The organism is Muricoccus vinaceus (assembly GCF_042433125.1).
Taxonomy (GTDB): Bacteria; Pseudomonadota; Alphaproteobacteria; order Acetobacterales; family Acetobacteraceae; genus Roseomonas; species Roseomonas vinacea.
The window spans coordinates 219,354-331,585 of record NZ_JBHLVZ010000005.1 but is presented as its reverse complement, the minus strand read 5'-3'; the positions used below and the strand labels follow the sequence as shown (position 1 = coordinate 331,585).

Here is a 112,232-nt window from a genome sequence, read left to right as displayed (position 1 = left end):
AAGCGCGACACATAGGAAACCAGCGTCCGCACGTCGAAGATCATCGTGCGCGTGGAGCCGTCCTGCATCCGCCTGCCGTCCAGCTCCAGCCACATGGCGAGGTCCTGCGGGTCGGGCACCTCGTCCGCCGTCACCAGCCAGGGCCCCACCGGGCCGTAGCCGTCGGCGCTCTTGCCCTTGTCCCAGGTGCCGCCACGCTCGAGCTGCCATTCCCGCTCGGACACGTCGTTGCACACCGCGTAGCCCGCCACGTGGTCCAGCGCCGCTCCCTCGGAAACCCGCCGCGCGGTGGTCCCGATCACGATGGCCAGCTCCACCTCCCAGTCGCTCTTCTGGCTGTCGGGGGGAATGGCGATCTCGTCGTCCGGCCCCGCCAGCGTGTTCAGCGACTTCAGGAAGATGATGGGCTCCTTGGGCACCGCCGCCCCGCTTTCCGCGGCGTGGTCGGCGTAGTTCAGCCCGATCGCGACGAAGTTCCGCGTCCCCCCGACCGGCGGCCCCAGCCGCACCCCCGCCTCCACGGCGGGCAGGGCCGAGGGGTCCAGCGCCGCCAGCCGCGCGATCCCCGCCCGGGAGAGCACCTCTCCCGACAGGTCGGGCACCACGCCCGAAAGGTCGCGGATCACCCCCTGCGCGTCCAGCATCCCGGGTTTCTCGGCGCCCGGGGCACCGTATCGCAGCAGCTTCATGGTTTCTCTTTCCCGCGTTTCGTCCGGGGCGCGCGGTTCACCAACGCGCGCCCATAACCCCGTCGCCCGCTTCTTTCGCTTGGCCGGGCCCGCCCGGCAAGCGCGGCGCTCAGCCGAAGCTTTCCTCGAGGAACACCTGCACCGTCTGGAACAGCGCGCCGCGGTTGCGTTCCAGCATCATCGTGTGCGTGCCCTCCGCCAGGATCGTCAGCCGCTTGCCCGGCGAGTTCACCATCTGCGGGAACAGCGTGTTGGCCATGGAGGGCGGCGTGTCCCGGTCCCATTCCCCCAGCACCAGCAGCGCCGGCACCGTCACCTTCGCCGGGTCGTAGAAGGGCTTCGCCGCATCCCAGTGGTCCCGGATGTCCTGCAACACGCCGTTCGGCGCGCGCAGCACGGAGGGCACCTGGCGCGATCCCTCCGGGTCGGTCGCGAAGGTCGTGTCCGCCCAGTGCTCGAACCAGCCCGGCGGGATCAGCGCGGCCCGCTTGTTGTCCGGCACCCCCGCCAGCCACCGCTCGCGCGCCTGCGCCCGCGTCACGGTGCGATAGGGCTGCAGGGGCCCCTCGGGCACGGGCACCGCCCCGCGGTTGGCCGGATCGCGCAGCCAGAGCGGCGCGTAAAGCACCACCCGGTCCACCAGCCCCGGATTGTCCGCGGCGAAGCGCGCCACCAGCGACGTGCCCCAGGACCAGCCGATCAGCCCGGTCCTGGTCACGCCCCGGGCCTCGCGGATGTGCTTCAGCGCCGCGGCGATGTCGGCCACCGCCTGCTCGCCCCGCGTCGGCGGCGTGCCCACTTCCCCCGCCGGGCGGGTGGAGCGCCCATAGCCCGCGAGATCCAGGCTCCACACGTCGAAGCCCCGCCCGGCCATGTAGTCCATCCACGACACGCCCGAAAGCGCGAGGTCGAAGGCCGTGCTGGCCGGATAGGTCGCGCCGTGGACGCAAAGCACCACCCGGTCGGGCCGGGCCGCCGCCGCCGCCTCCGGCCGCTTGTTGCGCAGGTAGATCTGCGTTCCGGGCTGCGAGCCCGCGATCAGGACCTCGTCCATCACAACCCCCGCGGGCTGGGCCGCGGCCGGCAGGGCCAGGGCCGCCGCCCCGATCAAAGGACTCGCCATAACAACGCGGCGCTGCATCGTGCTTTCTCCTGGACCATTCCGCCCCGCCAGCGCGGCGCGCGGCGCATGACACACCAAACCGCCGAGGTGGCCAACCTGGGGCCGCCAACCTGGGGAGATCGCCTGCGCCGCCCCAGATGGGGGCCATGAACAGCAGAACGTCCGAAGCGGCAGAATGGCGGAGGGAAGCCTGGGCCACCCTCGTCCTCGCCTGGCCCCTGGCCCTCACCAACCTTTCGCAGATGGCCCTCCTGGCCACCGATGCCGCCTTCCTCGGCCACCTTTCCACCGAGGCACTGGCCGCCGTTACCCTGTCCGGCACCCTGTTCTGGACCATGCTCTCACCCGGTTTCGGCCTGTCCTTCGCCGCCGCGGCCATGCTCGCGCAGGAGCGGGGGCGCCGCGTCGGCCATGCGCGCGCCATGCGCCGCACGCTGCGCGCCGGCCTCTGGGGCGCGGTGCTGGCGGCCATCCCCGGCATGCTGCTGCTCTGGCAGGGCGGCGCCGTGCTGCGCGCCCTGGGCCAGGATCCCGCCCTGGCCGAGGAAGCGCAGCGCTTCATGCGCGCTGTGCTCTGGGGCATCCCCTTCTTCGGCATGTTCCTCACCCTGCGCGGCCTCATGGCGGCGCTGGACCGGCCCTGGCCGCCGCTGGTCATCGGCGTGCTGGCCGTGCCGCTGAACGCCGTCCTCGGCTGGGCGCTGATCTTCGGCCATCTCGGCCTGCCCGCGCTGGGGGTGCAGGGCGCGGGCATCGCCGGCGCCGTGGCGGACACCTTCATGTTCGCGGCGCTGGTCCTCTTCGTGCTGCGCGACCGGCGCCTCCGCCGCTACCGCTTCTTCGGCCGCCTCTGGCGCCTGGATGCCGCCCGCCTCGTCAAGCTCCTGCGCCTGGGCCTGCCCATCTCCGCCCAGATGCTGCTGGAAATCGGGCTGTTCAGCGCGGTGGGGCTGGTGATGGGCGCCTTCGGTGCCCGGGCGGTGGCAGCCCACGCCGTCGCGCTCCAGATCGCCTCCACCACCTTCGCCATCCCGCTGGGCCTGGGGCAGGCCGCGACCACCCGCGTGGGCCTGGCCATCGGCGCCGGCCGGCCGCGCGCGGCCTGGCGCGCCGGCTGGGCGGCCATCCTGCTGTCCACGGCCTTCATGGCCCCCATGGCGGCCCTGATGCTGCTGGCGCCCGAAGCCCTGGTCGCCCTCTTCCTCGACCCGGCCAACCCCGGAGGTCCGGAAACAGCGGCGCTCGCCGCCACCCTCCTGTTCCTGGCGGGCCTGTTCCAGCTCAGCGACGGCGTGCAGGTGGTCGGCGCCGGCGCGCTGCGCGGCCTGCACGACACCCGCGTGCCCATGCTGATCGCCGCCGGGGGCTACTGGGCCCTGGGCTTCAGCGCCGCCCTGGCGCTCGCCTTCCCCGCCGGGTTCGGCCCCGCCGGCATCTGGGCCGGCCTCGTCATCGGCCTGCTCGGCGTCGCCGGCGCCATGAGCTGGCGCTGGGCAGGCCTGTCGCGCCGGGGCGGCTTGACGCCGCGCGCGCGCCTTGCCCCCATCGCCCCATGAGCACCGCCCCCATCTGGAAGAAACCCGCGAGCGCGGAGGAGGCGACCGAGCGCCTCGCCAGCAGCGCCTCCGGCCACCTCGGCCTCCGGATCACGGAGATCGGCCCGGATTTCCTCCGCGGCGCGATGGTGCTGGACCACCGTCACGTCCAGCCCTGGCGCGTCCTGCACGGCGGCATCTCGCTGGTCGTCTCGGAAACGCTGGGCAGCGTCGGTGCCTTCCTGGCCAGCCCCGAGGGCTTCCACGTCGTGGGCATCGAGATCAACGCCAACCACCTGGCCCCCGTGCCGGAGGGACAGGAGATCACGGCGGAGTGCCGCCCCCTGCACACCGGCCGCTCCACCCAGGTCTGGCAAACCGAGATCCGCCGCCCCGACGGCCGCCTGGCCTGCGTCTCCCGCATCACCTGCGCCGTGCTGCCCGACTGATCCGCCCGGCTGATCGGCCGCACGGATCTGGGCAGTGACCTGCCGGACCGATCCCGTTACGATCGGTTGCGTCCCGCCGCGCTCGGGAAACCCTGTTCGCGCCAGGATGCTCTTCCCGGATCATCCGGAAAACGGAGACGCCACGATGCGCAGATCGCTGTTCCTCGCCACCGCGCTTTCGCTGCCCCTGGCCCTGGCGGCCTCGGGCCTGGCCCTGGCCCAGCCCGCCCCGGCCGACTCCGCGCCGCCCCAGGCCCAGGCACCCGTTCCGTCCCCGCCGCCGCCCGGCCCCCGCGGCCCCAGCATGGGAGGCCCCGGCATGGGAGGCCCCGGCATGGGAGGCTCCGGCATGGGAGGCTCCGGCATGGCCGGCCCCGGGATGCCCGGCCCTGGGATGCCCGGTTCCGGCCCGCGCGGCCCCGGCATGATGGAGGCCCACGGCCCCATGCGCGGGTGGCACCGCGGCCCGCCGCCCTCCCGCGCCGCGAGCTTCCACTTCCAGCGCGACGATGCCGAGATCCACATCCACTGCGCAGAGGGCGAGCCCACCCGCGCCTGCGTGGACGCCGCCGCCGTGCTGCTGGACAAGCTCGGCGCCATGCCCTCGCGCTGAACCCCACAGCGGAACGGAAAGGGCGGTCCGATCCCGCCCATCGCGCCCGCTCACGCGAAGATCAGGTACGCCAGCCGCAACAGCCGCTACTGAGGCTCCGAACCAACCGGAGTTCCAGGCATCATCATGCTGTCCCGTCCCGGCCTGCTCCTCGCGTGCCTCGCCCTCGCCGCCGTCCCCGCCCGCGGGGGCGCCACGGCCGGGGAAAGCAACCAGGCAGGCGGCTCCCCCGACGGCCTCCGCTGGGATGGCCCGGAGCCCACCCTCCAGCTCGGCGACGGCGCCTTCACGCTGCGCCCGACGCTCCGCCTGGATGCCGATGCCGGCTCCTTCTTCGGCCAGGACCAGCCGGGCGGCTTCCGCAGCGGCGTGAACATGCGGCGCGCCCGGCTGGGCGCTCAGGGCACCCTTTTGCGGGACTTCTCCTACGCCTTCACCTGGGAGCTCGGCGGCTCCGCGCCCAACGACTACAGCGAGTTCTACGAGGCCCAGATCGCCTATACCGCCCTGCCGGGCGCCACCATCCGCGCGGGCGCCTTCCAGCTGCAGCACCTGCCCGACTATGCCGGCTCCTCCTTCGACCTGCCCTTCCTGGAGCGCGCGGCGATCAGCAACGTCGTGGCCTCGCTCGCCTCCGGCAGCACGCGCCTGGCCGCAGGCATCGAGGGCAACGGCGCCATCGGCACGGCTGGCGCCCGCTGGAACGCCAGCGGCTACGTCACCGGCGGCGTGGCCTCCACCCCCGACGACGAACGCCAGCGCGGCCTCGTCGGGCGCGCCGTGGTCCTGGCGGTGGACAGCCCCGCCCTGCAGCTCCAGTTCGGCCTCGATGCCGCGGCGCAGTTCCACCCGGGCACCAGCCCCGGCGCGGAAAGCATCCGCCTGCGCGACTACCCGGAACTGCGCGTGGACAGCCGCCGCTTCCTGGACAGCGGCACGGTCCGCGCCGATGGCGCCTGGGCCGCGGGCCCCGAACTCTCCGCCCGCTTCGGCCCGCTCTATGTCGAAGGCCTCTGGCAGCGCGTGGCGGTCGATGCCGTCTCCGGCCCCGATCCGCGCCACGAGGGCTGGTACGTCCAGGCCCTTTATCCCCTGTCCGGCCCGCCCCGCCAGCGCTCGGAGTCCAGCGCCACCTGGAAGCGCCCGAAAGCCGAGGGACCGCTCGGCAGCCTCGAACTCGGCGCCCGCTACAGCACCGTGGACCTGCGCGAGGGATCGCGCGGCGCGCGCCAGTCGATCTGGACCGTGGCGCTGAACTGGTATCCCACCGACCGCCTGCGGCTCGCCGCCCAGTACCAGAACGGCACGACCGCCCTGTCCGGGTCGGGCGGAGGCCCGGAGAACCGGAACTTCCAGGCCATCGGCCTCCGCGCCGCCTTCAACCTTTGAGGGCGGCGCGAAACGCTCAGCAGCCGCCGGGCACGGCTTCCAGCGTTTCCAGCCGCCCGTTCACCGAGAACTCGCCGAAGTCCATGTTCAGCTCGTCCGCCACGCCATTGGCATAGTAGCGCAGCCCCACCTCGTAGTCCGGCGAGGCCGCGCCCCCGCCATTGCTGTCCTTGCCGAAGAAGGCGATCCGCATCCGCCCGCTCTCCTGCCCGCCCAGCAGCGGGAAGCGCGGCTGCGCGTCGCCCTCGCGCCGCCAGGGGGAGATGATCGTGGTGCTCTCCTGCGACCCGTCCTCGCTGGTGCCATCCATCAGCGGCACGTTCAGGATGCGCTCCGCCGCCCGCGCCGCCCCGATCGCCCGGATGGTGTGGGCCATCGGCAGCAGCGTCCCCGCCGGCAGCCTCTCCTGGGCCGGCTTGGGCTGCTCGTAATTCGCCACCCCCGAGCCATCGGGCTGGAGCACCGCCTCGCCGGTGATGCGGTTGCTCACCGCGCCCCCGGTCATCTGCGTCATGGAGAAGCGCAGCCGCCGCCCGTCCTTGCTTTCCCAGGTGGCGTAGTCGGAGGCCGTCTCGATCGCCTGCCCGTCCCGGTCCTGCAGCCGCATGGACAGCCGCTGCCGGCTCGCCCAGCCGTCGCAGGCATCCAGCACCTCGAACAACATCACGCCCTCGGCGCGGGCGATGTCCGAACTGTCGCGCGACTTGTCGAAGGTCAGGCGATAGGCCCCGCGGTGAGGCACCATCGCCTCCGACCCCGGCAGGGCGGCCGGGGCCTGGGCCGCCCCGGGTGCCGCCGCGGGTGCGGGCTGGGCGGGGGCCGGCCCCGCGAGCGCAAGGGCCGCCCCCAGCGCGAGGACGGGGGCGGTGGTGACGGCGAGAAGAGAGCGCAGGCGCATCGAGGTGCCTTTCCGGTTCACGCGCTGACTTAGGTGCTCTTGGCCGCCGTTGCACCCTGCGTGACAGCCGCGCCCTGCTCGCCCGCATTCGCGGCGGGGGAGGGGGCCTTGGCCGCCCCCTTGGCCGGCGGCACGTCGGGCTTCAGGAACAGCTCCCTCCACCGCCCCGGCTCGATGGCGGCCGGAGCCCCCATCATCAGGTCCTCCGCCTGCTGGTTCAGCGGGAACAGCGTGACCTCGCGGATGTTCGGCTCGTCGGCCAGAAGCATCACCATCCGGTCGATCCCCGGCGCGGAGCCCCCGTGCGGCGGCGCGCCGTAGCGGAAGGCGTTCAGCATGCCGCCGAAGCGCGCCTCCACCTCGTCCGCTGAATAGCCGGCGATCTCGAAGGCGCGGATCATGATGTCCGGCCGGTGGTTGCGGATCGCCCCCGAGGAAAGCTCGATCCCGTTGCACACGATGTCGTACTGGAAAGCCTTGATATCCAACGGGTTCATGGAGTTCAGCGCCTCCAGTCCCCCCTGCGGCATCGAGAAGGGGTTGTGCGAGAAGTCGATCCCGCCCGGCTTCTCCTCGTTCTCCTCGTACATCGGGAAATCGACGATCCAGCAGAAGCGGAAGGCGTTCTCCTCGATCAGGCCCAGCTCGTTGCCCAGCCGCGTCCGCACCGCGCCCGCGAACTTCTGCGCGTCCTCCTTCTTGCCGGCGGCGAAGAACACCGCATCCCCCGGCTGCAAGCCGCAGGCGGCGCGGATCGCCTCCACGCGGTCGGCCTCCAGGTTCTTCGCGATCGGTCCCTTGGCGCCGTCCTGCGCGAACTGGATGTAGCCCAGCCCGCCCGCGCCCTCGGCCCGCGCCCACTCGTTCAGCTTGTCGAAGAAGCCGCGCGGCTTGTCCGCGGCGCCGGGCGCCGGAATGGCCCGGATGATCCCGCCCGAGGCTGCGATCTTCGAGAACAGCCCGAAGCCCGAACCCGCGAAGTGCTGCGTCACGTCCGTGATCTTGATGGGATTCCGCAGGTCCGGCTTGTCCGAGCCGTATTCCAGCATCGCCGTGTCATAGGCGATCCGCGGAAAGGGCGCCGGGGTCACGGTGCGCCCGGCCCCGAACTCCACGAACACCCCGTGCATCACCGGCTCGATCGCCGCGAACACGTCCTCCTGGGTCACGAAGCTCATCTCGAAGTCGAGCTGATAGAATTCGCCGGGCGAACGATCCGCCCGCGCCGCCTCGTCGCGAAAGCACGGCGCGATCTGGAAGTAGCGGTCGAAGCCCGCCACCATCGCCAGCTGCTTGAACATCTGCGGCGCCTGCGGCAGCGCATAGAACTTGCCGGGATGCAGGCGCGACGGCACCAGGAAGTCCCGCGCTCCCTCCGGGCTGCTCGCCGTCAGCAGCGGCGTCTGGAACTCGGTGAAGCCCTGCTCGATCATCCGCCGCCGGATGGAGGCGATCACCCCCGCCCGCAGCATCAGGTTCCGGTGCTGCTTTTCCCGCCGCAGGTCGAGGAAGCGGTAGCGCAGCCGCAGCTCCTCCGGGAACTCCTGGTCGCCCGCCACCTGGATCGGCAGCACCTCGGCCGCCGACTGCACGGACAGCTCCACCACCCGCAGCTCGACCTCGCCCGTCGGCAGCTTCGGGTTCACCGTGCCCGCCTCGCGCGCCACCACCTGGCCGGTCACGGTGATCACGCTCTCCGGCCGCAGGTTGTCCGCCGCCTCGAACACCGGCGACCCCTGGGGCAACACGCATTGCGTCAGCCCGTAATGGTCCCGGAGGTCGATGAACAACAGCCCGCCATGGTCGCGCTTGCGGTGCACCCAGCCGGAAAGCCGGACGGTGCTGCCGGCGTCCGACGCACGGAGCGCGCCGCAGGTGTGGGTGCGATAGGCATGCATGGTGGAAGGGCCTGATGCTGGTCGTGTTGGGGGCGGCAAGAGCGGCAGGCCGGCCCCGGGTGTCAAGCCCAGGGCAAACGCAAAGCGTTTGTCCCGCTTTACCCAGGGCAAACGCAAAGCGTTTGTCCCGCCCCGGCGCTCCACGGCAAACCCGAAGCGCTTGTCCCCTTCCCCGGCCCCCAGCCGGGGAGCCGCGGCCGCTCAGGCCCGCCCGGCGGTCCCCACGAGCAGCAGGGGATCCACCTTCAACTTGGCCAGTGCCCGCCGCCACTTGGCGTCCTGGTCTTCCTCGGTGAAGAGGATCGCCTCGTCCGGCGAAACGTTGAGCCAGGCATTGTGCTGGATCTCGCTTTCCAGCTGCCCCGGCCCCCAGCCCGCATAGCCCAGCGCCAGCAGCCCCTGCCGCGGCCCGCCGCCGCCCGCGATGGCCTTGAGGATGTCCACGCTGGCCGTCAGCGCGAAGCCGCCCTCCATCGTCAGGCTGCCCTCGCTGGACCAATCCTGGGTGTGCAGCACGAAGCCGCGCCCGCCCTCCACCGGCCCCCCGGCATGCAGCCGGATCCGCCGCGCCGGCGGAACCGGGCTCACGTCCAGCTGCTTGAGGAGGTCATCGAAAGTCAGGTTCTCGATCGCCCGGTTCAGCACGATCCCCATCGCCCCCTCCGCCGAATGGGCACAAAGGCAAATCACCGCGCGGGCGAAGCGCGGGTCTTCCATGCTGGGCATGGCGATCAGCAGCTGCCCGCCCAGCCAGCCCTCTTCCGAAGGCGGGCGTGCCATGCGGGAAAGCTGGATCGGGGGGGCTTCCATCGCCTCGTCCTCCAGGTCCTCGTCGAGGGGGAGGGGAGGGGGAGCCGTGTCCTTCGGGCGCCGCGTCATGCCGCTGACATGGCAGCACGCCCCCGGTGCTGCAACCCGCCCGCGCAGCTTCAGCGCAAAGCCCGCGCGCAAACCCCGGCCCGGCCCGCCCGTTGACAGCGCCACGGAAGCGGCGGCGAAACTGTGCCGATCCCACCCCGCAAGGACCTCCCATGGCCATCAAGACCGGCGACGCCATCCCCTCCGTCAAGATCATGCAGGCCAGCGCCGAGGGCCCGCGCGAGGTCGATCCCGCCACCCTGCTGGGCACCGGCACCGCCGTTCTCTTCGGCGTCCCCGGTGCCTTCACCCCCACCTGCTCCGCCAAGCACCTGCCGGGCTTCGTGCAGCAGGCCGCGGCGCTCAGGGCCAAGGGGGCGGAAACCATCGCCTGCGTCGCCGTGAACGACGCCTTCGTGATGCAGGCCTGGGGCCGCGACCAGGGCGTGGAAGACCAAGTCATCATGCTGGCCGACGGCTCCGCCGCCTTCATCAAGGCCCTCGGCATGGAACAGGACCTCACCGCCCGTGGCCTCGGCATGCGTGCCCAGCGCTTCGCCCTCGTCGTGAAGAACGGCCGCGTGACCTATGTCGGGGTCGAGGAGCCCGGCGCCTTCGGCGTCAGCAGCGCCGAGACCGTGTTGGCCCAGCTATGAGCCGCAGCCGGAATGCAAAGCCTGGGGACCTCAAGGCCAACTGGCCCCTCTACGCCTGGCAGGCGGGCTGGGTCTTCACGCTGCGCTCCGCCGCCCTGCTGTCCAAGCCCGACAGCGCCGGGGCCGAACTGACCCGCATGGCGCTGGAGAAGCAGCGCGCCTTCACCGAGGGCTGGTTCGCCGCCGGCCGCGCCGCCATGCGGGGCGAGAACCCGGCGGCCGTGATGGCCGCCGCCGCCCATCCCGCCCGCCGCCGGGTCAGCGCCAACCTCCGCAGCCTGCGCAAGGCCTGACCGCGACGCCCATCCGGCAACCACCCCTCCGTTCCCGCGCTTGAAACGCGGATCAACGGAGGCGGTGTTCATGGTTCTGCAGGGCAAGGTGGCCTTCGTGACGGGCTCGGATTCCGGCATCGGCGCCGAGATCGCCGTTGCGCTGGCCCGCGCGGGCGCCGACGTCACCGTCACCTGGCACACCGACGAGGCCGGCGCCCGCGAGGCCGCGGGGCGCGTCGAAGCCGCGGGGCGCCGCGCCCACGTGGCGCAACTCGACGTGATGGATTCCCGCTCCGTGGATGCCGCCTTCGAGGCCGCCCGGAGCGCGCTCGGCATCCCCGACATCCTCGTGAACAACGCCGGCAAGGGCATGGGCGGCAAGAAGCCCGTGGCCGAGATCGCCGACGAGGACGCGGAGGTGGTGATCCGCACCAACCTCCTCGGCCCCCTCTGGTGCGCCCGCGCGTTCCTGCGCCAGCGCCTCCCCGCCGGTCCCGGCGGCAAGATCATCAACGTCTCCTCGGTGGCCCAGCACCTGCCCACCGACGGCAGCGCCCCCTACGGCATGTCCAAGGCCGGGCTCACCTCGCTCACCCGCTCCCTTTCGGTGGAACTCGCCCCCCACAAGATCAACGTGGTCGGCATCGCCCCCGGCCTGATCCAGACGCCGATGACCCAGGAACGCCTGGACGACCCCGCCAAGCGCGAGGCCTCCTTCAAGGAGATCCCCTGGCACCGTGCCGGCCAGCCCGAGGAAATCGCCAGGCTCGCCCTGTTCCTCGCCGGCCCCGACGCCGACTACATCACCGGCCAGACCATCGTCATGGACGGTGGCCTGACCATGAACTGGGGCGGTGCCTGAGCAGCGCCCCCGATCCTCACCCCACCGGCGAATCGGCCGGCACGCCCTCCGGCAGGTTGCTCCCGCTGCGCCACCGGTGCGTGCCGGCCCCGAAGGCCACGATCTTGCCGTCCGGCCCCAGCACCTCCGTCCGGGTGAAGAAGATGTTCCGCCCGGCGGTCACGATCCGCCCCTCGGCCACGATCCGCCCCGCCTTCACCTGCCCGGTGAAGCGGCAGTCCAGGTCCACCGTCACCGCCCGCCGGACGTTCCCGGGCACCGTGCAGAACAGCCCGGCATAGCCCCCGGCCTGATCGATCATGGACAGCAGCACCCCGCCATGGAGCACCCCGCTCCGGTTGTGGTGCCTGGGTTCGACGAGAAGGGCGAGCCGCGCGAAGCCCTCCCTCCACTCGTCCACGGTGATGCCGATGAGGTCGTGAAAGGGGGCTGTGTCATCCATTCGCGGGGCGTAGCGCGCCCGTCAGGCGATCTGCAAATCCTGCAGCGCCGCCTCCAGCTCCTGGAACGAGGGCATGTGGGAGGAAGGCGCCATCTTCCGCCCCGTTTCCACCGAAACCTGCGGCGCGTTGCCGTGCAGGTGCGCGACGAGCACCGCCCGGATCACCTCGAAATACTTCTGCTCCTCGTCCACCACCCCCTTCAGCCGCGCGGCCATCGGCCCCATCACGCCATAGGCCAGCAGCACGCCCAGGAAGGTGCCCACCAGCGCGCCGCCGATCATGCCCCCCAGCACCGTCGGCGGCTGGTCGATCGAGGCCATGGTCTTGATCACGCCCAGCACCGCCGCCACGATCCCCAGCGCCGGCAGCGCGTCCGCCATGTTCTGCATGGCGTGGGAGGGATGCAGCTCCTCCTCCTTGATCTTCTTCAGCTCGCGCGCCATCACGTCCTCGATCTGGTGCGGATCGTCGGCGTTCATGCCGACCATGCGCAGGTAGTCGCAGATGATCGCGACCACGTGGTGGTTCGCCTTGATCTTCGGGAACTTCGCGAAGGCCGGGCTTTCCTCGGGCTTCTCGATATGCGCCTCCAACGCCATGGCCCCCTTGGTCTGCACCAGGCGCACGAACCAGTAGAGCAGCGACAGCATCTCCACGTAATCGGACTTGTGGAACCTCGCGCCCTTCAGCAGCTTTCCGAAGCCGCCCAGCGTGTGCTTCACGTCGTGCATCGAGTTCGACATCACGAAGGCGCCGATCGCGGCGCCGCCGATCATCATCCCCTCCAGCGGCAGCGCGTGCAGGATGATGTCGAACTTCCCGCCCGACAGGGTGTAGCCGCCGAACACGGTGACCATCATCACCACGAAGCCGATGATCGTGGTCATGGCGCGGCGTTCCTCGTGTTCTCGCGCAGCAGCAGAATGGAAACCCGCCGGTTGGCGGGGCTGCCGGGATCATCGGCCAGCAGCGGCTCGCGCTCGGCCAGCCCCGCCACGCTCCGCACGCGCGCCTCCGCCACCCCGCCTTCCACCAGCAGCCGCCGCGTCGCGTTCGCCCGCTCCGCGGAAAGGTCCCAGTTGCTCCGCGCGCCCGGCCGGAAGGGCGTCGCATCCGTGTGCCCGCTGATGGCAACCGCGTTGGGCACCCGGTTGATCACCGCCGCGACCTTGGTCAGCAGCGCCCGCCCCCGCTCGGCCGGCGCGCTGCCGCCCAGCGCGAACATCGGCTGCCGCTCCGCGTCCAGGATCTGGATGCGCAGCCCCTCCGGCACCTGCTCCACCTGCAGCTGCCGGGCGAGGTCCGCCAGCGCCGGGTCGTCCCGCACGGCCGCCCGCACCTGCTCGGCCAGGCGGTCCAGCACCTCCCGCTCGCGTTTCTCCAGCTCCTCCCGCAGCGCCTCCGCCGAGGCCCGCGCCACCTCGGGGCCGCCCGTGCCCTCGGCGCCGGCCCCGTCCGTGCCGCCCGTTGCCCGCTCGGCCCGCAGCCGCGCGGGCGTCGCGGTCTCGTCGTCGCCCCTGGGCCCCTCGCGCCGTTCCACCGCCGAGGCCGGGGTGTTGCTGTCGTCCTCCTCCAGGTCGAACACCACCGGCCGCGGCCCCGTCTCCGCCCGAACGGAGGAGGCGTTGGAGGCCATCTGCCCGGCCTCGTTGGGCGTCCGTCCCCCGAAGGGCTGCCCCGATCCGCTCGGCCGCTGCCCCATCACGTTGGTCGGGTTGAAGTGGTCGGCCAGACCCCGCCGCTGCTCCTCCGTGGTCGCGTTCAGCAGCCACATCAGCAGGAAGAAGGCCATCATGGCCGTGACGAAGTCGGCATAGGCGACCTTCCAGGCGCCACCATGGTGGCCGCCCGCGCCCCCCTCCTCCTTCTTGATGACGATGGTGACGCCTTCGCTTTTGCCTGTTGCCACGGCCCCGCACCCGCTATCCGGGCGCAAGCTACCCGCGGCACGACGAAGGCTCCGTTAACCGCCCCGCCTTTCCCGCCCCGCCTTTCCTGTCCGGCCTCAGCGCGGCGGCAGGCAGGCCTCCGAAAGCAGCCGGAACGCCGCCGCCCGGTGGCTGATCGCGTGCTTCCGCGCCGGCTCCATCTCCGCGAAGGTTTCGTGCCCCCCATCCGGCACGAACATCGGGTCATATCCGAAGCCCCGCTCCCCGCGCGGCGGCCAGATCCAGCGCCCGGGCGCCTCGCCCAGGAAGGGCTCCACATGCCCGTCCGGCCAGGCGATCACCAGCGCGCAGGAAAACCAGGCCGCGTGGTCCGCCGAATGCCGCGCCAGCCGCTCCACCTTCGCCATCGCCGCCCCGTAGTCGCGCGACCCGTCCGGCTGCTCCGCCCAGTTCGCCGTGTAGACCCCCGGTGCCCCGTTCAGCGCCCGGACGGAAAAGCCGGAATCGTCGGCCATCGCCACCATCCCGCTCGCCCGTGCCGCCGCCAGCGCCTTCAGCGAGGCATTGCCGATGAAGGTGGTCTCCGTTTCCTCCGGCACGGGCAACCCCAGTTCCCCGGCCGTCACCACCTCGATCCCGTGCTCCGCCAGCAGCGCCTCCACCTCCCGCGCCTTGCCCGCATTGTGCGTGGCCAGGCAGATCCGCCGCTCCGCGAGCGGCCGGTGCGCGCCGCTCACAGCCCCACCGCCGCGCGCTGCGCCGCGAACAACTCCGCCACACCCTTGCGCGCCAGCCCGAGCAGCCCCGTCAGCTCCGCCTCCGAGAACGGCGCTCCCTCCGCGGTGGCCTGCACCTCCACGATGCCGCCCTTGCCCGTCATCACGAAGTTCCCGTCCGTGTCGGCGCCGCTGTCCTCGGCGTAGTCCAGGTCCAGCACCGGCACCCCGCCATGGATCCCGCAGGACACCGCCGCAACCTGGTCCACCAGGGGGTCGCGCGCCATGATGTTGGCCTTGCGGCAGTGCTGAAAGGCCAGGTGCAGCGCCACCCAGGCCCCGGTGATGGCGGCGCAGCGCGTGCCGCCATCGGCGGTCAGCACGTCGCAGTCCAGCGTCACCGTCATCTCGCCCATGGCCGCCCGGTCCGTCACCGCGCGCAGGCTGCGCCCGATCAGCCGCTGGATCTCCTGCGTGCGGCCGGACTGCTTGCCCCGCGCCGCCTCGCGCTCGCCCCGCGTATGCGTCGCCCGCGGCAGCATGCCGTACTCGGCCGTCACCCAGCCCATGCCCTTGCCCCGCATGAAGCCCGGCACCCGCCCCTCCACGCTGGCGGTGCACAGCACCTCCGTCACCCCCATCCGCACCAGGCAGGACCCCTCCGCGTGCCGTGCGAAGCCCGGCTCCAGCTTCAGCGCCCGCAGCTGGTCCGGCGCGCGGCCGGATGGCCGCCCGATCGGCCGGCCATCCGCTCCGGTTATTCCGAGGGCCTGCCCGAGGGCGGCCCCGAAGGCGGAGCCGGGGGAGGGCTGGGAAGGCTTGCTGGACATGCGGCGGCACTCTCGCGGAACGGAGGCGGGAGGAAGACGCCCGGCCCTGCCCCTGTCAACGCCGCTTCCGCCCCCCGCTCCATCGGCGGCAGCCACAGCGTGAGCATGGCCGCCCATGCCCCCGCAGAGGGCAAGCCCCGCTTGCGTCCCCATCCATCCCGCGCGTCGCCCATGGCGGCCTCCGCATCCCGCCTCCATTGGCGCCCGCCCCCGCGACGGAAGAATGTCGCGCTCGTGACGGAATGTGGCGGGGCGACGCTTAATCCGTTCCTAATGCCATCCCGCCACGCCGCCAGCGCCCTAGGGCTTGCCCAGCAGCACCGGATCTCCCGGCCCCAGAAGGGGCAGCCACAGCCACAGGGCCACCAGCACCGCCAGCAGCACCGGCGGCGTGATCGCCAGCCCCACCCGCATATAGGCCCCCCAGCCGATCACGATTCCCTTGCGCGCCAGCACGTGCAGCCACAGCAGCGTCGCCAGGCTGCCGATCGGCGTGAGCTTGGGCCCGAGGTCGCAGCCGATCACGTTGGCATAGACCATCAGCTCCCGCGTGGCCGCCGGAACGCCCCGCGCCTCCTCGATCGAGAGCGCCCCCACCAGCACCCCCGGCATGTTGTTCATCACCGAGGACAGCAGCGCCGCCCCGAACCCCGTGCCGAGCGTGGCAACGAGGGGCCCCTGGTCCGCCAGCCAGGCCAGGGCGCCCGCCAGCGCTCCCGTCAGCCCCGCGTTCCGCAGCCCGTAGACCACCAGGTACATGCCCAGGCTGAACAGCACGATCTGCCAGGGCGCGCCCCGCAGCACCCGCCCCACCGGCACCACCACGCCCCGCCCGCCCCGGTGCCACCGCCCGGCCAGGGCCAGCAGCGCCAGCGCCCCGCCACCCGTCACCACCGAGACCGGCACGCCCATCGGCGCCAGCACCGCGTATCCCAGCAGCAGCAGCCCCAGCAGTGGAAAGGCCGCCCGAAACACCAGCCCGTCTCGCACCGCGCCCCCCGGCGCCTCCAGCCGCGAAAGGTCATAGCGCGCGGGCACGGCCCGCCCGTGGAACAGCCACAGCACCCCCAGCGTCGCCGCCAGCGCCACGGCGTTCACGGGCACCATCACCGCCGCGTAGCGGTTGAACCCGATCCCGAAGAAGTTGGCGGACACGATGTTCACGAGGTTGGAGATCACCAGCGGAAGGCTGGTGGTGTCCGCCACGAAGCCCGTGGCCACCACGAAGGCCAGCGTCGCCGCCGGCGGAAAGTCCAGCCGCAACAGGATCGCCACCACGATCGGCGTCAGCAGCAGCGCCGCCCCGTCATTGGCGAACACCGCGGCGATCGCGGCGCCCAGCAGCACCACCATCGGGAACAGCCGCCGCCCGCGTCCCCCGCCCCAGCGCGCCACGTGCAGCGCCGCCCACTGGAAGAAGCCGGCTTCGTCCAGCAGCAGCGAGATCACGATCAGCCCGATAAAGGTGAAGGTCGCGTCCCACACGATGCGCCACACCACCGGCACGTCCGCCCAGCCGATCACCCCGAGCAGCAGCGCCACCAGCGCGCCCGCCATGGCGCTCCACCCGATCCCCAGCCCGCGGGGCTGCCAGATCACCAGAACAAGCGTCGCCAGGAAAACCAGGAAAGCCAGCACCGGCCGCGCCCCTCAGCCGATCCGCCGCCCCTCCCGGTCCAGCACCCGCTCCCCGTCCTCCTTCGCGAAGGCTCCTCCGGCGAAGGCGCCGCCCTCCGCCGGCAGGATCTCCAGCACGGCCTCGGACGGCCGGCACAGGCGCACCCCGAGCGGCGTCGCCACCAGCGGGCGGTTGATCAGCACGGGATGCGCCAGCATGGCCTCCACCAGCCGCTCGTCCCCCGCGCCGGGGTCGTCCAGACCCAGTTCGGCCGCCAGCGCCTCCTTGGCCCGCAGCAGCCCCCGCGGGCTCAGCCCCGCCCGCCCCATCAGCGCCAGGAGCATCGCGCGCGACGGCGGCGTCTTCAGGTACTCCACCACATGCGGCTCGATCCCCGCGTGGCGGATCAGGGCCAGCACGTTGCGCGAGGTGCCGCAGGCCGGGTTGTGGTAGATCACGACATCCATGGGAAAACCCTTCTCAACAGGAAGCCGCGCTCAGCTCGGCCAGAAGCGGCGCGCAGAGCTCCGCCCGCCCCCCGCAGCAGTCGCGCAGCAAGAACATCACCAGGGCGCGCAGGCCCTCCAGCTCGGCCCGGTAGATCACCGACCGCCCCCGCCGCTCCGCCCGCACCAGCCCCGCGCGGGACAGCACCGACAGGTGCGCCGACATCGTGTTCTGCGGCACGCACAGCCGCTGCGCGACCTCGCCGGCCGGCAGCCCGCCGGGTTCGTGACGCACCAGAAGCCGGAATGTCTCCAGCCGCGTCCCCTGTGCCAGGGCGCCCAGCGCGGCCGTTGCCCGTTCTGCATCCATAAATCCAGAATAGTGGATATAAAACGATCATGCAACTGTGCGTCACGCGTTGACGCCCCCGCTCCCCCTACCTAGCTTACGAGGTCAACACCGCATCCGGAGACCCGCCACCGCATGGGCGCCCAGCCCAACCAACGCCCCGGCTTCGCTCCGCCCCGCAGCATCTCCGCGGGTGCCCCCCTGCCGGGCCTGGACACGCGCAGCGCATCCATCCTCCGACAGGTCGTGGAGCTTTACGTCGAAACCGGGGAACCCGTCGGCAGCCGTACCCTGTCGCGCCGCCTGCCCCTTTCCCTTTCCCCGGCCACCATCCGCAACGCCATGGCGGATCTCGAGGACGCCGGCCTCCTCTACGCGCCCCACACCTCCGCCGGCCGCCTTCCCACCGATCGCGGCCTCCGCCTCTTCGTGGACGGCCTGCTCGAATTCGGCGACCTGACCGACGAGGAGCGCGAGGCGATCTCCGCCCGCTGCGCCGCCTCCGGCCGCTCGATGCAGGACACGCTGGCCGAGGCCGGCCAGATGCTCTCCGGCTTGGCCGGCGCCGCCGGCCTGGTGGTGGCCCCTTCCGCCGAATCCTCGCTGCGCCACATCGAGTTCGTGGCGCTGGGCCCAGGGCGCGCCCTGGTGGTGCTGGTCGGCGAACGCGGCCAGGTGGAGAACCGGATCATCGAGGTTCCGCCCAGCCTGCCCGCCGGCGCGCTGGCCCAGGCCGGCAACTACCTCAACGCCCGCCTCAACGGCCGCACGCTGGAGGACACCCGCCACCTCGTCTCCTCCGAGATCGCCGCCAACCGCACGGCGCTCGACGCCCTGACCAACCAGGTCGTGCAAAGCGGCCTCGCCACCTGGGCCGGCGGGGGAGGGGGCTCGCTGATCCTGCGCGGCCAGTCCCGCCTGCTCCAGAACATCGACCAGGCCGCCCGGGTCGCCGAGATCCAGTCGCTCTTCGACCGGCTCGAGGCACAGGAAACCATGCTCCGCCTGCTGGAGCTCGCCCAGCGCGGCCAGGGCGTGCAGATCTTCATCGGGGCGGAAAGCGGCGTCTTCGACACCGCAGGCGTCTCCATGGTCGTCGCCCCCTTCCGCAACGGCCAGGAAAAGATCGTCGGCGCCATCGGCGTGATCGGCCCCACCCGCATCAACTACGGCCGCGTCATCCCCGTGGTGGACTACACCGCGCAGGTGATCGGCCGCATGCTGGGTTGACCCGGAAGGCCCACCCGTCTAAGAATAATTTCTTATGAACCCCCGGGCGATCCGCCAGGGCCCGGGGCGGGGTAAGGCAGTAAGATCGTAAGATGGTAAGGCGGCCGGGCGGTCAGACCGCTTCCGCCGGTGCCGTCCCCAGCGCCGACAACACCGCCCGCCGCAGCCCCTCCAGCTTGCGCTCGTTCTCGATCTTCAGGCCGAACAGGTCCTTCACGTAGAAGACGTCCACCGCGCGCACGCCATAGGTGGTCACATGCGCGGAGGCGATCTGCACGCCCTGGGCCGAGATGGCCGCCGTCACGTCGTGCAGCAGCCCCGGCCGGTCGCGCCCGTTCACCTCGATCACCGTGTGCGTGTGGCTCGCGTGGTTGTCGATCACCACGCGCGGCGGCACCGTCACCGCCCTGAGCCGCGCCGGCTCGCGCTTGACCTTCTGGATCTCGTCGTTGATCCGCATCCGCCCCGAGAGCGCCTGTTCGATCATCACCGAAAGCCGCGCGAGGCGGTGCGGCGCGTCCAGCGCCCCGCCCGCCGCGTCCTGCACCCAGAAGGTGTCGAGCGCCATGCCGTTGGTCATGGTGTGGATGCGCGCGTCCACGATGGAGGCGCCCCCCACCGCCAGCGCCCCCGCGATCTGGCTGAACAGCCCGGGATGGTCGGCGGTATAAACCGTCACCTCCGTCACCGCGCGCTCCTCCAGCACCTCGGTGCGCACCGTCAGCGGCGCTCCCGTGCTTTCCGCTTCGCGGATCAGGGAAGCGTGGCGCGCATGGGTGTCGGGGTCGAAGGACAGCCAGTAGCCGGGATAGCCGAGCGACAGGAAGTGCTCCACCTCCGCCGCCGGGCGGAAGCTGAGGGTGGCCGCCGCGGCCTCCCGCGCGCGGGCCACGCGCACGTCGCGCTCGGGCACGGAAAGCCCGCCCGCCAGCACCTCCGCCACGCGCCAGTACAGCTCGCGCAGCAGCGTCGCCTTCCAGCCGTTCCAGACCTTCGGCCCCACCGCGCGCATGTCGCACACGGTCAGCACCAGCAGCAGCCGCAGCCGCTCCGGCGACTGCACGACCTCCGCCAGGTCCAGGATGGTCTTGGGGTCGTCGATGTCGCGCTTAAAGGCGGTCTGGCTCACCAGCAGGTGGTTCAGCACCAGCCAGGACACCGTCTCCGTTTCCTCGGGCGAGAGCCCGAGGCGCGGGCACAGCTCCTGCGCGATTCCGGCGCCGAGCTCCGAATGGTCGCCACCGCGCCCCTTGGCGATGTCGTGCAGCAGGATCGCGGCATACAGCGCGCGCCGGGACTGCAACTGCCCGACAAGCTCCGAGGCGACCGGCGCGACCGTGTCCAGTTCCCCGCGCTCCAGGGCGTTCATCACCCCCACCGCCTCGATCGTGTGCTCCTCCACGGTGAAGACGTGATAGGTGTCGAACTGCATCAGCCCGACGATGCGCGCCCATTCCGGCACGAGGCTCGACAGCACCCCCGCCTCGTTCAGCGCGCGCAGCCAGTGCGCGCTGTTCTTGCCCGTCAGGATATCGAGGAACAGCACGTTCGCCGCCGCCTGACCGCGCAGCCGCGTGGCATAGCGCGCGTTGCGGATCAGCGCCCGCAGGCCCAGCGGATGGATTTCCAGGCCGCGGTCCCGCGCCTTGCGCACCAGCCGCAGCATCACCCCCGGATCGGCCGCGATGTCGTGGTCGGGGGCGAACAGGATCTTGCCGTCCGCCAGCGTCAGCCCGGCCTGCTTCATCGCCTCGTCGGGCGCGGGCTGCAGCGCCGGCATGCCCAGCGCCGCCCGCTCGATCGCCGGCTCCAGCAGCCGCTTGAGCCGCACAACCTCCCGCGCCGTGAGGAAGAGGTGCTTCATGAAGCGCTCCACCCCGTCCTGCTTGCCGTGCCGGGTGTAGCCCATGCGCGCGCCCACAACGGGCTGCAGGTCGAAGGTCAGCCGCTCCTCGGCGCGCCCGGTCACGTAGTGGAGGTGGAAGCGCACGGTCCAGAGGAACGACCAGGCACGGCGGAAGGCCCGCGCCTCCTGCGCCGTCAGCAGCCCGCCACCGGGGCTGTCGGGGCCGACGAGCTGCCACATCTTCTCGACGTCGAAGGCGTAGCGCGCGATCCAGTACATGGTCTGGAGGTCGCGCAGGCCGCCCCGGCCCTCCTTGATGTGCGGCTCCACCAGATAGGGGCTGTCGCCGTAGCGCGCGTGGCGCAGCCCGCGCTCGATCTGCTTGGCATGGAGGAACTGCCCCAGCCCCCATTCGGCCCGCGCCTCCGCATAGGCCGCGTGGAAGCGCGCATAGACGCCCGCATCCCCCTCCAGGAAGCGCGAATCCAGCAGCGCCGTCTGCACGGTGGTGTCGGCGCGGGCATCCACCAAGCATTCCTCGACCGAGCGCGTCGCGTGGCCCACCTTCACGCCCAGGTCCCACAGCAGGTAGAGCATGAACTCCACCGCCCGCCGCCCCCCCGCGTCCAGCGGCGCGTCCGAGACGAAAAGCAGGTCGATATCGGAATAGGGGGCCAGCGTGCCCCGCCCGTAGCCGCCCGTGGCCGCCAGCGCGAAGGAGGGCGCGGTCGCCAACCCGCCCGTCGCCACCAGGCTGTAGCGCAGGATGGCCGCGATCAGCCCGTCCATCTCGCAGGCCAGGGCCCGCGCGGCCACCAGCCCGGCCAGGCTTTCCCGCTCGAACCGCTCCTGCATGCCGCTCTGGATGCGGCTGAGGTGCCGGCGCAGCAGCGCCAGCGCCGTGTCCCGGGACGGAGGTGGTGAGGAAGCAAGTCCGTCGAGCCCCGACCCGCCCAAACCGAATTGCGGTGCGATGGGTGCTTCGGCGCTGCCGAGGCCAGCGATGTTCATTTGACGGAAGATAAGGATTCCTTCCGCGGGGCAACAGCCACCCCGTGGCCCGGCAGCAAGGTTTTCAGGCGGTAGAGCGCCTCCAGGGCCTCGCGAGGCGCCATGGAATCGGGGTCCAGCGCCTCCAGGGCCGCAAGGACGGGGTCCTCCGCTCCGGCCGGAGGGGCCGTCCCCCGCGCCGCCGTCCCGGCGAAGAGGGGCAGCTCCCCGGAAAGCGGCTCCAGCCCCCGCGCCCTTTCCTCCAGCGAGGCCAGCACCACCTCGGCCCGCCCCACGACCTCCCGCGGGACCCCGGCCAGCCGTGCCACGTGCAGGCCCCAGGACCGTTCGGAGGCACCCGCCCCCACGAGGTGCTGGAACACCACCTGCCCCCGGTGCTCGCGCACCTTCATGGCCGCCGGCGCCAGCTCCGGCAGCTTGCCCGCCAGGGCCGTCAGCTCGTGGAAATGGGTGGCGAACAGCGTGCGGGAGCGCAGGCGGTCGTGCAGCGCCTCCAGCACCGCCCAGGCGATGGCCAGGCCGTCCCAGGTGGCCGTGCCGCGCCCGACCTCGTCCAGCACCACGAAGGAGCGCGGCCCCGCCTGGTTCAGCACCGCCGCCGTCTCGCTCATCTCCACCATGAAGGTGGATCGCCCGCCCGCGATGTCGTCCGCCGTGCCCACGCGCGAGAACAGCCGGTCCACCAGCCCGATCCGGGCCGATTCGGCCGGCACGAACAGCCCGGCCTGGGCCAGCACCACCATCAGCGCGTTCTGGCGGAGATAGGTCGATTTTCCGGCCATGTTCGGCCCCGTCAGAAGGCACAGCCGCCGCCCCGGGGAGAGATCGGCGTCGTTGGGCACGAAGGCGGGGCCCCGGTTCCGGCGCAGCGCCGCCTCCACCACGGGGTGCCGCCCCTGCGCGATGCAGAACTCCGGCCGCTCCGGGATGTCCGGCCGGCACCAGCCGCCCCCCGCCGCCAGCTCGGCCGAGGCCGCGTGGACGTCGATCTCCGCCGCCGCCCGTGCCGCATGCGCGATCCCGGGCGCCGCCTCCAGGCAGAGCCCGCGCAGGTGGCGCACCACCGCGGCCTCCCGCCGCGCCGCCTCGTCGCGCGCCTGGGACAGCCGGCGGTCGAGGTCGGACAGCGCCCCGCAGGTGAAGCGATGGGCATTGGCCATGCTCTGCCGGTGCACCGGCGCCATGGGTCCGGGCTCCGGCTTCGCCCGCAGCAGCGTTTCCCCCGCCGCGGCCGGCACCTCGGCCAGGAAGCCCAGCTGCTGGTGGTGCCGGATCTTCAGGCTGGCCACGCCCCAGGCCTGGGCCAGGTCCATCTGCAACGCGAGAATCGCCCCGCGCGCGTCGTCCCGCAGGCGCCTGAGCGCGTCCAGCTCGCCGTCATAGCCGGGGCCGACCACGCCGCCATCCTCCAGGCGCGCCGGCAGCTCGGCCGCGAGCGCCCGGCTCAGCTCCGCCCGTGGCGAGGCATCCGGCACCAGCGCCTCGGCAGCGGAAAGCAGCAGGGGCGGGATGGGCGGCACCCCGCTGGCACCGCCGATCGCCTCCCGCATGGCCTCGGCACGCAGAAGCCCGTCGCGCAGCGCCGCGAGGTCACGCGGAAAGAAGCGTTCCACCGAGAGCCGCCCCAGCGCGCGGGCCATGTCCGGCGCGCCGCGCAGCGCCTCCCGCAGGCCGCCGCGCACGGCATCGGCCGCGAGCAGAAAGGAAACGGCATCGTGACGCGCCGCGATCGGTCCCGCCTCGGCCAGCGGCGTGGCGAGGCGGGCGGCCAGCTCGCGGGCGCCCGCGGCCGTGAGCGTGCGGTCCACCGCCCCCATCAGGCAGTCCTTGCCGCCGCGCTCGGCGCGAAGGATCTCCAGGCTGCGGCGGGTGGCGGCGTCCATGCGCAGCGTGTTCTCGCCGCCCCGGCATTCCGGGGGGGCGAGGCGGGGCAGGGTGCCGCCGGAGGTCGCGCGCACATAGTCCAGCGCCATGGCGAGCGCCGCCGCCTCGCCCTCGGTGAAGCTGCCGAAGGCGGCCAGGCCCGCCACCCCCCAGGCCTCCGCGGCCAGCCGCGCGCCGTCCCGCGGCGGGGCGGCCTCCCGCACCGTGCCGCCCAGCGGCGTCAGCGCATCGCCCGCCGCCAGCGATTCGGGCGCCAGCACCTCCGCCGGCTCCAGCCGCGCCAGCAAGGCGCCCATCTCGGCCACGCCGAGGCATTCCGTGCAGACCTGTCCGGTGGACACGTCCAGCCAGGCCGCCCCCACCCGCCCCGCGCCGTCGGGCGCCAGCGCCAGCAGCCAGGAGGGGCGGGCGCCTTCCAGCAGCGCCTCCTCCGTCACGGTGGCGGGGGTGACCACGCGCACGACCTCCCGCCGCACGGCCGGGGCGCGGCGGGCCTTCGCGGCCTCGGGACTTTCCATCTGCTCGCAGATCGCGACCCGGAAGCCACGGCGGATCAGGCGGGCGAGATAGGCCTCCATCGCGTGCACGGGCACGCCCGCCATGGGCACGGGGCGCCCCTGGTGCTCGCCGCGGTGGGACACGGCCAGGCCCAGCGCCTCCCCGGCGGTGACGGCATCGGCGAAGAACAGCTCGAAGAAGTCGCCCATGCGGAAGAACACCAGGGCGTCGGGGTGGGCGGCCTTGGCGGCGAACCACTGCGCCATGGCGGGAGTCGCGCCCTCGGGCCCGGGAAGGCCGGGTGGAAGGTCGTGCGGTCGGGGCGGCGCGGCATCCATGGGGGCAGTCGTAAGTGGGGGAGGCGCCGCGGTCCAGCGCTTGCCACGTGGTGGGCGGCGGGCGCAGGCTTTTGTTTCAGAGGTTCCGGCCACGGACCACGCGGGAGGCATCATCCATGGATCGTCGAAGCCTGCTCCGGGGAGGCGCGGCGCTCGCCGCGGGCGCGGCGGGGGCACCATCCGCGCCCGCCGTCGGGCAGGACATGCGCGCCCGGACCATGCGCTTCGTGCCGCAAGCCAACCTCACCAGCCTGGATCCGGTCTGGACCACGGCCACCGTCACCAGCAACCACGGCTACTACGTCTTCGACACCCTCTACGCGACCGATGCCTCCAACCGCCCCCGCCCGCAGATGGCCGAGGGGCACGAGGTGCTGGACGACGGGCTGCGCTGGCGCTTCCGCCTGCGCCAAGGCCTGCGCTTCCACGACAACGAGCCCGTGCGCGCCGCCGACTGCATCGCCAGCATCAGGCGCTGGTGCGTGCGCGACCCCTTCGGCCAGCTTCTGGCCCGCGCGGTGGCGGAATGGCGGGCGCTGGACGACCGCAGCTTCGAGGCGCGCCTGCACCGGCCCTTCCCGCTGATCCTGGACGCGCTGGCCAAGCCCGATGCCAGCGTCTGCTTCATCATGCCCGAGCGCCTGGCCTCCACCGAGGCGACCCGCGCCATCACGGAGATGACGGGCTCCGGCCCGTACCGTTTCGTCGCCGGCGAGTACAACTCCGGCTCGCGCGTGGTGTACGAGAAGTTCGACGGCTACGTGCCGCGCGAGGAAGCGCCCGAGCGCGCCTCGGGCGCCAAGCGCGCGCTGATGCAGCGCATCGAGTGGCTGGTGATCCCCGATGCCTCCACCGCCGCCGCGGCGCTGACCAACGGCGAGGTGGACTGGTGGGAGCGCCCGCTGTCGGACCTGCGCCCGGTGCTGGCCCGCAACCGCGAGGTCCGGCAGGAGATCCTGGACGTGGAGGGGCGGATGGCGCTGATGCGCCTGAACTGCCTGCAGCCGCCCTTCGACGACGTGCGGCTGCGCCGGGCCGTGCGGCTCTCGGTGATCCAGGAGAACTACATGCGCGCGGCCCAGGGGGACGACACCGCCCTCTGGAGCGAGACGCGCAGCCTTTACCCCCGCCGCACGCCCTATTTCCGCGACAACCCCGACCTGATGCCGGGCAGCCTGGACGCCGCCCGCGCCGCCCTCAGGGACGCGGGCTACACGAATGGCAAGCTCGTCATCATCAACCCCACCGACTTCCCGGACATCGGGCCGCTCGGCCAGGTGACCAACGACGCGCTGCGGCGCGTGGGCATGAACGTGGAGCTGGCCGAGAGCGACTGGGGAACGGTGATCCAGCGCCGCAACTCGCGCGAGCCCATCGAGCGCGGCGGATGGAGCATCTTCCACACCACGGGATCGTCGAACACCTATGGCAGCCCCGCCATGTCGCCCCTGATCCGCGGGCAGGGCGAGGCCGGATGGTTCGGGTGGTGGAAGAGCGAGCGCGCGGAGGCGCTGACCGCGGAATGGATGGAGGCACCGGACGATGCCGCCCGTGCCCGCAGCGCGGAGGCCCTGGGGCGGCTCGCGCTCGACGAGGTCGCGACCATCCCGCTCGGGCAGTTCACCATCCGCACGGCCTTCCGGCGGAACCTGACCGGCTTCCTGGAGGGCAGCACGCCCTATCCCTGGAACATCCGCCGGTCCTGACCGGCGGGACCTGACACGCACCACGCTTCACGGGGCAGACCCCAAGGGGCATAACGCCGGCAGAGCGGGAGAAACGAACCATGGACGACGTGCGCCACACGGGATCGGGGGATTCCCGCACCGCCCGCATCACGCGGGAAGAAGCCCTGGCGATGCATGCCGAGGGCAAGCCCGGCAAGCTGGAGATCCGCCTCACCAAGCCGCTCTCCACCGCGCGCGACCTTTCGCTCGCCTATTCGCCGGGGGTTGCCGAGCCGTGCCTGGAGATCCACCGCGACAAGTCGCTGGCCTATGACTACACGGCCAAGGGCAACATGGTCGCCGTGATCTCCAATGGCACGGCGGTGCTGGGCCTGGGCGACCTGGGCGCGGTGGCCTCCAAGCCCGTGATGGAGGGCAAGGCCGCCCTGTTCAAGCGCTTCGCCGAGGTGGATTCCATCGACCTCTGCGTGGACACGGCGGACGTGGACGAGTTCGTCAACTGCGTGCGCTTCCTCGCCCCCTCCTTCGGCGGCATCAACCTCGAGGACATCAAGGCCCCCGAGTGCTTCGTGATCGAGCAGCGCCTGCGCGAGATCATGGACATCCCGGTGTTCCACGACGACCAGCACGGCACCGCCATCGTCGCCGCCGCCGGCCTGATCAACGCGTGCCACCTGACCGGGCGGGATCTCCGCGAAACCAGGCTGGTGATCAACGGCGCGGGCTCGGCCGCCATCGCCTGCGCGGAGCTTCTGCGCGCCATGGGGATGCGCCCGCAGAACATCGTGATGTGCGACACCAAGGGCGTGCTCTACCGCGGCCGGGTGGAGGGCATGAACCAGTGGAAGTCGGCCCATGCCACCGACACCGACGCCCGCACCCTGACCGAGGCGCTGTCGGGCGCCGACGCCTTCTTCGGCCTGTCCAAGAAGGGCGCGGTGACGCCGGAGATGGTGCGCGCCATGGCCGAGAAGCCCATCATCTTCGCCATGGCCAACCCCGACCCGGAGATCACCCCGGACGAGGCCAAGGCCGTGCGTCCCGACTGCATCGTGGCCACCGGGCGGTCCGACTACCCGAACCAGGTGAACAACGTCCTGGGCTTTCCCTTCATCTTCCGCGGCGCGCTGGACGTGCGCGCCAGCACCATCAACGAGCCCATGAAGATCGCGGCCGCCCACGCGCTGGCGATGCTGGCGCGCGAGGACGTGCCGGAGGAGGTGGCGGGCGCCGGCGGCGGCATGGGGCTGCGCTTCGGCCCCGACTACATCATCCCGCACGCCTTCGACCCCCGCCTGATCTCCCGCGTGTCGCCCGCCGTGGCCAGGGCGGCGATGGACAGCGGCGTGGCGCGCAAGCCCATCACGGACATGCCGCAATACGCCCGCGCGCTGGCGCAGAAGCTGGACGCCGCCGGCGGCGCGCTGGAGGCGATCACCGAGCGCGTGCGCCACAGCCCCCGCCGCGTGGTCTTCGCCGAGGGCGAGGAGGAGAAGACGATCCGCGCGGCCATCGCCTTCCGCAACGCCGGCTACGGCACGCCCGTGCTGGTGGGGCGCGAGGAGCGGGTGATGGCCACCGTCGCCTCCCTCGGCGTTCCGCTGGGCGAGGGGATCGAGATCCACAACGCCGCGCGCTCGGACCGGAACCTGCGCTACGCGGAGTACATCTATGCCCGGATGCAGCGGAACGGCTTCCTGTTCCGCGACGCCCAGCGCGCGGTGAACCTGGACCGCAACGTATTCGCCGCCTGCATGGTGGCGCTGGGCGACGCGGACGCCATGGTGACGGGCACCACGCGCTCCTACTCGGCGGCGCTGAAGCAGATCACGCTCGCCATCGACCCGGCGCCGGCCTCCCATGGCGGGGAGGGCGTGCTCTTCGGCCTGACGCTGATGCTGACGCGCCGCGCCGGCACGGTGCTGCTGGCCGACACCGCCATCCACGAGCGCCCGGACAGCGAGACGCTGGCCGAGATCGCCGTGCAGGCCGCGGCCCAGGCGCGCCGCCTCGGGCTGGAGCCGCGCGTGGCCTTCCTGTCCTTCTCCAACTTCGGCGACCCGCGCGGCAGCCACATCCCGCAGACGGTGCGCGAGGCCGTGAGGCTGCTGGATGCCCGCAGCGATGTCGGCTTCGAGTACGAGGGCGAGATGGCGGCGGACGTGGCGCTCGATCCGCAGCTTCGCTCGCTTTATCCCTTCTGCCGGCTCACGGGGGCGGCGAACGTGCTGGTGATGCCGGGCCTGCACGCCGCCCATATCCTGAGCAAGGCGGTGCCGCGCCTGACGAGTGCGACCACGATCGGGCCGTTGCTGATGGGGCTTTCCAAGCCCGCGCAGATCCTGTCCATCGCGGCCGGGGTGAACGGCATCCTGGACATGGCCTGCCTGGCGGCGCACGACTCTCTGCCGCGCTGAACAGCCCCTAGCTTTGCTGCAAAACCGCCGTGGCGGGGGCGAGGGGGATGTTGAGGTCGCAGACCAGCCCCGTCTCGTTCCAGGCCATGAAGATCGTGCCGCCCAGCTGCAGGCGCAGCGTATCGGTCAGGACCCTCAACCCGAAACCCCTGCGGGCCGGCGGGCCGCCGACCATCGGCCCGCCGCTCTCCGCCCAGCGGAACACGAGGCAGGTCCGATCCCTCCGCTCCACCTGCCAGGAGATCCGCACGCGTCCCGCCGGGTTCGACAAGGCTCCGTACTTGACCGCGTTCGTCGCCAGCTCGTGCAAGGCCATGGAGAAAGGCTGCGTCACCATCGGCGGCAGAACAAGCGGCAGCCCCTCCACCTGGACGAGGGGGCCTTCCTGATCCGTTTGAAGGAACTGTGAAAGCTCGCCGCGGATCAGGGTGTGCAGGTCGGCGCCAACCCAGCGGTCGGCCGAGAGAAGCGTCTGCGCCCGCCCCAGGGCCGAGATCCGCCCCTCGACGGCCTTGACGAAGCTGCGCATGTCATCGGCCTTGGTCAGGCGCACGACAGCCTGGATCACGGCGAGCATGTTCTTGGCCCGGTGGTCCACCTCCTTGGACAGGAAGCTCTGGTGCTCCATCGCGCGCTTGAGCTTTTCAACCTGGCCTGCGAGTTCCGCGTTGTTGGCGGTCAGTTCCGAGATGGCGTTCAGGCGCGCAACCGATCCGGCGAGCAGGCTGGCGTAGCCGCGCAGGAACTGTGTCTCGGCCTCGGTGAACTCACGGGGCGTGCGGCTGTCGACCTGGAAGATCCCGAAAGGCAACTTGTTTTTGCCGCCGGTGATCGGAACATTGACGAAAGCCCTGACGCCGTTCTCGCGGAGAAAGGATGGATACTGGAAGCGCGTTTCGGCATCGACATCGGTGGAGATAATCGGTTCTGTGTTGTCCGCCGCGTAGATTTCCGAGCCGACCTCCCCGGGTCGAAGCGTCGTGTGCCCGACGACGCCATGCTTCCAGCCAGCGCCGGCCCGCACGAACAGGGTTCGCCCATCCGGTTGCAGTTGCAGCACTTTCGCCAGTCCGGTGCCGAGAGCCTCCGCGACGAGTTGGCAGGCCTTTGTCAGGATGTCGTCGAGGTCGGTTGAACTGAGCGAAAGCTCGGCGAAGCGAGCCAGTATCTCGGACTGACGCAGCAGGTGTTGGTCGCCCGGGTCGGTGCCCGGCGCATCTTCGTCAGCCAAGGCGCATGACCCATCCTGCCATTCGTTGCGGCCTAGTCAGATTCCCCGGATCCACCTTGCCTTCAACGGGAAGCATGATAGCGCCCCGGATGCCGTTTAGCGCTCCTTAATCGTTCCAGTCCTGCGATTTGCGTTTAGCGCCCCTGATTGCTGATGGGTTTGCCTGGCCCGGCCGGATCAATCGGCGAAATGGCCCACTGGTGTCCCGGCGATCCCCACGTCCAGCGCGATCAACCGGCCATCATGCGGGCCGTGGTCCTTGTTCCGCAGGCTGGTCACGAACAGGGTGCGCAGCCCCGGCCCGCCGAAGCAGGGCATGGTAGGCGCGCGCACCGGCAGTTCCACGAAGCGGTCCAGCGTGCCGTCGGGCAGCCAGCGGTTCAGCCGGCCGGCGGAAACGCCCGCGCTCCAGTAGCCGCCCTCCGCGTCCACGGCGCCGCCATCCGGCAGGCCGGTGGCGGCATCGGGGCGGCACACCTCGCGGCGGTTGCAGACCGTGCCGTCGGCCGGGTCGTAGTCCCAGTTCCAGATCACTCCGGCCTCGGTATCGGAATGCCAGAGGGTCCGCCCGTCCGGGCTCCAGGCCAGGCCGTTGGAGATGGTGATGTCCCCCGCGAGGCGCGCGCAGGTTCTTTGCCCGGGGTCGAGGCGCCAGAGGGCGCCGGTCGGGCTTTTCTCCTCCGTGTCGTTCATGGAGCCCACGAGGAAGCGGCCTTCCGGCGAGACCTTGCCGTCGTTCAGCCGGTTCTCCGGCCGGTCGGGCTCCGGCGCCGCGAGGCGGTAGAGCAGGCCGTCCTTCGGATCGAAGCGCTGGATGCCCGAGCGCAGGCCCAGCAGCAGCGTGCCCGAGCGGCAGAGGCCCAGGCAGCCCACCGGCTCGGGCACCGTCCAGGTCTCGGTTTCGCCCGTCGCGGGGTCGGTGCGGTGCAGGGCGGGGGCGGGAATGTCCACCCACCAGAGGCGGCCGAGGCTCTCGTCCCAGACGGGGCTCTCGCCGGTGCCGGCCGCGGGGGCGGCGTCGAGGATTCGGATGGGCGGGTTCATCGGGCGACCCCTTTCGCTGTGGGCGCGGCGGAACTCAGGCCAGGAGGTCCTGTGTCTCGGGGTGCCTGTTCATATAGGCGGCCACGAAGGAACAGCGGGGAACCACGCGCAGCCCCTCCGCCCGGATCATGTCCAGCGCGCCGCGCACGAGCCGGGACCCGATGCCCTGGCCTTCCAGGGCGTCCGGCACCTCCGTGTGGACCAGCGTGATGCGGCCGCCTTCGCGCCGGTAGGCGATCAGGGCGGTGCCGCCCCCGGTCGCCAGCTCGAACTGCTCGAGCTCGCGGTTGTCGGTTACCTCGCCTGCCATGCCCTGCCCCCGTCTTTCCGTGCCTCGGGCCTCAACGCCCGAGGGGCGCGGTCGTTCGGCACGGGGTGGGGCGGCCTCAGCCCTTCTCGACGATGAAGCCGAGGGAGGTGGCGACCAGGCCCTGGATCGAGAGGCGCAGGTGCGGCGGCTCCGGCAGGGCCAGGGGGCTGTCGTTGCCGGGATAGGGGGGCAGGTCCACGAACTGGTCCAGGATGCCCTTGCCGGTGCTGAAATCCATTGGAAGCATCCGGTGCCCGGCCAGTGCGAGGCGGGCGTCCAGCTCCTCCATGTGGCGGCGCTGGAACAGGACCGTGGCGCCTTCCTCGATGGTGGGGCCGTCGGGGTCGATGTTGAACTCCGTGGTGTGCACCGCGATGCCCCCGGGGCGCAGGCACTTCATCGCATCCACCACGAATTCCAGGCCCTGCTGGATGGTGCCGCAATGCTCAAGCGAGCAGACCGACCACAGGAAGTCGAAGCTGCCGTGGAGGTCGGTGGGAATGGCGTTCATGTCCACCGCCCGCAGCGACACCCGCTTGTTGAAGGTGTCCATGTCGATCAGGGCGGGCTTGAAGATGGTGTCGATGCGCCCGCCGTGCTGGTCGGCCTTGATCCAGTTCCTGGCGCGCAGGTCCTGGGCGTCGAGGTCGGTCGCCACCACCTCCACGCCCCGCTTGGCCATGAAGCTGGGCAGCCATTCGGCGCCCACCGCGAAGCCCAGGCCGCGCTTGCCCGGGGAAAGCAGGCCGCGCTCGTTCAGGGCCTGGAGGGCGTAGCAGTCCTCCCAGACCTTGCGGTGGTACATGGGCACGAAGCCGATCTGGCCGCACCAGTGGCGCAGCCAGTGGCTCTCGATGTCCTCCTGCCGGCAGAGGCGGCCGCCGAAGCCGGTCCGGACGGGGTCGGGGGGGAGGGGGGCGAGTTGCCCGGCCAGCCCCGCCTCGTAGAACTGGCTGGCGATGGCCGAGCCCATCACCTTGGTGTTCCAGGCCGCCAGCTCCGCGTTGCGGGCGGCGGCGCCGGAGGCCATCTCGAGCGCGTGGATCTTCCCGAGGAGGTTGCCCGATCCCATGCGGCGGGCGCCGCGGACCAGGGAACGGAGGCGACGGAGCAAGGCGGTGCGGTTCCTATCCCGGATAGGCCACGGGGCGGCCGGCTTCCTAACTAGCCGCCGCGCCCGTGGAAGGCCATCCCGACCTTGTGATGGCGCCGGGATGGAACGGGGGTGGGGTGCCGCTCAGCTGTCCAGGCGGATGCCGAGCTCGCGGATCAGCGGGCGCCATTCCGCGTTCTCGCGCTGAACGAAGGCCATGAACTCGGCTGGGGAGAAGCGCGCGGGCTCGATGCCCAGCGTGGTGAAGCGGGCCTGGACCTCGTCGGCGGCGATGGCGCGGGCCAGCTCCGCCGAGAGGCGGGCCACCACGGGGGCCGGGGTCGCGGCCGGGACGCAGATGCCCTGCCAGCCATAGGCGATGGCGCTGGCATGGCCCAGCTCCCGCGCGGTGGGCACGGCGGCGCTGGTGGGGGAGCGCGCCTCGCTCAGCACGCAAAGGGCGCGGACGCGGCCATCTGCGATAAAGGCCGTGCCGGTCGCGCAGTCGATCATCACGCTGTCCACCGTGCCGGCCAGCAGGTCCTGCATGGCCGCGGGGCCGCCGCGATAGGGAACATGGGTGGCCTCGAAGCTGGCGCGGCGCTTGAACATCTCCATCGCCAGGTGGTGCGGAGAGGCGACGGCGGGGGTGCCGTAGGTGGGGGCGCGTGCCTTGGAGGCGGCGATGTACCCCGCGAGGTCCTGCACCGGGCTGTCCGCCCGCACCACGAGGAAGAGCGGGAAGCGTCCGATGAAGCCGACGCCGGCCAGGTCCTTGTCGGGGTCGTAGGGCAGGCGGGAGTAAAGGGCGGGGTTGTAGACGAGGATGCCGTTGTCGACGTGCAGCAGGGTGTTGCCGTCGGGCGCGCTGCGGGAGACGGCCTCGCTGGCCACCACGGCGCCGCCGCCGGGGCGGTTCTCCACCACCACGTTCTGGCCCAGGCGCGGGCCCATCTGCCCGGCGATCATGCGCCCGAAAAGGTCCGAGGCGCCGCCCGGCGGGTAGCCGATGATCAGGCGCAGCGGCCGGTCGGGCCAGGGGGCCTGGGCCTGGGCGGCGGCGGCGGCGAGGGAGGCGGCGCCGAGGCCCAGGGCCCCGCGCGCGAGGCCCCTCCGCGTCATGTTGGGGCGCGTCAGCATCAGTGATGGTCCCGTCCGGGTGTGTGTGCCGCCATCATGCGGAAGCTTTGCCGCCGCGCCAATCGGCGCCGGCGTCGCAAATCCGGCTGCCGCCCCGCATCCGCCCAGCCCTGCGTCAGGGAATGGGCAGGATTGCCCAGAGAAGCAGCAGCCAGAGGGGCAGGGTGAGCACGGCCAGCACGTGCTGGAGCGTGGTCATGGCCGCCATCAGCGGCGCGTCGCCCCCCATCATGCGCGCCATGACATAGGCGGTGGTGGCGGTGGGCTGGGCCATGAACACGGTCGCGATGGTGGCGGGCAGGGCCTCCAGGCCGAAGGCGCGGCAAAGGGCGAGGGTGAGGGCCGGCATGGCCAGCAGCTTCCAGGCGGCGGTGGCGCCCTGAAGGGGGAGCCGGTTCCGCATGGCCTCCGCGCCCAGCGCCGCGCCCACCGCCAGCAGGCCCAGCGAGACCGAGGCCTGGCCGAGGGTGCGCACCAGCGGCCCGATGCCGGCGGGCAGCCCGCCGGCCGCGGAAAGGACGAAGCCCAGGGCGCAGGCCAGGATCAGCGGGTTCAGCGCCACCTGCCGCAGCAGCGCCAGCGGCCGCGGCCGCCCCCCGCCGCCCATGGCGAAGACGGGGGTGATGATCAACTGCACGCAGGGCACGATCAGCCCCACCGTGACCGCCGCCAGGGCCGTGCCGGGCGCGCCGAACACCGCCCCCGTGATGGCGAAGCCCAGCAGGTTGTTGAAGCGGATGCCCCCCTGCAGCACGGAGGTCGCCGCCGCGTGTTCCTGGCCGAAGGCGCGGGCCATGAGCAGCGAGGCGATGGAGCCGATCCCGAGCGCCAGCCAGAGCGAGGCGGCCATGCCCCCGAGGGGCAGCGCCGCCATGCGCACGGAGGAGAGGGAGGAGACCAGAAGGCAGGGCAGGAGCACCCAGAAGACCAGCTTCTCGATTCCCGCCCACACCGCGTCCTCCCGCAGCAGGCGGCGCTTGAGGAAGGCGCCGAGCGCCATCAGCCCGAAGGCGGGCAGGAAGGCGTCGATCCAGGATTCCATGTGGCGGGCTAGCCGAGGTCCTCGGCGGGCGCGGCACGGGCGAGGCCGCCGAAGGCGTCCAGCAGGCGCCCGCGCCAGGCATGCACGGGGTCGTCCGGGGTGAGCAGGGGAAAGGCCGAGACGCAGCGGGCCCATTGCAGCGGGCCGAAGGCGATAAAGTCGGCCGCGCCGGCGGTGGGGCCCGACAGCCAGGGGCGCTCGCGCAGAACCATGCGGAGCGGGTGCAGGTCGCGTCGGAAGCCCTCCACCTCCCGCTCGCGGCTGGCGGTGACCTCGGGCAGGGCGCGGCCGAAGCGGGCCTCCCGCGTGCGGGTGAAGTATTCGGCGTCGGCGGGGGCGAGGTGGGCGGGAATGTCGGAAACCACCAGCCGGGCGATGCCCGTCATCATCACCGCGTCCGACCAGGTGTTGACGAAGCGCGAGAGCGCGCGCCCGCCCTCGCCGCCGAACAGGCTGGGGGCGCCGGGCCAGTGGTCCTCCAGGTATTCGAGGATGGTCCAGCTTTCCGCGATGGCACGGCCGGCATGGCGCAGCACGGGCACCTTGTCGGTGCCGGCATCGGCGATGGCGGCCTTGTCAGTGAAGCGCCAGGGCAGCGCCTCGTGCGCGACGCCCTTGTGGGCGAGCGCCATGCGGACGCGCCAGCAATAGGGCGAGAAGCGGCGGTCGGGATCGGCGCCGCAGAGGTCATGGAGGATCACGGACATGGCCCCTATGCTGCGCCGGGAAACAGGCGGGGGGAAGCGGATGGGTGCGGATGCGTTGCTGGCGCTCGACCAGGGAACGACCTCCACGCGCGCGATCCTGTTCGACGCGGCGCTGAACCCGGTGGCCACGCACCAGGTGGAGCTGCCGCAGCATTTCCCGAGCCCGGGGCGCGTGGAGCACGCGCCGGAGGAGCTTGTCGCGCATTCCGTGAAATGCCTGCGCGGCGCTCTGGCGCGGGGCGGGGCGGAGGCCGCGCGGGTGGCCGGAATCGGCATCACCAACCAGCGCGAAACCACGCTGGTGTGGGACCGCGGAACCGGGCGGGCCGTGCACCGCGCCATTGTCTGGCAGGACCGGCGCAGCGCCGGTATCTGCGCCCGCCTGCGCGCGGAGGGGCTGGAGGCGCTGCTGACGGAGCGCACGGGGCTGCTGGCCGATCCCTACTTCTCCGCCACCAAGCTGATGTGGCTGCTGGAGGAGGTGCCGGGGCTGCGCGCCCGTGCGGAGCGGGGCGAACTGGCCTTCGGCACGGTGGACAGCTTCCTGCTGTGGCACCTGACGGGCGGGCGGGTTCACGCGACGGACGCGACCAATGCCGCGCGCACCATGCTCTACGACATCCGGCGGGGCGAGTGGGACGAGGACATCCTGCGCGCGCTGGCGATCCCCCGCGCGCTGCTGCCGGAGGTGCGGGACTGCGCGGCGGAGTTCGGCGAAACCGATCCCGCGCTGCTGGGCGCCGCGATTCCGATCCGCGGCATGGCCGGGGACCAGCAGGCGGCGACGCTGGGGCAGGCCTGCTTCGCGCCGGGCATGGCGAAGTCCACCTACGGCACCGGCTGCTTCATGCTGCTGAACACGGGGGATGCGCCGGTGCGGTCCTCCCACCGGCTGCTGACCACGGTGGCCTGGCAGATGGGCGGGCGCAGGACCTATGCGCTGGAGGGCGCGATCTTCGTGGCGGGCGCGGCCGTGCAGTGGCTGCGGGACGGGCTGGGCATCATCCGCACGGCGGCGGAGGCGGGGGAGCTGGCAGCGCGGGCGGACCCGGATTCAGGGGTGGTGATGGTGCCGGCCTTCACCGGCCTGGGCGCGCCGCACTGGGATGCGGCCGCGCGCGGCGCGATCCTGGGGCTGACGCGCGGGGCGGGGGCGGCCGAGATCGCGCGGGCCGCGCTGGAAAGCGTGGCCTGGCAGACGCGCGACCTGCTGGACGCCATGCGCGCGGACTGGCCGGGAATGGGCACCACGGTGCTGCGCGTGGACGGCGGCATGACGGCCAGCGACTGGACGATGCGCTTCCTGGCGGACGCGCTGCAGTGCCCGGTGGACGTGCCGGCGGTGGCGGAAACCACGGCGCTGGGGGCGGCCTATCTGGCGGGGGTGCAGGCGGGGCTCTGCCCGCCGCCGTCGGACAACGCGACCCACTGGCGGCGGCGCGTGCGCTTCGAGCCGGACATGGCGCCGGAGGAAGCGGCGCGGCGTCACGCGGCGTGGAAGGTGGCGGTGGGGCGGGTGGCGGGGTGAGCGCCCGCCGCGCCGCCCGGACGGTCAGGCGCCGCGCGTGTTGACGTAGAGCGAGTAAAGCGAGCGCGCGCCGGTGATGAAGAGCCGGTTCCGCTTCAGCCCGCCGAAGCACAGGTTCGCCGCGCGCTCCGGCAGGTCGATGTGGCCGATGGGCGCGCCGGCGCTGTTGAACACGCGCACGCCGTCCTGCTCGGCATTGCCCATGCCCCAGCCGCACCAGAGGTTGCCGTCCTCGTCCAGGCGGAAGCCGTCGGGCGTGCCGCCGGGCTCGGCCACGATGAGGTCGCGGCGCTTGGAAAGGCGGGCGCCGTCGACGGAGAAGGACAGGATCTTCCGGGGGTTGGTGCGGCTCTCGACGACGTAGAGGATCGATTCGTCGGGGCTGAAGGCCAGGCCGTTCGGGCCCTCGATGCCGTCGGCCACGCGCTCCAGCGTGCCGCGGGCGGGATCGCATCGGTAGACGTCCTGGGGCAGCTCGGGCTCGGCGCGCTCGCCCTCGTTGTCGGAGAGGATGCCGAAGGCGGGGTCGGTGAACCAGACGGTGCCGTCGGACTTCACCACCACGTCGTTGGGGGAGTTGAGGCGCTTGCCCTCGAAGCGGTCCGCCAGCACGGTGATGCGGCCGTCATGCTCGGTGCGGGTGACGCGGCGGGTCAGGTGCTCGCAGGTGACGAGGCGGCCCTCGCGGTCGCGGGTGTTTCCGTTGCTGTTGTTGGAGGGCGCGCGGAAGGTGGTGGTGGCGCCGGTGGCCTCGTCCCAGCGGAGCATGCGGTTCTCGGGCACGTCGGACCAGACCAGGCAGCGGTGGTCGCCGAACCAGACCGGGCCCTCGCCCCAGCGCGTGCCGCCCGCCAGCTTCTGCACGGGGGCGTTCATCAGCCGGTAGCGCGCGAAGGCGGGGTCGAGGTCCCGGAGGCGCGGGTCGGGGTAGCGGGCGGAGGGGGCCCAGGGGGCCTCGTTGTCGAAGAAACGTTCCATGGCCCGAGGCTGCGCGGCGCCGCAACCTCCCGCAAGCCCCCCACGTTGCTCCGCCGTGCGATAACACAGGAGAAACAATCCATGCGCGGCATCCTGCTCTGGCTGATCGGCATCCCCATCCCGGTGATCCTGCTGCTCTGGCTGTTCGGCGTGCTGGGCTAGGCCCGTCGGGGCGCGGGGCCGCCCCGCGCCCTTGGCTCTCGCCTGCGGCGGGCTTCGCGGACAGGATGGGGCGCATGGAAGCGCCCATCCGAACCATTCCGCAGAGCCCGCGCGCGGAGGCGACCCGCGCCCGCATCCTGGACGCCGCGCGGGCGGAGTTCGCGACCCATGGCCTGGCCGGCGCCCGCGTGGACGAGATCGCCGCGCGGGCGGGCGCGAACAAGCGCATGATCTACGCCTATTTCGGCAACAAGGAAGATCTCTGGGTTGCCGTGCTGGAAGCCGCCTATGCGCACAAGCGCGAGGAGGAGCGGGCACTGCGGGTGGACGACCTTCCGCCTGCCGAGGCCATGGCGCGGCTGGTGCGCTTCAACCTGCGCTACACCGCCCGCCATCCCGAATTCGTGGCCCTGCTGAACCAGGAGAACCTGCACCGCGCCGCCTATCTGGCGCGGAGCGATCGGGTGCCCGCGCTGTATTTCCCCCTGCTGGACACGTTGCGCGACGTGCTGGGGCGCGGGGCCGCGGAAGGCGTGTTCCGCAAGGGCGTGGACCCCATGCAGGCCTATGTGACCATCGTGGCGCTGGGCCACTTCTATGTTTCGAACCTGCACACGCTTTCGGCCATCTTCGGCACCGGCCTGGGCGCGGAAGCGGCCATCGCGGCGCGGGAGGCGCATTCGGTGGAGGTGGTGCTGGGCTGGCTCCGGCCTTGACGCCGAGGCCCGAAAGGGCTTGGGTAACCGTACGGTTACTTACTGGGTTCCGGGAGGAAGCGCGAATGGCGCAGCGGCGTATCGGCCTGATCATGCATGGCGTGACCGGGCGCATGGGCATGAACCAGCACCTCATCCGCTCGATCGCCGCGATCCGGCGGGAGGGAGGCGTGCCGCTGGCCAACGGGGACCGGATCATGCCGGACCCCATCATCGTGGGCCGCAACCGCGAGAAGCTGGAGGCGCTGGCACGGGCGCACGGTATTGAGCGGGTGGGCACGGACCTGGACGCCGCCCTGGCCGATCCAGACGACACGATCTTCTTCGATGCCGCGACCACGCAGATGCGGGCGGAGCTGATCCGCAAGGCCATCGCGGCCGGCAAGCACATCTATTGCGAGAAGCCGACGGCGGAGAACCTGGAGGACGCGCTGGACCTGGTGCGGGTGGCCAAGGCCGCCGGCATCAAGCACGGCGTGGTGCAGGACAAGCTGTTCCTGCCGGGCATCCGCAAGATGAAGATGGTGATCGACAGCGGCTTCCTGGGCCGCATCCTCAGCGTGCGCGGGGAATTCGGCTACTGGGTGTTCGAGGGCGACCTGCAGCCCACGCAGCGGCCGAGCTGGAACTACAAGAAGAACGAGGGCGGCGGCATCATCCTGGATATGCTGTGCCACTGGCGCTACGTGCTGGACAACACCTTCGGTGCCACCCGGTCGGTTTCCTGCCTCGGCGCGACGCATATCCCCGTGCGCCACGACGAGAACAACAAGCCCTACGACGCCGACACCGACGACGCGGCCTATGCCACCTTCCAGCTGGAGGGCGGGATCGTCGCGCAGATCAACTCCTCCTGGACCACGCGCGTGCGGCGCGACGACCTCGTGACCTTCCACGTGGACGGCACGCACGGCTCGGCGGTCTGCGGGCTGACGGATTGCTGGACGCAGGCGCGGGTGAACACGCCCAAGCCCGTGTGGAACCCCGACGAGCCGCAGACCATCAACTTCTACGAGGGCTGGCAGAAGGTGCCGAGCACGCAGCCCTATCCCAACGGCTTCCGCGTGCAGTGGGAGGAGTTCCTCAAGCACGTGGCCGGCGAGCGCGCCGACTACCCCTGGGACCTGATGGCGGGCGCCAAGGGCGTGCAGCTCGCCGAGGCCGGGCTGCAATCCTGGGCGGAGCGGCGCTGGATCGACCTTCCGGCCCTGGAGGCGTGATATGCCGACCCTGAACCTGCCCACCGCCTCCGGCGCGCTGGAAGCCTATGCCACGGGGCGACCCGGGAACTTCGCGGTGGCCAGGCCGCCCTATCCGCGCGTGGCCTATGCGGCGGCGCATGTGGTGGCCGACCCCCTGGCCGAGCAGGACCCCTGGCTGGACGCGAAGATCGACTGGGACCGCACCATCGCCTTTCGCCGGCACCTCTGGTCGCTGGGGCTGGGGGTCGCGGAGGCGATGGACACGGCCCAGCGCGGCATGGGGCTGGACTGGGCGGGGGCGCAGGAGCTGATCCGGCGCTCCCTGGACGCGGCGAAGGACTTCCCGGAGGCGGTGATCGCGAGCGGCGCCGGGACGGACCACCTGGCCGCCGGCCCGGAGGTGACGGTGGACGACGTGATCCGCGCCTATGAGGAGCAGTGCGAGGCGGTGGAGGGGATGGGCGGGCGCATCATCCTCATGGCGTCCCGCGCGCTGGCGAAGGCGGCGCGGTCCCCGGATGATTACGTGCGGGTCTACGACCGCGTGCTGTCCGGCGTGCGGCAACCGGTGATCATCCACTGGCTGGGCGAGATGTTCGATCCGGCGCTGGAGGGCTACTGGGGCCACCACGACCACATGGCCGCGATGGAGGTGGCGCTGGAGGTCATCGCCTCCCACGCCGACAAGGTCGATGGCGTGAAGATCTCGCTGCTGGACGACCGGAAGGAGGTTTCCATGCGGAGGCGCCTGCCGAACGGCGTGCGCATGTACACGGGCGACGACTTCAACTACGCGGAGCTGATCGCGGGGGACGAGCAGGGCCATTCGGACGCGCTGCTCGGCATCTTCGATCCCATCGCGCCCGCGGTGGGCGGGGCGCTGGCGGCGCTGTCGCGGAACGACCTTTCCACCTTCCACGGGATCCTGGCGCCGACGGTGCCGCTGTCGCGCCACATCTTCCGGGCGCCCACCCGCTTCTACAAGACGGGCGTGGTGTTCATGGCCTGGCTGAACGGGCACCAGGACCATTTCGTGATGGTGGGCGGGCAGCAGTCCACGCGGTCCATCCAGCACTTCGCCGAGCTGTTCCGCCTGGCCGACAAGGCCGGGCTGCTGTCGGACCCCGAGCGGGCGGCGGCGCGGATGCGCACGCTTCTCGCGCTGCACGGGGTGGCGTGATGGGGGCTCCGGGTCCTCTCTCCCTCAACACCGTCACGGTGAGGGAGCGCTGGGGGCTCGCCGAGTGCATCGAGGGATGCGCGCGGCACGGCATTCCCGGCATCTCGCCCTGGCGCGACGTGCTGCAGGCGATGGGGGTGGAGCGTGCGGGGCGCGCCATACGGGATGCGGGGCTTTCGGTGTCCGGGCTGTGCCGCGGGGGCATGTTCCCGGCCGCCGATGCCGCGGGGCGCGCGGCCGCGATCGAGGACAACCGGCGCGCGATCGGGGAGGCGCAGGCGATCGGCGCGGCCTGCCTGGTGATGGTGTGCGGCGGGCTGCCGCCGGGTTCCAGGGATATCGAGGGCGCGCGGGCCATGGTGCGGGACGGGCTGCACGCGATCATGGAGGAGGCGCGCGCGGCGGGGGTGACGATCGCGCTGGAGCCGCTGCATCCCATGACCTGCGCGGATCGCAGCGTGCTCTCCACCCTTGGCCAGGCGCTGGACCTTTGCGACGGGCTCGGTGCGGGCAGCGGCGTGGCGCTCGACGTGTATCACGTGTGGTGGGACCCGGCGCTGCGGGAGCAGGTGGCGCGGGCGGGAGCGCGGATCGCGGCCTTCCATGTCTGCGACTGGCTGGTGCCGACCACCGACACGGTGTTCGACCGCGGGCTGCCGGGGGAGGGGGTGATCGACATCCGGGGCATCCGGGCCATGGTGGAGGCGGGCGGGTATCGCGGCCACACGGAGGTGGAGATCCTGTCGCGCCGCTGGTGGGCGGCCGATCCGGACGACGTGCTGAAAGAGATCAAGCGGCGCCACGCCACGGCCTGCTAGCCTGATCGGAACAAACCGGAGGACGCACAAGAATGAACAGCACCCGACGCAGCCTTCTCGGCGGCGGCCTCGCCCTGGCGGCGGCACCCGCCTGGGCGCAGGACTGGACGCCCACCCGGCCGATCCGCTTCGTGGTGCCCTTCGCCGCGGGCGGCGCGACCGACGTGGTGGCGCGCGTGCTGGCGGACCGCATGGGCGAGAGGCTGGGCCAGCCCGTGGTGGTGGAGAACCGCGCGGGATCGGGCGGCAACATCGGGGTGGAGAACGTGGTGCGGGCCCCCGCCGACGGCACGGTGATCCTGATGGGCACCACGGGCACGCTGACCATCAACCAGCACCTCTACGCCAACATGGGCTTCGACCCCGTGCGCGACCTGGACCCGGTTTCGATGGCCTTCGCGACCGACCACGTGCTGATCGTGAACCCACAGGTGCCCGCGCGCACGGCGCAGGAGTTCGTGGCCTGGCTGCGGGCCAATCCGGGCAAGGCGAGCTTCGGCTCGGCGGGATCGGGATCCTCGACCCACATGGTGGCCGAGCTGTTCCGCGCGGCGGCGAAGGTGGAGGTGACGCATGTGCCCTATCGCGGCAGCGCGCCGGCGCTGAACGATACCGTGGCCGGCAACGTGCAGTTCATGCTGGACCAGCTTCCCTCCGCCATCGGGCAGATCCAGGGCGGGCGGGTGCGCGCGCTGGCGACCACCGGGCCGAAGCGGACCTCGCAGCTGCCGGACGTGCCGACGGTGAAGGAGATCGGGCTGCCGGACGCGGAGGCGACCTCCTGGGGCGCGGTGATGGCGCCGCACGGCACGCCCGCGCCGGTCGTGGCGCGCATGAACGCGGTGCTGCGCGAGGCGCTGGCCGATCCCGCCATCCAGGCGCGCCTGGTGGCGGCGGGGGCGGAGGCGGTCTCCTCCACGCCCGCGGAGCTGTCGCGGAAGATGGAGGGGGAGGCGGCGACCTGGGGCCGGGTGGTGCGGGACGCGCGGATCACCGTGAACTGAGGCGCTAGCGCGCGTAGTCGCCGGCGGCGCGCCGCAGCGCGTCCGAGCGCCCGGCGCGCGTCACCTCCCAGAGCGCGTTGTCCACGGCCAGGCGCTGCCCGCCGTCACGCTGCACGGGGCGGATCACGGCGGTGCCGCTGCCGCGCGCATCCGCCCCGAACAGGGAGAGCGGCACGCGGACATAGATGCCCTTGTCGAAGGAGCCTTCCCCGAAGCGGGAGAAGGGGACGTTGGTGAGGGTGGCGAAGCCGCCCACCTCGATGCCGCTGTCGAAGCGGCGGCCCATCTCCAGCGTCGCGCCCCAATCCCCCGCGAGGTAGCGGCCGGCGCGGAGAATCCCATACAGGTTCCACACCGGCAGGTCGGCGTAGAGCGAGACATGGCCGGTGGCGACGCCGTAGCTGCGGAAGCCGAAGAGGCCGTCGGTGGCGCGCTGCTGCACGAGGTTGAGGTCGATGCCCAGCGCGAAGGGGCGCTCCGCCGGGCGCCAGAGCACCTCGGACGACACGCCGCCGAACATGGGTTCGAGCAGGCCGGCGGTGGCGCGGGCGAAGACGTCGGGCGCGATGTTCCAGACGCCCTCGGCGTAGAGGCCGGGAATCGAGGTCTTCCCTTCGCGCGCGTAGAGCGCGTAGTCGCTGCGCACGCGCGGCAGCAGGCTGTCGGAGGGGAGCCCGCGGTCGAGGTTGCCGAACAGGGCCTGCTGCACGGAGCCGGTGAGGCTGTAGGCGCCGAAATCCACGCGCCCCCCGGCGGCAACCGCGCCCTGGTGGCGCACCGTGCGCGAGGGATCGCCGAGCTGGAGGTTCAGCCGCGGCTCCACCGCCCAGTCGAAATGCGGGCCGGGCCCGGAGAAGGCGCCGGCCCATGGCCTGCCCTCGGCCGGGAGGAGGGTTGTGGCGGCCCAGGCTTCCTCGGGGCTGCCGAGGCCGCGGATGGGCTGCGCGGCCTCCACCGCGCGGCGGGGCACCAGGATGGCGCCGGTTTCCAGCCCGGCCTGCCACCAGGACAGGCGGATGGCCTCGGCCCCGGAAGGAAGGATGGCGTTGGTGGCGCGCAGGACGCGGGAGGCGATCTGGGGCAGGGTGCGGAAGCGGCCCTCGGCCACCGCGATGCGGACCTCCGCGCCGCGCTCCTCATAGGCGAGCGGGCGGAAGCCGGCCGCGCGCAGGGCGGCGAAGGCGGCGCCGGCGCGGCGCTGCTCGTCCGCGGAGGAGGTCGCTTCGGCCGCACGGGGCGGCATGGGGGGCAGGGGGCTCAGCGCGGAGGCGGCGGGCGGGCGGGCCGGATCCATGCGGAGGGAGACGCGCGCCAGCAGGTCCGTGCCGTTCACGAAGGACAGGGCGGCATCGACATGCTCGCCGGACCATTGCAGGCCGGCGCTGACGGGACTGCGGGCCAGGCCGCGCAAGGGGCCGCGGCGCACGGGATAGCCACCGCGCTCGTCGCGCAGCGCATCGCCCGACCATTCGAGCTTGGCGCGCAGGCCGTCCACCTCGCCCCAGGGGGTGTCGAAGCGGGGCAGGCTGTATTCGGCGCCGCCGAAGGGCGCCACGGCCTCGCCCCGGAAGAAGTCCAGGCGCAGCGTGCCGCCGCGGCCGATCTCGCGCGGGCGGACGCGGAAGCCGTCCGCGAACTCGGTCAGCGGGTTGGACAGGTCGCCCCGCGTGCCCAGGCGGCCGAAGCCGAGGCCCAAGGACAGGTCCAGCGGGCCCCAGCGGCGGGAGGCGACCAGGTATTCGCCGCCATAAATGCCGGTGCCGATCAGGTCCTGCAGGCCCACCGCCACCGCCGGGTTCCAGGGGCCTTCCTCCAGCAGGCGCAGCTTCACGTCAAAGGAGCGGTCGGTGGTGGCGCCGCGGCCGGTGGTGGCGTTCAGGCGCTCGGTGAGGCGGAAGGTGGTTTCCAGGAAGGGCAGGGCCTGGAAGTTCACGAAGAAGAAGCGGCGCTGCCGGCGGAGCGTGGCGCCGGCTTCGAGCGTGCCGTCCTCGCGGAAGCGGGCGTTGCGGGTTTCGAGGAGCCCGGCGCCGCCGAAGTCGCCGCCCGTGGCCGGCATCTCCTCAGCCCGCGCCGTCGCGGCCCCGGCCGGCAGCGCCAGGAGGAGGAGCAGGGCGAGCCGGACAGCACGCGGCATGACGGCGAAGTATCTCACGATTTTGTGAGTTATTGTTCACGCGCAACGGTAGGAGGCAAGGCGCAAGGCGCGGCGGGGCGCGAAAGGTGCGGTATGGACACCCGGGCAACACGCTTTCAGGATCGCGCGGCCGCGTTCCGGAAGGGAATTGCATGACATTCTCGCTTCTCGGCCGCTGCGGGCGGACCGGGCAGATCGGCGCGGCGGGCGCCACCTCGGATATCGGGGTCGGGGCGCGGATCCAGCACATCGCGGCCGGGGTGGGGGCGGTGCTGACGCAGCACCGGACGGACCCGCGCCTGGGACCGCGCGGAGTGGCCCTGCTGCGGAGCGGCTGCCTGGCCGCGGAGGCGGTGGCGTCGCTGGTGGCCTCCACCCCGCACGAGGCCTGGCGGCAGCTGGCGGCGCTGGATGCGGGCGGCGGCACCGCGCACCACCACGGCGCCCGGGTGAGGGCTTCGCGGGCGGCGGCGCATGGGCGGGATTGCGTGGCGATCGGCAACATCCTCGCCAACGAGGAAGTGCCCGCCGCCATGGTGCGGGTTTTCGAGGCCGATCCGTCGGCGCCGCTGGGGGACCGCCTGCTGGCCGCGCTGGCGGCGGGTGAGGCGGCAGGGGGCGAGCACGGGCCGGTGATCTCGGCGGTGCTGGAGGTGCACGGGGAGTTCGACTTCGCCCTGGCCGACCTGCGGGTGGACCGGGCGGCGGACCCGATCGCGGATCTGGCGGGGCTGTGGCGGGACTACGCGCCCAAGATCGACGAGTTCGTGCTGCGCGCGACCGATCCGGACCGGGCGCGGGGCGGGTCGGCCGGCTCCGTGCCGGCCGCAGGGGCCGCATCGTGAAGCGCCGGGACCTCGTGGCCGCGGCAGGCGCGGCCGGGGCCGGCTTTCCGGGGGACGCCATGGCACAGCTGCCGCGCACCGCCATGGGCGGGGCCATCACCGACGTGCCGGGCATCAAGGCCGGGCATTTCACGGAAACGCGGCGGCCGACGGGCTGCACCGTGATCCTGGCGGAGGAAGGCGCCACGGCCGGGGTGGACGTGCGCGGCGCCGCGCCGGGCACGCGGGAGACGGACCTGCTGAACCCGAACAACCTGGTGGAGAAGGTGCACGCCATCCTTCTCTCCGGCGGCTCGGCCTTCGGGCTGGAGGCGGCGACGGGGGTGGTGCGCTGGCTGGAGGAGCGCGGCATCGGCTATCCGGCCGGTCCGGCGCGGGTGCCGATCGTGCCGGCGGCCATCCTGTTCGACCTGACGGTGGGCGACCACCGCATCCGCCCGGATGCCGCCGCCGGCTATGCGGCCTGCGAGGCGGCGCGGGCGGAGCCACCGGCCGAGGGCAGCGTGGGCGCGGGCACCGGGGCCACGGTGGGCAAGCTGTTCGGCATGGCGCGCGCGATGAAAGGCGGGATCGGCACGGCCGCCGTGAAGGTGGGCGCGATCACCGTCGGGGCGATCGTAGCGGTGAACGCGGTGGGGGATGTGATTGATCCCGCCACGGGCCAGGTGGTGGCGGGCGCGCGGGACGCGGAGGGGCGGCGCCCGGTGGGGGCCACGGCGGCTATCCTGCGCGGTGAGCTGCCGGCCTCCATGCAGGAGGGAATGGCGACAACAATCGGGGTGGTGGCGACGGATGCGGCGCTGAGCAAGGCGCAGTGCCAGCGGCTGGCCGGGGCGGCGCATGACGGGCTGGCCCGCACGATCGACCCGATCCACACCATGGCGGACGGCGACACGGTGTTCGCGCTGGCGACGGGAAAAAGCGGGCTGCCCGGGAACATGATGGCGCTGGGAGCCATCGTGCCGCAGGTGATGGCGGCGGCCGTGCTGCGGGCCGTGCGGGCGGCGAAGGCGGTGGGGCCGAGCCCGCCGGCTGCCGGCGAACTCGGGTAGGGCGGGCCGGGGTTTTCCCCGGCCCGTTCCGCCTCACATCTTCTTCGCGAGGCGGGAGGCGATCTCGAACATCTCCTCCGGCGCGTAGTCCGGCGTGAAGGCCGAGGGAACGCCCGTGAGCTGGTGGATCTTGCCGCCCTCGGGCATGCCGTCCACCACCGTCAGCTCGCCCGGCGGGTCGCCGGGCAGCGCCATCTCACCATTGCCCCAGATGCCCGCCATGTCCTTGTAGTCGGCGGGGCTGAACGTATAGAGGCGGCGGTGCGAGCCCTCGTCCAGGTACTTCTGGCACTCGGGGATCTTGCTCAGGTTGATGTTCGGGGTGGGCAGGAACTTCTCCAGCTCCACGCCCGTGAGCTGCTTCAGGGCCAGCGCGTAGGCATGCGCGTGGACCGAGCCGCGAACGAGCAGATAGCCGCAAACCTCGCGGCCCGTGGGGTCGGACAGGGTCTCGTAGACGCGCAGCTTGTGCAGGCGGGCGCCGCATTCCAGGTGGAAGTTGTGCAGCAGGTCCACCACCACGTTGCCGGTGGTGGTCACCATGTCCGCGTTCCAGGACATGGAGTTGCTGTTCACGGGCGTGCTGCCGCCGCCGTGGGAGGCGAAGGAGGCGAAGGAGCGGATGTCCTTCATCGCCTCGAAGGGGGCGCCGGAAATGTCGCCGCCGTCGCCCCGGTCGCCGCCGGGCTTGTCCGGGCCGTTGGCCAGCATGGCCACGCCGTTGGAGACCAGCTCCACATGGCCCAGCTCCTCGGCGGTGATGGCGGCGACGAGGCTGTAGAAGGGCTTGAGGTTGTCCTTGGAGCGGAAGTTGAAGCTCTGGAACATGTAGTTCCCGAGGGTCGACATCTCGCCATACTTGCCGCCCAGGAGTTCCTGGAGGGCTGCTGCGGCATTGGGGTCCTTGCGCTTGGGGGCGGGGAGCTCGGCCTGCAGCTTGTCGACGCGCATGAACATAGGCTTGTCTCCTGGGATACTGCCTGTCGGAACGGGCACTCCCGGGGATGGTTCGGCGCGATGACGGCTTCGTGCGCGGCGCCTCAGCCGGCGACGGAGCCCGGATCGCAGTTGCCGCCGCAGACGAGCACGCCGACGCGGGCGCCGGCGGGGGGCACCCAGGCGCCGCAGAGGAGGGCGGCCAGGGCCGTTGCGCCGCCGGGCTCGGCCACCAGGCGGGCGGCGGACCAGAGGCGGCGCTGCGCTTCCCGGATCGCCTCGTCCGGCACCAGGACGGATTCGCGCACCACGCCCCGGGTGGTCTCGAACATGAGGGCGCCGACGCGGCGGGCGCCGAGGCTGTCGGCCGCCAGGCCGCCCACGGGGGCGTCCACCGGGCTGCCGGCGCGCAGGGCGGTGTGGAAGGTGGGGCAGCCCTCGGGCTCCACGGCCACGAGCTGGGCCGGCCCCCGGGCGAGCCAGGCGGCCATGCCGCCGATCAGCCCGCCGCCGCCGACGGCCACGAGGATGTGCGTGAGCCCCGGCGAATCGGCCTCGAACTCCCGCGCGACGGTGCCCTGGCCGGCCAGGACCTCCGGCTGGTCGTAGGCGTGGACGGAGGTGGCGCCGGTTTCGGCGCGGCGGCGCTCGCTGGCGGCGAAGGCCTCGGCATAGGTGGCGCCGTCCTGCATCACCACGGCGCCGGCCTCGCGGATGCGGGCGACCTTGGAGGGGGCGGAGATGGCGGGAACGTGGATTTCCGCGCGGATGCCGAGCGCCGCGGCGGCATGGGCCACGGCCGCGCCGTGGTTGCCGCCCGAGGCGGCGATGACGGAGGTGGCGCCCGATTGCAGCAGGGCGTTGAAGGCGCCCCGCGCCTTGAACGAACCGCTGACCTGGAGCTGCTCCAGCTTCAGGGCCACGTCACAGGAAGTGCCCAGCGCCGGGGCGGGCAGGTCCAGAACGGGAGTGCGGCGGATATGGGGGAGGATGCGCGCGGCGGCGGCCTCGATGGCGGCGCGGTCCACGGCGGGGTGGGCGGTGCCGGATTCGCCGGGCCGCGATGGGCCGATCTGGGGAAGGCTGGTCATGCGGCGGTGGATGGGGCAGGTGGGGGCTCCTGTCCACCGGCCGCCTGGCCGGACGACGGGTCCAGGGCCGCGCGGGAACGGCACGCTTCCGTCATCCTGAGAATCCTGCCAGGGTCCAGTCGCAATTATGGGACAAGACCGGGGCTTCATGCTGCAACACGCCAGTTGCGCGGCGCGGGCTGGCGCGGGGGTGCTCCTGCTGGGGCCGCCCGGCGCCGGCAAGTCCGATCTGCTGCTGCGCCTGATGGGGGAGGGATGGAGTCTGGTGGCCGATGACCAGGTGCTGCTGCGGGCGGAGGGCGACGGGCTGCGCGCCTCGGCGCCGGCTGCCTTGCGGGGGATGATCGAGGTGCGGGGCCTGGGGCTGATGGAGGGGCTGGGATCGGAGGCCGAGGCCGTGCTGGCGCTGGCGGTGGACTGCGTGCCCCGCGCGGGGGTGCCGCGCTTGCCCGAGCCCGCGCGCTTCGAGGCGCTGGGGCGCGCCCTGCCGCGGCTGGCGATGCACGCGACCGAGGCCTCGGCGCCCCGCAAGCTGGCGCTCGCGCTGGACGCGCTGGCCGGGCGGATCGCCTGCCGCGCGGGAGCGCTGGAGGGCGCCGGCCCGCGGGCGGATGCAGGGGAGGCCGGGCGCTGAACGCCGCGGTTCCTCATTCCCCGCCCAGCCATCGGCCCGTGGTGGTGGTCACGGGGCTGTCCGGCGCCGGGAAAGCCTCGGCGCTGAACGTGCTGGAGGATCTCGGGCACGAGACGGTGGACAACCCGCCGCTGACGGTGCTGGCGCAGTTGATGGCGGGCCCCGGAGAGCGGCCGCTGGCGATCGGAATGGACACCCGCACCCGCGGCTTCGACGCGGCGGCGCTGCTGGCCGGGCTGGGCGCGCTGCGCGCCCGCGGCGGGCCGGCGCCCGACCTCGTGTTCATGGATGCCGAGGAGGACGTGCTGCTGCGGCGCTACTCCGAGACGCGCCGCCGCCACCCGCTGGCGCCCGCCGGCGTGCCGGGATCGGGCGTGGCGGACGGGATCGCGCGGGAGGCGGAGCTTCTGGGCCCGCTGCGGGACGCGGCGGACTGGGTGATCGACACCTCCGGCCTGCCCCTGCCGGAGTTGCGGCGCATGATCGAGCGGCGCTACGGGCGCACCGGCCGGGCGGGGCTGTCGGTCGCGGTGATGTCCTTCGGCTTTCCGCGCGGCCTGCCGCGGGAGGCGGACCTGGTGCTGGACCTTCGCTTTCTGCGCAATCCGCACTACGACCCGCTGCTGCGCCCGCTGACCGGGCGGGACGCGGCGGTGGCCGCCTATATCGAGGAGGACCCGGAGTGGGTTCCATTCTGGGCGCGCATGACGGCGCTGCTGGACCCGCTCTTGCCGGCCTATGAGGCGGCGGGCAAGAAGTACCTGACCGTGGCGCTGGGCTGCACCGGGGGCAAGCACCGCTCGGTCCTCACGGCGGAACGGCTGGCGGCCCACTTGGCCGCTGCCGGCTGGCCTGTCGAACTGTTTCACCGCGAGCTGGCGATCCGGGAAGCCTTTCCCGAACACGACTCCCAACGGGCCCTGCCGCACACCATATCGACCCATCGAGCATGAACCGAACCCAATCCGCTGCGCGCGCCCCGGCCGCCGGCCATCCCACGCTTCAGGCCAGGTTGAATTCCCCCACCCCCTTTCTGGCCGGTGGCGTGCCCGCTCGGGCACCCGCCGGGAGGCACCGATGATCGGCGTCGTCCTTGTCACCCATGGTCGCCTGGCGGAGGAGCTCCGCCTCGCCATGGAGCATGTCATGGGCCCTCAGAAGGCGATTTCCACCATCTGCATCGGGCCGGAGGACGACCTGGAGGGGCGGCGCGGGGATATCCGCGCGGCGGTGGAGGGCGTGGACCAGGGCGACGGGGTGGTGGTGCTGACCGACATGTTCGGGGGCACGCCGTCCAACCTGGCGGCCTCCATCAAGGACCGCTGCGCCCCCTCGGGCTGCTGCGGGCGCCAGGTGGAGGTGGTGGCGGGGGTGAACTTGCCCTTGCTGGTGAAGCTGGCGAAGCTGCGCGGCACGGAGCCGCTGGCCGAGGCGGTGGACCACGCGGTGATCGCGGGGCGGAAGTACATGGCCACCGCGGGGGAACTCCGCGGTGATGGGAACGGCAACGGGGGAGCGAAGCGATGAGCGAGAATGCCGCCGGAGCGGTCGAGCCGAAGCCGGTGCCGCCCGCGAAGCCCGAGGGGGCACCCGTGGTCCTCCGTCGGAACGTGACGATCCGCAACCAGCGCGGGCTGCACGCGCGCGCCGCCGCCAAGCTGGTAACCATCGCCGAGAAGCACTGCTCCTGCCTTAATGTCACGCATGACGGGCAGACGGTGCCGGCCTGCTCGATCATGGGGTTGATGATGCTGGGCGCCGGGCGCGGCGCCACCGTGCTGCTGGAGGCCGAGGGCTGGGATGCACGGGAGGCGCTGGACGAGGTGGCCGCCCTGATCGAAGCGGGCTTCAACGAAGAGTGAGGCCACCGAGATCCGGTGGAGCGCAGCTTGCCGGCAGGGGCCGGCGCGGAGGACGTGATGAAAACGGAGGCGCCGCCTACCCCGCGCGGCGCGGACGGTAAGTCCGCCGAGAAGGCCGAGGGCAAGGCGGCCGGACGGTCGGCCGAAAAGCCCTCGGAGGCGGGTGGCGCGAAGGCTGCCGAGGGCAAGGCCGAGGCCAAGGGGAGCCGGGCCGCGGAGCCGCGCAAGGCCGGGCGGCGGTCGCAGGAGCTGGCGATCAAGGGCATCGCCATCTCGCCGGGCGTTGCCATCGGCACTGTTTACGACACCGACGAAGCGCCTGCCGCAGCGCCGCGGCGCGCCATCACGGCCTCCAAGGTGGAGGAGGAGCGGGGGCGCCTGGCCGCCGCCATCACCGCCTCCCGCAAGCAGGTGTCCAAGCTGAAGGCGCGGCTCGCGATCCTGCCCGAGGAGGCGCAGGAGGAGCTGGAGCCGCTGCTCGACGCCTATTCGATGATGCTCGGCGAGAGCCGGCTCATCCGGGGCGCGCGCAAGCGCATCGAGGCGGAGCTTCTCTCGGCCGAGACGGCGGTGGAGGACGAGGCCGATGCCATCGCGGCCGCCATCCTCCAGGCCCGCGACGACGACAAGCCCGGGCTGCGGCGCCGCGCGGGCGAGGTGCACGAGATCGCGCGCCGCCTGACGCGCAACCTGACGCAATCCGGGTTCCGCTCCTTCAAGGATGTGCCGGAGGGGTCGATCCTTTGCGCGGAGGAGCTGACGCCCGCCGATGCGGCGCTGCTCGATCCCTCCCGGATCGCGGGGGTCGCGGCGGAGGAAGGCGGGGCGGACGGGCACACCGCAATCATGCTGCGCGCCCTGGGCATCCCGAGCGTGCTGGGCTTGCCCGGGCTGACCAACGCGTTGTCCCGCGGGGACCAGGCGGTGCTGGACGGGGGCGCCGGCACCATCGTGCTGCGCCCGGGGCGTGAGGCGCTGGTGGCGGGGCGGGAGTCCTCGGTCGCCTACGCCAAGGAGCGGACGCGGCTGGGCAAGCTGCGCCGCCTGCCGGCCGTCACCACCGATGGCGAGGAGATGGAGCTCCAGGCCAACCTGGAGATTCCGGCGGAGCTGCCGCTGATCGCCCAGGCCGGTGCGCAGGGCATCGGGCTGGTCCGCACCGAGTTCCTGTTCATGAACCGCCAGGGCCTGCCGGACGAGGAGGCGCATTACGAGGCCTACCGGCAGATCGTGGAGGGCACGGACGGGGCGGCTGTGACCATCCGCGTGCTCGACTGGGGCGGCGAGAAGGACATGGAGGCCCTGGCGGAGGGGGTGGAGCCCTTCCATGCCGGGCCCAACCCGGCGCTGGGGCTGCGCGGCATCCGCATGCTGCTGCGCCGGCCGGAGCTGCTGGAGGTGCAGTTCGCGGCCATCCTGCGGGTGGCGGCCCTGGGCCCGGTGCGGGTGCTGCTGCCCATGGTCACCATCCCCGAGGAGGTGCGCACCGCGCGCGAGATCTATGACCGCGTGGTCAAGCGCGTGCGGCGCCGCGGCGTGACGCTGCCGGAGAAGCTGCCGCCGCTGGGGGTGATGATCGAGACGCCCGGTGCCGCGCTGGCCGCCGACGCCATCGCGCTGGAGGCGGATTTCTTCGCGATCGGGACCAACGACCTCGCGATGTACACGCTGGCGGTGGACCGGGCGGAGGTGGAGGTGTCCCACCTGTACGACCCGCTTCACCCCGCGGTGCTGCGGCTGATCCAGTTCGCGACGGAGGCGGCGCTGCGGCTTCGCATGCCGGTTTCCGTTTGCGGGGAGATGGCGGGCAACCCGCGGCTGGTGCCCCTGCTGATGGGGCTGGGGCTGCGGAGCCTTTCCATGAACGCCAGCGCCATCCCGCGCGTGAAGCAGATGGTGCGCGCTCTGAACGTGGACGACTGCGCGCGCTTCGCGCGGCGGGTGATGGAGCAGTCCGACCCCAAGCGCATCCAGGAGCTGGTGATGAGCTTCGTGCCCGGCGAGGGACGCGGCTGAGCGCCGGGCCCGGGGTTTTGCCCCCGGGCGCCCCCGTGCCAGTCTGCCCGGGCATTGGCGGCGATCGGGCTGGAAGCGGGGACGGATGGATCAGGCGATTCCAGCGGTGGTGGAAACCCGGCACGGGCGCGACCCCGGGCGCGACCTGCGCCGGGTGGGGGTGAACCGGGACCACTGGTATCCGCTGGCCTGGTCGGGGGAGCTGAAGGCCGGAAAGCCGCTGGCGGTGCGCTTCGCGGGCGACCCGATCGTGCTGGTGCGGCCCAAGGAAGGCGCGGTCTTCGCGCTGGAGGATCGCTGCGCCCACCGACAGGTGCCGCTGAGCAACGGGCTGGTGGAGGGCTGCGCGATCCGCTGCGGCTACCATGGGTGGGCCTATGACCAGTCCGGGCGCTGCACGGACGTGCCCTATCTCGGCAAGGACAAGCTGCCCAACGGCGTGCGCGCCTATCCCTGCCGGGAGGCGGAGGGGCTGATCCTGGTGTTTCCCGGCGACCCCGCGCTGGCCGATGCGGTGCCGCTGCCGGCGCTCGGCTCGGTGGCGGACCCCCGCTACAAGACGCGGCGCTTCGGGCAGGAGGTCGCCTGCCACTACAGCTTCATGCACGAGAACCTGATGGACATGAACCATCAGTTCCTGCACCGCAAGCAGATGGGGAACATGGTGCCCCGCTACATGGGCGGGGACAAGGGCGAGGGCTTCGTCGAGGCGCGCTACACCTTCTCGCGCGTCGGCGGCAAGCAGCCCTGGGCGGAGGCGGCGATCTTCGGCGAGCGCCGCGCGGTAAGCGCCGAGGTCCCCGCCGGGAAGGCGGTCCAGAAGGACCTGATGACGATCCGGACGGAGTATCCCTACCAGACCTTGCGCATCCAGACCGGGGACGACGCGCCGGTGATGGACCTCTGGATCGCCTATGTGCCGGTGGATGCGGCGCAGCGGCGGAATCGGACCTTCGGGCTGCTCTCGATCAAGCGGCCGAAGATCCCGGGGCTGCTGGAGGCGGGCTGGCCGGTGCTGGTGCTGTTCACCGAGCGCATCTTCCGCGAGGACCGGGAGATCGTGGAGATGGAGCAGGCGGCGCACGACGCCCAGGGCGGGGACTGGAACCAGGAGGTGTTCCCCGTGATCCGCAACCTGCGCGCGCTGCTCCGCGACAGCGGTGGGGAGACGGTGGCGGCGGGGTGACGAAGCAGCCAGGGGTCACATAAAGATATCCTGATATCGTTTATGCCCTTGGCCAGGGCCGTCGCTCCGTGATAGGCGACGGCCAAATCCGAAAGGCCCGCAGCCCATGCCCGATACCCTTCCCCCCAAGACCGACTACGTCGTCGCCGATCTTTCCCTAGCCCAGTGGGGCCGCAAGGAGATCGAGATGGCCGAGGACGAGATGCCCGGCCTGATGGCGACGCGGCGGGAATACGGCCCGGCGCAGGTGCTGAAGGGGGCGCGCATCGCGGGCTGCCTGCACATGACCATCCAGACCGCCGTGCTGATCGAGACGCTGAAGGCGCTGGGCGCGGACGTGCGCTGGTCCTCCTGCAACATCTTCTCCACCCAGGACCACGCGGCGGCGGCCATCGCGGCCTCGGGCACGCCGGTTTTCGCCGTGAAGGGCGAGAGCCTGGAGGAATACTGGCACTACGTTCAGCGCACGCTGGAATGGGCCGATGGCGGCGAGCCGAACCTGCTGCTGGACGACGGCGGCGACATGACGCTGCTGGTGCATTACGGCCTGCGCGCCGAGCAGGGCGACACCAAGTTCCTCGATGGCGCGACCAATGATGAGGAGACGGTGTTCTTCGCCCTCATCAAGAAGCTGCTGACCCAGAAGCCCGGCTGGTTCGCCAAGCTCGCGGCCTCGCTGAAGGGCGTCTCCGAGGAGACGACCACGGGCGTGCACCGCCTCTACACCATGGCGAAGGAGGGCAAGCTGCTCTTCCCCGCCATCAACGTGAACGACAGCGTCACCAAGTCGAAGTTCGACAACCTCTACGGCTGCCGCGAATCCCTGGTGGACGCGCTGCGCCGCGGCACCGACCTGATGATGGCCGGCAAGGTTGCCTGCGTCGCCGGCTTCGGGGACGTGGGCAAGGGCTCCGCAGCCTCGCTCCGCAACGCCGGCTGCCGCGTGATGGTGACCGAGGTCGATCCCATCTGCGCGCTCCAGGCCGCGATGGAGGGCTACGAGGTCGTGACGATGGAGGACGCCGCCCCGCGCGCCGACATCTTCGTCACCGCCACGGGCAACGTGGACGTGATCACCATCGAGCACATGCGCGCCATGAAGAATCGCGCCGTGGTCTCGAACATCGGCCACTTCGACAGCGAGATCCAGGTTTCGGCGCTGCGCAACCTGAAGTGGACCAACATCAAGCCGCAGGTGGACGAGATCGAGTTCGCCGACGGCAAGCGCATCACCCTTCTCTCCGAGGGGCGGCTGGTGAACCTGGGCAACGCGACGGGGCACCCCTCCTTCGTGATGAGCGCCTCCTTCACCAACCAGACGTTGGCCCAGATCGAGCTCTGGACCAACGGCGCGGCCTACGGGAACAAGGTCTACACGCTGCCCAAGCACCTCGACGAGAAGGTGGCCTTCCTGCACCTCGAGAAGGTCGGCGCGAAGCTGACCAAGCTGACCCCGCAGCAGGCCGGCTATATCGGCGTGCCCGAGGCCGGGCCCTTCAAGGCCGAGATGTACCGGTACTGAGCTGAGCGGCCGAAGGCCGTTGCATCGGGGGTGCCTGGGCCGACCGGCCCAGGCACCCCTTTTTTTCGTGATTGGGCGGCAAGTGTGTCACCCAAACCAAGGGTTTAACGTGTAGTCTTTCCCCGCTGCATCAATCGCATACGGGAAGACCATGCCGCGCGCCTCCGCCAACCGACCCGCCAGCGCCGCGAGCAGCGCGGCCCCCGCCATGAACCCCTTCGGCACCCAGGCGGGGCTGCGGCGCTTCGCATCGCCCGCGGTGAAGGCCGCGCTGAAGCGGCGGGGCGGGCAGTTGCTGGGGATGATCGCGGGTCTGCTGGGGCTGGCGGTGCTGGTGGCGCTGGCGAGCCACGACCCGGCCGATCCTTCCCTCTCCACCGCGACGGCGCGGGTGCCCACGAACCTGGCGGGGCCCTTCGGCGCGATGGTGTCGGACGTGCTGCTGCAGGGCTTCGGCTGGGCCGGGCTGCTGCCCGCGCTTTGCCTGATGACCTGGGCGATGCGGCTTTCCACCCATCGCGGGCTTTCGCCCTTCGCGGGGCGCGTGGCGGCGCTGCTGGCCGGGCTGCCGCTGCTGGCGGCCGCGCTCTCGGCCAGCCCGCTGCCGGCGCCGTTTCCGGGCGGCATGGCCGGCGGCGCCATGGGCCCGCTGGTGCAGGAGGCGGTCGACGAGACGGTGGGCGCGATGTTCGGGCCCCTGGGCACCGTGCTGGGACATGCCGGGATCGCGGCGCTGGCGGTGGTGGCGACGGTGCTGGCGCTGGCCATCCCGCTGTCCTCCTGGCGGCGGGCCGGTGGGGCCGCGGCGCGCCGGGGCTCGGGCCTGGCCGGGAACATCCTGCGGCGCCGGAACATGGCCCGTGCCCGTGCCGCCGAGGCCCGGCAGGCGCGCGACCGCCTGGCGCTGCGCGAGGGCCGGGCGGAGGCGCAGCCCGGCTTCGTGACGAGGCTTCTGTCCCGCGTGCCGGGATCGGGGCGCGTGATGGAGCTGATGCGGCGCCGGGCGGAGCCTTCGCCGCAGCTTTCGGCGCTGCTGCGGGCAGCCGACGCGGCGGCCGAGGCCCCGCGCCTGCCGGCCCGCCGCGCGCCGCGGGCCCAGCCCGAGCGGCCGGCGGAAGGTGGGGAGGCCGCCGAGGCGGCGCGCAGCCCCGTGGCCGAGGCCCCGCGCGCCGCGCAGGAGGCGCCGCGCATCGCCGACCGCGTCGTGCCCCCGCGCCGCCTGCCGATCTCGGAGACGGTGAAGAAGGGCGACGACGGGCGCTTCCGCCTGCCGCCGCTTTCCCTGCTCAAGCCCGCGCCGGCGCGGCGGGAGACCGGGCCCTCGCAGGAGACCCTGGCGGAGAATGCGCGGCTTCTGGAATCCGTGCTGGACGACTACGGCGTGCGCGGCCGCATCGTGGACATCCGGCCGGGGCCGGTGGTCACGCTCTACGAGCTGGAGCCGGCGCCGGGCACCAAGTCGGCCCGCGTAATCGGGCTGGCGGACGACATCGCGCGCTCCATGTGCGTGCTGGCCGTCCGCATCGCGACCGTGCCGGGCCGCAACGTGATCGGCATCGAGCTGCCGAACGCCAAGCGCGAGACGGTCTACTTCTCCGAGATGATGGAGGCCGAGGACTGGTCGCGGAACCCGGGCAAGCTGCCGCTGGCGCTGGGCAAGGACATCGGTGGCGCGCCGGTGGTGGCGGACCTCGCGCGGATGCCGCACCTGCTGATCGCGGGCACCACGGGCTCGGGCAAGTCGGTGGGGATCAACACCATGATCCTGTCGCTGCTCTACCGCTTCGGGCCGGACGAGTGCCGCTTCATCATGATCGACCCGAAGATGCTGGAATTGTCGGTTTATGACCGCATCCCGCATCTGCTGGCGCCCGTGGTGACGGAGCCGCCCAAGGCGATCGGCGCGCTGAAGTGGACGGTGCGCGAGATGGAGCGGCGCTACAAGGCGATGAGCCAGCTCGGCGTGCGCAACATCGGCGGCTACAACGAGAAGGTGACGGCGGCGAGCGGCCGCGGCGAGCAGCTGACGCGCCGGGTGCAGACGGGCTTCGACCCCGAGACGGGCAAGCCCGTGTTCGAGGAGCAGCCGCTGGCGTTGGAATCCCTGCCCATGATCGTCGTCGTCATCGACGAGATGGCGGACCTGATGATCGTGGCGGGCAAGGAGATCGAGGGCGCGGTGCAGCGCCTGGCGCAGATGGCGCGCGCGGCCGGCATCCACGTCATCATGGCGACGCAGCGGCCCTCGGTGGACGTGATCACCGGCACCATCAAGGCGAACTTCCCCACGCGCATCTCCTTCTCCGTCACCTCCAAGATCGACAGCCGCACCATCCTGGGCGAGCAGGGCGCGGAGCAGCTGCTCGGCCAGGGCGACATGCTGCACATGGCCGGCGGTGGGCGGGTGAACCGCGTGCACGGCCCCTTCGTGTCCGACGAGGAGGTGGAGCGCGTGGTGGAGTTTCTCCGTGAACAGGGGGAGCCGGCCTATATCGAGGAGGTCACCGAGACCGACGACGACGAGGAGGGCGGCGGCGCCTCGCTCGCCTCCCTCGACGGCGGGGGCGAGAAGGGGCTCTACGAGCAGGCGGTCTCGCTGGTCTCGCGCGAGGGCAAGGCGAGCACCTCCTTCGTGCAGCGCCACCTCAACATCGGTTACAACCGCGCGGCCAAGCTGATCGAGCAGATGGAGCGCGACGGGGTGGTGGGGCCGGCCAACCATGTCGGCAAGCGCGAGGTGCTGACGCGGGCCGGAGCCGATGACTGATGCGCGTGATTGACGCGGATGGCTGAGGCGCACCGCTTCGCCCCATCGGGCGGCATCCCGAATTCGGACCTGCCGCTGCTGGTGTGGCGCGGGGTGCTGCCGGAGGATGCCGCGGCCATCACGCGGCACTTCGCCGGCCATGGCTGGTCCAATGCCTGGACGAACGGCGTGTTCGGCTACCACCACTTCCACAGCATCGCGCACGAGGCGCTTGGCGTTTCGCGCGGGGAGGCGCGGGTGCGCTTCGGCGGGCCCGGTGGCGAGACGCTCACCCTGCGCGCGGGGGACGCGGTGGTGATCCCGGCGGGCGTCGGGCACCGGCGGGAGTGGGCCAGTCCGGATTTCGAGGTGGTCGGCGCCTATCCCGGCGGCGGGAACTACGACATCCGGCGTGGCGAGGCGGCGGAGGCCGCGGAGGTCGCGGCGAACATCGCGGCCGTCCCTCGCCCTGCGGGCGATCCGGTGGAGGGGCGGCCTATCTGGGGGTGAGGGGCCAACACCAAGGCTTGATGCGCCCTTGCGCCCACCCGGGGGCGGTGCCTTCTCTCCGGACCGCTCCAACCGGAGGCTTCACCGATGCGCCGCCCGCTTTTCGCCCTGGCCCTCTGCGCCGCCGCCTTTCCGGCCCTGGCCCAGAACCGGCCGGCCAGCTTCCCGACGCGCGACGTGGTGGTGACCTATCGGGTGCTGGGCAACGCCTCCCCCCAGACGCCGCGGGAGTTCACGGTGGCGGCGCTGGCGGCGGAGGGGCGGCTGCGGGTGGAAGCGCCGTCCATGCCGGCCTGGGCGCTGGCGGACCGGCGCACCGGGCGCACGGAGATGGTGATGGATTCCATGCGCGTGGTGACGCCGAGCCCGGTGCGGCAGGACGAGGCCATGCGCTACATCCGGCTGGCCGAGACGGCGCGCCTGACCGGCGCGGGCAGCGCCAGCCAGGCCGGGCAGCGCTGCACCAACTACCGCTTCGAGGAGCAGGGCCAGCGCGGCACGGCCTGCCTGACGGCCGATGGCGTGCTGCTGCGAGGCGTGAACGAACGGGGCGAGGGGGTGGAGGCGACGCGCGTGGAATACGCGCGCCAGGACCCCGCGCGCTTCCGCGTGCCTGAGGGCTACCGCCGCATGGATCTGGGCGACATGGCCCGCAGCCTGGGCCTGGGAATGCCGCGCCGCTGAGCGCGGGGCATCCCCGGAGGCACCCGGCTCAGCCGAACAGGAACTTCAGCGCGATCAGCAGCAGGACGATCAGGCCGATCGCCCAGGAGGTGGCGCGGGTGAAGGCGGCCCAGCCGGTCTGGCGGTCGGCGATGATGTCCTTCGTCTGGACCGGTTCGAAGTCGATGTTCTGCTTGGCCTCGGCCATGGTCGGTGCCCCGTGATGGGCCGCCCCGTGGGGATCGTGTGGGCGGCGGTCAGGCCATTCCTGTAGGGAGCGCGGCGGGGCCGGGCAAGGGGTTGCGGCCCTGCCGGTGCTCGGGAGGCGGGTTGGCCAGGGCGCCGTCGGCCATCGCCATACTCAGCACCACGCGCCCGCCTTCCAGCCGCGCCAGCCCCGCGGCGGCCCAGGCGAGGGCGGCGGGGTAGAGGCGGTGCTCCTGCGCGAGGACGCGGGCGGCGAGCGCCGCCTCGTCGTCGTCCGGCAGCACGGGCACGGCGGACTGGGCGATGATCGGGCCCTCGTCCACGCCGGGGGTGACGAAGTGCACGGTGCAGCCATGCAGGCGCACCCCGGCGGCCAGCGCGCGGGCATGGGTGTCGAGCCCGGGAAAGGCCGGCAGCAGGCTCGGATGGATGTTCAGCATCCGGCCGGACCAGTGGGTGACGAAGCCTTCCGTGAGCACGCGCATGAAGCCCGCCAGCGCGATCATCTCGATGCGGGCCTCGGCCAGCTTCCCGCCGAGCGCGGCCTCGAAGGCGGCGCGGTCGCGCCCGAAGGGGCGGCTTTCCACCGTCGCCGTGGGAATGCCGGCCTCCCGCGCGCGGTCCAGCCCGGCCGCGTCGGCGCGGTTGGAGAGCACCAGGGCGAGCTCGGCGGGATAGGCCGGGTCCCGCGCGGCCGCGATCAGCGCGCCGAGATTGCTGCCGCGGCCCGAGATCAGGACCGCGGTGCGCCGCTTCAGTTCGGCCATGAGGGCGAAAGGCCGTCGGTGCGGACCTCCGCCTCGCCCTCGCCCGCCTCGATGCGGCCGATGCGGTGGGCGGCCTCGCCGTGCTCGCGCAGCAGGGCGATCGCGGCCTCGGCCTTGGCCTCCTCCACGACGAGCACCATGCCGATGCCGCAGTTGAAGACGCGCAGCATTTCCTCCGGCGCAACGCCGCCCGCGCGCGCGAGCCAGCCGAAAACCGGGGGCACGGGCCAGGCGGTGGCGTCCACCACCGCCAGGCTGTTGTCGGGCAGGACGCGGGGCAGGTTGCCGGGCAGGCCGCCGCCGGTGATGTGGGCGGCCGCCTTGATCAGCCCGGCGCGGTGCAGGGCCAGCACGGGCTTCACGTAGATGCGGGTGGGCTCCAGCAGCGCCTCGCCCACCGTGCGGCCGGTGGCGAAGGGGGCGGGGTCGGCAAGGCCCGCATTCCCGGCCTCCAGGATGCGGCGGACGAGGGAGAAGCCGTTGGAATGAACCCCCGAGGCGCCGAGCCCGAGCAGGATGTCGCCGGGCCCGACATCGCCGGCCGGCAACAGCGCGCCGCGCTCGGCGGCACCCACGGAGAAGCCGGCGAGGTCGTAGTCGCCCTTGGAATACATCCCCGGCATTTCCGCGGTTTCCCCGCCGACCAGGGCGCAGCCGGCCTGGCGGCAGCCCTCCGCGATGCCCGAGACGACCTCGGCCGCCTGGGCGACGTCCAGCGCGCCGGTTGCGAAGTAATCCAGGAAGAACAGCGGCTCGGCGCCCTGCACCACCAGGTCGTTCACGCACATGGCCACGAGGTCGATGCCCACCGTGGTGTGGTGGCGCGCGTCGATGGCCAGGCGCAGCTTGGTGCCGACGCCGTCCGTGGAGGAAACGAGGACGGGATCGGTGAAGCCGGCCGCGCGAAGGTCGAACAACGCGCCGAAGCCGCCCAGCCCCCCCATGTTGCCCGGGCGGTCGGTGGAGCGGGCCAGCGGCTTGATCCGGTCGACCAGCGCGTCGCCGGCCTCGATGTCCACGCCGGCGTCGCGGTAGGTCAGTCTGGTCATGGCGGTCCTTGATCGGCTATCCCAGGGGCTGTCCACGGGGAGCGGCGGATGCCCAGTTCAGACGGTCGCGGAACCCATCATGTCCGGCGCGCGGGCGCAATCCGCCGCGGGCGCAAGGCGGCCATTCGCGCTTCGATTCGCGCCTGCGCCGCGGCGGCGCTGCTGGCGCTGGCCGCGCTTCAGGCGCCGGCGCGGGCGCAGGATGACCCGGCGGTGCAGCGGGGCGTGCCGGCCGAGGCCATCGCGGCCAACGCCGTGCTGGCGCGGGAGCGGGCGATCGCCAATGCCCAGCGCCTGGCCTACCAGCGCTACGCCGCCGCCACGGGGGCCAACCCCAACGCCTCGCCCGCGCAGATCGAGTCGCTGGTCACGAGCATGGTGGTGGAGCAGGAGCGCTCCACCCTGAATGGCTATTCCGGGCGCTACACCATCCGCTTCCGGGGTGCGGGCACCTCCAGCAGCGGGGCGATGGCGGGCTCCGTTCCGTCCGGGGGCGGCGCCGGCACGGCGATGCCGCCACTGGGCGGGGCGGTGGCGCCCGCGGCAGCCCCGGGCGCCGTGCCCCCGGGCCTGCCGCCGACCCTGCCGCTGACGGCCTATCTGGATGCCGGGGCGCGCTTCTCCTCCTTCGGGGAGTGGCTGGCGCTGCGGCAGCGGCTGCTGGCCCAGCCCGCGGTGGGCAGCCTGGATGTGATGGCGATTTCGGTGGATGGAGCGCGTCTCCGGATCGGGCTGCGCAGCCCGCCGGCGGTGGCGGCACCGGAACTGGCGCAGGGGGGAATCCTGCTCGCCCCCAGCCAGCCGCCCGCCGCCAACGGCCTGCCGGCTCCGACAACCGGCCCGGGCTGGCGAGTTGGCCTTGCCGGAGGGACATGACCCGGGCCCGGAGGGGCGGGCCGGGGAGGCGGGCGCGCTGCGCGCCGCCGCCTCGCCGTCCGAGAGCGCGCTTTTCACCCTGCCGAACGTCATCACCCTCGCCCGGCTCTGCGCCGTGCCGGCGGTGGTGTGGCTGGTGATCCAGCACCGGCTGGACATCGCCTTCATGGTTTTCGTCGGCGCCGGGGTGTCGGACGCGGTGGACGGCTGGCTCGCGCGGGTGTGGAACGCGCGCTCCTTCCTGGGCTCCATCCTGGATCCCGTGGCGGACAAGGCCCTGCTGGTTTCGGTTTACGTGACGCTGGCCATCGTCGGGGTGCTGCCGGACTGGCTGGCGATCCTGGTGGTGTTCCGCGACCTGCTGATCGTGGGCGGGCTGCTGGTGCTGGCGCTGATGGGGTCCAAGCCGGCGATCCGGCCGCTGATGGTGTCCAAGCTGAACACGCTGATGCAGATCACCCTGGCGGCGGCGGCCCTGTTCCTGCGGGGCTTCGGGCTCGACGGGGCGTGGGTGCTGCCGGCCCTGATCGGCTGCGTGACCGCCACCACCATCGCCTCCGGCGCCGCCTATGTGCGCGACGCCGCGCGCTCGCTTCCGGCATGATGCCGCTGGACGAGGGCAAGGGCGTGGGGATGGTCCCCGGAAGCGGCGCCGGGATCGGCCCCGGGATCGGCATGGGCGCGGGCGGAGCCCCGGTGCGGCCGTCGGCGCGGGCGGCGGAGGCGCAGGCGCGCGCGGCGCTGCCGCCCTCGCCCGGGCCGCGCAACGCCACGCGGGCGCAGCGGCTGGGGCTGGTCTTCGGCCTGCTGGCAGCGGCGGTGTTCTCGCTGTGGTTCTTCTCGGCCATCCTCACGCCCTTCGTGCTGGCGATCTGCGTGGCCTATTTCCTGGACCCCGTGGCGGAGCGGCTGGCGCGGATCGGCGTTCCGCGCTGGCTGGGGGCGGGGCTGCTGGTGCTGGGGCTGATGGCGCTGGCGCTGGTCGCCCTGCTGCTGCTCTATCCGCTGCTGATCTCCCAGATCGGCGTGCTGCTGGCGCGGCTGCCCACCTATGTCACGCGCATCGGCACCATGGTGCAGGACCTTCTGGTGGCGGCCGAGAAGGCCTTCGCGCCGATGGAACTGGACCCCCGGCTGCAGGACCTGGCGGTGACGCAGGTGGGGTCCATCCTGGTCTGGCTGGGCACCTCGGCCACGCGGCTGATCGGGGGCGGCTATGCCCTGTTCAACGTCTTCACCTTCGCGGTCGTGACGCCGGTGGTGGGCTTCTACCTGCTGCGGGACTGGCCCCGGCTGATGGCACGGATCGAAACCTGGCTGCCGCGGCGCAACGCCGCCGTGCTGCGCCAGCTCGCGCGCGACACGGACCGGGTGCTCTCGGCCTGGCTCCGGGGGCAGTTGATCTGCTGCGCGCTGCTGGCGGTGTACTACGCCCTCGTGCTCTCGGCCGTGGGGCTGGAGCTCGGGGTTCTGGTGGGGCTTCTGGCGGGCATCTTCACCTTCATCCCCTATGTTGGGTCGCTCACCGGCATGGCCACCGCCATCCTGCTGGCGATCGGGCAGTTCGGCACGCTGAGCGGCGTGGGGATGGTGATCGGGGTGTTCCTGATCGGGCAGGTGGTGGAGGGCTACATCATCTATCCGCGGTTGCTGGGGGATCGGGTGGAGCTGCACGCGGTGTGGGTGATCTTCGCGCTGTTCGCGGGCGGCGTCGCCTTTGGCTTCCTGGGCGTGCTGCTGGCGGTGCCGATCGCGGCCATGATCGGCGTGCTGGCGCGCTACTGGCTGCGCCGCTACCTGGAAAGCCCGCTCTACCTCGACCCGCCCCGGACCGGGGGCTGAACCGAACCCATGCCCCGACAGCTTGCCCTGCCGCTGCTTCCGCGCGCCGAGATCGAGATCGACCCGGTCCCGGACTCATCCAACGCCGTCGCCCGCACCTGGCTGGGCGACCCGCTGAGCTGGCCCGCCGGGCGGCTGGCGCTGCACGGGCCGGAGGGAAGCGGGAAGTCGGCGCTGCTCGCCCAGGCCTCCCGCCGGCTGGGACTGCGGCGCCTGTCCGGCCCCATGCTGCGCGGCGTGCCCGAGGGGGCGCCGACCGCCCTCGACGACGCCGATTGCGCGGCCGAGGAGCCGGCGCTGTTTCACCTGATCAACGCCTGCGCCGCGGGCGGCCACCTGCTGCTGATGGCCGGGCGGGAGCCGCCCTCGCGCTGGCCGGTCGCGCTGCCGGACCTCGCCAGCCGCCTGCGGGCCACCGCCTCGGCCGCGCTGGGCCAGCCGACGGACACGCTTCTGCGCAGCCTGCTGGCCCGGCACTTCGAGCGGCGCCAGCTTCGCGTGGAGCCGGCGGTGCAGGACTGGCTGCTGGCCCGCCTGCCGCGGGAGGCCGCCGTGCTGGCCGAGGCCGCCGCCCGGCTGGACCGCGCGGCGCTGGCCGGGGGCGGGGGGATCACCCGCGGGCTGGCGCGGGCCGCCCTGGCGGGGATGCTGGACGGGAGCGGGGAGGAGGGCTGGGTTGACGATTTTGTGGCAACCCCGGACGCGCCCTCCGCTTCCATGGGCACCTTGCTGTAGCCTTGAGGCCATGGACGCCAACCCCGACGCCACCAAGACCGAGCCGCCCAAGCCCGACGCACCGCGCCCCGTGGGAGGGCGCGCGCCGCGAGCGGACCAGTCGGCTTCCCTGCGGGGCACCCCACCGGGGGCCGCCACGGTCGAGATCCTGCCCGCCGAGCCGCTGCCGGCCGTGCCCGCGCTTTCCGATCCGGGCCGCTTCATCAACCGCGAGCTGTCCTGGCTGGCCTTCAACGAGCGCGTGCTGGAGGAAGCGGCCAACCCAGCCCATCCGCTGCTGGAGCGGCTGCGCTTCGTGGCGATCTCCTCGGCCAACCTGGACGAGTTCTATTCCGTGCGCGTGGCCGGGCTGGCCGGGCAGGAGCGGGCGGCGATCGCCGCCATCTCGCCGGACGGGCTGACGCCGGGGCAGCAGCTGGCCGCCGTCCACGAGCGGGCCGGGCGGCTGCTGGCGCACCAGCAGGACGGCTGGCTGAGCCTGCGCGGGCAGTTGTCCGAGGCGGGCATCCGGCTGAGCGATCCGGGCGACCTTTCCCCCGCCGACCGCGAATGGCTGGCGAATTGGTTCATGGAGCGGGTTTTCCCCGTGGTCACGCCGCTGGCGATCGACCCCGCGCACCCTTTCCCCTTCCTGCCCAACCTCGCGCTCTGCCTGATCATGAAGCTGGTGCGGGAGGAGGATGGCGGCACCATGCGCGCCATCCTGCCCCTGCCGCCGCAGATCGAGCGCTTCATCCGCCTGCCCACGCCGGCGCCGCGCGCGGAGGGGGCGCGGGAACCCGCGCGCTTCGTGCTGCTGGAGGAGGTGATCCTTCTCAACCTGCGCCGGCTCTTCCCCGGCTTCATCCTGGCCGAGCGCGGCCTGTTCCGCCTGATCCGCGACACCGACGTGGAGTTCGAGGAAGAGGCCGAGGACCTCGTGCGCTCCTATGAGAGCGCGCTGAAGCGCCGGCGGCGGGGGCGGGCGATCCGGCTGTCGGTGACCGCCGACACCCCGCCCGACCTGGTGGTGCTGGTGGCGGAGGAGCTGGACGCGCCGCAGGGCGAGATCTTCACGCTGGAGGGGCTGCTCGGGCTCTCGGACCTGACGCAGCTGATCCTGGACGACCGGCCGGACCTTCTGTTCAAGCCCTACACGCCCCGCTTTCCCGAACGGATCCTGGATTTCGGCGGCGACTGCTTCGCGGCCATCCGGGCCAAGGACATCGTGGTCCACCACCCCTACGAGTCCTTCGACGTGGTCGTGCAGTTCCTGCGCCAGGCGGCGCGCGACCCGGCGGTGGTGGCGATCAAGCAGACGCTCTACCGCACGTCGCGCGACAGCCCCATCGCGCGCGCCCTGATCGAGGCCGCCGACAGCGGGAAGTCCGTCACCGCCATGGTGGAACTGAAGGCGCGCTTCGACGAGGAGCGCAACATCGCCCTGGCGCGCGAACTGGAATCGGCGGGCGTGCAGGTCGTCTATGGCTTCGTGGACCTCAAGACCCACGCCAAGGTCAGCCTCGTGGTGCGGCGGGAAAGCGGGTCGCTGCGCTCCTACGCGCATTTCGGGACGGGCAACTACCACCCCGTCACCGCGCGCATCTACACCGACCTGTCCTTCTTCACCGCCGATCCCGGGCTGACGCGCGACGCCGCGCGGCTGTTCAACTACATGACCGGCTATGCGCGGCCGGAAACGATGGAAAGCCTGGCCTTCGCGCCGCTCACCCTGCGGCCGACGCTGATGGGCCTGATCGAGCAGGAGATCCTCAACGCGCGCGAGGGCAAGCCGGCCGGCATCTGGCTGAAGCTGAACTCCCTGGTGGACGAGGGGCTGATCGACGCGCTCTACCGCGCGAGCCTCGCGGGGGTGAAGGTGGATTGCGTGATCCGCGGCATCTGCTGCCTCAGGCCGGGGGTGCAGGGCTTGTCCGAGAACATCCGGGTGAAGTCCATCGTCGGGCGCTTCCTCGAGCATTCGCGCATCTGCGTCTTCGCCAACGGCCACCGCCTGCCCAGCCGCCGCGCCCGCGTGTTCATCAGCAGCGCCGACTGGATGGCGCGCAACATGGACTGGCGCGTGGAAACCATGGTTCCCGTGGAGAACCCGACGGTTCACGCCCAGGTGCTGGACCAGATCATGGTGGTGAACCTGAAGGACCGCGACCAGTCCTGGGAGCTGCATCCCGACGGGACCTACCGCCGCGTGGCGACGCTCGCCGGGACGACCGGCGCGCAGCCGCTCTCGGCGCATGAGTACTTCATGACCAACCCCTCCCTTTCCGGCCGCGGCAGCGCGCTGCACCGGGCGCCGCGCCCGCGCGCGCCCGTGCGTCGCCGACCGGACCGCGTGGCGCAGGACTGATCCGCTTGGCATATCCCGAAGCACCGGACCTCCAGCCGCGACCGGCGGACGAGGCGGCTCCTCCACGTCCAGGGCAGCCGCCTTCGGCGCGCGCGGGCGACGCTGCTGCGCAACGCCTGGGCGACGTTGCTGCGCAACGCGCTGGCGACGTTGCTGCGCAACGCGCTGGCGACGTTGCTGCGCAGCGCGCTGGGGTGGTGGATCTCGGGTCTAATTCGGTGCGCCTCGTGGTTTTCGAGGGGCTGGGGCGCAACCCCTCCACCATCTTCAACGAGAAGGCGGTGCTCGGCCTCGGGCGGGGGCTGCACTCCACCGGGCGGCTGAACGCGCAGGCGGTGGAGGGCGCGCTGACCATCATGGGGCGCTACCTGGCGATCGCGCGCGCCATGGGGGCGGACCCGATCGAGGTGCTGGCCACCGCCGCCATGCGCGATGCCGCGAACGGCCCCGCCTTCGCCGAGGCGCTGCGCGCGCGCATGCCCGGCGTGCCGCTGCGCATCCTCACCGGGGAGGAGGAGGCAGCGATGTCGGCGGATGGCGTGCTGCTGGGCGTGCCCGGGGCGGACGGCATCCTGGGCGACATCGGCGGCGGCAGCCTGGAGCTGGTGGACCTGGCGGCCGGGCGGCCCCAGGCCTCGGTAAGCCTGCCGCTGGGAGTGATCCGGCTGGCGGAGCAGTCGGGGAACGACCCCGGCCGGGCGCGGAGCATCGCGGAGGCCGCGCTCTCGGCCGTGCCCTGGCTGGGCCGCGGGCAGGGGCGTGACCTTTACCTGGTGGGAGGCGCCTGGCGGGCGCTGGCCAAGATCCACATCGTGCAGACCGGCTACCCGCTCTCGATCGTGCATCACTACGTGCTCCGGCGGGAGGAGGCGCGGGATCTCTGCGCGGCGGTGATCGCGGCGGGGGAGCGGCCGGGGCGGCTGCCGGGTGCGCCGGCCAAGCGGGCGGCGGATCTGCCCTATGCCGCCGTGGTGCTGCGGCGTCTGCTGCGGCTGACCGGGGCGCGGCGCGTGGTGTTCTCGGCGAACGGGCTGCGGGAAGGGTGGTATTCGCGCCTGCTGCCCGATGCCACCCGTGCGCAGGACCCGCTGCTGGCGGTGGGGACGGAGCTTGCGACGCGCTTCGGGCGCGACCCCGCGCTGCCGGGGGCGCTGGCGGCCTGGACGGCGCCGCTGTTTCCGAACGAGAGCCCGGCGGAGGCGGCGCTGCGGCGCACGGCCTGCCAGCTTTCCGACGTGGGCAGCCACGACCACCCGGACTACCGGGCCGAGCAGGCCTTCCTGCGCGTGCTGCGCCAGCCCGGCGTGGGGCTGGACCACCACGCCCGCGCCTTTCTCGCGCTCGTGACGGGGCTTCGCTACGACACCTCGGACTCCCAGGTGCTGGCGCCCGCGCGCGCCCTGCTCGGCGCCCCCGTGCAGCAGCGGGCGGAGCGGCTCGCGGCCGCGCTGCGCCTGGCCTACACGCTCTCGGGCGGCACCCTCGCGCTGCTGGCGGGCACGGCGCTGGTTCCGCGCGGGGACCGGCTGGCGCTGCGGCTGATGGAGGGCAGCGGCGTCTTCGCGGGGGAGGGCGTGCAGCGGCGCGTGGAGGCGCTGGCAACCGCCATGGGGATGGAGCCGGTGGTGGAGGTCGCGCCCCGGCCGGAGACGGCGTGATCCGCCTGGCCCCTCCTGGCGCCCCGGGCGGGGGCGGTGCAGGGTCGGCGCGATGCCGAAGGAAACAGCCGGGCCGGCCATGACGGAGAGCCCGCGCCGCCCGGTGCGCGCGCCGCGCGTCGATGTGCCAGGGTCCGGGAAGCCAGGTTTCATCGTGCCGGGTGTCAGGGCTGTGGGTGTGAGGGCACGGCTGCTGTTGCTGGTGCTCGCGGCGGTGCTGCCGGTGCTGGGTTTCGCCGGCCTCGTGCTGTGGCGCTTCGCCGGGGCGCAGCGCGGCATCGTGGAGCGCTCCGTCCTGGCCCGCGCCGAGGGCCTGGCGCGCGTGGTCGATGCGGAGTTCGAGGCGCTCTCCTCCACCCTCAGGGCCATCTCGGGCACCGCGGCGTTTCAGGCGGGAGACCTCGACCGGGTCCGGGCGCACATGGTGTTTGTCGGGAGGGACCTGGGCTCCAACCTCACGCTGCGCGACGAACGCGGCGACCTCATCCTCCACACCGCCCTTCCCAGGGGGGAAGAGGCCGGGCGTTCGCCCCCTAGGCCGGGGTGGATCGAGGGCGTCGCGGCCAATGGCAGCGGCCTCTACGTCACCGACCTCTTCACCGGCACGGTGACCGCGGGGCCGGTCTATGGCGTGCTGCTGCCCGTGCAGGACGGCGCCGGGCGGCGTCTGCTGCTGGGGGCCGGCTTCCCGGCGAGGCGGCTTTCCGAGCGCCTGCGGCTGGAAACGCCCGAGCCCGGATGGTCGGTCGTGGTGGCGGACCGGGCGCACCGCCTCGTGGCGCACACCGGGCGGACGGAAGCGGCACTGGGAGGCGACGCGGGGCCGCGCTTCCGCGAGCCCGCGGACGGTGTCTGGCGCGGCCTCGGCGCATCGGGTGTGCCGATCGTCTTTGCCCATGCCGGCACGCGAACCGGCTGGATGGTTGGCGCCGCCCTGGCGGCCGCGGTGGTGGATGCCCCCGTGCGGGGCACCGTGGAGGCACTGGCGGCCGTGGGAGCCATGCTCCTGGCCTGCGCCCTGCTCCTGGCGCTGCTGGCCGCCGCCCGCATCGTGCGCGCGATGCACGTGCTGGCGGATGCCGCCGCCGCGCTCGGGCAGGGCGCGGCGGTGCCGCCGGTCCGCACCCCCGTGGGGGAGGTGAACGCGGTGGGCGCCAGTCTGGCGCGCGGTGCCGCCGCCATCGCCGCGCGCGATGCGTCGCTGCGTGAGCGCGAGGCGCAGCTCGCCCGCACGCAGCGCCTGGCGCGGGTGGGCGGGTTCGAGATCGACATCTGGCACGGGCCGGACGGCGCCCCCCGGCTGCGCAACCTCCGCTCCCCCGAGTACCTGATGCTGCACGGGCTGCCTCCGGAAGCGGCGGAGGAGCCGCACGAGGCCTGGGTGGAGCGCCTTCATCCCGAGGACCGGGCCCGGATGGAGGCGGCCTTCCTGGCGGCGCTGGAGGGGGATGGGCGGGAATACCGGTCGGAATACCGGGTGCGCACGCCGTCGGGCGAGACGCGCTGGATCCTGGCCTCGGCGGAGATCGAGCGTGACGCCGCGGGACGCGCGGTGCGGATGCGCGGCGTGCACGTGGACCTTTCCGCGCTCAGGCGGGCGGAAGCGCGCCTGGCCGAGAACCGCGCCGCCCTGGCGGCGGCGGAGGAGCGGCTGCGCCTGGCCCTGGATGCCGGCGGGCTGGTGGCCTTCGACCTGGACCTGGCGACGGGCCAGGGGGTTTTCTCGCCCGGGCATTTCGCGCTGATCGGAATGCCGGCGCCGGAGGACGGCCACGGCGACCTGGCCACCTGGGAGCGGATGATCCACCCGGACGACCGGGCCGGCGCGCGCGCCGCCTGGAAGCGCATGCTGGTGGGAGGCGAGGCGGTGACGGTGGAGCACCGCATTCTCGCGCCCGCCGGCGAGCGCTGGATCGCCGTGACCGGCCGCCTGTTGCCCGGGCCGCCGGGGGAGCGGCCTTCCTCCTCGGGCGGCCCCGTCCGCTCCGGTCGCTGCGTCGGTGTCTATGCCGACGTGACCGGGCGGCGGGCGGCGCAGGCCGTGCTGGAGGCGCGGGTGGGGGCGGCGGTGGCCACGGCGGAGGCCGCCCAGGCGCAGCTGGCACAAGCACACAAGATGGAAGCGCTGGGGCAGCTCACGGGCGGGGTGGCGCACGATTTCAACAACCTGTTGCAGGTGGTGGCCTCGGGCGCCGCGCTGCTGGGCAGGCGCCCGGCCGTGATGTCGGACCCCGGCGCGCGGCGCCTGCTGGACAGCATGGCGGGGGCGGCTGAGCGCGGGGCCGCGCTGACCCGCCGCATGCTGGCCTTCGCGCGGCGGCAGGAGCTGCGGGCCGGCGCGGTGGACACCGCCACCCTCATCCTTTCGCTGCGCGACATCCTGGAGCGCAGCCTCGGCCCGGCGACGCCGCTGGAGATCGCGGTGCCCGACGGCCTCTGGTGGGTGCTCGCCGACCCGAACCAGCTGGAGCTGGCCGTGCTGAACCTTTGCGTCAACGCGCGCGACGCCATGCCGCCGGATCGCTTCCCGGGCGGGAGGGTGCGGGTTGTGGCGCGCAACGCCCCGGCGGGGCCGAGGGCCGGCGCGCCCGGCGCGGGCGATCCCCCGCCGCCCGGGGATTGCCTGGTGATCGCCGTGTCCGACGAAGGGGCGGGCATGGACGCGGAAACCCTGGGGCGGGCGGTGGAGCCCTTCTTCACGACCAAGGGCGTGGGGCGCGGCACCGGCCTCGGCCTGTCCATGGTGCACGGGCTTTGCGCCCAGTCCGGCGGGGCGCTGCGGCTGGTCAGCGCGCCCGGGCGCGGCACCACCGCCGAGATCTGGCTGCCCCGTGCGGCGCTGGGCGCGGAGGCGGCGCCGCTCAGCCAGCCCGCCCCGAGCGCCACGCCCGCCGTCGGGCGGCGGCTCTCGGTGCTTCTGGTGGACGACGACCCTCTGGTGCTGGCGAGCAGCGCCGCGCTTCTGGCCGATCTCGGCCATGGGGCGCGCGAGTCGGAGTCGGCGGCGGCGGCGCTGGAGGCGCTGCGATCAGGCCCGCTGCCCGACCTGGTCGTGACCGACCATGCCATGCCCGGCATGACCGGGGCCGAGCTGGCCGCGCGCATCCGGGTGCTGTATCCGGAACTGCCGGTGATCCTGGCCTCCGGCTATGCCGACCTTTCCTCCGGCGAGGTGCCGGACCTGCCGCGCCTGGACAAACCCTTCGGCCGGGAGGCGCTGGCGGCCGCGCTGTTCGCCTCGACCGGCGGGCGGCCACCCCCGCAGGAAGGCTAGAAGACGACAGGGCCGGCAGCATCCTGGCCGCCTCACGCCTTATTGCGCCGCACCATCCTTGGCCAGGGGAGCGCGGCCTGCGACTCCAGCTTGGTCAATCAGCGATTCCGGAGCCGGGAACCATGACCGCCACAGACCGTTGCTCGGCCATGCGCCCGATCGCCCTGTATCACCTGAACCCACTCCTCCTTGGCCCGCTTTCCCAATGGGCGCCAGAACTGGACCGGGTGGCCGCCCTTGGCTTCACCGGGGTCTGCCTGCCACCGCCGCTTTCCCCGGGGCGGTCGGGCAACCTTCTGGAAGTGGCGGACCACGACCGCGCCCACCCGCTGCTGGAGGCCGGCACGGACGGCACGGCCGCCATCGCCGCGCTCGCCGCAGCCTGCCGGGCGGCGGGGCTTGAGCTCTGGCTGGACGTGGAGCCCGGCCATGTGGCGGAAGAGGGCGCCCTGGCCGCCGCGCATCCGGACTGGTTCCATGCGGCTGGGGACACCCTGCCCGACCCGCGCGGGGGGGCGGCGCGGCTCGGCCTGGCGCGGCTGGACCTGTCGGGCGAAGGCGCACTGGGTTTCTGGGCGGCGCGCCTGCGTGACTGGGCCTCGGCCGGTGCCGTGGGCTTTCGCGCGGTCCGCCCGGCCGAGGTGCCCCTGGCCGCCTGGGGGCGGCTGACCGGCGCCGCGCAGGCGGACTTCATCGCCTGGAACACCGGCATGCCCTGGGCCGAGGCGGCAACGCTGCGCGGCGCGGGCTTCGGCTGGCTGGCATCGTCGCTTGCTTGGTGGAACGGGCGTGACCCCTGGTTCATGGCGGAGCGCGAGGCGCTCGGCGGGCCGCTGATGGGCTTCCCCGAGGCGCCCTTCGACACGCGCGCGGCGATGGACGAGGGCGACAGCGCTGCGCGGGCGCGGGCGGCGGCTCTTTCGCTTCAGCTGGCGGCCACGCTGTGCGACGCGCTGCTGGTGCCGCAGGGCTTCGAGTTCGGGGCACGGCGCGCGGCCAGCCTCTCGCAGGACCGGCCGGGCGACTGGACCTGGCTGCGGGAGAACGCGCCTTACGACCTTTCCGCGGAAATCCGCGAGGCGACCGCGATGGCGGCGGCGCTCGCGCCGCTGTCGGGCGCCGCGATGCGGCCTCTCACGGCGCCGGGTGCGCCCGTGCTGGCCGTGGTGCGCGCGGCAGACGACCTGCGCGTGGCGGAATCCGCGACGCTGGTGGTCGCCAACACGAGCCGCCACGCCGCGGCGACGCTCGCGCCCGAAATCATCCTGCCGGGCATCGCCGGCGGCCCCGTGCCCTTCCGGGATGCGGAAGGAGAGGCGCTGGTGCCGGGCGTACCGGTGGCGCTTCCGCCGGGCGCCGTGCGGGTGATGCGCGCGGAGCAGGCCAGCCCGGTGATCCGCCTGCCCGCCACCCGCATGCCGCCCGAGCAGGGCGTCGTGATCCCGCGGATCGGCATCGAGGCGGTGACGCCGCTGGTCGATGGCGGGCGCTTCCCCGTGAAGCGCACGGTGGGCGAGGTGGTGACGGTGGAGGCCGACATCGTGGCCGACACGCACGCCACCTTCGGCGTCGCGCTGCTGTGGCGCACGGTGGACGAGAAGAACTGGCGGCAGGTGCGCATGACGCCGCTGGGCAACGACCGCTGGACCGCGAGCTTCCCGCTGGAGCGCATGGGGCGGCACGTCTTCGCGGTGGAGGCCTGGCTGGACGTCTTCGCGGGATACCGCGACGAGCTGTCCAAGAAGCACGCGGCGGGCGTGCCCGTCTCGCTGGAACTGGAGGAGGGGCGGCGCCTGGTGGCGAAGGCCGCCGAGCGGATCGGGGCGGCCAAGAAGTCCCTGGGCATCCTGTCCAAGGCGATCGAGAAGGCGCCGGAGACGGAGCGGCTGGCGCTGTTGCTCGCGCCGGAGACCGCGCGGCTGATGGCGGTGGCCGACGACCGCCCGCACCGGGTGCGGCAGAACCCGCCGGGCGGGGTGGACGCCGAGCGCATCGCGGCCCGCTTCGCCTCCTGGTACGAGATCTTCCCGCGCAGCCAGTCCGGCAGCGAGGAGCGCCACGGCACGCTGGACGACGTGATCCGCCAGTTGCCGCGCGTGCGCGCCATGGGCTTCGACGTTCTGTACTTCCCGCCGATCCACCCGATCGGGCGCAAGAACCGCAAGGGGCGCAACAACACGCTGACCCCGGGACCGGACGACGTGGGCAGCCCCTATGCCATCGGCTCCGAGGAAGGCGGGCACGAGACGCTGCACCCGGCGCTCGGCACCATGGACGACTTCCGCCGGCTGCGCGACGAGGCCCATGCCCACGGGCTGGAGCTGGCGCTGGACTTCGCCATCCAGTGCGCCCCCGACCATCCCTGGCTGCGGGAGCACCCGGAGTGGTTCGACTGGCGCCCGGACGGCACCATCAAATACGCCGAGAACCCGCCCAAGAAGTACGAGGACATCGTCAACGTCGATTTCTACGCGGCGGGTGCGAAGCCCTCCCTCTGGGTCGCGCTGTACGAGAGCGTGCGCTTCTGGGTGGGGCAGGGCGTCAAGATCTTCCGGGTGGACAACCCGCACACCAAGCCGCTTCCCTTCTGGGAATGGATGATCGGCGAGATCAAGGCCGAGAACCCGGACGTGCTGTTCCTGTCCGAGGCCTTCACGCGGCCCAAGGTGATGTACCGCCTGGCCAAGAGCGGCTTCACGCAGTCCTACACCTACTTCACCTGGCGCGAGACCAAGGCGGAGATGGCGGAATACCTGACGGAGCTGACCACCACGGCGCCGCGGGACTTCTTCCGGCCGAACTTCTTCGTCAACACGCCCGACATCAACCCGCGCCACCTGCAGACCGGCGGGCGGCCCATGCACCTCGCGCGCGCGGCCCTGGCCGCGACGCTGTCCGGGCTCTGGGGCGTCTACCAGGGCTTCGAGCTGTGCGAGGCGACGCCGGTGCCGGGCAAGGAGGAGTACCTGGACAGCGAGAAGTACCAGATCCGCGTCTGGCCCGACCGGCGCCCCGGCGACATCGTGGACGAGGTGACGCGGCTGAACATGATCCGCCGCGCCAACCCCGCGCTGCAGACGCATCTGGGCGTCACCTTCCTGAGCGCCTTCAACGACAACGTCCTGTTCTACGAGAAGGCGACGCCGGACCGGTCCAACGTGGTCCTGGTCGCGGTTTCCATGGACCCTTCCGTTGCGCAGGACACGGGATACGAGCTGCCGCTCTGGCGCTTCGGCCTGCCCGACGACGCCGGGCTGGAGGTGGAGGACCTGATGCGGGGCTACCGCTTCGGTCTTTACGGCAAGGCGCAGAGCCTGCGCCTGGACCCCGCCGACCTGCCCTTCGCCATCTGGCGCGTGCGCCCCTTCGGCGCCTGAGAACGAGAACAAGCGATGCCCGACGACGCCAGCCTGCCCAACGAGAGCCTGCCGAACCACCAGGCCGACCCGCGCGACCCCCAGTGGTACCGGGACGCCGTCATCTACCAGCTTCACGTGAAGTCCTTCTTCGACGCCAACGACGACGGCGTGGGGGACTTTCCGGGGCTGATGGCGAAGCTGGACTACATCGCGGAGCTGGGCGTGGACACGCTCTGGCTGCTGCCCTTCTACCCGAGCCCGCGCCGCGACGACGGCTACGACATCTCCGAGTACACCGGCGTGCATCCGGACTACGGCAGCGTGGAGGATGCGCAGCGCTTCATCGCGGAGGCGCACCGGCGCGGCCTGCGCGTGATCACGGAGCTGGTGATCAACCACACCAGCAACGAGCACCCCTGGTTCCAGGCCGCGCGCAACGCGCCCAAGGGATCTCCCGAGCGGAACCTTTACGTCTGGTCCGACACGGACGAGATCTACCAGGGCACGCGCATCATCTTCCTCGACACCGAGAAGTCGAACTGGACCTGGGACCCCGTGGCGGGCCAGTACTTCTGGCACCGCTTCTTCTCCCACCAGCCCGACCTCAACTTCGACAATCCGGAGGTGGTGGAGCGCGTGCTGTCCGTGATGCGCTTCTGGCTGGATGCCGGCGTGGACGGGCTGCGCCTGGACGCCGTGCCCTATCTGATCGAGCGCGACGGCACCAACAACGAGAACCTGCCCGAGACGCATGACATCCTGAAGCAGATCCGGGGCGAGCTGGAGCGCGGCTATGCCGGCGTCGGCAAGATGCTGCTGGCCGAGGCCAACATGTGGCCCGAGGACACGCAGCAGTATTTCGGCGAGGGCGACGAGTGCCACATGGCATTCCACTTCCCGCTGATGCCGCGCATGTACATGGCGATCGCGCAGGAGGACCGCTTCCCGATCACCGACATCCTGCGCCAGACCCCCGACATCCCCGAGGGCTGCCAGTGGGCCATCTTCCTCCGCAACCACGACGAGCTGACGCTCGAGATGGTGACGGACAAGGAGCGCGACTACCTCTGGAACACCTATGCCGCCGACCGGCGCGCGCGCATCAACCTCGGCATCCGCCGCCGCCTCGCCCCGCTGCTGGAGCGTGACCGGCGCCGCATCGAGCTGATGAACGGCCTGCTGATGTCGATGCCTGGCACGCCCGTGATCTACTACGGCGACGAGATCGGCATGGGCGACAACATCTATCTCGGCGACCGCGACGGCGTGCGGACGCCGATGCAGTGGTCCCCCGACCGCAACGGTGGCTTCTCCAAGGCGGATCCGGCGGGGCTCGTGCTGCCCGTGATCCAGGACCCGCTCTACGGCTTCCAGGCCGTGAACGTCGAGGCGCAGACGCGCGACGCGCACAGCCTGCTCAACTGGATGCGGCGGATGCTGGCCACCCGCAAGCGCAGCCAGGCCTTCGGCCGCGGCTCCATGCGGCTGCTCTACCCCGGCAACCGCAAGGTGCTGGCCTATCTGCGCGAGATGGAGAACGGCGAGTCCATTCTCTGTGTGTTCAACCTGTCCCGCTCCGCCCAGGCGGTGGAGCTGGACCTCGCGCAGCACGCGGGGCGCGTGCCGGTGGAGATGCTGGGCGGCACCGCCTTCCCGGCCATCGGCCAGCTCACCTACCTGCTGACATTGCCGCCCTATGGCTTCTACTGGTTCGTCCTCGCGACGGAGCAGGCCCTTCCGCCCTGGCATGTGAAGGCACCCGAACCCTTGCCCGACCTCCGCACCATCGTCTTCCCCACCACGGCCACCGCCATGGGCCCCGCCCAGAAGGGCGAGATCGAGCGCGAGGTGCTGCCGGCCTGGCTGCCCAAGCGGCGCTGGTTCGCCTCCAAGGGCGAGGCGATGCAGGGCGCGAAGCTTCGCGCGCTGGCGCCCATTCCGGGCGGCATCCACACGCTGCTGGCCGAGATCGAGGTGGCGCTGCCCGGCCGCACGGAGCGCTACGCCGTGCCGCTGGCGGCCATGGAGGAGGACGAGACGCCCGGCCCGCTGGCCTATCAGCTCGCGCTGTCGCGCGTGCGGCAGGGGCGGCGCGTCGGGTATCTCACGGACGCCTTCGCCTCGGATTACTTCGTGCACCGCGTGCTCGGCGCCCTGCGCCAGGGGGCCGTCGCGGAGACCGAGGACGGGCCCGTGCGCTTCATCGGCAGCGAGCGGTTTTCGGCGATGGACCTCGGCGAGCAGCCGGCGGTGCGGCGCCTGCCGGGGGAGCAGTCCAACTCCTCCATCATCGTCGGCGAGCAGGCGGTGCTGAAGATCCTGCGCAAGCTGGTGACCGGTATCCATCCGGAGGCCGAGGTGACGCGCCACCTGACGGAGGCCGGGTTCGAGAACATCGCGCCGCTTCTGGGCGAGGTGGTCCGCACCGGGCCCGACGGCGTGCCGGTGACGCTGATGCTGGTGCAGGGCTTCGTGCGCAACCAGGGCGACGGCTGGGGCTGGACGCTCGACTGGCTGGCGCGCGCCGCCGACCAGAGCGTCCCCGTGAGCGGCGCCAGCGCCGACGACGAGACGGACGCGCTGGCGGGCTACCTCGCCTTCATCGCGGCGCTGGGCAAGCGGCTGGGCGAGCTGCACGCGGCCCTGGCGGCGCCGAGCGGCAATCCGGCCTTCTCGCCGGAGGTCGCCGGGGAGGCGTCCCGCACGGCCTGGGCGGAAGGCGCCATCGCGCAGCTCGATCCGGCGCTGGACTTGCTGGAGAAGGCGGAGCTTTCCGGGGACGACAAGGCGATGGCGGACGGGCTGCTGGCCCGCCGCGAGGCGCTGAAGCAGGCGGCGCGCAAGCTCGCGCAATCCGCCGATGGCGCGCTGATGACGCGCGTCCACGGCGACTTCCACCTGGGCCAGGTCCTGGTGGCGCAGGGCGACGCGGTGATCGTCGACTTCGAGGGCGAGCCCGCGCGTACGCTGGAGGAACGCCGCGCCAAGGGCAGCCCGCTGCGCGACGTGGCGGGGCTGCTGCGAAGCCTGGACTACGCGGCGGCGGCCGCTTCCTCCGCCCTCAGCACGGCGCTGCCCGAGCGGCGCGAGACCCTGCTCGAACGGTTCCGCGCGGAAGCGGGCGCGGCCTTCCAGGCGGCCTATGAGGAGGCCGAGGCGGCATCAGCCGTGCAGTGGGCGCCCGAGGCCACGCGCGGGGCGCTGCTGGATCTCTTCCTGCTCGAAAAAGCAGCCTACGAGCTGCGCTACGAGGCGGCGAACCGGCCGGCCTGGCTTCCCATCCCGCTGCGCGGCCTGTCCGCGCTGGCCGACCGACTGGTGACCGCATGAACGACGCCCTGCTCGCCATCGCGGAGGGGCGCCACGGCGACCCCTTCGCCGTGCTCGGCCGCCACGACGGCCTGGTGCGGACCTTCCAGCCCGGCGCGCTCGCGGTGGAGGCCGTGCCGGCGGGCGGCTCGCCCGTGATGCTGCGCGCCCTCGACGAGCGCGGGGTGTTCGAGGGCGAGGTGCCGGAAGGGCGCTACACGCTCCGCATCACCTGGCTGGGCGGCGTGCAGGAGACGGAGGATCCCTACTCCTTCGGCCTGCTGCTGGGCGACATGGACATCTACCTGTTCGGGGAAGGGCGGCACCACGAGCTGGGCCAGGTCTTCGGCGCGCGGGCGATGAGCGTGGACGGCATCCCCGGCGTGCGCTTTGCCGTCTGGGCGCCCAACGCACGGCGCGTGTCGGTGGTCGGCGGTTTCAATTCCTGGGACGGGCGGCGGCACCCGATGCGGCTGCGCGGCGCCTCCGGCATCTGGGAGCTCTTCGTGCCGCGCCTCGCGCCCGGCGAGCACTACAAGTACGAGATCCTCGGCGCCCAGGGCGGCGTGCTGCCGCTCAAGGCCGATCCCATGGCGGCGGCGGCGGAACTCGCTCCGGGCACGGCCTCCATCGTCACCAACCCGGCGCCGCACCCCTGGCGCGACGCGGGCTGGATGGAGCGGCGCGGGGCGGCGCAGGCGGTCAGCGCGCCGATCTCCATCTACGAGGTGCATCCCGGCTCCTGGTGGCGCGCCGAGGACGGCCATGCCGGCGACTGGGACGGGCTGGCGTCGCGGCTGATCCCCTATGTGCAGGGCATGGGCTTCACGCACGTGGAGCTTCTGCCGATCATGGAGCACCCTTTCGGCGGTTCCTGGGGCTACCAGCCGCTGGGGCTCTTCGCGCCCACCGCGCGCTTCGGCACGCCCGAGGGCTTTTCCCGCTTCGTGGACACCTGCCACGAGGCCGGCATCGGCGTGATCCTGGACTGGGTGCCGGCGCATTTCCCCTCCGACCCGCACGGCCTCGCGCAGTTCGACGGCACGGCGCTGTACGAGCACGCGGACCCGCGGGAGGGCTTTCACCGCGACTGGAACACGCTGATCTACAACTTCGGCCGGACGGAGGTGCGCGGTTTCCTTGTCGCCTCCGCGCTGCACTGGCTGGAGCACTATCACGTGGACGGTCTGCGCGTGGATGCGGTGGCCTCGATGCTCTACCGCGACTATTCCCGCAACCACGGCGAATGGGTGCCCAACGTGTTCGGCGGGCGCGAGAACCTGGAGGCGGTGGCCTTCATCAAGGAGCTGAACGAGGCGGTGCGCCAGCGCTGCCCGGGCGCCGTGATGATCGCGGAGGAAAGCACGGCCTGGCCGGGCGTCTCCAAGCCTGTCTCCGAGGGTGGGCTGGGCTTCCACTACAAGTGGAACATGGGCTGGATGCACGACAGCCTCCACTACATGGAGGAGGACCCGGTCAACCGCCGCTGGCACCACGGCGAGATGACCTTCGGCCTCGTTTATGCCTTTTCCGAGAACTTCGTGCTGCCGCTCTCGCATGACGAGGTCGTGCACGGAAAGGGGTCGCTGCTCGGCAAGATGCGGGGCGACGACTGGCAGAAGCGCGCGAACCTCCGCGCCTATCTCGCCTTCATGTGGACCCATCCCGGCAAGAAGCTGCTGTTCATGGGCATCGAGCTGGCGCAGCCCACGGAGTGGAACCACGACGCGCAGCTGCCGTGGCACCTGCTGGACGATCCCCGCCATCGTGGCGTGCAGGAGCTGGTGCGCGACCTCAACCGCACCTATCGCGGCCTGCCGGCTCTGCACCAGCGCGACGCCGAGCCCGAGGGCTTCGCCTGGGTGGTGGGGGACGACGCCGCGAACAGCGTCTTCGCCTTCGTGCGCATGGGGGCGGACGGCTCGCCGGCGCTGGTGGTGTGCAACATGACGCCGGTGCCGCGGGAAGGCTACCGCATCGGGGTGCCGCGCGGCGGGCGCTGGCGCGAAATCCTCAACACGGACGCCAATCACTATGGCGGTTCCGGCGTTGGGAACTTCGGGGGTGTCGACGCGGTGGGGGAGGGCTCGCACGGGCAGCCGGCCTCCCTCATCCTGACGCTGCCGCCGCTCGCGACCCTGATCCTCTCGCCCTAAGGACCGCCCTTGCCCATGCCGATAGAGCCGACCCGCCTCGAAACCGGGAGGCCCTATCCGCTGGGCGCCAGCTGGGATGGCCTTGGGGTGAACTTCGCGGTCTTCTCCGCCCATGCGGAGCGGATCGAGCTGTGCCTGTTCAACGCCAATGGCCGGCGCGAGGTGACGCGCTACGATCTCAGGGAATGCACCGACGAGGTCTGGCACGGATATCTGCCGGATGCCGGGCCGGGCACCGTCTACGCCTATCGCGCGCACGGCCCCTACGAACCCGGCCGGGGGCATCGCTTCAACCCCACCAAGCTGCTTCTCGACCCTTACGCGAAGCAGCTCGTCGGCAACGTCACCTGGTCCGATGCCCTTTTCGGCTACCGCGTGGGGAACCAGCGCGCGGACCTGACCATGGACCGGCGCGACAGCGCGGCCGCCATGCCCAAGGGCGTGGTGGTGGACGACCGCGCCTATGACTGGGGCCGCGACCGCCCGCTGGAGCGGCCCTGGTGCGACACGATCATCTACGAGGCGCACCTCAAGGGCCTGACCCGGCAGCATGAGGCGATCCCCGGCCCGGTGCGCGGAACCTTCCAGGCGCTCGGCCATCCCGCGGTGATCGAGCACCTGCTGCGGATCGGCGTGACGGCGGTCGAGCTGCTGCCCGTCCACGCCTTCCTGCAGGACCGCTTCCTGGTGGAGAAGGGCCTGACCAACTACTGGGGCTATTCCACCCTGTCCTTCTTCGCGCCCGAGCCCGCCTATCTCGCGACGGGCGCGCTGAACGAGGTGCGCGCGGCGGTGCGGCGGCTGCACGAGGCGGGGATCGAGGTGATCCTGGACGTGGTCTACAACCACACCTGCGAGGGCTCCGAGATGGGGCCGACGCTGTCCTGGCGCGGGCTCGACAACGCCTCCTACTACCGTCTGCTGCCGGACAATCCCCGCATCTGCATCAACGACACCGGCACCGGCAACACGGTGAACATGTCGCATCCGCGGGTGATCCAGATGGTCATGGACAGCCTGCGCTACTATGTCGAGAGCTTCCACGTGGACGGCTTCCGCTTCGATCTCGGAAGCGTTCTCGGGCGGGAGCACACGGGCTTCGACCCGGGCTCGGGCTTTTTCGACGCCGTGCGGCAGGACCCCGTGCTGTCCCGCGTGAAGCTGATCTCCGAGCCCTGGGACATCGGGCCGGGCGGCTACCAGCTCGGCAACCATCCGCCGGGCTTCGCCGAGTGGAACGACAAGTTCCGCGACGGCGTCCGGCGTTTCTGGAAGGGCGACGAAGGGCTTCGCTCGGACCTCGCGGCCCGGCTGACCGGATCGGCGGAGCTGTTCGACCGCAGGCGGCGCCAGCCCTGGGCCAGCGTGAACTACATCGCCTCCCATGACGGCAGCACGCTGGAGGACCTGGTCTCCTATGACCACCGGCACAACGCGGCCAATGGCGAGGACAATCGCGACGGCCACAGCGACAACCATTCCCACAACTGGGGCGTGGAAGGGGAGACCGACGATCCGGAGATCCTGGAGATCCGCGAACGGCTGAAGCGTGCCATGCTCGCGACGGTGCTGTTCTCGGCGGGCACGCCCATGCTGCTGGCCGGCGACGAGATGAACCGCACCCAGGGCGGCAACAACAACGCGTATTGCCAGGACAACGAGGTCTCCTGGGTGGATTGGGCGCGCGGTGCGACGGAGGCGGCGCAGGAGATGGCGCGCTTCACCGCGCGGCTGACCCGGCTGCGTCACCGCCTGGCGCCGCTGCGCCCGCCGCGCTTCCCGCACGGGCGGTCCGAGCCCTTGCCGGGATTGTCGGACACGCAATGGTTCGGCCAGGACGGGCAGGCGCTGACGCCCGAGGCCTGGGGCGACCCGGTGTCCAAGACCTTCGCCATGCTGCGCGCCGACGGCACGGAGGAAGGCGGCGCGGACACGGTGCTGCTGATGATGAACGCGGACAGCGCGGACCAGCGATTCACCCTGCCCGGCGTGGCCCGGAGCTGGCACCTGCTGCTCAACAGCGCCGAACCCGACGGGGAGGAGCGGTCGTTGCAGGAAGACGAGGAAACCGTACTCGTCCGCGCGCGCTCCCTGGTCCTGCTGTGGAGCCGGATGGATCAGGCATGACAACCGCCCAAACCTCTTTCTGGGGACCGATCCTGCACGAGGAAGGCGCGACCTTCCGCCTTTGGGCGCCCTCTTCGGAGGGCGTTTCGCTGGAGATCGAGGGGATGGCGCCCGTCCCCATGCGCGCGGCCGGTGGCGGCTGGTTCAGCGCCGATGCCCCGGCGCGAGCGGGGGCGCGCTACCGGTTCCGCACCTCGCCGGACCTTCTGGTGCCCGATCCCGCCGCGCGCGCGCAGGCGGAGGACGTGCACGGCGCCTCCGTGCTGGTGGACAACGATGCCTACCGGTGGCGCAACGCGGGCTGGCGCGGGCGGCCGTGGCACGAAACCGTGCTGTATGAGCTGCATGTCGGCACCTGCGGCGGCTATGCGGGGGTGCGGGCCATGCTGCCCCGCCTGCGCGAGCTGGGCGTGACGGCCGTGGAGCTGATGCCGCTGGCCGCTTTCCCGGGTGGGCGCAACTGGGGCTATGACGGCGTGCAGCCCTTCGCACCCGACCCGAGCTACGGCACGCCGGACGAGTTGAAGGCGCTGGTGGACGAGGCCCATGGCCTCGGCCTCTCGGTGTTCCTCGATTGCGTGTTCAACCATTTCGGCCCGGACGGCGCCTACCTGCACGCCTATGCCAAGGAATTCTTCGACGAGGACATCCAGACCCCCTGGGGCGCCTCGATCGACTTCGCCCGCACGGAGGTGCGAGCCTTCTTCGAGGAATGCGCGCTGATGTGGCTGCGCGACTACCGCATCGACGGCCTGCGGCTGGATGCCGTGCACGCCATCGCCGACCAGCCCTGGCTGGACGTGCTCGCGCGCCGCATCCGCGCCGAGGTCACGGGGCGCGAGGTGCATCTGGTGCTGGAGAACGAGGGCAACACCGCCTCCAAGCTCAGGCCGGACCTTTACGACGCGCAGTGGAACGACGACGGGCACAACACGCTGCACCCGCTGCTGACCGGCGAGCGCGAGGGCTATTACGAGGACTTCGCGGAGGACGGCGCGAAGAAGCTGGCGCGCGTGCTGGGGAAAGGGTTCCTCTTCCAGGGCGAGCAGATGCCGCATCTCGGCCGCGGTCGCGGCGAGCCCTCGGCGCACCTGCCGCCCACCGCCTTCGTGCTGTTCCTGCAGAACCACGACCAGGTCGGCAACCGTGCGATGGGGGAGCGGCTCCCGGTGCTCGCCGATCCCGAGGCGCTGCGCGCGGCGGCGGCGCTGCTGCTGCTCTGCCCGCAGATCCCCATGCTGTTCATGGGCGAGGAATGGGGCGCCACGGCGCCCTTCCTGTTCTTTACGGGCTTCAAGGATCCCGAACTCGCCAAGGCCGTGAAGGAGGGGCGGCGCAAGGAGTTCGCCCATTTCTCCGCCTTCCGCGACGAGGCGGCGCGCGCGCGCATCCCGGACCCCAACGATCCCGCGACCTTCGAGGCTTCCCGCCCCGATGCCAGCGAGGCCGGGCGCCCGCCGCACGATGCCGTCCTCGCGCATCACAAGGCGCTGCTTGCCATCCGCGCGGCCGAGATCATGCCGCGCCTGCCCGGCGCCATGGCGGAGGGCGCGGAGCCGGTGGGGGAGGCCGCCGTGCTGGCGCGCTGGCGCATGGGCGACGGCACGCGGCTCACCATTGCCGTGAATCTCGGCCCCGAGGCAGCAAAGGTTAAGGCGGGCGGCGCGCGAACCGTGTTCGAGACGGCACCCGGTGCCGCCGATTCCCTGGCCCAGGGCACGCTTCCCCCGCGCACGACCATCGCCCTGCTGGATCCCGCCCCATGAACGAACATGACCTCCGCGACCTCGCCCGCGATGCCGGGATTGCGGTGGAATGGAAGGATGTGAACGGGAAGGACCATCAGGTCGGGCCCGGGGCGATGCGGTCCATCCTGGCCGCGCTGGACCTGCCGGCCGACAGCGACGCCGCCATCCGCGACAGCCGCGAGCGCCTGCGGCGGAGCCGCGAGGGCCTGCCGCCGCTCTGCACGGCCATCGCGAACCAGCCGGTGCTGCTCGGCCTGCCGGGAGAGCCGGAATTCCGCCTGTTCCTGGAGGGCGGCGAGACGCGCGAGGGCCGCGCCCGGCAGCAGGACGGGCTCTGCACCCTGCCTTCGGTGAACGAGCCCGGCTACCACCGGCTCCAGATCGCCGGGCAGGAGACGGTGCTCGCGGTCTGCCCGCGGCGCGGGCATGTGGTGGAGCCGGGCACGCGGCCCTGGGGACTGGCGGTGCAGCTTTATTCGCCCCGGCGCACGGGCGATGGCGGGATCGGGGATTTCACCGGCCTCGCGCAGCTTGCGGCATCGGCCGCGCGGCGGGGCGCGGATGCCCTCGCCATCTCCCCGGTGCACGCGCAGTTCTCCGCCGACCCCTACCGCTTCTCGCCTTATGCGCCCTCCTCGCGCCTGTTCCTGAACGTGCTGCATGCCGATCCCGCGAGCCTGGGGCCGGAGGCGCTGCGCGCGGCGCTGGCCGCCACGGGGCTGGCCGATGAGTTCGTGCGGCTGGAGTCGCTCGACCTCGTGGATTGGCCGGCGGCGGCACGGCTGCGCCTCGCGCTGTTCCGGTCGATGTTCGACGCCTTCCGCGGCGACCCCGCCCTCACCCGCTTCCGCGAGGAAGGCGGCGAGGCGCTGGAAAGCCACGCGCGGTTCGAGGCCTTGCACGCGCATCTCTATGGCGGCGACCCCGGGTTGTGGCACTGGAAGGACTGGCCGGAGGAGTTCCGCCACCCCGAGGCGCCGGGCGTGGAAGGCTTCGCCCGCTCCAACGCGCGGGAGGTGGAGTTCCACGCCTTCCTGCAATGGATCGCCGACCGGGGCCTCGGCGCCGCGCAAGCGGCCTTCAAGGGGGCGGGCGCGAAGATCGGCCTGATCGCGGACCTCGCGGTCGGCACGGATGGCGGCGGCAGCCATGGCTGGTCGCGCCAGGGGCAGATCCTGCCGGGCCTGGGTGTGGGCGCGCCGCCCGACATCTTCTCCCCGCTCGGGCAGTCCTGGGGCATTTCGGCCTTCTCGCCGCGCGGGTTGCGCGACGGCGGCTACGCGGCGTTCCTGGAGATGCTGCGCGCCGCCATGCGCCACGCCGGCGGCGTGCGCATCGACCACGCCATGGGCCTCGCGCGGCTCTGGATGGTGCCGCAGGGACAGGACGCGACGGAGGGCGCCTACCTGCACTTCCCCGTGGAAGACATGATGCGGCTGGTGGCGCTCGAATCCCACCGGCATCGGGCGATCGTGGTGGGCGAGGACCTCGGCACCCTGCCGGAGGGCTTCCGCGAGCGCCTGGACGAGACGGGCGTGATGGGTCTGCGCGTGCTGTATTTCGAGCAGGCCAAGGACCGCAGCTTCACGCCGCCCTCCACTTGGTCGCCGGGCGCGGTGGCGGTGACCACCACGCATGACCTGCCGACGGTGGCCGGCTGGTGGCGCGGGCGCGACATCGACTGGCGCGTGCAGCTCGGCCTGCTCGGCGAGGGCGCGGATGGCGCGCCCCTGCGCGAGGAGCGCGCGGGCGACCGCGTGCGGCTGTGGGACGCCATGTGCGAGAGCGGCGCGGCCGAAGGGCCGATGCCGGCCGAGGACGATGGCGCGGAGGTCGCGACCGCCGCTGCCCGCCACATCGCCTCCGCCGCCTGCGCGCTGGCCCTGTTGCCCCTGGAGGACGCCCTGGCGCTGGAGGAGGCTCCCAACCTTCCCGGCACCACCGAGGGCCACCCGAACTGGCAGCGCCGCCTGCCGGGCGAGGCCGCCACCATGCTCGACGATCACGACACCGCCGCGCGCCTGACCGCGCTGGCCCAAGCCCGATAAACAGGTCGCCCCCTCGATGCCCGCTCCCGCCACGCCGCGCGCCACCGCACGCCTGCAGTTTCACAAGGACTTCCCGCTGGATGCGGCGGTGGCCCTGGTGCCCTACTATCAGAAGCTCGGGATCAGCCACCTCTACGCCTCGCCCATCCTGAAGGCGCGGCCGGGCTCGACCCACGGCTACGACATCGTGGACCCCAACCGGATCAACCCGGAACTGGGCGGGGAGGAAGCGCTGGGCCGGCTGGTGGACGCGCTGCGCGCCCACGGCATGGGCCTGATCCTGGACATCGTGCCCAACCACATGGGCGTGGGGGGCGCGGACAACGGCTGGTGGCTGGACGTGCTGGAATGGGGGCCGAAATCCCCCTTCGCGCAGTTCTTCGACATCGACTGGAATCCGCCCGACCCCGAGCTGACGGACCGGATGCTCGCGCCCTTCCTGGGCGCGCCCTACGGCACCGTGCTGGAATCGGGCGACCTCGCGCTGCACTTCGAGCCCGAGAGCGGCAAGATCTACGCGGAATACTTCGAGCACCGCTTCCCGATCGCGCCGCCCACCTACGCGACGCTTCTCTCCGCCACCGGGGAGGCGATGCTGACGGGCCTCGCTCAGACCTTCCGCGCGCTGTCCGCCAGCGAGGACCGCGATGCGGCGCGGGCGGCGGCGAGCCTCGCGCTCGACATGCTGGCACGCCACGCCGCGACCCCCGAGGGACGCGCGCAGATCGACGCGGCGATCGCGGCGCACGACCCGAGGGACGAGGCCGGGCGCGCCCGGTTGCACGCGCTGCTGGAGCAGCAGCACTACCGCCTGGCGTGGTGGCGGGCGGCCACCGACGAGATCAACTGGCGCCGCTTCTTTGACGTGACCTCGCTCGGCGGCCTGCAGGTCGAGCGCCCGGGGGTGTTCGAGGCGACGCATGCGCTGATCCTGAGCCTCTACGCCGATGGGCTGATCGACGGCGTGCGCGTGGACCACGTGGACGGGCTGGCCGATCCCCGCGCCTATTGCCGCAAGCTGCGGCGCCGGCTGCAGGGGTTGGAGTCGCGGCGGCCGGAGGGATCGCCGAAGGGTGAGCCGGTGCTGCTGGTGGAGAAGATCCTCGCCCCGCACGAGAAGCTGCGCCGCGACTGGATGGTGGACGGCACCACCGGCTACAACTTCATGGACGAGGTTTCCGCCGTTCTGCACGACCCCGACGGGGCCGAGCCACTCGCCGCGCTGTGGCACGCGCAGACCGGCCGCCCCGCCGATTTCGGCGAGGAGGCGCGCGAGGCCCGGCGGCAGATCCTGCGCTACAACCTGGCTTCCGAGCTCAACGGCACGGCCGCCGCCCTGCGCCGCGTCGCCGCGCGGGACCTGGCGACGCGCGACTTCACCCTGACCGCCATCCGCCGCGCGCTGACCGAGGTCCTCGTGCACTTCCCGGCCTACCGCTCCTATGTCGGGATGGCCGGGCGGAACGAGGCGGACCGGAGGCTCCTGGACTGGGCCATGGCGGGCGCGCGGCGCACGGTGCGCGCGACCGAGCGGCCTCTGCTGGACCTGCTGGATTCCTGGCTGGGCGGAGACCCGCCGCGCCACCTTCCGCACGAGCAGCGGCGCGAGCGCTACCGCGCCGCCGTGCGCTTCCAGCAGCTCTCCGCGCCGGTGGCCGCGAAGTCGGTGGAGGACACGGCCTTCTACCGCTACGGCCGCCTGATCTCGCGCAACGAGGTGGGCTCGGAGCCCTCCCACTTCGCCATCACGCCCGCCGCCTTCCACGCCACCTGCCGGGAGCGCGCGAAGTTCTTCCCGCGGGAGATGCTGGCCACCGCCACCCACGACCACAAGCGCGGGGAGGACACCCGCGCGCGGCTGGCCGTGCTGTCCGAGCTGCCCGAGGAATGGGCGGCGACGCTGAACCGCTGGACGCGGCTCAACACCGTGCTGAAGAAGGAGGTGGACGGCGAGCCCGCGCCCGACGCCACCGACGAGATCATGCTCTACCAGTCCATGATCGGCGCCTGGCCGCTCGACCTCGACCCGGCCGACGATGCCGGGGTGGAGGCACTGGTGAAGCGCCTGGCCGCCTGGCAGGAGAAGGCGCTGCGCGAGGGCAAGCGGCGCTCCGAATGGGCGGTGCCGAACGAGGCCTACGAGACCGCCTGCCGCGACTTCATCACGGCGGTTCTGGACCCCTCCCGGCCTTCCCGCCTGCGGGACGAGGTGGCGGGGCTGGTGCGCCGCCTTTCCCCGGCCGGGGCCTGCAACGGGCTGGCGCAGACGCTGATCCGCTGCACCGCGCCGGGCATCCCCGACCTCTACCAGGGCACGGAGTTCTGGGACTTCTCCCTGGTGGACCCCGACAACCGCCGCCCCGTGGACTTCGCCGCGCGCGAGGCCGCGCTGGATGCGGGGGAGGCGCCGGCGGCGCTGCTGCCCCACTGGATGGACGGGCGGGTGAAGGCCGCGGTGATCGCCCGCGCCCTGGCGCTGCGCCAGCGCCAGCCCGCGCTATTCGCCGAGGGCGACTACCTGCCGATCGAGGCGGAGGGGCCCATGGCCGCCCATGTGCTCGCCTTCGCGCGGCACCTGGACGGCCGCGCGGCGGTCACGGTGGTGACGCGCCTGCCCGCCCGCATGCTGGGCGAGGACGGGCTGCCCCTGGTTCCGGCCGCGGCCTGGGAGGGCACCACCCTTCCGCTGCCCGCCCCCCTGGCCGGGCTGGGCTTCGGCGATGCGCTGGGCGGCCCCGCGCCCGAGGCCGGCGCGGCGCTTTCCGTTGGCGCGCTGCTGGGGCGGTTGCCGGTGGCCTTGCTTTCGGCGGAATGACGGTCATTGAGAGGCCGGGGGTGCAAACCGGGCCTGAATGGCTTTAAAACGGACGCGGATGCGATCCGGATTGGCCGTGCAGCCCGACTCCCCCGAACCCGCGAACTGGGCTGAGCAGCGCCTTGCGCTGGCGCTCGAGGCGTCCGGCATTGCCGGCGCCTGGGACTGGGACGCGGACACCAACCTGATCCACGGTGACGCCCGCGCCTGCACCCTGCACGGAATGGACCCGGCACTGGGCAGGGCGGGCGCGCCCGCGGCCGGCTTGCTGGCCCATGTGGTGCCCGAGGACAGGGTCGCGCTGGACCGTGCCCTGGCTGCCGCCCTGGCCGGGCGGGCACCGTTGAACATCGCCTACCGCACCTGGCCGCCCGGCGGCGACGTGTCATGGGTGCAGTTGCGCGGGCGCGTGCTGCGAAACCGCCAGGGTCGGCCCACGCGGCTCGCGGGAGTCGCGCTGGACATTTCCGAGCAGAAGGACACGGAGGCGGCGCTGCGCGAAAGCGACGCGCGCTTCCGGGCCATCGCGGACACCATGCCGCAGATGGTCTGGTCCACCCTTCCCAACGGCCACCACGACTACTTCAACCAGCGCTGGTACGAGGTGATGGGCCTCGAGCCCGGTGGAGGCGATGGAGAGGCCTGGGCGGCGCTCGTCCATCCCGACGACCAGCCCCAGACGCGGGAACGGTGGCGGCATTCGCTCGCGACCGGCGATCCGTACGAGGTCGAGTACCGGCTGCGCGTGGCCGATGGCGGTTGGCGCTGGTTCCTGGGCCGGGCGCTGCCGGTGCGGGACTGGCGCGGGCGGATCACCCGCTGGTTCGGCACCTGCACGGACATCCAGGACATCCGCCGCCTGGCCGATGAGCGGGAGGTCCTGAGCCACGAGCTGAGCCACCGCATCAAGAACATCTTCGCGGTGATGTCCTCGCTCACCTCCCTTTCCGCCCGCGGCCATCCCGAGGCGGCGCTTTTCGCGCAGGAACTGCGCAGCCGGATCAACGCCCTGGCCCGCGCGCATGAATTCGCCCGGCCGCACAGCGAGGGCAGCCGCCCGGCGTTCGGGCAGGCGACCCTGTTCGCGTTTCTCGAGGACCTGCTCTCGCCCTATGCGATGCCGGAGGCGGACCCGCTCGGCGGGCGCATCACCATCGCCGGCACCGACCAGGGCTTCGACGACCTGGCGGCCACCCCCCTGGCCCTGATCTTCCATGAACTGGCCACCAACGCGGCCAAGTACGGCGCGCTGTCCACACCCGGCGGGCGGGTGGCCATCCAGGTCACGGCGGAGGAGGGGGAGATCGTGCTGTGCTGGCGCGAGAGCGGCGGGCCCCCTTTGTCAGGCACGCCCGGGCACGAAGGCTTCGGCAGCCGGCTGGCCAACATCAGCGTGGAGGGGCAGCTCGGCGGCAAGGTGGTACGCCGCTGGCTCCCCGGCGGGCTGGAGCTAGAGGCCCGGCTGCCGGCACGCGCGCTGCAACGCCGCCGCCGCGCTGCCCAGTAGGCAGAGGGCCGCCGGCGGGCGGGTGGCGCGGCCTTCGCGGAGGGACACGGCGAAGCGCACCGTTCCGTCCAGCGCCGCATCGGTGAAGGGCTTGGGCAGGATGCCGACCGGTCCGCTGATACCCGGCGCCACCTGGCGGGGATTGGCGGTCAGGTAGATCACCGTCGCACCCCATTCCTTCGCGAGCGTTTCGCCCAACGCCGGACCGGTCGGGCCGTCGCGCAGGTTCACGTCCACCAGGGCGATGTCGACGCCATCCTGGGCAGCAGCCAGGGCCGCGGCTGCATCGGCGGCGGTGCCGACCACTTCGAACCCCATTCCTTCCAGCACCGCGGCCAGGTCAAGGGCGATCAGGATCTCGTCCTCGACGATCAGGACACGCTGGGACATGGGCGGGCCATTCACATAAGAGGGTATTGCAAACGCTATGGGGGGAGAACAGGCCGGTTCGGGAGGGGTTTCCCGGCCAAGCCGATTTCGGCGCACCGTGATCGATGACGGCGTGCCCGGCCTCAGGGAAGGACGCGGTGCAGGGTGACGGCGCGGTGGTCGCTGTCCTCCAGCTCCCGCGACACCGGCACGGTGAAGCGTGCCAGGAGTTCCAGCCCCTCGCGCGGGGCATAGGCGCGGCCGGGATCGGCCAGGACCACCCGCGCGCCCTCCGCCGCCAGGCGGCGCAGCCAGGGCAGGATGTGGCGGGTCATCGGCGCCTCGTAGCAGACGTCGCCCGCCAGGATGACGTCCCATCGGCCGGGAGCCCCGACCACGTCCCCGTGGGCTTCGGCGATGCAGACACCGTTCAGCGTGGCGTTGAGGCGCGTGGCGGCATGGGCCAGGGGGTCGATCTCGGCGGCCTCCACGGAGACGGCGCCGGCCAGGGCGGCGGCGATCCCGGCGAGGCCCCCGCCCGCCGCGAAATCCAGCACCCGCAGGCCGGCGACACGGGCGGGCTGGTCCAGGATCCAGCGCGCGAGGGCCTGGCTGCCGGGCCAGGCGAAGGCCCAGAAGGGCGGCTCGATGCCGCGTTCCTCCAGCCACAACTCCGTGGCCTGCCAGATCGGCGTGATCTCTGTGGCCAGGTGCAGCGGGATCTCGGGCACGAGCGGCGGACGGGCGATCGCGGTGTGGGCGAGGATGAAGGCCGCGGGGGTCATGCCCCCGTCGCCCGTCACAGCCGGCCCAGCAGCAGCGCCAGCGCGATCAGCAGCCCCGCATCCCGGTTCGAGCGGAACAGGCGGAGGCAGAGGGCGGGGTCGTGGATGTCCAGGCGGTGCCACTGCCAGGCGAAATGGGCGGCGGGCAGGGCGAGGCCGAGCAGGAAGACCGGGTTCAGCCCGGCGCGGAGCCCGGCCATGGCCACGAGCGCGATGCAGCCGGCGAAGGCCAGCGCCAGGAAGGGCCGCGTGCGCTCCCCCAGCGTGAGGGCGGAGGAGCGGATGCCCACCAGCGCGTCGTCCTCGCGGTCCTGGTGGGCGTAGATGGTGTCATAGGCCAGGGTCCAGCCGAAGCCCGCCGCCCAGAGCAGCAGGGCCGGGGCGGACAGCGCCCCCGTCGCCGCCGCCCAGCCCATGGGGGCCGCCCAGGTGAAGACGATGCCGAGCATCGCCTGCGGCCAGTCCGTCACCCGCTTGGCCAGGGGATAGAGGACGATGGGCACGAGGGACGCGACACCGAGCCAGATGGCGGTGCGCGGCAGTTGCAGCAGGATGGCCAGCCCGAGCACGGAAAGCGCGACCAGGAAAAGCAGTGCCCGGCGCGCCGACACGGCGCCGGAGGCGAGCGGGCGGCCGGCCGTCCGCTCCACCCGGCGGTCCAGGTCGCGGTCCCAGAGGTCGTTCACCACACAGCCGGCGCCGCGCATCACAACCGCGCCCAGCCCGAACAGGAGGGTCAGCCAGAGGCCCCGACCCCAGGAGGGCGCCGCCGCCGCGAAGGCCCACAGCCCCGGCAGGAAAAGCAGCCACGAGCCGATCGGCCGGTCCAGCCGCATCAGCAGGGCATAGGGCACGAAGGCCGCGGGCAGCCAGCCGGACAGGCCTTCGCGCCGGATGTCGGTATGGGGCGCCACCCGCTTCCCTTCGGACGGATCGGGCCGGGTGTCCAGCCTGGGTTCCGGCGCGACAGGGCGGCGCACGCAGGGTTCACGGCACCGGAACTTGACCAACCGGCACCTCATCCCTTTGTTGCGGTGGAACGCCCCTATTCCCGAATCTTCCGGGTGAAACGGTGGCGGTCTCGGCGCTGGGATGGTCCAGGCGATCCGTGGCGACCTGGCCAACCCAATGGACGAGCAGAACGCAGAATGTCTAACCCTGGCGAGGCCGACCTCACGCCCATCGAATCCGCGCGTGACCTGGCCGGCTGGTTCGCCGCCGGCAGCAAGCCGCGCGCGGCCTGGCGCGTGGGCACGGAGCACGAGAAGTTCGGGTTCCACCGCGAGACCCTTCTTCCCCCCGCCTACGAGCCCGCCGGCATCGCCGCCCTGCTGGAGGGGCTGACGGCCCGCGGCTGGGAGCGGATCGAGGACAACGGCAAGCTCATCGGCCTCAAGCGCGGCGAGGCGAGCGTGAGCCTGGAGCCGGGCGGCCAGTTCGAGCTCTCCGGCGCCCCCGTGGCCACGGTCGTGGAAACCGCGGCCGAGCTCGACGACCACCTGCGCGACCTGCGCGCGGTGGCGGAGCCGCTGGGCATCGGCTTCGCGGGCCTGGGCTTCCACCCGCTGGCGACGCGGGAGGCGATGCCCTGGATGCCCAAGACCCGCTACGCGATCATGCGGAACTACATGCCGCGCGTGGGCGACATGGGTCTCGACATGATGCTCCGCACCTGCACCGTGCAGGCCAACCTCGACTTCGGGGACGAGGCGGACATGGTGGAGAAGCTGCGCGTCTCGCTCGCGCTGCAGCCGCTCGCCACGGCGCTTTTTGCCAATTCGCCCTTCCGGGAGGGAGAGGCGACGAACTACCGCACGCTGCGCGGCCATGTCTGGACCCGCACCGACCCCGACCGCACGGGCATCCCGGCGGTCGCCTTCGAGGACGGCTTCGGCTTCGAGCGCTTCGCCGACCACGTGCTGGACGTGCCCATGTACTTCGTCATGCGCGACGGCCGCTTCGTGGACGCGACCGGCACCACCTTCCGCGACTTCATGGCGAAGGGGCTTCCCTCCGATCCCGCCGTGCGGGCCACCATGGGGGATTGGGCGGACCACGTGACCACCGTGTTCACGGACGTGCGGCTCAAGCGCTTCCTGGAGATGCGCGGCGCCGACATGGGCTCGGCCGCCATGGTTTCCGCGCTGCCGGCCTTCTGGGTGGGGCTGCTCTACGACGACGCCGCGCTGAAGGCGGCCGCCGCCCTGGTGCGGCCCTGGTCGGTGGCGCAGTTGCACGCGCTGCGCGCGGACGTGCCGACGCGCGCCCTGGACTCCGTGATCGGGGAGGTTCCGCTGAGCGAGGTGGCGCGCGAGGTGCTGACCATCGCGCGGGAAGGGCTGCGGGCCCGCGGACACGGCGAGGAGCGCTTCCTGGAGCCGCTGGAACGCATCGCGGTTTCGGGCGAGACGCAGGCGGACCACTGGCTGCGCCGCAACGCGGAAGCCTGGGGCGGGGACGTGTCGCAGGTCTTCGGGGAGGCGGAGCTTTAGGGCGGCGCGCCCGCGTCACCCCGCCCGATTCGCCCCCGGCCGGTATGGGGCGATGGCCCGAAGTGCCGGAGTGCCTGTGGTCCATTCGTGAGGGGAGCGGCCCCAGGGGGACTGGCTTGCGGGGCCAACCTCAAGGCCCGCCACAGGCTTAGGCACCAATCTTGATCCACCACCGCAGGTGTTCGCAAGTGCGTGGCACACAACCTTACATTGCGGAGTGCAAACCTTGGCTAGGTTGATGCATTGACTGTTTGACCGAAACAGGGAGAGCGCTTCCATGATAGTTTCCGGTTCGTACCCTTACGCGATGGACCGTGGCGGGCAGTCCCTGGGTTTGAAAGCATCTCACTCCCGTCTCAATGTCAGCCTTTGCGTGGGGATCATTCTCGCCCTCTCCGGGATGCTCTGGACCTTGGTCTACGTGGTGATCGCGGCGCTTCTGCGTTGAGGCCGGCGCCGGCCGTCAGGGGGCCGGTTCCCCCGTGCCATCCAGTCCCCGCCACATGTGGACGCGGTGCAGGCCGCCTTCCTCGGATTCCCTCACCTCGGTGAAGCCGGCGCGGGCGTAGATGGCGCGGTTGCGCTCCATCCGCGCATTGGTCAGCAGCCGCAGGGCCGGCAGACCCAGGCGGTGCGCCTCGGCCTCGGCGAAGGCCAGCAACACCCGGCCCAGCCCCTGGCCATGCGCGGCGGGCTCCACCGCCAGGTTCTCGATCCATAGGTGGCCGGGCCGCGCCTCGATGACCGCCAGGGCCAGGATCGCGCCGCCGCGCTCCAGCACATGCGCCTGCCCCGCGGCGATCCGGGCGGCGATGTCATCGTCCATCGGCGCCGGGCGGCGGCCGATGAGCGGCACATAGGGCGCATAGGCTCGCTGCACGAGCGCGTGGAGGAGTTCTGCCTCCTCCGGCCGGGCGGGGCGAAGAGCGCTCATCCCGCCGCCACCAGCAGGCTACCGGCCACCGCGGCAAGCGTGACGATCCCGGCCCGCAGCCGCGGCCCGGTGAGCCAGCGCCGCGCCGGGCCGGACAGCGCCGCGCCGAGCGCCACGCCGGGAAGCAGGGAGAGGGCCAGCAGCGGCGTGTTCCAGTCGGCCCGCCCGGCGGGCACGGCCAGCACCAGGATGGTTCCCTGCGCGATCAGCCAGAACAGGCCGAGGAAGCCGCGCGCCGCGCCGGCCGGAAGCTGAGACACGGCGAGGCCGATCAGCGGCCCGTGCACCGCCGCCAGCCCGCCCATGACGCCGGACACGAGCCCCACGGAAGCCAGCGCCGGAGCGCGCGGCGTGATCCTGGGCGCCAGGAGCGTCAGGGCCGCGGCCACCAGGATCACCACCCCGCAGCCGCGGCGCGAGGCGAGGGAAGGCCAGGTGGCCGCGAGTGCCATGCCGATGCCGGTGCCCACCACGATGCCGGCGACGGCGGGCGCGAGCAGCCCGCTCGGCACCGCCCCGGCATTCGCGCGCCACTGCCCGAACAGCAGCACCATCACCGCCGCCGAGAAGGCCACGGGCATCAGCCGTGGCTCGATCGCCAGCAGCAGGGGCGCGCCGACCAGCGCGACCCCCACTCCCGCCGCAAGCTGCACGATGCTCGCCGCGGCCATCACGAGGGTGGCGAGCAGGAACTGCTGGAGCTCCAGCCCCGGCATCGGCGGCCCCGGTCAGACCGCCGTGCCGCCGATCGTCAGCCCGCGCATCTTGAGCGTGGGCTGGCCCACCCCCACCGGCACGCCCTGGCCCTGCTTGCCGCAGGTGCCGATGCCGGCGTCCATCGCCATGTCGTTGCCGATCATGGAAACCTGGGTCAGCGCGCTCGGCCCGTCGCCGATCAGGGTCGCGCCCTTCACGGGGGCGCCGATCTTCCCGTCCTCGATCATGTAGGCCTCGCTCGCGCTGAACACGAACTTGCCGGAGGTGATGTCCACCTGCCCGCCGCCGAAGTTCACGGCATAGAGGCCGCGCTTCACGCTCCGGATGATCTCCTCGGGGGCAAACTCGCCGCCCAGCATCACCGTGTTGGTCATGCGCGGCATGGGCGCGTGGGCGTGGCTCTGCCGGCGGCCGTTGCCGGTGGGGGCGACGCCCATCAGCCGGGCGTTCTGCCGGTCCTGGATGAAGCCGGTGAGGATGCCGTCCTCGATCATCACGGTGCGGCCGGAGGGCGTGCCCTCGTCGTCCACCGTCAGCGAGCCGCGCCGGTCGGGGATGGTGCCGTCGTCCACCACCGTCACGCCCTTGCTGGCCACGCGCTGGCCCATCAGCCCGGCGAAGGCCGAGGTGCCCTTGCGGTTGAAGTCGCCCTCCAGCCCGTGGCCGATCGCCTCGTGCAGCAGGATGCCCGGCCAGCCCGGGCCGAGCACGACCTCCATCTCCCCGGCCGGCGCCGGCACGCTGCCCAGGTTCAGCACGGCCTGGCGCAGCGCCTCGTCCACGGCGCCCTTCCAGGAGGCCTCGCCCAGCACGCGGTCATAGCCGAAGCGGCCGCCCATGCCGTGGCTGCCGGTCTCGCGGCGGCCATCGGCCTCCACCACCACGGAAACGTTCAGCCGCACCAGGGGGCGCAGGTCGGCCACCTCCCGCCCGTCGCCGCGCAGGATCCGCACCGCCTGCCACTCGCCGTAGAGCGAGGCCATGACCTGCACCACGCGCGGGTCCCGCGCGCGCGCGAAGGCGTCGATCTCGGCCAGCAGGGCGGATTTCGCGGGGAAGTCCATGGCGTGCAGCGGGTTGGCGGAATCGTAGAGGCGGGCGTTGGTCGCGCGCGGCGGTTCGGCCACGCGGATGCCGCCCTCGCCCGGCAGGCCGCGCACGGCGGCGGCGGCGCGCTTCAGGGCGGGGGCGTTCACCTCGCCGGCATGGGCATAGGCGGCGGCCGCCCCGCGCACCGCGCGCAGGCCGAAGCCGCGCTGGGTGTCGAAGGTGGCGGAGCGGATGCGGCCATCCTCCAGGCTCAGCATCTCGCTTTCGCGGTATTCGAGGAACAGTTCCCCGTCCTCCGCCCCCGAAAGGGCGTCGGCGGTGATGCGGGCGGCCTCCGCGCCGTCGAGTTCCCGGAAGAAAAGCCGGGCGGTGGCGTCGAGGGGGGTGTCGATGCTCATGTCGGAACCTCATCGGCGGCCGGAATGGCCAGCCGCGCTGTGGTGCCCAGGCCGGGCGTGCTGTCGAGCGTCAGGTCCAGGCCCATGGCGCTGGTGAGCGCACGGGCCAGGTAGAGGCCCAGGCCGGAACCGGGATAGCGGCGGTCCAGCCCGGCCTCGAGCTGGGTGAAGGCCTCGAAGGCGCGGGAAATGCTCCCGGGTGCCATGCCGATGCCCGTGTCGGTGAGGACAACGGTGCTGCCGCCATCGTCGTCGGGTGCGGCGGAGAGCACAATGCGGCCCCCGCTGGGGGTGAACTTCACGGCATTGGACAGAAGCGCGTCCAGCACCTGGCGCAGTCGGGCGGGGTCGCCGCGCATGGGCGGCAGGCTGTCCGGCACATCCAGAGCGAAGGCGATGCCGGCTTCCTGGGCTGCCTTCCGCCGGGTGCTGCCCGCGGCGCGCAGCACGGAAACGGGGTCGAAGACGGCGCCGCGGAGCGAAAGCGTGCCGGCCTCGATCCGGGTCGCCTCCAGCAGGCCGTCCACCAGCCCCAGGAGCTGCCGGCCCGCGGCCAGGACCTCCTCGGCGTGGTCCCGGATCACCTCGGGGCGGGTTTCATCCAGGATCGCTTCGGAGAAGCCGATCACGGCGTGCAGTGGCGTGCGCAGCTCATGCGTCATGGTGGCCAGGAAGCCGGACTTGGCGCGGGACGCCGCCTCGGCCGCGTCGCGCGCGGCCTCCAGCTCGGCCCGGACCCGGCGCTCCTCGGTCACGTCGCGATAGGTGCGGATGAAGCCGCCATCGGGGGTGAGGTCGGTGCGGATCTCCAGCAGCGTGCCGTCGGGGCGGCGGCGGAGATACCGGCTCCGGGTTTCCAGCAGCGTCTCGCCGCGCGAGGCGACGAAGTTCTGCACGTCCGTCTCGCCCGCCCCGAACTCCCCCACCCGGGCCTGCAGTGCCCGGAGCTCCAGCAGGTGGCGGCCGGGTGCCATCTGCTCCACCGTCAGCCCGACCATCTGCGCGGCCAGGGCATTGGCCGCGATCAGGTTGGCGTCGGCGTCGAACAGGGCGACGCCGTCGGGCTGGTTGTCCAGCATCGCGCGCAGCGTCGCGGCGCGGCGCTCGGCCTGGCCCTCGGCATGGATGCGCGCGGTGAGGTCGGTCATCACGGCCACCTGTCCGCCATCGGGCAGGGGCACGATGCGGGCCGAGACGATGGTGCCGTTGGGCCGCGCGCGGGTGTGCTCGTAGGCACGGGGCTTGACGAAGTCGTCCTCCATCAGCCGCCGGGCGACCTCTTTGTCGGCGCCGTACTCGCCGGAGGCGACGCGGCGCGCGGCGATGTCGGCGTGGTGCTCGCCCACCGCGACCTCCGAGCCCGCCATGATCTGCTGGTAGGCGGCGTTGACCATGCGCACCCGCCGGTCCGGCCCATAGACGCACACGCCGTGGGGCAGGGCGGCCAGGACGCCATCCAGCAGGGCGGCGCGGTCCTGCGCGGCCTTCTCGGCCTGGCGGAGGGCGGTGACGTCGATCACCTCGGTGAGCACGCCGCCCTCGGGCACCGGGCGGGCGCGGATCCAGATGGTCGCGCCGTCGTTGCGGTGGCGCCAGAAGACCTTGGTCTCCCGCACGCCGCTCTGCATGAAGTCCGCGATCTCGTCCGGCCGCAGGCCGGCCAGCTCGCCCCGGTCGCTGAGGTGGCGGAACAGCTCGCCCCGCGTCACGCCCACCCGGACCGCGGCGGGATCCGCGCCCACGAGGGTGGAGTAGGCCTTGTTGAAGTAGGTCAGGCGCTGACCCTCGCCGCTCACCGAAATGCCGATGTCCAGGCGGTCGAGGATGGTTGCCAGCAGGGTGGCGGTCTCCGCCGGGCCCTGCCCGCGCTGGCCGGTGATGTCCACGGAGAAGGTCACGAAGCCGCCCCCGGGCAACGGCGTGGTGGTCACGCGGTGCCAGCGGCCCGCGGCATTGCGGAAGGTCTCCCCCGCATCCGAACTTCCCCCGCTGCCGCCCCGGGAGAGCAGCACCATCACCTCGGCCGCCGGCGTGCCGAAGGGAAGGGCAGGGGCATCCACCCCGGCCTGGGACCAGAGGGCGCTGTTGGCATAAACCAGGGCGGCGGACGGGTCATAGATCGCGATGCCCGCCGGAAGCGTCTCCAGCACAGCCCGGAGCGGGCTGTCGACGAGAAGGGCGGCGTTCACTCCATCTGCCTTGCCGCCCGCTCCGGGCGGGGCGCGCGAAGGCTGTGCAGCAGCACCAGGGCAGAGCCCAGCACCGCGACGGCCACCGCTTGGTGCAGCGTGCCGAGCCAGGCCGGAACCACGTTGACCAGGGTGGCCACGCCGAGGCCGTATTGCAGCATCACCACCGCCGCGAAGCCGAGCGCCGCCCCGCGCGCCGCGCCGGCGGGCAGGCGGGCGAGCGCGAGGGCGGCCAGCACGAGGGCCGAGAGGCCGGCCAGGGTTGCCAGCAGGCGGTGGTTGAACTGCACGGTGGCGACATTCTCCACCAGATTGCGCGCGAAGGGGCTCAGCGCGCCATAGCCTTCTGGAACGATCCGGCCGGCCATGAGGGGAAAGGTGTTGTAGTCGAGCCCCGCCCGGATGCCGGCCACGAAGCCTCCGGCCAGCATGGTCAGCACCACCAGCCCGGCGGTGGCATGGGCCAGCGGCCGCAGCCGCGCGGCCGCGGGGGGTGCGTCGCGGTGCGGGCGCATCAGGGTCAGGGCGGTCCAGAGCAGCATCGCGAAAAGAAACAGCGCGAGGCCGAGGTGGATCACGAGGCGCCAGGGGGAAACGGCCGTGCGGTCCGCCTCGAAGCCCGAGGCGACCATGAACCAGCCCACCGCCCCCTGCAGCCCGCCGAGCGCCAGAAGCAGCAGCAGGCGGCCGCCATAGCCGCGGGGAATGGCGCCGCGCAGCCAGAACCAGGCAAGGCCACCGGCATAGGCCAGGCCGATCAGGCGGCCCCAGAGGCGATGCGACCATTCCAGCCAGAAGATGCCCTTGAAGCCTTCCAGCCCGAAGCCGCGGTTCACCAGCTCGTATTGCGGGATGGTGCGGTACAGGTCGTACAGGCGGTTCCACTCCGCCTCGCTCATCGGCGGCAGGGTGCCGCGGAAGGGGGCCCATTCCATGATGGACAGGCCAGAGCCGGTGAGGCGCGTGGCGCCACCAAGGGCCACCATGATCCAGACCATGGCGGCGACCGCGAAAAGCCAGATCGCGACCGCGCGGGAGCGGCCGGCAGGGGCGGCGGCCGTGCTGAGATAAGGAGCCTGGGCGTCGAAGGGCATGGTGTCCGGAAGATGGGGTCTGAGTTGGCGATCGGCACCCTCAAGGAAGTATGACCGGCCATGCCGGGCAAGGGGTGCGCGGCGACATGCCGTTTCAACGGCAGGACCTGCCGGCGCGGGGGAGGCCGTGTCGCCGACGGGCCGCGCTGGACGTGTCCGCGGGCCCCTGCTACCCCCCGCCGCCGGATGTCCCTCCCCCTTTTCCCGCCCGGCGGCGCCTCGATCAGCCCCTCCGGCGGCCTCCCTGGCGAAGCGGGGGCCAGCCCGGCCATCAGCGTTGTGGTGCCCGTGCGGAACGAGGCGCCCAACATCGCGCCCCTGGTCGCCGAGATCACGGCGGCCCTGGAGGGGGTGCCGCACGAGATCCTCTACGTGGACGACGGCTCGACCGACGAAACCGCCGGGGCGGTGCGCCTGGCCCGGGGGAGCGGCGCCGTGCGGCTGCTGCGCCACGCCACCTCCTGCGGGCAGTCCGCGGCCGTGGTGACGGGGGTGCGGGCGGCGCGGGCGCCCTGGATCGCCACCCTGGACGGCGACGGGCAGAACGACCCGGCGGACATCCCGCGCCTCTGGGCGCGGGCCAGGCAGGAAGGGGCGGACACGCTGGTCGCGGGCTGGCGCACCACCCGCAAGGACACGGCCACCAAGCGCTTCACCAGCCGGGTGGCCAACCGGGTGCGCGCGCGCCTGCTGGGGGATGCGACCCCCGACACCGGCTGCGGACTGAAGGTGTTCCCGCGCGACCTGTTTCTCGCGCTTCCGCATTTCGACCACATGCACCGCTTCCTGCCCGCCCTGGTGCTGCGCGGCGGCGGGCGGGTGGTGAGCGAGCCGGTGGGGCACCGCCCGCGCATGCGGGGCGTCTCCAACTACGGCACGCTGGACCGGCTGGCGGTGGGGGTGGTGGACCTGTTCGGGATGATCTGGCTGCAACGGCGCTGGACCCGGCCGCGCCTGCTGCCCGAGGACGCGCCCGCGCCGCGGCCGGCCAGGCCTGGGGTGTGAGCGGCGCGGCCTCCACCCGCCCCGGCCTGGCCTCGGCCGGCCGGATGGCGCTGCTGGCGGTGGGGCTCGGCCTGGCGGGCTGGATCATCCGCACCCTTGGCTTCGCCCCCGGGGGCGATGCGGGCACGCAGTGGGTGGACCACTGGATCCGTGGCCAGGGGCTCTGGGGGGAAGCCGTGTTCCTGGCGGTGGGCGCGGCGGCGGCGGCGGCGGGGCTGCCGCGCCAGGCGGTGGCCTTTCTCGGCGGCTACGCCTTCGGTGCCCTGCTGGGCACCCCGCTGGCGCTGGTGGCGCAGCTGCTGGGCTGCGCCGTGTCCTTCGGCTGGGCGCGGCTGCTGGGGCGGGATTGGGCGGCGCGCCGCCTGCGGGGCCGGTTCGGGCGGCGCCTGCGGCCGCTGCACGACCGGCTGGTGGCCCGCCCCTTCGGTGCCACCCTGGCGCTGCGCCTGCTGCCCGTGGGCAACAACCTCGCGCTCAATCTCCTGGCCGGGCTCTCGGGCGTGCGGCTGCTGCCCTTCCTGGCGGGATCGGCGATCGGCTACCTGCCGCAGACCCTGGTGTTCGTGCTGCTGGGAAACGGGGTGGCGGTGGACCGGACCGCGCAGCTCGCGCTCGGGGGTGGGCTGTTCGCCGTGTCGGTCGCGCTCGGGGCCTGGCTGCTGCGGCGGGAGCCGCCGGGGGAGGATGGCGGCTCAGGGACCGCCGAACAGGGCGAGCAGGCGCGAGAGCACGTCGCGTAGGTCCAGCAGGCCCGCCGGCTGGGGCGGCGGGGCGCTGCCCTCGGGCTGGCGCTGGCGGAAGCGGGCCAGCGCGGCCGGCGTGTCCGACAGGCTCAGCTCCACGGGTTCCCGCATGGCCTGGGCATCGGGCACCAGCAGGCCGCCGACCCTGACCAGCACGCCGCCCGCGAGCGGAAGCTCGGCCGCCGCGCGGGAAAGGTCCGCCTCGCGCGGGGCGCAGACCAGGGACAGCGCTTCCAGGCCGCAGGGCATGTCGAACAGGCGGTTCGGCGGAAAGCGGAGCTGCACCGTGCCCGCCAGCGCCAGCGCCCCGCGCGCGGCGCCCTCCAGCGACAGGTCGCGGGCCGTGACCACCGGCACGAGGCGGCCGTTCCGCTCGGCAACCTCCAGCGCCAGGGGGGCGAGGCCGGGGGAGGCCGGCTGGACCGGGCGCGCGTGGAGCATCCGGCATTCCGCGCGGTCCGTCATGCGGTCGGTCGCGCAGGACAGCAGCCAGGGGCCGAAGCCCTCGGTGGCGCCGGGCGCGGGCGGGCGGCCTTGCGCGGCGGCGGGGGCGGCCGCCATCAGGAGGCCGAGGATGACGAGGGGCCGGAACATGCCCCAGCTTCGCACGCCTTTCGCGCCGCCGCTTCCCGCGATCGCGTGACCACCGGGCCCGGCCGCCGTTTCATGCCGGCTGCCCCGAGAAAGGACCCGCCCATGCCCCGCACCATCCGCTTTCCCGACGGCACGGAGGTTCCCGCGCTCGGCCAGGGCACCTGGCACATGGGGGAGCGCGGCGCGGACCGTCAGGCGGAGGCGAACGCGCTGCGGCTGGGCCTGGAGCTCGGGCTGCGGGTGATCGACACGGCCGAGATGTACGCCGATGGCGGGGCGGAGGAGGTGGTCCGCATGGCCGTGGAGGGCCGCCGGGACGAGGCCTTCCTGGTCAGCAAGGTGTATCCCCAGAACGCCTCCCGCGGGCGCATGGCGAAATCCTGCGAGGCGAGCCTGCGCCGGATGGGGGTGGAGGCGATCGACCTCTACCTGCTCCACTGGCGCGGCGGAGTGCCGTTGGCGGAAACGGTGGAGGCCTTCGGGCGGCTGGTGGAGGCGGGAAAGATCCGCCGCTGGGGCGTCTCCAACCTCGATGTCGACGACCTCGGGGAGCTGGGAGCGGCGCTTCCGGCCTGCGCGGCGGATCAGGTGCTCTACAGCCTGGAGGCACGGGGGCCGGAATACGACCTGCTGCCCTTCTGCGGGGATCGCGGCATGCCGGTGATGGCCTATTCGCCGGTGGGGCAGGGCGGGCGGCTGCTGCGCAACGCGGCGCTGCGCTCGCTCGCCGGGCGGCACGGCGTGGGGCCGGCGGCGATCGCGCTCGCCTTCGTGCTCCGGCGGGAAGGGGTGATCGCCGTCCCCAAGGCCAGCGACCCCGCCCATCTGCGCGAGAACGCCGCCGCGCGGGAGATCGTGCTGTCGGAGGATGACCTGCGCGCCTTGGACGATGCCTTCCCGCCGCCGCGGCGAAAGGTCGCGCTGGCCATGCTGTAGCGGCTGCCCGGCGGCGGAGGAGGGTTGAGCCCTCAGTCGCCCGGCAGGGCGGTGGGGGTGGGCGGGTTCACGCCCAGGCTGCGCATGGCATCCACCAGCTCCCGCGTGCGGAAGGGCTTGCGGAGAAAGCGTTCCCGCGGCCCGAACTCGCGGTTGTTCCCGTGGGAGGGACGGCCGGTCAGATAGATCACGGGAAGGCCGGGGTGCTGCTCCTGCGCGGCGCGGGCGGCGGCGAAGCCGTCCAGGCCGGGGCCGAGGTCGATGTCGGTCAGCAGCAGGGTGCATCCGGCGCTGAAGGCGATCTGGGCCAGCGCATCCCCGGCATTGGTCGCGGCGCGCACCGCGAAGCCCTCGGCCTCGATGATGTCCGTCAGGACATCGCGCACGAGGTCATCGTCTTCCAGCACCACCACGTCGAACGCCGGTTCAGGCAAAGTCATCGGAACCTCCGGCCCGATCAACGCCGGCGAACGTCAAATGTTAGCCACGGTGGCGTTTAATTGACGGAGATGGTGGCTTCCTGCCGCTCGTCAATGGCGGGGGGCACGGGTTGCGGAACGCCCCGGAGAGTGGCTTCCCTGCGGGCTCAACCGTGAGGGAATCAACGCATGACCAGCAGGGCGCCGTTGCGCGTGGCCGTCGCAGGCCTGGGCGCCGTGGGCATGGCGGTGGTGGCGGCGCTGGAGGCCGGGCTTCCCGGCTGCACGCTCGCCGCCGTCTCGGCCCGCGACATCGAGGGCGCGCGCGCCCGCCTGGCCCGGGCCGTGGCGCACCCTGTTCCCGTGGTGCCGGTGGAGGAGCTGGAGCCGCTGGCCGACATCGTGGTGGAGGCCGCGCCGGCAGCCCTTCTGCCCGACATCGCCGCGCCCTTCCTGCGGGCGGGCAAGGGGGTGGTCGTGCTGAGTGCCGGGGCGCTGCTCCGGGCGGAGCACCTGATCGCGCTGGCGCGGGAGGGCGGCGGGCAGATCACCGTGCCCACCGGCGCGCTGATCGGGCTGGACGCCGTGGCCGCCGCCGCCGAGGGGGTGATCCATTCCGTGCGGATGGTGACGCGCAAGCCCGTGCGCGGCCTCGTGGGCGCCCCCTACCTGGTGGAGAACAACATCGCCATCGCCGACATCCGCGAGCCGCTGCGCGTCTTCAAGGGCACCCCGCGCGAGGCGGCGATCGGCTTCCCGGCGAACCTGAACGTGGCTGTCGCGCTGTCGCTGGCCGGGATCGGGCCGGACCGGACGGAGCTGGAGATCTGGGCGGACCCGGCGCTGACCCGCAACACGCACCGCATCGAGGTGGAGGCGGACTCTGCCAGCTTCTCCATGTCGATCGAGAACATCCCGAGCGAGAACCCGAAGACGGGGCGGATCACCGCGCTCTCGGTGGTGGCCTGCCTGCGCAAGATGGGGGCGCCGCTCCGGGTCGGCACCTGACTTGCAGGGCCTGGCCGCCGCCAGGCACCCGCCTGGACGACACGCGCGAACGGAGACCCATCATGCATCGCCGGACCCTTCTCTCGGCGGCTTCCCTGCCGCTGCTGGCGCGCCCCGCCCTGGCGCAGCGCGCCTGGCCGTCCCAGCCGATCCGCATGCTCGTGCCCTTCACCGCCGGCGGGCCGACGGACCTGCCGGCCCGGCTGCTGGCGGATGAACTGGGGCAGGCGCTGGGGCAGCGCGTGGTGGTGGAGAACCGCACGGGCTCGGGCGTGATCGTGGCCAGCGACGCCGTGGCGAAGTCGCGGGACGGGCACACGCTGCTCTACACCACCGTGGGGCACGCGGTGGCGCGTGCGCTGTTCCCGAACATTCCCTTCGACCCCGTGGCGGACTTCCAGCCGGTGGCCCATCTGGGCCGCATCCACAACGTGGTGATGGTCAACCCCGCCCTGCCGGCGCGCGACCTGCCGGAGCTCCTGGCGCTGTTCCGGGACCATCCCGGCACGTACGACTACGCCAGCAACGGCAACGGCGGCTCGATCCACCTGGCGACGGAGCTGATGCTGTCCATGGCGGGCAAGCTCCGGGTGAACCACGTGGCCTATCGCGGCTCCACCGCCGCCATGCCGGACCTGCTGAACGGCACGGTGTCCATGATGGTGGACGTGATCTCCAGCGGGATGCCCTTCATCGAGAAGGGGCAGATGCGCGGGCTGGCGATCACGGCGGCGCAGCGCTCCCCGCGCTTCCCGGACCTGCCGGCGGTGGCGGAAACGCTGCCGGGGTACGAATCCTTCACCTGGCACATGGTGCTCGGCCCCGCCGGGATGCCGCCCGAGGTGGTGGGCGCGCTGAACGCGGCGGTGAACCGCATCCTGTTCCGTCCGGAGGTCCGCCGCACGCTGGAGGGGCAGGGCATGGAGGTGGTGGACGACAGCACGCCCGCCGGAAGCGCGGCCTTTCTGCGCGGCGAGATCGACAAGTGGGAGCGGGTGATCCGTGAGGCCGGGATCACCGTGACCTGACCGCCGCCCTCAGACCGGGCTGACCAGCGGCCGCCCGGCGAAGAAGGCGTCCAGGTTCGCCATCACCATGTCCTGCTGCGCGGCCTGCGCGGAGGCGGCGAAGGCGGCGATGTGGGGGGTCAGAACCACGTTCTCCAGCACGCGCAGGCGCTCGGGGATCTCCGGCTCGTTCTCGAACACGTCCAGCGCGGCGCCGGCGATGGCCCCGCCCTCCAGCGCGTCGCACAGGGCGGCGGTGTCCACCACGCTGCCGCGCGCGATGTTCACCAGAAAGCCGCCCGGACCCAGCGCCGCGAGGATGGCGGCATCCACGGCGTGCCGGTTCTCCGGCCCCGCGCGCACGGACACCATCAGCACGTCCGACCATTCGGCCAGGGCGTGCAGGCTGGGAAGACAGGCGTGGCCCACCCCTTCCGCCGGGCGCCGGTTGTGGTAGCCGATCTCCATGCCGAAGGCGGCCCCGCGCGCGGCGATGCGCCGGCCGATGGCCCCCAGCCCGTAGATGCCCAGGCGCCGGCCGAAGAGGCCCTGCACCATGGGCAGGCGCTCCACCGCGTTGCCGCGCCAGCGGCGCGCCCGCACGTAGCGGTCCCCTTCCGCGATGCGGCGGCCAATGGCGAGCGCGGCGCCCATGGCGAATTCCGCGACCGTCTCGGCGTTGGCCTCCCCGGCATTGGTGACGGCGATGCCGCGCGCGGCGGCGGCGGCGCGGTCCACGCCCTCGAAGCCCGTGCCGTAGCAGCAGATGACCTCGAGCGCCGGAAGGGCCGCGATCAGCGCGGCCCCGGCGCCGAGGCTGCCCAGCGTCACCAGCGCCCGCGCCGCCTCCGCCCCCGGCGGCAGGTCCGCCGCATCGGCCGACTGCATGGGGCCGAGCAGGGTGAAGCGGTCCCGCAGGCGGGCCTCGAAGGGCGCGGGCATGCGGGGGGCGAGGAGGACCAGGGGCTTCATGCCGCGAGGTTCCCCCTTCCGCGGGCCCCGCGCTACCCCCGGAAGCGGCCGAGGAAGGCCACCACCTCCTGCAGGGTCGGCGGGCTCTGCAACACGGCCCACCGGTCCTTGAGAAAGGCGAGATAGGCCTGCCCGAGGGCGGTGGTCAGCCCATAGGCGAGGGCCGCGTTCACCGCCCCGCCGGCGATGCTGCCCAGGCCGGGGATGAACTTCAGCAGGGTGCCGAAAGCCCGCGCCGCCACGCGCCCACCCACCCCCGCCGCGGCCGGGCCGATCAGGGCGGCGGCGATGGCCTTCAGCGGCATCTCCTCGGCCGGGGTGCCCATGCGCACCGTGACGTCCACGATCATCTTGGCCTGAAGGCCGAACAGGATGGCGGTGTCCGCCAGCGGGATGGGGGTGGCGGACAGCGCGGCGGCGACCCGGGCATGGGCGGCGATGGCGGCCTCCGCTTCCGCGATCTTCGGCGCGAGGGCTACCAGGTTGGCCGCCGCCGCCGCCGCGCGCCGGCCCTTGGGCAGGGCGGCGACGGTGGCCTCCACCAGCTCCTCCAGACCCCGCGCCTCCACGCGCGCGCCGCCGGGGAACAGGCGGGGGGCGGCCACCACCCGGAGAACGGCGCTCGCCTCGGGCACCAGGGCGCGCGCGGCCTCCGACAGCCGGTCCTCCCCCCAGGCCTTGGTCAGCACCAGGATCACCGGCACGCCCCCCCGCGCCAGCAGGCGGGCCAGGTCCTGGTCGGCGGGCTCCACCCGCTCCCCCGCGGCGTCGACGCAGAGCCAGGCGACATGGAGGCGCTCCTCCTCGGGCAGGGTGGCGAGGCGGGTCAGCTCCGCCTCCACCGCCTCCCGTGTCTCGCGGTAGGCCCCGGGCTCCAGCCCGCGCGTGTCGGCCAGGTGCAGGGGGGCGCAGGGATGACGGTACCAGGTGGCGGCGGTGGAAACCGGGGCGCCTTCGCCGGCCTGGGCCACCACGCGGCCGAACACCGCGTTCACCAGGGTGCTCTTGCCCGCGCCCGAGCGCCCCGCCAGCAGCACGTTGCATCGCTGCATCCCGGCCAGCCGCTCCTCCACCCCGGGAATGGTGCCCACCGCGTCGTCCAGCAATGTGGTGCCGCGGCCGAGCAGGCGGCCCACCCAGCTGCCGCGCCGGGGCGCCGGGCGGGTGAAGCCGCGCACCACCGCGGCCTTGTCGCCCAGCGCCGAGAGCTTGCGCACGCGCAGCGCCGTCAGCAGCGCGAGAAGGTTCGGCGGGGCGTCGGCGCCCTCCACCAGCAGGGGGCGCAGCGCGGTGGCGAGCGGCAGCGGGCCGGGATCGGGCAGGCTGGCGGCGGTGGCGATCTCCCCCCGCTCGGCCGTGGTGCAGAGCAGCAGCAGGGGCAGCGGGTCGCCGCCGGCCACCGCCCGGCGGGCGTGATCGAGCGCGATGTCGATCGGGTCGGCCTTGACGGGCTGCCAGACCATCCCGACGAGTCTGCCCAGCATGTCCGTCTCCCTCGAAAACCCGCCCGGCCTCCACCCCCCCTCGAATGAGGGAGGCAGCGCCTCCCTGATAGCCGCCCTTCTCGCGGGCAGCGAGGCGGAGCTCGCGGCCGAGCTGGAGCCGGCGGTGGAGGCCTTTATCGGGAACGCCGTGTTCCGCTACGTGGCCGGGGAGGCGCTGGTTGCCATCTCCGTCACCGCGATCTTCTTCGTGCTGGCCGCGGTGGCACCCTATCTGCCGAGCGTCACCTGGGCCATCGCGGGGGCGGGCGTGGTGCTCATGTGGTACCTCGTGCACTTCGCGCGCGGGCTGGTTTCCACCTGGCCGCTGGCGCGGGCGCTGTTCCTGCTGCGCGGCGCGCCGGTGTTCCGCTTCGCGCTGTTCGTCCTCGCGCGCCACGCGATCACGCTGCTTGAAACCAAGATGGAGGAGATCGGCCGCGCCGCCTCCCTGATCCCGCGCCTCGGCCTGCGGGCGGCGCGGATCGTCTATCAGGACGACCGGGACCGGGTGGCCCTGGCCCTGGCCGACGCGCTGGGCAAGCCGGTGCGGCGGGAACTGCTGTGGACGGCGGCGCTGGGCCTGCTGCCGATGCTGGTGGTGATGTTCGGCTTCCGCTCGGCGCTCATGTGGAAGGCCGGGCTCTACGGCGTCGCGCACATGGCCTGGTACGAGCTGCTGATGCTGCCCTTCCGTGGCAGCGGCATGGCACCCTAGGGCGGTTCCGGCAGGAAGGGGCGGGACAGGGCCAGCAGCTCCTCGGTTCCGTGCGCTGGCAGCAGCACCGTGCCGTCCTCCCCCAGCAGGGGCCGGCTGTTCACGGCGGCGACCGGCGTGCCCGGCATGGTCCCCGCGATGCGGGCGCGCAGCCGCGCATGGGCCGCCTCGCCCGGCTCGGCATGGGTCAGCACCACCAGGCAGGGAATGGTGGCGGCCCGGAGCGAGGCGCCCAGCGCCGCCAGCGTGCCCGTGCCGGCGAAGGCGCGCCCGCCTTCCGCGTTGATCACGAGCCAGACCAGGTGCGGGCGGCGTTCGGGGGGAAGGGCACCGAGGGAGGCCTCGAAGGCGGCGACCTGGGCCGCGCTTTCCGCCGCCTCCAGGCCGCGCGTGTCGCCCAGCGCCAGGGGGAGGGGGGAATCCTTGCCGTGCCAGGTGGTGCTGCCGGTCATCGGCGCGCCGGCCCCGGCCGGGGCGGTGCCCTCGCCCAGGATGGCGTTCACCAGCGTGCTCTTGCCGGCACCGGTGGGCCCGACGAGGAGGATGCGCCCGCGTCCCGCCGCCCAGTCGGGCGCGGCGGTGCCCGAACGGAAAAGGCCCGGGACGGCGCCGCGAAGCGCCCCCCAGGCCTTGCCCAGCAAACCGGCCATGCTCTTAGCGGAAGTTGATCGGCGGGGCCTCGTCCTCGCCCATGTCGGGCATCGGCACCTCGATGCGGACGGTGCTGGGGTCCACGCCGGTGCCCTTGTCGATCCAGTAGGTGACGCTTTCCGGCCACAGGATCACCACGCCCACCAGCACCACCTGCAGCAGCAGCCAGGGGATCGCGCCCCAGTAGATGTCGCGCGAGAGCACCGACTTCGGCGCGATGCCGCGCAGGTAGAACAGGGCGAAGCCGAAGGGCGGGTGCATGAAGCTGGTCTGGAGGTTGATGCAGAGCAGCACGCCGAACCACACCAGGTCGATGCCGAGCTTGGCGGCGACCGGCGCCAGCAGCGGCACGATGATGAAGGCGATCTCGAAGAAGTCGAGGAAGAAGGCCAGGAAGAAGACGAAAACGTTGACGAAGATCAGGAAGCCGACCTGCCCGCCCGGCACGCCCGACATCATGTGCTCCAGCCACAGCCCGCCATCCACCCCCTGGAACACCAGCGAGAACACGGTGGCGCCGAGCAGGATGAAGATCACCATGGCGGTGATGCGCATGGTGTTGCCCATGGCCTCGCGCAGCAGCGCCCAGGTGTAGCGGCCGTTGGCGATGGCCAGGACCACCGCGCCGACCGCGCCCATGGCGCCGGCTTCCGTCGGCGTCGCGAGCCCCATGAAGATGGTGCCGAGCACGAGGAAGATCAGCACGATGGAGGGCACCATGCCCTTGGCCACGCGCCAGATCAGCGGCCAGCCGCGGGTGCCCAGCGCCTCGTCCGGCAGGGGCGGGACCTTGTGGGGCGCGAAGATGGAGACGCCCATGATGAACAGGATGAACAGCACGATCTGCAGGATCGAGGGGCCGATCGCGCCCGCGTACATGTCGCCCACCGAGCGCCCGAGCTGGTCGCCCAGCACGATCAGCACGAGGGACGGCGGGATGAGCTGCGTGATCGTGCCGGACGCCGCGATGACGCCCGTCGCGATGCGCATGTCGTAGCCGTACTTGATCATGATCGGCAGGGAGATCATGCCCATGGCGATCACCG

General features: G+C 72.5%; 93 protein-coding genes (2 of these 93 cut by a window edge). 50 read left to right on the top strand and 43 right to left on the bottom strand.

What is annotated here, in order from left to right; genetic code table 11:
- Together ACFFIC_RS08010 and ACFFIC_RS08005 are read right to left on the bottom strand one after the other, a co-directional pair.
- On the bottom strand, positions 1 to 689 hold the 5' portion of the coding sequence (locus ACFFIC_RS08010) for a fumarylacetoacetate hydrolase family protein (protein ID WP_377049647.1). It extends 157 nt beyond the left edge of the window; 689 of the gene's 846 nt are visible here — the first part of the coding sequence; it begins with the start codon at positions 687 to 689; its stop codon lies beyond the left edge, outside the window.
- Between the two features lie 109 nt (positions 690 to 798).
- The gene (locus ACFFIC_RS08005; RefSeq protein ID WP_377049646.1) at positions 799 to 1,830 is read right to left on the bottom strand and encodes an alpha/beta hydrolase; all 1,032 of its coding nucleotides are present in this window, start codon (positions 1,828 to 1,830) and stop codon (positions 799 to 801) included.
- A gap of 128 nt (positions 1,831 to 1,958) precedes the next feature.
- On the opposite strand from ACFFIC_RS08005, the gene ACFFIC_RS08000 reads away from it, so the two are divergent.
- From ACFFIC_RS08000 to ACFFIC_RS07985, 4 genes are all read left to right on the top strand, one after another.
- On the top strand, positions 1,959 to 3,368 hold the full coding sequence (locus ACFFIC_RS08000; protein WP_377049645.1) for an MATE family efflux transporter: 1,410 nt from the start codon (positions 1,959 to 1,961) through the stop codon (positions 3,366 to 3,368).
- On the top strand, positions 3,365 to 3,796 hold the full coding sequence (locus ACFFIC_RS07995; protein WP_377049644.1) for a PaaI family thioesterase: 432 nt from the start codon (positions 3,365 to 3,367) through the stop codon (positions 3,794 to 3,796). Before ACFFIC_RS08000 ends, ACFFIC_RS07995 begins: the two co-directional genes overlap by 4 nt.
- Before the next feature lie 145 nt (positions 3,797 to 3,941).
- Positions 3,942 to 4,409 (top strand): hypothetical protein, encoded by a 468-nt coding sequence (locus ACFFIC_RS07990; protein WP_377049643.1) that lies wholly within the window; start codon positions 3,942 to 3,944, stop codon positions 4,407 to 4,409.
- Positions 4,410 to 4,535: 126 nt separating this feature from the next.
- Positions 4,536 to 5,798, top strand: a complete 1,263-nt coding sequence (locus ACFFIC_RS07985) for an OprO/OprP family phosphate-selective porin (RefSeq protein WP_377049642.1) — start codon at positions 4,536 to 4,538, stop codon at positions 5,796 to 5,798.
- Positions 5,799 to 5,814: 16 nt separating this feature from the next.
- Here the strand turns inward: ACFFIC_RS07985 and ACFFIC_RS07980 are convergent, their stop codons facing one another.
- The 3 genes from ACFFIC_RS07980 to ACFFIC_RS07970 form a co-directional block, all read right to left on the bottom strand.
- Positions 5,815 to 6,696 (bottom strand): EipB family protein, encoded by an 882-nt coding sequence (locus ACFFIC_RS07980; RefSeq protein ID WP_377049641.1) that lies wholly within the window; start codon positions 6,694 to 6,696, stop codon positions 5,815 to 5,817.
- Between the two features lie 29 nt (positions 6,697 to 6,725).
- Positions 6,726 to 8,594, bottom strand: a complete 1,869-nt coding sequence (gene aspS, locus ACFFIC_RS07975) for an aspartate--tRNA ligase (RefSeq protein WP_377049640.1) — start codon at positions 8,592 to 8,594, stop codon at positions 6,726 to 6,728.
- A gap of 201 nt (positions 8,595 to 8,795) precedes the next feature.
- A complete protein-coding gene (locus ACFFIC_RS07970; RefSeq protein ID WP_456306927.1) occupies positions 8,796 to 9,473 on the bottom strand; it encodes a YqgE/AlgH family protein in 678 nt (225 codons plus the stop codon).
- Between the two features lie 152 nt (positions 9,474 to 9,625).
- Between ACFFIC_RS07970 and ACFFIC_RS07965 the strand changes: the two genes are divergently transcribed.
- From ACFFIC_RS07965 to ACFFIC_RS07955, 3 genes are all read left to right on the top strand, one after another.
- Complete coding sequence (locus ACFFIC_RS07965; protein ID WP_377049639.1) at positions 9,626 to 10,108, top strand: peroxiredoxin; 483 nt, start codon at positions 9,626 to 9,628, stop codon at positions 10,106 to 10,108.
- Positions 10,105 to 10,401 carry a hypothetical protein gene (locus tag ACFFIC_RS07960; protein ID WP_377049638.1) on the top strand — a complete coding sequence of 99 codons (297 nt, stop codon included), beginning with the start codon at positions 10,105 to 10,107 and terminating at the stop codon, positions 10,399 to 10,401. The genes ACFFIC_RS07965 and ACFFIC_RS07960 overlap by 4 nt, the downstream gene beginning before the upstream one ends.
- Before the next feature lie 70 nt (positions 10,402 to 10,471).
- Positions 10,472 to 11,245, top strand: coding sequence for an SDR family NAD(P)-dependent oxidoreductase (locus ACFFIC_RS07955; protein ID WP_377049637.1), 774 nt, complete (start codon positions 10,472 to 10,474; stop codon positions 11,243 to 11,245).
- A 16-nt stretch (positions 11,246 to 11,261) separates the two neighbouring features.
- Here the strand turns inward: ACFFIC_RS07955 and ACFFIC_RS07950 are convergent, their stop codons facing one another.
- From ACFFIC_RS07950 to ACFFIC_RS07915, 8 genes are all read right to left on the bottom strand, one after another.
- A complete protein-coding gene (locus tag ACFFIC_RS07950; protein ID WP_377049636.1) occupies positions 11,262 to 11,687 on the bottom strand; it encodes a PaaI family thioesterase in 426 nt (141 codons plus the stop codon).
- 21 nt (positions 11,688 to 11,708) lie between these two features.
- Positions 11,709 to 12,575, bottom strand: a complete 867-nt coding sequence (gene motA, locus ACFFIC_RS07945; RefSeq protein WP_377049635.1) for a flagellar motor stator protein MotA — start codon at positions 12,573 to 12,575, stop codon at positions 11,709 to 11,711.
- Complete coding sequence (locus ACFFIC_RS07940; protein ID WP_377049634.1) at positions 12,572 to 13,597, bottom strand: flagellar motor protein MotB; 1,026 nt, start codon at positions 13,595 to 13,597, stop codon at positions 12,572 to 12,574. Before ACFFIC_RS07940 ends, motA begins: the two co-directional genes overlap by 4 nt.
- Positions 13,598 to 13,693: 96 nt before the next feature.
- Entirely contained in the window at positions 13,694 to 14,314 is a 621-nt protein-coding gene (locus ACFFIC_RS07935; protein WP_377049633.1) for a non-canonical purine NTP pyrophosphatase, read from the bottom strand.
- Complete coding sequence (gene rph / locus ACFFIC_RS07930; RefSeq protein ID WP_377049632.1) at positions 14,311 to 15,123, bottom strand: ribonuclease PH; 813 nt, start codon at positions 15,121 to 15,123, stop codon at positions 14,311 to 14,313. Before rph ends, ACFFIC_RS07935 begins: the two co-directional genes overlap by 4 nt.
- Before the next feature lie 300 nt (positions 15,124 to 15,423).
- A complete protein-coding gene (locus ACFFIC_RS07925; protein WP_377049631.1) occupies positions 15,424 to 16,761 on the bottom strand; it encodes an arsenic transporter in 1,338 nt (445 codons plus the stop codon).
- Between the two features lie 12 nt (positions 16,762 to 16,773).
- The gene (gene arsC, locus ACFFIC_RS07920) at positions 16,774 to 17,208 is read right to left on the bottom strand and encodes an arsenate reductase (glutaredoxin) (protein WP_377049630.1); all 435 of its coding nucleotides are present in this window, start codon (positions 17,206 to 17,208) and stop codon (positions 16,774 to 16,776) included.
- A gap of 13 nt (positions 17,209 to 17,221) precedes the next feature.
- On the bottom strand, positions 17,222 to 17,557 hold the full coding sequence (locus ACFFIC_RS07915) for an ArsR/SmtB family transcription factor (protein WP_377049629.1): 336 nt from the start codon (positions 17,555 to 17,557) through the stop codon (positions 17,222 to 17,224).
- Between the two features lie 114 nt (positions 17,558 to 17,671).
- Here ACFFIC_RS07915 and hrcA point away from each other — a divergent pair, with 114 nt between their 5' ends.
- Positions 17,672 to 18,766, top strand: a complete 1,095-nt coding sequence (gene hrcA / locus ACFFIC_RS07910; protein ID WP_377049628.1) for a heat-inducible transcriptional repressor HrcA — start codon at positions 17,672 to 17,674, stop codon at positions 18,764 to 18,766.
- Between the two features lie 112 nt (positions 18,767 to 18,878).
- On the opposite strand, the gene ACFFIC_RS07905 is transcribed toward hrcA, so the two are convergent.
- Together ACFFIC_RS07905 and mutS are read right to left on the bottom strand one after the other, a co-directional pair.
- Entirely contained in the window at positions 18,879 to 21,623 is a 2,745-nt protein-coding gene (locus tag ACFFIC_RS07905) for a [protein-PII] uridylyltransferase (RefSeq protein WP_377049627.1), read from the bottom strand.
- On the bottom strand, positions 21,620 to 24,343 hold the full coding sequence (gene mutS, locus ACFFIC_RS07900) for a DNA mismatch repair protein MutS (RefSeq protein ID WP_377049626.1): 2,724 nt from the start codon (positions 24,341 to 24,343) through the stop codon (positions 21,620 to 21,622). The genes ACFFIC_RS07905 and mutS overlap by 4 nt, the downstream gene beginning before the upstream one ends.
- Before the next feature lie 116 nt (positions 24,344 to 24,459).
- Between mutS and ACFFIC_RS07895 the strand changes: the two genes are divergently transcribed.
- Positions 24,460 to 26,049 carry an ABC transporter substrate-binding protein gene (locus tag ACFFIC_RS07895; RefSeq protein ID WP_377049625.1) on the top strand — a complete coding sequence of 530 codons (1,590 nt, stop codon included), beginning with the start codon at positions 24,460 to 24,462 and terminating at the stop codon, positions 26,047 to 26,049.
- An 80-nt stretch (positions 26,050 to 26,129) separates the two neighbouring features.
- Entirely contained in the window at positions 26,130 to 28,448 is a 2,319-nt protein-coding gene (locus ACFFIC_RS07890; protein WP_377049624.1) for an NADP-dependent malic enzyme, read from the top strand.
- A gap of 7 nt (positions 28,449 to 28,455) precedes the next feature.
- Here the strand turns inward: ACFFIC_RS07890 and ACFFIC_RS07885 are convergent, their stop codons facing one another.
- From ACFFIC_RS07885 to ACFFIC_RS07855, 7 genes are all read right to left on the bottom strand, one after another.
- The gene (locus ACFFIC_RS07885; protein WP_377049623.1) at positions 28,456 to 29,679 is read right to left on the bottom strand and encodes an HWE histidine kinase domain-containing protein; all 1,224 of its coding nucleotides are present in this window, start codon (positions 29,677 to 29,679) and stop codon (positions 28,456 to 28,458) included.
- A 177-nt stretch (positions 29,680 to 29,856) separates the two neighbouring features.
- Positions 29,857 to 30,723, bottom strand: coding sequence for an SMP-30/gluconolactonase/LRE family protein (locus tag ACFFIC_RS07880; RefSeq protein WP_377049622.1), 867 nt, complete (start codon positions 30,721 to 30,723; stop codon positions 29,857 to 29,859).
- A gap of 34 nt (positions 30,724 to 30,757) precedes the next feature.
- Entirely contained in the window at positions 30,758 to 31,033 is a 276-nt protein-coding gene (locus ACFFIC_RS07875; protein ID WP_377049621.1) for a GNAT family N-acetyltransferase, read from the bottom strand.
- Between the two features lie 76 nt (positions 31,034 to 31,109).
- A complete protein-coding gene (locus tag ACFFIC_RS07870; RefSeq protein WP_377049620.1) occupies positions 31,110 to 32,147 on the bottom strand; it encodes an SAM-dependent methyltransferase in 1,038 nt (345 codons plus the stop codon).
- Positions 32,148 to 32,270: 123 nt separating this feature from the next.
- On the bottom strand, positions 32,271 to 33,266 hold the full coding sequence (locus tag ACFFIC_RS07865; RefSeq protein ID WP_377049619.1) for a Bug family tripartite tricarboxylate transporter substrate binding protein: 996 nt from the start codon (positions 33,264 to 33,266) through the stop codon (positions 32,271 to 32,273).
- Between the two features lie 115 nt (positions 33,267 to 33,381).
- Positions 33,382 to 34,308 carry an AEC family transporter gene (locus tag ACFFIC_RS07860; protein WP_377049618.1) on the bottom strand — a complete coding sequence of 309 codons (927 nt, stop codon included), beginning with the start codon at positions 34,306 to 34,308 and terminating at the stop codon, positions 33,382 to 33,384.
- An 8-nt stretch (positions 34,309 to 34,316) separates the two neighbouring features.
- A complete protein-coding gene (locus ACFFIC_RS07855; protein WP_377049617.1) occupies positions 34,317 to 35,015 on the bottom strand; it encodes a glutathione S-transferase family protein in 699 nt (232 codons plus the stop codon).
- Here ACFFIC_RS07855 and glpK point away from each other — a divergent pair.
- The gene (glpK, locus tag ACFFIC_RS07850) at positions 35,014 to 36,543 is read left to right on the top strand and encodes a glycerol kinase GlpK (RefSeq protein WP_377049616.1); all 1,530 of its coding nucleotides are present in this window, start codon (positions 35,014 to 35,016) and stop codon (positions 36,541 to 36,543) included. The genes ACFFIC_RS07855 and glpK overlap by 2 nt on opposite strands.
- Positions 36,544 to 36,567: 24 nt before the next feature.
- Here glpK and ACFFIC_RS07845 read toward each other — a convergent pair whose 3' ends face one another.
- The gene (locus ACFFIC_RS07845; protein WP_377049615.1) at positions 36,568 to 37,521 is read right to left on the bottom strand and encodes an SMP-30/gluconolactonase/LRE family protein; all 954 of its coding nucleotides are present in this window, start codon (positions 37,519 to 37,521) and stop codon (positions 36,568 to 36,570) included.
- A 236-nt stretch (positions 37,522 to 37,757) separates the two neighbouring features.
- Between ACFFIC_RS07845 and ACFFIC_RS07840 the strand changes: the two genes are divergently transcribed.
- The 5 genes from ACFFIC_RS07840 (at position 37,758) to ACFFIC_RS07820 (ending at position 42,603) form a co-directional block, all read left to right on the top strand.
- On the top strand, positions 37,758 to 38,399 hold the full coding sequence (locus ACFFIC_RS07840; RefSeq protein WP_377049614.1) for a TetR family transcriptional regulator: 642 nt from the start codon (positions 37,758 to 37,760) through the stop codon (positions 38,397 to 38,399).
- A 65-nt stretch (positions 38,400 to 38,464) separates the two neighbouring features.
- On the top strand, positions 38,465 to 39,619 hold the full coding sequence (locus tag ACFFIC_RS07835; protein WP_377049613.1) for a Gfo/Idh/MocA family protein: 1,155 nt from the start codon (positions 38,465 to 38,467) through the stop codon (positions 39,617 to 39,619).
- A gap of 1 nt (position 39,620) precedes the next feature.
- The gene (locus ACFFIC_RS07830; protein WP_377049612.1) at positions 39,621 to 40,781 is read left to right on the top strand and encodes a dihydrodipicolinate synthase family protein; all 1,161 of its coding nucleotides are present in this window, start codon (positions 39,621 to 39,623) and stop codon (positions 40,779 to 40,781) included.
- Entirely contained in the window at positions 40,781 to 41,599 is an 819-nt protein-coding gene (locus ACFFIC_RS07825; RefSeq protein ID WP_377049611.1) for a sugar phosphate isomerase/epimerase family protein, read from the top strand. Before ACFFIC_RS07830 ends, ACFFIC_RS07825 begins: the two co-directional genes overlap by 1 nt.
- Positions 41,600 to 41,631: 32 nt before the next feature.
- Complete coding sequence (locus ACFFIC_RS07820; RefSeq protein ID WP_377049610.1) at positions 41,632 to 42,603, top strand: Bug family tripartite tricarboxylate transporter substrate binding protein; 972 nt, start codon at positions 41,632 to 41,634, stop codon at positions 42,601 to 42,603.
- A gap of 4 nt (positions 42,604 to 42,607) precedes the next feature.
- Here the strand turns inward: ACFFIC_RS07820 and ACFFIC_RS07815 are convergent, their stop codons facing one another.
- Complete coding sequence (locus tag ACFFIC_RS07815) at positions 42,608 to 44,737, bottom strand: YjbH domain-containing protein (protein WP_377049609.1); 2,130 nt, start codon at positions 44,735 to 44,737, stop codon at positions 42,608 to 42,610.
- 152 nt (positions 44,738 to 44,889) lie between these two features.
- Between ACFFIC_RS07815 and ACFFIC_RS07810 the strand changes: the two genes are divergently transcribed.
- Together ACFFIC_RS07810 and ACFFIC_RS07805 are read left to right on the top strand one after the other, a co-directional pair.
- Positions 44,890 to 45,582 carry a DUF1028 domain-containing protein gene (locus ACFFIC_RS07810; RefSeq protein WP_377049608.1) on the top strand — a complete coding sequence of 231 codons (693 nt, stop codon included), beginning with the start codon at positions 44,890 to 44,892 and terminating at the stop codon, positions 45,580 to 45,582.
- Positions 45,579 to 46,634 carry a P1 family peptidase gene (locus ACFFIC_RS07805; protein WP_377049607.1) on the top strand — a complete coding sequence of 352 codons (1,056 nt, stop codon included), beginning with the start codon at positions 45,579 to 45,581 and terminating at the stop codon, positions 46,632 to 46,634. The genes ACFFIC_RS07810 and ACFFIC_RS07805 overlap by 4 nt, the downstream gene beginning before the upstream one ends.
- Before the next feature lie 33 nt (positions 46,635 to 46,667).
- On the opposite strand, the gene ACFFIC_RS07800 is transcribed toward ACFFIC_RS07805, so the two are convergent.
- Positions 46,668 to 47,585 carry a manganese catalase family protein gene (locus tag ACFFIC_RS07800; protein ID WP_377049606.1) on the bottom strand — a complete coding sequence of 306 codons (918 nt, stop codon included), beginning with the start codon at positions 47,583 to 47,585 and terminating at the stop codon, positions 46,668 to 46,670.
- Positions 47,586 to 47,674: 89 nt separating this feature from the next.
- The gene (locus ACFFIC_RS07795) at positions 47,675 to 48,661 is read right to left on the bottom strand and encodes a serine/threonine dehydratase (protein ID WP_377049605.1); all 987 of its coding nucleotides are present in this window, start codon (positions 48,659 to 48,661) and stop codon (positions 47,675 to 47,677) included.
- 148 nt (positions 48,662 to 48,809) lie between these two features.
- On the opposite strand from ACFFIC_RS07795, the gene ACFFIC_RS07790 reads away from it, so the two are divergent.
- The 10 genes from ACFFIC_RS07790 to ACFFIC_RS07745 all read left to right on the top strand — a co-directional run bounded on the left by ACFFIC_RS07790 (position 48,810) and on the right by ACFFIC_RS07745 (position 59,821).
- On the top strand, positions 48,810 to 49,295 hold the full coding sequence (locus tag ACFFIC_RS07790) for an HPr kinase/phosphorylase (RefSeq protein WP_377049604.1): 486 nt from the start codon (positions 48,810 to 48,812) through the stop codon (positions 49,293 to 49,295).
- 38 nt (positions 49,296 to 49,333) lie between these two features.
- Positions 49,334 to 50,248 carry an RNase adapter RapZ gene (rapZ, locus tag ACFFIC_RS07785; protein WP_377049603.1) on the top strand — a complete coding sequence of 305 codons (915 nt, stop codon included), beginning with the start codon at positions 49,334 to 49,336 and terminating at the stop codon, positions 50,246 to 50,248.
- Between the two features lie 124 nt (positions 50,249 to 50,372).
- Positions 50,373 to 50,822 carry a PTS sugar transporter subunit IIA gene (locus tag ACFFIC_RS07780; RefSeq protein WP_377049602.1) on the top strand — a complete coding sequence of 150 codons (450 nt, stop codon included), beginning with the start codon at positions 50,373 to 50,375 and terminating at the stop codon, positions 50,820 to 50,822.
- Positions 50,819 to 51,157 carry an HPr family phosphocarrier protein gene (locus ACFFIC_RS07775; RefSeq protein ID WP_377049601.1) on the top strand — a complete coding sequence of 113 codons (339 nt, stop codon included), beginning with the start codon at positions 50,819 to 50,821 and terminating at the stop codon, positions 51,155 to 51,157. Before ACFFIC_RS07780 ends, ACFFIC_RS07775 begins: the two co-directional genes overlap by 4 nt.
- Positions 51,158 to 51,184: 27 nt before the next feature.
- The gene (gene ptsP, locus ACFFIC_RS07770; protein WP_377049600.1) at positions 51,185 to 53,173 is read left to right on the top strand and encodes a phosphoenolpyruvate--protein phosphotransferase; all 1,989 of its coding nucleotides are present in this window, start codon (positions 51,185 to 51,187) and stop codon (positions 53,171 to 53,173) included.
- Positions 53,174 to 53,258: 85 nt separating this feature from the next.
- On the top strand, positions 53,259 to 54,359 hold the full coding sequence (locus tag ACFFIC_RS07765; protein WP_377049599.1) for a Rieske 2Fe-2S domain-containing protein: 1,101 nt from the start codon (positions 53,259 to 53,261) through the stop codon (positions 54,357 to 54,359).
- Positions 54,360 to 54,465: 106 nt separating this feature from the next.
- Positions 54,466 to 55,881 (top strand): adenosylhomocysteinase, encoded by a 1,416-nt coding sequence (ahcY, locus tag ACFFIC_RS07760; protein ID WP_377049598.1) that lies wholly within the window; start codon positions 54,466 to 54,468, stop codon positions 55,879 to 55,881.
- A gap of 151 nt (positions 55,882 to 56,032) precedes the next feature.
- On the top strand, positions 56,033 to 58,648 hold the full coding sequence (locus ACFFIC_RS07755) for an FtsK/SpoIIIE family DNA translocase (RefSeq protein ID WP_377049597.1): 2,616 nt from the start codon (positions 56,033 to 56,035) through the stop codon (positions 58,646 to 58,648).
- A gap of 18 nt (positions 58,649 to 58,666) precedes the next feature.
- On the top strand, positions 58,667 to 59,137 hold the full coding sequence (locus tag ACFFIC_RS07750) for a cupin domain-containing protein (RefSeq protein ID WP_377049596.1): 471 nt from the start codon (positions 58,667 to 58,669) through the stop codon (positions 59,135 to 59,137).
- A gap of 87 nt (positions 59,138 to 59,224) precedes the next feature.
- Positions 59,225 to 59,821: a hypothetical protein gene (locus ACFFIC_RS07745; protein ID WP_377049595.1), complete on the top strand. Its 597-nt coding sequence runs from the start codon at positions 59,225 to 59,227 to the stop codon at positions 59,819 to 59,821.
- Positions 59,822 to 59,849: 28 nt separating this feature from the next.
- Here ACFFIC_RS07745 and ACFFIC_RS07740 read toward each other — a convergent pair whose 3' ends face one another.
- From ACFFIC_RS07740 to purM, 3 genes are read right to left on the bottom strand one after another with little or no spacing between them, the layout of a single operon-like run.
- Positions 59,850 to 60,008, bottom strand: a complete 159-nt coding sequence (locus ACFFIC_RS07740; RefSeq protein WP_377049594.1) for a preprotein translocase subunit SecE — start codon at positions 60,006 to 60,008, stop codon at positions 59,850 to 59,852.
- A gap of 49 nt (positions 60,009 to 60,057) precedes the next feature.
- Positions 60,058 to 60,774 (bottom strand): phosphoribosylglycinamide formyltransferase, encoded by a 717-nt coding sequence (gene purN / locus ACFFIC_RS07735; protein WP_377049593.1) that lies wholly within the window; start codon positions 60,772 to 60,774, stop codon positions 60,058 to 60,060.
- On the bottom strand, positions 60,762 to 61,823 hold the full coding sequence (purM, locus tag ACFFIC_RS07730; RefSeq protein WP_377049592.1) for a phosphoribosylformylglycinamidine cyclo-ligase: 1,062 nt from the start codon (positions 61,821 to 61,823) through the stop codon (positions 60,762 to 60,764). Before purM ends, purN begins: the two co-directional genes overlap by 13 nt.
- 48 nt (positions 61,824 to 61,871) lie before the next feature.
- On the opposite strand from purM, the gene ACFFIC_RS07725 reads away from it, so the two are divergent.
- The 15 genes from ACFFIC_RS07725 (at position 61,872) to ACFFIC_RS07655 (ending at position 91,624) form a co-directional block, all read left to right on the top strand.
- Entirely contained in the window at positions 61,872 to 62,699 is an 828-nt protein-coding gene (locus ACFFIC_RS07725) for a hypothetical protein (RefSeq protein ID WP_377049591.1), read from the top strand.
- Positions 62,683 to 63,303 carry a CDP-alcohol phosphatidyltransferase family protein gene (locus tag ACFFIC_RS07720; RefSeq protein WP_377049590.1) on the top strand — a complete coding sequence of 207 codons (621 nt, stop codon included), beginning with the start codon at positions 62,683 to 62,685 and terminating at the stop codon, positions 63,301 to 63,303. Before ACFFIC_RS07725 ends, ACFFIC_RS07720 begins: the two co-directional genes overlap by 17 nt.
- The gene (locus tag ACFFIC_RS07715) at positions 63,300 to 64,541 is read left to right on the top strand and encodes an AI-2E family transporter (RefSeq protein WP_377049589.1); all 1,242 of its coding nucleotides are present in this window, start codon (positions 63,300 to 63,302) and stop codon (positions 64,539 to 64,541) included. Before ACFFIC_RS07720 ends, ACFFIC_RS07715 begins: the two co-directional genes overlap by 4 nt.
- A gap of 9 nt (positions 64,542 to 64,550) precedes the next feature.
- On the top strand, positions 64,551 to 65,276 hold the full coding sequence (locus ACFFIC_RS07710; protein ID WP_377049588.1) for a P-loop NTPase family protein: 726 nt from the start codon (positions 64,551 to 64,553) through the stop codon (positions 65,274 to 65,276).
- Between the two features lie 10 nt (positions 65,277 to 65,286).
- On the top strand, positions 65,287 to 67,623 hold the full coding sequence (locus ACFFIC_RS07705; RefSeq protein ID WP_377049587.1) for an RNA degradosome polyphosphate kinase: 2,337 nt from the start codon (positions 65,287 to 65,289) through the stop codon (positions 67,621 to 67,623).
- A gap of 218 nt (positions 67,624 to 67,841) precedes the next feature.
- The gene (locus tag ACFFIC_RS07700) at positions 67,842 to 69,281 is read left to right on the top strand and encodes a Ppx/GppA phosphatase family protein (protein WP_377049586.1); all 1,440 of its coding nucleotides are present in this window, start codon (positions 67,842 to 67,844) and stop codon (positions 69,279 to 69,281) included.
- 52 nt (positions 69,282 to 69,333) lie between these two features.
- Positions 69,334 to 72,555, top strand: a complete 3,222-nt coding sequence (locus ACFFIC_RS07695) for a PAS domain-containing protein (protein ID WP_377049585.1) — start codon at positions 69,334 to 69,336, stop codon at positions 72,553 to 72,555.
- 122 nt (positions 72,556 to 72,677) lie between these two features.
- Positions 72,678 to 75,932, top strand: a complete 3,255-nt coding sequence (locus tag ACFFIC_RS07690) for an alpha-1,4-glucan--maltose-1-phosphate maltosyltransferase (RefSeq protein ID WP_377049584.1) — start codon at positions 72,678 to 72,680, stop codon at positions 75,930 to 75,932.
- Between the two features lie 15 nt (positions 75,933 to 75,947).
- Positions 75,948 to 79,244 carry a maltose alpha-D-glucosyltransferase gene (gene treS / locus ACFFIC_RS07685; protein WP_377049583.1) on the top strand — a complete coding sequence of 1,099 codons (3,297 nt, stop codon included), beginning with the start codon at positions 75,948 to 75,950 and terminating at the stop codon, positions 79,242 to 79,244.
- A complete protein-coding gene (glgB, locus tag ACFFIC_RS07680) occupies positions 79,241 to 81,379 on the top strand; it encodes a 1,4-alpha-glucan branching protein GlgB (RefSeq protein ID WP_377049582.1) in 2,139 nt (712 codons plus the stop codon). Before treS ends, glgB begins: the two co-directional genes overlap by 4 nt.
- Positions 81,380 to 81,394: 15 nt before the next feature.
- Entirely contained in the window at positions 81,395 to 83,506 is a 2,112-nt protein-coding gene (gene glgX / locus ACFFIC_RS07675) for a glycogen debranching protein GlgX (protein ID WP_377049663.1), read from the top strand.
- Positions 83,503 to 85,272: a malto-oligosyltrehalose trehalohydrolase gene (gene treZ / locus ACFFIC_RS07670; protein WP_377049581.1), complete on the top strand. Its 1,770-nt coding sequence runs from the start codon at positions 83,503 to 83,505 to the stop codon at positions 85,270 to 85,272. Before glgX ends, treZ begins: the two co-directional genes overlap by 4 nt.
- The gene (malQ, locus tag ACFFIC_RS07665) at positions 85,269 to 87,302 is read left to right on the top strand and encodes a 4-alpha-glucanotransferase (RefSeq protein ID WP_377049580.1); all 2,034 of its coding nucleotides are present in this window, start codon (positions 85,269 to 85,271) and stop codon (positions 87,300 to 87,302) included. Before treZ ends, malQ begins: the two co-directional genes overlap by 4 nt.
- A 16-nt stretch (positions 87,303 to 87,318) precedes the next feature.
- Positions 87,319 to 90,117: a malto-oligosyltrehalose synthase gene (treY, locus tag ACFFIC_RS07660; RefSeq protein ID WP_377049579.1), complete on the top strand. Its 2,799-nt coding sequence runs from the start codon at positions 87,319 to 87,321 to the stop codon at positions 90,115 to 90,117.
- Positions 90,118 to 90,193: 76 nt separating this feature from the next.
- Complete coding sequence (locus ACFFIC_RS07655; RefSeq protein ID WP_377049578.1) at positions 90,194 to 91,624, top strand: sensor histidine kinase; 1,431 nt, start codon at positions 90,194 to 90,196, stop codon at positions 91,622 to 91,624.
- Here ACFFIC_RS07655 and ACFFIC_RS07650 read toward each other — a convergent pair.
- The 3 genes from ACFFIC_RS07650 to ubiA form a co-directional block, all read right to left on the bottom strand.
- Entirely contained in the window at positions 91,568 to 92,014 is a 447-nt protein-coding gene (locus ACFFIC_RS07650) for a response regulator (protein WP_377049577.1), read from the bottom strand. The two genes, ACFFIC_RS07655 and ACFFIC_RS07650, sit on opposite strands and share 57 nt — an antisense overlap.
- A 122-nt stretch (positions 92,015 to 92,136) precedes the next feature.
- Positions 92,137 to 92,778 carry a class I SAM-dependent methyltransferase gene (locus ACFFIC_RS07645; RefSeq protein ID WP_377049576.1) on the bottom strand — a complete coding sequence of 214 codons (642 nt, stop codon included), beginning with the start codon at positions 92,776 to 92,778 and terminating at the stop codon, positions 92,137 to 92,139.
- Positions 92,779 to 92,792: 14 nt separating this feature from the next.
- A complete protein-coding gene (gene ubiA, locus ACFFIC_RS07640) occupies positions 92,793 to 93,728 on the bottom strand; it encodes a 4-hydroxybenzoate octaprenyltransferase (RefSeq protein WP_456306928.1) in 936 nt (311 codons plus the stop codon).
- Between the two features lie 198 nt (positions 93,729 to 93,926).
- On the opposite strand from ubiA, the gene ACFFIC_RS07635 reads away from it, so the two are divergent.
- On the top strand, positions 93,927 to 95,270 hold the full coding sequence (locus ACFFIC_RS07635; protein WP_377049575.1) for a glutamate--cysteine ligase: 1,344 nt from the start codon (positions 93,927 to 93,929) through the stop codon (positions 95,268 to 95,270).
- Between the two features lie 463 nt (positions 95,271 to 95,733).
- Here ACFFIC_RS07635 and ACFFIC_RS07630 read toward each other — a convergent pair whose 3' ends face one another.
- Genes ACFFIC_RS07630 through ACFFIC_RS07610 form a run of 5 tightly spaced genes read right to left on the bottom strand, consistent with a single transcriptional unit; the run spans position 95,734 to position 101,652 of the window.
- Positions 95,734 to 96,204 (bottom strand): GNAT family N-acetyltransferase, encoded by a 471-nt coding sequence (locus ACFFIC_RS07630; RefSeq protein WP_377049574.1) that lies wholly within the window; start codon positions 96,202 to 96,204, stop codon positions 95,734 to 95,736.
- Positions 96,201 to 96,920: a TSUP family transporter gene (locus ACFFIC_RS07625; RefSeq protein ID WP_377049573.1), complete on the bottom strand. Its 720-nt coding sequence runs from the start codon at positions 96,918 to 96,920 to the stop codon at positions 96,201 to 96,203. The genes ACFFIC_RS07630 and ACFFIC_RS07625 overlap by 4 nt, the downstream gene beginning before the upstream one ends.
- A 12-nt stretch (positions 96,921 to 96,932) precedes the next feature.
- On the bottom strand, positions 96,933 to 98,369 hold the full coding sequence (gene tldD, locus ACFFIC_RS07620; protein ID WP_377049572.1) for a metalloprotease TldD: 1,437 nt from the start codon (positions 98,367 to 98,369) through the stop codon (positions 96,933 to 96,935).
- The gene (locus ACFFIC_RS07615) at positions 98,366 to 100,558 is read right to left on the bottom strand and encodes a PAS-domain containing protein (RefSeq protein ID WP_377049571.1); all 2,193 of its coding nucleotides are present in this window, start codon (positions 100,556 to 100,558) and stop codon (positions 98,366 to 98,368) included. Before ACFFIC_RS07615 ends, tldD begins: the two co-directional genes overlap by 4 nt.
- Positions 100,555 to 101,652, bottom strand: coding sequence for a COX15/CtaA family protein (locus ACFFIC_RS07610; protein WP_377049570.1), 1,098 nt, complete (start codon positions 101,650 to 101,652; stop codon positions 100,555 to 100,557). The genes ACFFIC_RS07615 and ACFFIC_RS07610 overlap by 4 nt, the downstream gene beginning before the upstream one ends.
- A gap of 186 nt (positions 101,653 to 101,838) precedes the next feature.
- Between ACFFIC_RS07610 and ACFFIC_RS07605 the strand changes: the two genes are divergently transcribed.
- Complete coding sequence (locus ACFFIC_RS07605; RefSeq protein ID WP_377049569.1) at positions 101,839 to 102,657, top strand: glycosyltransferase family 2 protein; 819 nt, start codon at positions 101,839 to 101,841, stop codon at positions 102,655 to 102,657.
- Positions 102,654 to 103,397: a TVP38/TMEM64 family protein gene (locus tag ACFFIC_RS07600; RefSeq protein WP_377049568.1), complete on the top strand. Its 744-nt coding sequence runs from the start codon at positions 102,654 to 102,656 to the stop codon at positions 103,395 to 103,397. The genes ACFFIC_RS07605 and ACFFIC_RS07600 overlap by 4 nt, the downstream gene beginning before the upstream one ends.
- Here ACFFIC_RS07600 and ACFFIC_RS07595 read toward each other — a convergent pair.
- Entirely contained in the window at positions 103,350 to 103,994 is a 645-nt protein-coding gene (locus ACFFIC_RS07595) for a hypothetical protein (RefSeq protein WP_377049567.1), read from the bottom strand. The two genes, ACFFIC_RS07600 and ACFFIC_RS07595, sit on opposite strands and share 48 nt — an antisense overlap.
- A gap of 102 nt (positions 103,995 to 104,096) precedes the next feature.
- Here ACFFIC_RS07595 and ACFFIC_RS07590 point away from each other — a divergent pair, with 102 nt between their 5' ends.
- Positions 104,097 to 104,930 carry an aldo/keto reductase gene (locus ACFFIC_RS07590; RefSeq protein ID WP_377049566.1) on the top strand — a complete coding sequence of 278 codons (834 nt, stop codon included), beginning with the start codon at positions 104,097 to 104,099 and terminating at the stop codon, positions 104,928 to 104,930.
- A gap of 32 nt (positions 104,931 to 104,962) precedes the next feature.
- Here the strand turns inward: ACFFIC_RS07590 and ACFFIC_RS07585 are convergent, their stop codons facing one another.
- Positions 104,963 to 105,370 carry a response regulator gene (locus ACFFIC_RS07585; protein ID WP_377049565.1) on the bottom strand — a complete coding sequence of 136 codons (408 nt, stop codon included), beginning with the start codon at positions 105,368 to 105,370 and terminating at the stop codon, positions 104,963 to 104,965.
- A gap of 168 nt (positions 105,371 to 105,538) precedes the next feature.
- Between ACFFIC_RS07585 and ACFFIC_RS07580 the strand changes: the two genes are divergently transcribed.
- Together ACFFIC_RS07580 and ACFFIC_RS07575 are read left to right on the top strand one after the other, a co-directional pair.
- Positions 105,539 to 106,357, top strand: a complete 819-nt coding sequence (locus tag ACFFIC_RS07580; RefSeq protein WP_377049564.1) for an aspartate dehydrogenase — start codon at positions 105,539 to 105,541, stop codon at positions 106,355 to 106,357.
- Positions 106,358 to 106,419: 62 nt separating this feature from the next.
- The gene (locus tag ACFFIC_RS07575; RefSeq protein ID WP_377049563.1) at positions 106,420 to 107,385 is read left to right on the top strand and encodes a Bug family tripartite tricarboxylate transporter substrate binding protein; all 966 of its coding nucleotides are present in this window, start codon (positions 106,420 to 106,422) and stop codon (positions 107,383 to 107,385) included.
- Positions 107,386 to 107,394: 9 nt separating this feature from the next.
- On the opposite strand, the gene ACFFIC_RS07570 is transcribed toward ACFFIC_RS07575, so the two are convergent.
- Together ACFFIC_RS07570 and ACFFIC_RS07565 are read right to left on the bottom strand one after the other, a co-directional pair.
- Positions 107,395 to 108,336, bottom strand: coding sequence for an NAD(P)-dependent oxidoreductase (locus tag ACFFIC_RS07570; RefSeq protein WP_377049562.1), 942 nt, complete (start codon positions 108,334 to 108,336; stop codon positions 107,395 to 107,397).
- Positions 108,337 to 108,368: 32 nt separating this feature from the next.
- A complete protein-coding gene (locus tag ACFFIC_RS07565; protein WP_377049561.1) occupies positions 108,369 to 109,820 on the bottom strand; it encodes a GTPase in 1,452 nt (483 codons plus the stop codon).
- Here ACFFIC_RS07565 and ACFFIC_RS07560 point away from each other — a divergent pair.
- Positions 109,819 to 110,535: a hypothetical protein gene (locus tag ACFFIC_RS07560; RefSeq protein WP_377049560.1), complete on the top strand. Its 717-nt coding sequence runs from the start codon at positions 109,819 to 109,821 to the stop codon at positions 110,533 to 110,535. The genes ACFFIC_RS07565 and ACFFIC_RS07560 overlap by 2 nt on opposite strands.
- Here ACFFIC_RS07560 and ACFFIC_RS07555 read toward each other — a convergent pair.
- Both ACFFIC_RS07555 and ACFFIC_RS07550 read right to left on the bottom strand, forming a co-directional pair.
- Positions 110,532 to 111,185: a GTPase gene (locus ACFFIC_RS07555; protein ID WP_377049559.1), complete on the bottom strand. Its 654-nt coding sequence runs from the start codon at positions 111,183 to 111,185 to the stop codon at positions 110,532 to 110,534. The two genes, ACFFIC_RS07560 and ACFFIC_RS07555, sit on opposite strands and share 4 nt — an antisense overlap.
- Before the next feature lie 4 nt (positions 111,186 to 111,189).
- A protein-coding gene (locus ACFFIC_RS07550) for a TRAP transporter large permease (RefSeq protein ID WP_377049558.1) crosses the window boundary here: on the bottom strand, positions 111,190 to 112,232 show its 3' portion. The gene runs 370 nt beyond the window's last position; the window shows 1,043 of its 1,413 coding nt (coding positions 371-1,413); the start codon falls outside the window, past its right edge — the gene reads right to left on this strand; it ends in the stop codon at positions 111,190 to 111,192.

What these genes read in the sequence shown, in the direction of transcription:
- ACFFIC_RS07590 (WP_377049566.1), top strand. Translation starts at nt 104,097, where the DNA reads ATGCCCCGCACCATCCGCTTTCCCGACGGCACGGAGGTTCCCGCGCTC.
- ACFFIC_RS07605 (WP_377049569.1), top strand. Translation starts at nt 101,839, where the DNA reads ATGTCCCTCCCCCTTTTCCCGCCCGGCGGCGCCTCGATCAGCCCCTCC.
- ACFFIC_RS07775 (WP_377049601.1), top strand. Translation starts at nt 50,819, where the DNA reads ATGAGCGAGAATGCCGCCGGAGCGGTCGAGCCGAAGCCGGTGCCGCCC.
- ACFFIC_RS07800 (WP_377049606.1), bottom strand. Translation starts at nt 47,585, where the DNA reads ATGCGCGTCGACAAGCTGCAGGCCGAGCTCCCCGCCCCCAAGCGCAAG.
- ACFFIC_RS07650 (WP_377049577.1), bottom strand. Translation starts at nt 92,014, where the DNA reads ATGTCCCAGCGTGTCCTGATCGTCGAGGACGAGATCCTGATCGCCCTT.
- ACFFIC_RS07995 (WP_377049644.1), top strand. Translation starts at nt 3,365, where the DNA reads ATGAGCACCGCCCCCATCTGGAAGAAACCCGCGAGCGCGGAGGAGGCG.
- ACFFIC_RS07890 (WP_377049624.1), top strand. Translation starts at nt 26,130, where the DNA reads ATGGACGACGTGCGCCACACGGGATCGGGGGATTCCCGCACCGCCCGC.
- ACFFIC_RS08005 (WP_377049646.1), bottom strand. Translation starts at nt 1,830, where the DNA reads ATGCAGCGCCGCGTTGTTATGGCGAGTCCTTTGATCGGGGCGGCGGCC.
- ACFFIC_RS07960 (WP_377049638.1), top strand. Translation starts at nt 10,105, where the DNA reads ATGAGCCGCAGCCGGAATGCAAAGCCTGGGGACCTCAAGGCCAACTGG.
- ACFFIC_RS07855 (WP_377049617.1), bottom strand. Translation starts at nt 35,015, where the DNA reads ATGTCCGTGATCCTCCATGACCTCTGCGGCGCCGATCCCGACCGCCGC.
- ACFFIC_RS07745 (WP_377049595.1), top strand. Translation starts at nt 59,225, where the DNA reads ATGCGCCGCCCGCTTTTCGCCCTGGCCCTCTGCGCCGCCGCCTTTCCG.
- malQ (WP_377049580.1), top strand. Translation starts at nt 85,269, where the DNA reads ATGAACGAACATGACCTCCGCGACCTCGCCCGCGATGCCGGGATTGCG.
- ACFFIC_RS07915 (WP_377049629.1), bottom strand. Translation starts at nt 17,557, where the DNA reads ATGGATGCAGAACGGGCAACGGCCGCGCTGGGCGCCCTGGCACAGGGG.
- ACFFIC_RS07580 (WP_377049564.1), top strand. Translation starts at nt 105,539, where the DNA reads ATGACCAGCAGGGCGCCGTTGCGCGTGGCCGTCGCAGGCCTGGGCGCC.
- hrcA (WP_377049628.1), top strand. Translation starts at nt 17,672, where the DNA reads ATGGGCGCCCAGCCCAACCAACGCCCCGGCTTCGCTCCGCCCCGCAGC.
- ACFFIC_RS07825 (WP_377049611.1), top strand. Translation starts at nt 40,781, where the DNA reads ATGGGGGCTCCGGGTCCTCTCTCCCTCAACACCGTCACGGTGAGGGAG.
- arsC (WP_377049630.1), bottom strand. Translation starts at nt 17,208, where the DNA reads ATGGATGTCGTGATCTACCACAACCCGGCCTGCGGCACCTCGCGCAAC.
- ACFFIC_RS07710 (WP_377049588.1), top strand. Translation starts at nt 64,551, where the DNA reads ATGCCCCGACAGCTTGCCCTGCCGCTGCTTCCGCGCGCCGAGATCGAG.
- ACFFIC_RS07845 (WP_377049615.1), bottom strand. Translation starts at nt 37,521, where the DNA reads ATGGAACGTTTCTTCGACAACGAGGCCCCCTGGGCCCCCTCCGCCCGC.
- ACFFIC_RS07965 (WP_377049639.1), top strand. Translation starts at nt 9,626, where the DNA reads ATGGCCATCAAGACCGGCGACGCCATCCCCTCCGTCAAGATCATGCAG.
- ACFFIC_RS07970 (WP_456306927.1), bottom strand. Translation starts at nt 9,473, where the DNA reads ATGACGCGGCGCCCGAAGGACACGGCTCCCCCTCCCCTCCCCCTCGAC.
- ACFFIC_RS07570 (WP_377049562.1), bottom strand. Translation starts at nt 108,336, where the DNA reads ATGAAGCCCCTGGTCCTCCTCGCCCCCCGCATGCCCGCGCCCTTCGAG.
- ACFFIC_RS07705 (WP_377049587.1), top strand. Translation starts at nt 65,287, where the DNA reads ATGGACGCCAACCCCGACGCCACCAAGACCGAGCCGCCCAAGCCCGAC.
- ACFFIC_RS07555 (WP_377049559.1), bottom strand. Translation starts at nt 111,185, where the DNA reads ATGGCCGGTTTGCTGGGCAAGGCCTGGGGGGCGCTTCGCGGCGCCGTC.
- ACFFIC_RS07610 (WP_377049570.1), bottom strand. Translation starts at nt 101,652, where the DNA reads ATGCCCTTCGACGCCCAGGCTCCTTATCTCAGCACGGCCGCCGCCCCT.
- ACFFIC_RS07725 (WP_377049591.1), top strand. Translation starts at nt 61,872, where the DNA reads ATGCCCAGTTCAGACGGTCGCGGAACCCATCATGTCCGGCGCGCGGGC.
- ACFFIC_RS07790 (WP_377049604.1), top strand. Translation starts at nt 48,810, where the DNA reads ATGCTGCAACACGCCAGTTGCGCGGCGCGGGCTGGCGCGGGGGTGCTC.
- ACFFIC_RS07575 (WP_377049563.1), top strand. Translation starts at nt 106,420, where the DNA reads ATGCATCGCCGGACCCTTCTCTCGGCGGCTTCCCTGCCGCTGCTGGCG.
- ACFFIC_RS07810 (WP_377049608.1), top strand. Translation starts at nt 44,890, where the DNA reads ATGACATTCTCGCTTCTCGGCCGCTGCGGGCGGACCGGGCAGATCGGC.
- ACFFIC_RS07690 (WP_377049584.1), top strand. Translation starts at nt 72,678, where the DNA reads ATGACCGCCACAGACCGTTGCTCGGCCATGCGCCCGATCGCCCTGTAT.
- ACFFIC_RS07585 (WP_377049565.1), bottom strand. Translation starts at nt 105,370, where the DNA reads ATGACTTTGCCTGAACCGGCGTTCGACGTGGTGGTGCTGGAAGACGAT.
- ACFFIC_RS07950 (WP_377049636.1), bottom strand. Translation starts at nt 11,687, where the DNA reads ATGGATGACACAGCCCCCTTTCACGACCTCATCGGCATCACCGTGGAC.
- treS (WP_377049583.1), top strand. Translation starts at nt 75,948, where the DNA reads ATGCCCGACGACGCCAGCCTGCCCAACGAGAGCCTGCCGAACCACCAG.
- ACFFIC_RS07715 (WP_377049589.1), top strand. Translation starts at nt 63,300, where the DNA reads ATGATGCCGCTGGACGAGGGCAAGGGCGTGGGGATGGTCCCCGGAAGC.
- ACFFIC_RS07780 (WP_377049602.1), top strand. Translation starts at nt 50,373, where the DNA reads ATGATCGGCGTCGTCCTTGTCACCCATGGTCGCCTGGCGGAGGAGCTC.
- purN (WP_377049593.1), bottom strand. Translation starts at nt 60,774, where the DNA reads ATGGCCGAACTGAAGCGGCGCACCGCGGTCCTGATCTCGGGCCGCGGC.
- rph (WP_377049632.1), bottom strand. Translation starts at nt 15,123, where the DNA reads ATGTCCAGCAAGCCTTCCCAGCCCTCCCCCGGCTCCGCCTTCGGGGCC.
- ACFFIC_RS07955 (WP_377049637.1), top strand. Translation starts at nt 10,472, where the DNA reads ATGGTTCTGCAGGGCAAGGTGGCCTTCGTGACGGGCTCGGATTCCGGC.
- ahcY (WP_377049598.1), top strand. Translation starts at nt 54,466, where the DNA reads ATGCCCGATACCCTTCCCCCCAAGACCGACTACGTCGTCGCCGATCTT.
- glgB (WP_377049582.1), top strand. Translation starts at nt 79,241, where the DNA reads ATGAACGACGCCCTGCTCGCCATCGCGGAGGGGCGCCACGGCGACCCC.
- ACFFIC_RS07820 (WP_377049610.1), top strand. Translation starts at nt 41,632, where the DNA reads ATGAACAGCACCCGACGCAGCCTTCTCGGCGGCGGCCTCGCCCTGGCG.
- ACFFIC_RS07630 (WP_377049574.1), bottom strand. Translation starts at nt 96,204, where the DNA reads ATGAGCGCTCTTCGCCCCGCCCGGCCGGAGGAGGCAGAACTCCTCCAC.
- ACFFIC_RS07565 (WP_377049561.1), bottom strand. Translation starts at nt 109,820, where the DNA reads ATGCTGGGCAGACTCGTCGGGATGGTCTGGCAGCCCGTCAAGGCCGAC.
- ACFFIC_RS07875 (WP_377049621.1), bottom strand. Translation starts at nt 31,033, where the DNA reads ATGGCAGGCGAGGTAACCGACAACCGCGAGCTCGAGCAGTTCGAGCTG.
- treY (WP_377049579.1), top strand. Translation starts at nt 87,319, where the DNA reads ATGCCCGCTCCCGCCACGCCGCGCGCCACCGCACGCCTGCAGTTTCAC.
- ACFFIC_RS08000 (WP_377049645.1), top strand. Translation starts at nt 1,959, where the DNA reads ATGAACAGCAGAACGTCCGAAGCGGCAGAATGGCGGAGGGAAGCCTGG.
- ACFFIC_RS07880 (WP_377049622.1), bottom strand. Translation starts at nt 30,723, where the DNA reads ATGAACCCGCCCATCCGAATCCTCGACGCCGCCCCCGCGGCCGGCACC.
- ACFFIC_RS07740 (WP_377049594.1), bottom strand. Translation starts at nt 60,008, where the DNA reads ATGGCCGAGGCCAAGCAGAACATCGACTTCGAACCGGTCCAGACGAAG.
- ACFFIC_RS07795 (WP_377049605.1), bottom strand. Translation starts at nt 48,661, where the DNA reads ATGACCAGCCTTCCCCAGATCGGCCCATCGCGGCCCGGCGAATCCGGC.
- glgX (WP_377049663.1), top strand. Translation starts at nt 81,395, where the DNA reads ATGCCGATAGAGCCGACCCGCCTCGAAACCGGGAGGCCCTATCCGCTG.
- ACFFIC_RS07980 (WP_377049641.1), bottom strand. Translation starts at nt 6,696, where the DNA reads ATGCGCCTGCGCTCTCTTCTCGCCGTCACCACCGCCCCCGTCCTCGCG.
- ACFFIC_RS07635 (WP_377049575.1), top strand. Translation starts at nt 93,927, where the DNA reads ATGTCTAACCCTGGCGAGGCCGACCTCACGCCCATCGAATCCGCGCGT.
- ACFFIC_RS07840 (WP_377049614.1), top strand. Translation starts at nt 37,758, where the DNA reads ATGGAAGCGCCCATCCGAACCATTCCGCAGAGCCCGCGCGCGGAGGCG.
- ACFFIC_RS07860 (WP_377049618.1), bottom strand. Translation starts at nt 34,308, where the DNA reads ATGGAATCCTGGATCGACGCCTTCCTGCCCGCCTTCGGGCTGATGGCG.
- ACFFIC_RS07895 (WP_377049625.1), top strand. Translation starts at nt 24,460, where the DNA reads ATGGATCGTCGAAGCCTGCTCCGGGGAGGCGCGGCGCTCGCCGCGGGC.
- ACFFIC_RS07755 (WP_377049597.1), top strand. Translation starts at nt 56,033, where the DNA reads ATGCCGCGCGCCTCCGCCAACCGACCCGCCAGCGCCGCGAGCAGCGCG.
- ACFFIC_RS07835 (WP_377049613.1), top strand. Translation starts at nt 38,465, where the DNA reads ATGGCGCAGCGGCGTATCGGCCTGATCATGCATGGCGTGACCGGGCGC.
- ACFFIC_RS07595 (WP_377049567.1), bottom strand. Translation starts at nt 103,994, where the DNA reads ATGTTCCGGCCCCTCGTCATCCTCGGCCTCCTGATGGCGGCCGCCCCC.
- ACFFIC_RS07830 (WP_377049612.1), top strand. Translation starts at nt 39,621, where the DNA reads ATGCCGACCCTGAACCTGCCCACCGCCTCCGGCGCGCTGGAAGCCTAT.
- ACFFIC_RS07815 (WP_377049609.1), bottom strand. Translation starts at nt 44,737, where the DNA reads ATGCCGCGTGCTGTCCGGCTCGCCCTGCTCCTCCTCCTGGCGCTGCCG.
- tldD (WP_377049572.1), bottom strand. Translation starts at nt 98,369, where the DNA reads ATGAGCATCGACACCCCCCTCGACGCCACCGCCCGGCTTTTCTTCCGG.
- aspS (WP_377049640.1), bottom strand. Translation starts at nt 8,594, where the DNA reads ATGCATGCCTATCGCACCCACACCTGCGGCGCGCTCCGTGCGTCGGAC.
- ACFFIC_RS07985 (WP_377049642.1), top strand. Translation starts at nt 4,536, where the DNA reads ATGCTGTCCCGTCCCGGCCTGCTCCTCGCGTGCCTCGCCCTCGCCGCC.
- treZ (WP_377049581.1), top strand. Translation starts at nt 83,503, where the DNA reads ATGACAACCGCCCAAACCTCTTTCTGGGGACCGATCCTGCACGAGGAA.
- ACFFIC_RS07865 (WP_377049619.1), bottom strand. Translation starts at nt 33,266, where the DNA reads ATGCTGACGCGCCCCAACATGACGCGGAGGGGCCTCGCGCGCGGGGCC.
- ACFFIC_RS07765 (WP_377049599.1), top strand. Translation starts at nt 53,259, where the DNA reads ATGGATCAGGCGATTCCAGCGGTGGTGGAAACCCGGCACGGGCGCGAC.
- ACFFIC_RS07905 (WP_377049627.1), bottom strand. Translation starts at nt 21,623, where the DNA reads ATGAACATCGCTGGCCTCGGCAGCGCCGAAGCACCCATCGCACCGCAA.
- ACFFIC_RS07990 (WP_377049643.1), top strand. Translation starts at nt 3,942, where the DNA reads ATGCGCAGATCGCTGTTCCTCGCCACCGCGCTTTCGCTGCCCCTGGCC.
- purM (WP_377049592.1), bottom strand. Translation starts at nt 61,823, where the DNA reads ATGACCAGACTGACCTACCGCGACGCCGGCGTGGACATCGAGGCCGGC.
- glpK (WP_377049616.1), top strand. Translation starts at nt 35,014, where the DNA reads ATGGCCCCTATGCTGCGCCGGGAAACAGGCGGGGGGAAGCGGATGGGT.
- ACFFIC_RS07560 (WP_377049560.1), top strand. Translation starts at nt 109,819, where the DNA reads ATGTCCGTCTCCCTCGAAAACCCGCCCGGCCTCCACCCCCCCTCGAAT.
- motA (WP_377049635.1), bottom strand. Translation starts at nt 12,575, where the DNA reads ATGACCACGATCATCGGCTTCGTGGTGATGATGGTCACCGTGTTCGGC.
- ACFFIC_RS07625 (WP_377049573.1), bottom strand. Translation starts at nt 96,920, where the DNA reads ATGCCGGGGCTGGAGCTCCAGCAGTTCCTGCTCGCCACCCTCGTGATG.
- mutS (WP_377049626.1), bottom strand. Translation starts at nt 24,343, where the DNA reads ATGGATGCCGCGCCGCCCCGACCGCACGACCTTCCACCCGGCCTTCCC.
- ACFFIC_RS07750 (WP_377049596.1), top strand. Translation starts at nt 58,667, where the DNA reads ATGGCTGAGGCGCACCGCTTCGCCCCATCGGGCGGCATCCCGAATTCG.
- ACFFIC_RS07695 (WP_377049585.1), top strand. Translation starts at nt 69,334, where the DNA reads ATGCCGAAGGAAACAGCCGGGCCGGCCATGACGGAGAGCCCGCGCCGC.
- ACFFIC_RS07645 (WP_377049576.1), bottom strand. Translation starts at nt 92,778, where the DNA reads ATGACCCCCGCGGCCTTCATCCTCGCCCACACCGCGATCGCCCGTCCG.